This window comes from Pedobacter boryungensis (assembly GCF_013204825.1).
Taxonomy (GTDB): Bacteria; Bacteroidota; Bacteroidia; order Sphingobacteriales; family Sphingobacteriaceae; genus Pedobacter; species Pedobacter boryungensis.
Genome location: NZ_JABMKV010000001.1, coordinates 173,014 through 288,356, shown reverse-complemented (window position 1 = coordinate 288,356; position 115,343 = coordinate 173,014). Strand labels below are relative to the sequence as shown.

117 protein-coding genes (2 of these 117 only partly in view) are annotated in these 115,343 nt (G+C 33.6%); 55 read left to right on the top strand and 62 right to left on the bottom strand.

All coding sequences use genetic code 11. The features are described from left to right. The 3 genes from HQN85_RS01315 to HQN85_RS01305 all read left to right on the top strand — a co-directional run. Window positions 1–89 carry the final stretch of a hypothetical protein gene (locus HQN85_RS01315; protein WP_173268545.1) on the top strand. 325 nt of this gene lie to the left of the window's left edge, so only the last 89 of its 414 coding nucleotides appear in the window; the start codon falls outside the window, past its left edge; the stop codon is at window positions 87–89. A gap of 165 nt (window positions 90–254) precedes the next feature. Beyond that, a complete protein-coding gene (locus HQN85_RS01310; protein ID WP_173268544.1) occupies window positions 255–725 on the top strand; it encodes a hypothetical protein in 471 nt (156 codons plus the stop codon). Continuing rightward, window positions 718–1,506, top strand: coding sequence for a sensor histidine kinase (locus HQN85_RS01305; RefSeq protein WP_173268543.1), 789 nt, complete (start codon window positions 718–720; stop codon window positions 1,504–1,506). Before HQN85_RS01310 ends, HQN85_RS01305 begins: the two co-directional genes overlap by 8 nt. Here the strand turns inward: HQN85_RS01305 and HQN85_RS01300 are convergent. From HQN85_RS01300 to HQN85_RS01240, 13 genes are all read right to left on the bottom strand, one after another. Next, window positions 1,503–1,787 carry a DUF3817 domain-containing protein gene (locus HQN85_RS01300; RefSeq protein WP_173268542.1) on the bottom strand — a complete coding sequence of 95 codons (285 nt, stop codon included), beginning with the start codon at window positions 1,785–1,787 and terminating at the stop codon, window positions 1,503–1,505. The two genes, HQN85_RS01305 and HQN85_RS01300, sit on opposite strands and share 4 nt — an antisense overlap. Before the next feature lie 86 nt (window positions 1,788–1,873). Beyond that, complete coding sequence (gene hscB / locus HQN85_RS01295) at window positions 1,874–2,398, bottom strand: Fe-S protein assembly co-chaperone HscB (protein WP_173268541.1); 525 nt, start codon at window positions 2,396–2,398, stop codon at window positions 1,874–1,876. A gap of 96 nt (window positions 2,399–2,494) precedes the next feature. Next, entirely contained in the window at window positions 2,495–3,886 is a 1,392-nt protein-coding gene (gene rseP, locus HQN85_RS01290; protein ID WP_173268540.1) for an RIP metalloprotease RseP, read from the bottom strand. 7 nt (window positions 3,887–3,893) lie between these two features. Beyond that, the gene (locus HQN85_RS01285) at window positions 3,894–5,072 is read right to left on the bottom strand and encodes a 1-deoxy-D-xylulose-5-phosphate reductoisomerase (protein WP_173268539.1); all 1,179 of its coding nucleotides are present in this window, start codon (window positions 5,070–5,072) and stop codon (window positions 3,894–3,896) included. Next, complete coding sequence (locus HQN85_RS01280; RefSeq protein ID WP_173268538.1) at window positions 5,069–6,577, bottom strand: GH3 auxin-responsive promoter family protein; 1,509 nt, start codon at window positions 6,575–6,577, stop codon at window positions 5,069–5,071. Before HQN85_RS01280 ends, HQN85_RS01285 begins: the two co-directional genes overlap by 4 nt. 42 nt (window positions 6,578–6,619) lie before the next feature. After that, on the bottom strand, window positions 6,620–7,498 hold the full coding sequence (locus tag HQN85_RS01275; RefSeq protein ID WP_173268537.1) for a hypothetical protein: 879 nt from the start codon (window positions 7,496–7,498) through the stop codon (window positions 6,620–6,622). After that, window positions 7,495–8,463, bottom strand: a complete 969-nt coding sequence (locus tag HQN85_RS01270) for a glycosyltransferase (protein ID WP_173268536.1) — start codon at window positions 8,461–8,463, stop codon at window positions 7,495–7,497. The genes HQN85_RS01275 and HQN85_RS01270 overlap by 4 nt, the downstream gene beginning before the upstream one ends. A 64-nt stretch (window positions 8,464–8,527) precedes the next feature. Further along, the gene (locus tag HQN85_RS01265) at window positions 8,528–9,478 is read right to left on the bottom strand and encodes a glycosyltransferase family 2 protein (protein ID WP_173268535.1); all 951 of its coding nucleotides are present in this window, start codon (window positions 9,476–9,478) and stop codon (window positions 8,528–8,530) included. Between the two features lie 173 nt (window positions 9,479–9,651). After that, a complete protein-coding gene (locus tag HQN85_RS01260) occupies window positions 9,652–10,224 on the bottom strand; it encodes a DUF4199 domain-containing protein (protein WP_173268534.1) in 573 nt (190 codons plus the stop codon). A gap of 21 nt (window positions 10,225–10,245) precedes the next feature. Then, window positions 10,246–10,920 (bottom strand): hypothetical protein, encoded by a 675-nt coding sequence (locus HQN85_RS01255; protein ID WP_173268533.1) that lies wholly within the window; start codon window positions 10,918–10,920, stop codon window positions 10,246–10,248. Continuing rightward, window positions 10,910–12,175 carry a dihydroorotase gene (locus HQN85_RS01250; protein WP_173268532.1) on the bottom strand — a complete coding sequence of 422 codons (1,266 nt, stop codon included), beginning with the start codon at window positions 12,173–12,175 and terminating at the stop codon, window positions 10,910–10,912. Before HQN85_RS01250 ends, HQN85_RS01255 begins: the two co-directional genes overlap by 11 nt. Window positions 12,176–12,229: 54 nt before the next feature. After that, window positions 12,230–14,266: a BatA domain-containing protein gene (locus HQN85_RS01245; RefSeq protein WP_173268531.1), complete on the bottom strand. Its 2,037-nt coding sequence runs from the start codon at window positions 14,264–14,266 to the stop codon at window positions 12,230–12,232. Between the two features lie 53 nt (window positions 14,267–14,319). Further along, a complete protein-coding gene (locus HQN85_RS01240) occupies window positions 14,320–15,153 on the bottom strand; it encodes a TlpA family protein disulfide reductase (protein ID WP_173268530.1) in 834 nt (277 codons plus the stop codon). A gap of 292 nt (window positions 15,154–15,445) precedes the next feature. On the opposite strand from HQN85_RS01240, the gene HQN85_RS01235 reads away from it, so the two are divergent. Continuing rightward, window positions 15,446–16,237, top strand: a complete 792-nt coding sequence (locus tag HQN85_RS01235; protein WP_173268529.1) for a murein L,D-transpeptidase catalytic domain family protein — start codon at window positions 15,446–15,448, stop codon at window positions 16,235–16,237. A 48-nt stretch (window positions 16,238–16,285) separates the two neighbouring features. Here the strand turns inward: HQN85_RS01235 and HQN85_RS01230 are convergent, their stop codons facing one another. Together HQN85_RS01230 and HQN85_RS01225 are read right to left on the bottom strand one after the other, a co-directional pair. Further along, window positions 16,286–17,821, bottom strand: a complete 1,536-nt coding sequence (locus tag HQN85_RS01230; protein ID WP_173268528.1) for a L,D-transpeptidase scaffold domain-containing protein — start codon at window positions 17,819–17,821, stop codon at window positions 16,286–16,288. 39 nt (window positions 17,822–17,860) lie between these two features. Next, complete coding sequence (locus HQN85_RS01225) at window positions 17,861–19,438, bottom strand: L,D-transpeptidase scaffold domain-containing protein (RefSeq protein WP_173268527.1); 1,578 nt, start codon at window positions 19,436–19,438, stop codon at window positions 17,861–17,863. A gap of 270 nt (window positions 19,439–19,708) precedes the next feature. Here HQN85_RS01225 and hisG point away from each other — a divergent pair, with 270 nt between their 5' ends. The 10 genes from hisG to HQN85_RS01175 all read left to right on the top strand — a co-directional run bounded on the left by hisG (window position 19,709) and on the right by HQN85_RS01175 (window position 28,410). Beyond that, window positions 19,709–20,560, top strand: coding sequence for an ATP phosphoribosyltransferase (gene hisG, locus HQN85_RS01220; RefSeq protein ID WP_173268526.1), 852 nt, complete (start codon window positions 19,709–19,711; stop codon window positions 20,558–20,560). Between the two features lie 67 nt (window positions 20,561–20,627). Then, a complete protein-coding gene (gene hisD, locus HQN85_RS01215; protein ID WP_173268525.1) occupies window positions 20,628–21,917 on the top strand; it encodes a histidinol dehydrogenase in 1,290 nt (429 codons plus the stop codon). After that, window positions 21,907–22,947: a histidinol-phosphate transaminase gene (gene hisC / locus HQN85_RS01210; RefSeq protein WP_173268524.1), complete on the top strand. Its 1,041-nt coding sequence runs from the start codon at window positions 21,907–21,909 to the stop codon at window positions 22,945–22,947. Before hisD ends, hisC begins: the two co-directional genes overlap by 11 nt. Continuing rightward, entirely contained in the window at window positions 22,947–24,080 is a 1,134-nt protein-coding gene (hisB, locus tag HQN85_RS01205; RefSeq protein WP_173268523.1) for a bifunctional histidinol-phosphatase/imidazoleglycerol-phosphate dehydratase HisB, read from the top strand. Before hisC ends, hisB begins: the two co-directional genes overlap by 1 nt. Window positions 24,081–24,087: 7 nt before the next feature. Further along, complete coding sequence (gene hisH / locus HQN85_RS01200; RefSeq protein WP_173268522.1) at window positions 24,088–24,681, top strand: imidazole glycerol phosphate synthase subunit HisH; 594 nt, start codon at window positions 24,088–24,090, stop codon at window positions 24,679–24,681. Between the two features lies 1 nt (window position 24,682). Then, complete coding sequence (locus HQN85_RS01195) at window positions 24,683–25,432, top strand: 1-(5-phosphoribosyl)-5-[(5-phosphoribosylamino)methylideneamino]imidazole-4-carboxamide isomerase (RefSeq protein ID WP_173268521.1); 750 nt, start codon at window positions 24,683–24,685, stop codon at window positions 25,430–25,432. Window position 25,433: 1 nt separating this feature from the next. Then, entirely contained in the window at window positions 25,434–26,189 is a 756-nt protein-coding gene (gene hisF, locus HQN85_RS01190; RefSeq protein ID WP_173268520.1) for an imidazole glycerol phosphate synthase subunit HisF, read from the top strand. Beyond that, window positions 26,186–26,773, top strand: a complete 588-nt coding sequence (gene hisIE / locus HQN85_RS01185; RefSeq protein ID WP_173268519.1) for a bifunctional phosphoribosyl-AMP cyclohydrolase/phosphoribosyl-ATP diphosphatase HisIE — start codon at window positions 26,186–26,188, stop codon at window positions 26,771–26,773. The genes hisF and hisIE overlap by 4 nt, the downstream gene beginning before the upstream one ends. Before the next feature lie 27 nt (window positions 26,774–26,800). Then, complete coding sequence (locus tag HQN85_RS01180) at window positions 26,801–27,700, top strand: WD40 repeat domain-containing protein (protein ID WP_173268518.1); 900 nt, start codon at window positions 26,801–26,803, stop codon at window positions 27,698–27,700. Window positions 27,701–27,759: 59 nt separating this feature from the next. Next, window positions 27,760–28,410, top strand: coding sequence for a YceH family protein (locus tag HQN85_RS01175; RefSeq protein ID WP_173268517.1), 651 nt, complete (start codon window positions 27,760–27,762; stop codon window positions 28,408–28,410). 58 nt (window positions 28,411–28,468) lie between these two features. On the opposite strand, the gene HQN85_RS01170 is transcribed toward HQN85_RS01175, so the two are convergent. Beyond that, window positions 28,469–29,248, bottom strand: coding sequence for a C40 family peptidase (locus HQN85_RS01170; protein WP_173270176.1), 780 nt, complete (start codon window positions 29,246–29,248; stop codon window positions 28,469–28,471). A gap of 92 nt (window positions 29,249–29,340) precedes the next feature. Here HQN85_RS01170 and HQN85_RS01165 point away from each other — a divergent pair, with 92 nt between their 5' ends. Further along, window positions 29,341–29,784 (top strand): universal stress protein, encoded by a 444-nt coding sequence (locus HQN85_RS01165; protein ID WP_173268516.1) that lies wholly within the window; start codon window positions 29,341–29,343, stop codon window positions 29,782–29,784. A 113-nt stretch (window positions 29,785–29,897) separates the two neighbouring features. Here the strand turns inward: HQN85_RS01165 and HQN85_RS01160 are convergent, their stop codons facing one another. Further along, window positions 29,898–30,248, bottom strand: coding sequence for a 4Fe-4S dicluster domain-containing protein (locus tag HQN85_RS01160; RefSeq protein ID WP_173270173.1), 351 nt, complete (start codon window positions 30,246–30,248; stop codon window positions 29,898–29,900). A gap of 77 nt (window positions 30,249–30,325) precedes the next feature. Here HQN85_RS01160 and HQN85_RS01155 point away from each other — a divergent pair, with 77 nt between their 5' ends. The 9 genes from HQN85_RS01155 to HQN85_RS01115 all read left to right on the top strand — a co-directional run bounded on the left by HQN85_RS01155 (window position 30,326) and on the right by HQN85_RS01115 (window position 39,603). Beyond that, a complete protein-coding gene (locus tag HQN85_RS01155) occupies window positions 30,326–31,345 on the top strand; it encodes an acyl-CoA reductase (RefSeq protein ID WP_173268515.1) in 1,020 nt (339 codons plus the stop codon). 89 nt (window positions 31,346–31,434) lie between these two features. Next, window positions 31,435–33,342: a T9SS type B sorting domain-containing protein gene (locus tag HQN85_RS01150; protein ID WP_173268514.1), complete on the top strand. Its 1,908-nt coding sequence runs from the start codon at window positions 31,435–31,437 to the stop codon at window positions 33,340–33,342. Window positions 33,343–33,391: 49 nt separating this feature from the next. Next, entirely contained in the window at window positions 33,392–33,595 is a 204-nt protein-coding gene (locus HQN85_RS01145; protein ID WP_173268513.1) for a fructose-6-phosphate aldolase, read from the top strand. Window positions 33,596–33,597: 2 nt separating this feature from the next. After that, window positions 33,598–34,281, top strand: a complete 684-nt coding sequence (locus HQN85_RS01140; RefSeq protein WP_173268512.1) for a cell division ATP-binding protein FtsE — start codon at window positions 33,598–33,600, stop codon at window positions 34,279–34,281. A 168-nt stretch (window positions 34,282–34,449) separates the two neighbouring features. After that, window positions 34,450–35,031: a nucleotide exchange factor GrpE gene (locus HQN85_RS01135; RefSeq protein WP_173268511.1), complete on the top strand. Its 582-nt coding sequence runs from the start codon at window positions 34,450–34,452 to the stop codon at window positions 35,029–35,031. A gap of 1 nt (window position 35,032) precedes the next feature. Next, on the top strand, window positions 35,033–36,202 hold the full coding sequence (dnaJ, locus tag HQN85_RS01130; RefSeq protein ID WP_173268510.1) for a molecular chaperone DnaJ: 1,170 nt from the start codon (window positions 35,033–35,035) through the stop codon (window positions 36,200–36,202). Between the two features lie 181 nt (window positions 36,203–36,383). Next, a complete protein-coding gene (locus HQN85_RS01125) occupies window positions 36,384–37,295 on the top strand; it encodes an ABC transporter ATP-binding protein (protein WP_173268509.1) in 912 nt (303 codons plus the stop codon). Continuing rightward, on the top strand, window positions 37,288–38,619 hold the full coding sequence (locus tag HQN85_RS01120) for an ABC transporter permease (protein WP_173268508.1): 1,332 nt from the start codon (window positions 37,288–37,290) through the stop codon (window positions 38,617–38,619). Before HQN85_RS01125 ends, HQN85_RS01120 begins: the two co-directional genes overlap by 8 nt. A gap of 78 nt (window positions 38,620–38,697) precedes the next feature. Beyond that, window positions 38,698–39,603 carry a Ppx/GppA phosphatase family protein gene (locus HQN85_RS01115; RefSeq protein ID WP_173268507.1) on the top strand — a complete coding sequence of 302 codons (906 nt, stop codon included), beginning with the start codon at window positions 38,698–38,700 and terminating at the stop codon, window positions 39,601–39,603. Here the strand turns inward: HQN85_RS01115 and HQN85_RS01110 are convergent, their stop codons facing one another. The 16 genes from HQN85_RS01110 to HQN85_RS01035 form a co-directional block, all read right to left on the bottom strand. Continuing rightward, window positions 39,604–40,173 carry a Maf family protein gene (locus HQN85_RS01110; protein ID WP_173268506.1) on the bottom strand — a complete coding sequence of 190 codons (570 nt, stop codon included), beginning with the start codon at window positions 40,171–40,173 and terminating at the stop codon, window positions 39,604–39,606. It lies immediately after the preceding gene. A gap of 74 nt (window positions 40,174–40,247) precedes the next feature. Then, complete coding sequence (locus HQN85_RS01105) at window positions 40,248–40,643, bottom strand: hypothetical protein (RefSeq protein ID WP_173268505.1); 396 nt, start codon at window positions 40,641–40,643, stop codon at window positions 40,248–40,250. A gap of 169 nt (window positions 40,644–40,812) precedes the next feature. Then, complete coding sequence (locus HQN85_RS01100; RefSeq protein WP_173268504.1) at window positions 40,813–41,340, bottom strand: KdsC family phosphatase; 528 nt, start codon at window positions 41,338–41,340, stop codon at window positions 40,813–40,815. Between the two features lie 62 nt (window positions 41,341–41,402). Next, window positions 41,403–41,648: a Fe-S cluster assembly protein IscX gene (gene iscX, locus HQN85_RS01095; RefSeq protein ID WP_173268503.1), complete on the bottom strand. Its 246-nt coding sequence runs from the start codon at window positions 41,646–41,648 to the stop codon at window positions 41,403–41,405. Window positions 41,649–41,706: 58 nt separating this feature from the next. Continuing rightward, window positions 41,707–42,039 (bottom strand): 2Fe-2S iron-sulfur cluster-binding protein, encoded by a 333-nt coding sequence (locus HQN85_RS01090; RefSeq protein ID WP_173268502.1) that lies wholly within the window; start codon window positions 42,037–42,039, stop codon window positions 41,707–41,709. Window positions 42,040–42,081: 42 nt separating this feature from the next. Continuing rightward, window positions 42,082–42,840 (bottom strand): Rossmann-like and DUF2520 domain-containing protein, encoded by a 759-nt coding sequence (locus HQN85_RS01085; RefSeq protein WP_173268501.1) that lies wholly within the window; start codon window positions 42,838–42,840, stop codon window positions 42,082–42,084. A gap of 1 nt (window position 42,841) precedes the next feature. Continuing rightward, complete coding sequence (locus HQN85_RS01080; RefSeq protein ID WP_173268500.1) at window positions 42,842–45,313, bottom strand: heme lyase CcmF/NrfE family subunit; 2,472 nt, start codon at window positions 45,311–45,313, stop codon at window positions 42,842–42,844. Then, window positions 45,313–45,729: a cytochrome c maturation protein CcmE domain-containing protein gene (locus tag HQN85_RS01075; RefSeq protein WP_173268499.1), complete on the bottom strand. Its 417-nt coding sequence runs from the start codon at window positions 45,727–45,729 to the stop codon at window positions 45,313–45,315. The genes HQN85_RS01080 and HQN85_RS01075 overlap by 1 nt, the downstream gene beginning before the upstream one ends. A gap of 181 nt (window positions 45,730–45,910) precedes the next feature. Next, entirely contained in the window at window positions 45,911–46,549 is a 639-nt protein-coding gene (msrA, locus tag HQN85_RS01070) for a peptide-methionine (S)-S-oxide reductase MsrA (protein ID WP_173268498.1), read from the bottom strand. Between the two features lie 374 nt (window positions 46,550–46,923). Further along, window positions 46,924–47,460: a hypothetical protein gene (locus HQN85_RS01065; protein WP_216847201.1), complete on the bottom strand. Its 537-nt coding sequence runs from the start codon at window positions 47,458–47,460 to the stop codon at window positions 46,924–46,926. A gap of 477 nt (window positions 47,461–47,937) precedes the next feature. After that, the gene (locus HQN85_RS01060) at window positions 47,938–49,461 is read right to left on the bottom strand and encodes a hypothetical protein (RefSeq protein ID WP_173268496.1); all 1,524 of its coding nucleotides are present in this window, start codon (window positions 49,459–49,461) and stop codon (window positions 47,938–47,940) included. 71 nt (window positions 49,462–49,532) lie between these two features. After that, window positions 49,533–50,126 (bottom strand): Crp/Fnr family transcriptional regulator, encoded by a 594-nt coding sequence (locus tag HQN85_RS01055; RefSeq protein ID WP_173268495.1) that lies wholly within the window; start codon window positions 50,124–50,126, stop codon window positions 49,533–49,535. Window positions 50,127–50,490: 364 nt separating this feature from the next. Then, window positions 50,491–51,912: a Glu/Leu/Phe/Val family dehydrogenase gene (locus HQN85_RS01050; protein WP_173268494.1), complete on the bottom strand. Its 1,422-nt coding sequence runs from the start codon at window positions 51,910–51,912 to the stop codon at window positions 50,491–50,493. Window positions 51,913–52,056: 144 nt separating this feature from the next. Beyond that, window positions 52,057–52,275 carry a CcmD family protein gene (locus HQN85_RS01045; protein WP_173268493.1) on the bottom strand — a complete coding sequence of 73 codons (219 nt, stop codon included), beginning with the start codon at window positions 52,273–52,275 and terminating at the stop codon, window positions 52,057–52,059. A 4-nt stretch (window positions 52,276–52,279) separates the two neighbouring features. Next, entirely contained in the window at window positions 52,280–52,936 is a 657-nt protein-coding gene (gene ccsA / locus HQN85_RS01040; RefSeq protein ID WP_173268492.1) for a cytochrome c biogenesis protein CcsA, read from the bottom strand. A gap of 22 nt (window positions 52,937–52,958) precedes the next feature. After that, entirely contained in the window at window positions 52,959–53,624 is a 666-nt protein-coding gene (locus HQN85_RS01035) for a heme exporter protein CcmB (protein ID WP_173268491.1), read from the bottom strand. A 70-nt stretch (window positions 53,625–53,694) separates the two neighbouring features. Here HQN85_RS01035 and HQN85_RS15845 point away from each other — a divergent pair, with 70 nt between their 5' ends. Beyond that, entirely contained in the window at window positions 53,695–54,180 is a 486-nt protein-coding gene (locus HQN85_RS15845; protein ID WP_173268490.1) for a methylated-DNA--[protein]-cysteine S-methyltransferase, read from the top strand. 91 nt (window positions 54,181–54,271) lie between these two features. Continuing rightward, window positions 54,272–54,787, top strand: a complete 516-nt coding sequence (locus tag HQN85_RS01025) for a DUF421 domain-containing protein (RefSeq protein ID WP_173268489.1) — start codon at window positions 54,272–54,274, stop codon at window positions 54,785–54,787. Here the strand turns inward: HQN85_RS01025 and HQN85_RS01020 are convergent. From HQN85_RS01020 to HQN85_RS01010, 4 genes are all read right to left on the bottom strand, one after another. Then, on the bottom strand, window positions 54,770–55,174 hold the full coding sequence (locus HQN85_RS01020) for a hypothetical protein (RefSeq protein ID WP_173268488.1): 405 nt from the start codon (window positions 55,172–55,174) through the stop codon (window positions 54,770–54,772). The genes HQN85_RS01025 and HQN85_RS01020 overlap by 18 nt on opposite strands. Window positions 55,175–55,217: 43 nt before the next feature. Next, window positions 55,218–55,553: a gliding motility protein GldC gene (gene gldC, locus HQN85_RS01015; RefSeq protein ID WP_173268487.1), complete on the bottom strand. Its 336-nt coding sequence runs from the start codon at window positions 55,551–55,553 to the stop codon at window positions 55,218–55,220. Window positions 55,554–55,614: 61 nt separating this feature from the next. Further along, window positions 55,615–55,878 carry a hypothetical protein gene (locus tag HQN85_RS15670; RefSeq protein ID WP_216847200.1) on the bottom strand — a complete coding sequence of 88 codons (264 nt, stop codon included), beginning with the start codon at window positions 55,876–55,878 and terminating at the stop codon, window positions 55,615–55,617. Further along, entirely contained in the window at window positions 55,879–57,225 is a 1,347-nt protein-coding gene (locus HQN85_RS01010) for a DEAD/DEAH box helicase (RefSeq protein WP_173268486.1), read from the bottom strand. It abuts the gene before it with no gap. Between the two features lie 208 nt (window positions 57,226–57,433). On the opposite strand from HQN85_RS01010, the gene HQN85_RS01005 reads away from it, so the two are divergent. Beyond that, complete coding sequence (locus HQN85_RS01005; protein WP_173268485.1) at window positions 57,434–58,768, top strand: dihydroorotase; 1,335 nt, start codon at window positions 57,434–57,436, stop codon at window positions 58,766–58,768. 3 nt (window positions 58,769–58,771) lie between these two features. After that, window positions 58,772–59,854: a DUF3810 domain-containing protein gene (locus HQN85_RS01000; protein ID WP_173268484.1), complete on the top strand. Its 1,083-nt coding sequence runs from the start codon at window positions 58,772–58,774 to the stop codon at window positions 59,852–59,854. Window positions 59,855–59,908: 54 nt separating this feature from the next. On the opposite strand, the gene miaE is transcribed toward HQN85_RS01000, so the two are convergent. Further along, window positions 59,909–60,490 (bottom strand): tRNA-(ms[2]io[6]A)-hydroxylase, encoded by a 582-nt coding sequence (gene miaE / locus HQN85_RS00995; RefSeq protein WP_173268483.1) that lies wholly within the window; start codon window positions 60,488–60,490, stop codon window positions 59,909–59,911. A 304-nt stretch (window positions 60,491–60,794) separates the two neighbouring features. On the opposite strand from miaE, the gene hscA reads away from it, so the two are divergent. From hscA to HQN85_RS00980, 3 genes are read left to right on the top strand one after another with little or no spacing between them, the layout of a single operon-like run. Next, window positions 60,795–62,657 carry a Fe-S protein assembly chaperone HscA gene (gene hscA, locus HQN85_RS00990; RefSeq protein WP_173268482.1) on the top strand — a complete coding sequence of 621 codons (1,863 nt, stop codon included), beginning with the start codon at window positions 60,795–60,797 and terminating at the stop codon, window positions 62,655–62,657. A gap of 15 nt (window positions 62,658–62,672) precedes the next feature. Next, window positions 62,673–63,128, top strand: coding sequence for a GNAT family N-acetyltransferase (locus tag HQN85_RS00985; protein ID WP_173268481.1), 456 nt, complete (start codon window positions 62,673–62,675; stop codon window positions 63,126–63,128). 18 nt (window positions 63,129–63,146) lie between these two features. Continuing rightward, a complete protein-coding gene (locus HQN85_RS00980; protein WP_173268480.1) occupies window positions 63,147–64,103 on the top strand; it encodes a zinc dependent phospholipase C family protein in 957 nt (318 codons plus the stop codon). Here HQN85_RS00980 and HQN85_RS00975 read toward each other — a convergent pair. From HQN85_RS00975 to HQN85_RS00940, 8 genes are all read right to left on the bottom strand, one after another. Next, window positions 64,100–64,774, bottom strand: coding sequence for a VTT domain-containing protein (locus tag HQN85_RS00975; RefSeq protein ID WP_173268479.1), 675 nt, complete (start codon window positions 64,772–64,774; stop codon window positions 64,100–64,102). The two genes, HQN85_RS00980 and HQN85_RS00975, sit on opposite strands and share 4 nt — an antisense overlap. A gap of 66 nt (window positions 64,775–64,840) precedes the next feature. After that, the gene (locus HQN85_RS00970) at window positions 64,841–65,533 is read right to left on the bottom strand and encodes a DUF4397 domain-containing protein (RefSeq protein ID WP_173268478.1); all 693 of its coding nucleotides are present in this window, start codon (window positions 65,531–65,533) and stop codon (window positions 64,841–64,843) included. A gap of 111 nt (window positions 65,534–65,644) precedes the next feature. Next, entirely contained in the window at window positions 65,645–66,769 is a 1,125-nt protein-coding gene (gene dnaN / locus HQN85_RS00965; RefSeq protein WP_173268477.1) for a DNA polymerase III subunit beta, read from the bottom strand. Window positions 66,770–66,802: 33 nt separating this feature from the next. Next, on the bottom strand, window positions 66,803–68,491 hold the full coding sequence (gene gldG, locus HQN85_RS00960) for a gliding motility-associated ABC transporter substrate-binding protein GldG (RefSeq protein ID WP_173268476.1): 1,689 nt from the start codon (window positions 68,489–68,491) through the stop codon (window positions 66,803–66,805). Next, a complete protein-coding gene (gene gldF, locus HQN85_RS00955; RefSeq protein WP_173268475.1) occupies window positions 68,485–69,213 on the bottom strand; it encodes a gliding motility-associated ABC transporter permease subunit GldF in 729 nt (242 codons plus the stop codon). Before gldF ends, gldG begins: the two co-directional genes overlap by 7 nt. 94 nt (window positions 69,214–69,307) lie before the next feature. Continuing rightward, the gene (locus tag HQN85_RS00950) at window positions 69,308–69,952 is read right to left on the bottom strand and encodes a porin family protein (RefSeq protein WP_173268474.1); all 645 of its coding nucleotides are present in this window, start codon (window positions 69,950–69,952) and stop codon (window positions 69,308–69,310) included. A gap of 102 nt (window positions 69,953–70,054) precedes the next feature. After that, a complete protein-coding gene (locus HQN85_RS00945; RefSeq protein ID WP_173268473.1) occupies window positions 70,055–70,588 on the bottom strand; it encodes a hypothetical protein in 534 nt (177 codons plus the stop codon). A 124-nt stretch (window positions 70,589–70,712) separates the two neighbouring features. Beyond that, complete coding sequence (locus tag HQN85_RS00940; protein WP_173268472.1) at window positions 70,713–71,420, bottom strand: ATP-binding cassette domain-containing protein; 708 nt, start codon at window positions 71,418–71,420, stop codon at window positions 70,713–70,715. 506 nt (window positions 71,421–71,926) lie between these two features. Between HQN85_RS00940 and HQN85_RS00935 the strand changes: the two genes are divergently transcribed. Continuing rightward, window positions 71,927–73,408, top strand: coding sequence for a glycine--tRNA ligase (locus HQN85_RS00935; protein WP_173268471.1), 1,482 nt, complete (start codon window positions 71,927–71,929; stop codon window positions 73,406–73,408). A gap of 47 nt (window positions 73,409–73,455) precedes the next feature. On the opposite strand, the gene arsC is transcribed toward HQN85_RS00935, so the two are convergent. Together arsC and HQN85_RS00925 are read right to left on the bottom strand one after the other, a co-directional pair. Further along, window positions 73,456–73,797 carry an arsenate reductase (glutaredoxin) gene (gene arsC / locus HQN85_RS00930; RefSeq protein ID WP_173268470.1) on the bottom strand — a complete coding sequence of 114 codons (342 nt, stop codon included), beginning with the start codon at window positions 73,795–73,797 and terminating at the stop codon, window positions 73,456–73,458. A 3-nt stretch (window positions 73,798–73,800) separates the two neighbouring features. Then, entirely contained in the window at window positions 73,801–75,000 is a 1,200-nt protein-coding gene (locus tag HQN85_RS00925) for a C40 family peptidase (protein WP_173268469.1), read from the bottom strand. Between the two features lie 145 nt (window positions 75,001–75,145). On the opposite strand from HQN85_RS00925, the gene HQN85_RS00920 reads away from it, so the two are divergent. The 7 genes from HQN85_RS00920 to HQN85_RS00890 all read left to right on the top strand — a co-directional run bounded on the left by HQN85_RS00920 (window position 75,146) and on the right by HQN85_RS00890 (window position 81,745). Continuing rightward, complete coding sequence (locus tag HQN85_RS00920) at window positions 75,146–77,074, top strand: LTA synthase family protein (protein WP_173268468.1); 1,929 nt, start codon at window positions 75,146–75,148, stop codon at window positions 77,072–77,074. A gap of 1 nt (window position 77,075) precedes the next feature. Then, window positions 77,076–77,552 (top strand): GtrA family protein, encoded by a 477-nt coding sequence (locus tag HQN85_RS00915; protein ID WP_173268467.1) that lies wholly within the window; start codon window positions 77,076–77,078, stop codon window positions 77,550–77,552. A 158-nt stretch (window positions 77,553–77,710) separates the two neighbouring features. Beyond that, window positions 77,711–79,486 (top strand): aromatic amino acid hydroxylase, encoded by a 1,776-nt coding sequence (locus HQN85_RS00910; protein WP_173268466.1) that lies wholly within the window; start codon window positions 77,711–77,713, stop codon window positions 79,484–79,486. Further along, complete coding sequence (locus tag HQN85_RS00905) at window positions 79,487–80,188, top strand: SDR family oxidoreductase (protein WP_173268465.1); 702 nt, start codon at window positions 79,487–79,489, stop codon at window positions 80,186–80,188. Between the two features lie 52 nt (window positions 80,189–80,240). Next, complete coding sequence (locus HQN85_RS00900; RefSeq protein ID WP_173268464.1) at window positions 80,241–80,615, top strand: hypothetical protein; 375 nt, start codon at window positions 80,241–80,243, stop codon at window positions 80,613–80,615. Between the two features lie 135 nt (window positions 80,616–80,750). Continuing rightward, window positions 80,751–81,287 (top strand): C40 family peptidase, encoded by a 537-nt coding sequence (locus HQN85_RS00895; protein WP_173268463.1) that lies wholly within the window; start codon window positions 80,751–80,753, stop codon window positions 81,285–81,287. A gap of 47 nt (window positions 81,288–81,334) precedes the next feature. After that, a complete protein-coding gene (locus tag HQN85_RS00890) occupies window positions 81,335–81,745 on the top strand; it encodes a DUF1801 domain-containing protein (RefSeq protein ID WP_173268462.1) in 411 nt (136 codons plus the stop codon). A 99-nt stretch (window positions 81,746–81,844) separates the two neighbouring features. Here the strand turns inward: HQN85_RS00890 and HQN85_RS00885 are convergent, their stop codons facing one another. The 3 genes from HQN85_RS00885 to rpiA all read right to left on the bottom strand — a co-directional run bounded on the left by HQN85_RS00885 (window position 81,845) and on the right by rpiA (window position 84,559). Then, the gene (locus tag HQN85_RS00885; RefSeq protein ID WP_173268461.1) at window positions 81,845–82,732 is read right to left on the bottom strand and encodes a flavin reductase family protein; all 888 of its coding nucleotides are present in this window, start codon (window positions 82,730–82,732) and stop codon (window positions 81,845–81,847) included. Between the two features lie 68 nt (window positions 82,733–82,800). Continuing rightward, window positions 82,801–83,796, bottom strand: a complete 996-nt coding sequence (locus tag HQN85_RS00880) for a fumarylacetoacetate hydrolase family protein (RefSeq protein ID WP_173268460.1) — start codon at window positions 83,794–83,796, stop codon at window positions 82,801–82,803. A 76-nt stretch (window positions 83,797–83,872) separates the two neighbouring features. Continuing rightward, window positions 83,873–84,559 (bottom strand): ribose-5-phosphate isomerase RpiA, encoded by a 687-nt coding sequence (rpiA, locus tag HQN85_RS00875; protein WP_173268459.1) that lies wholly within the window; start codon window positions 84,557–84,559, stop codon window positions 83,873–83,875. Window positions 84,560–84,808: 249 nt separating this feature from the next. Between rpiA and HQN85_RS00870 the strand changes: the two genes are divergently transcribed. From HQN85_RS00870 to HQN85_RS00860, 3 genes are all read left to right on the top strand, one after another. After that, window positions 84,809–85,975: a homogentisate 1,2-dioxygenase gene (locus HQN85_RS00870; protein ID WP_173268458.1), complete on the top strand. Its 1,167-nt coding sequence runs from the start codon at window positions 84,809–84,811 to the stop codon at window positions 85,973–85,975. A 117-nt stretch (window positions 85,976–86,092) separates the two neighbouring features. Then, window positions 86,093–87,223, top strand: coding sequence for a 4-hydroxyphenylpyruvate dioxygenase (hppD, locus tag HQN85_RS00865; RefSeq protein WP_173268457.1), 1,131 nt, complete (start codon window positions 86,093–86,095; stop codon window positions 87,221–87,223). Window positions 87,224–87,244: 21 nt separating this feature from the next. Then, on the top strand, window positions 87,245–87,601 hold the full coding sequence (locus HQN85_RS00860) for a DUF6970 domain-containing protein (RefSeq protein ID WP_216847199.1): 357 nt from the start codon (window positions 87,245–87,247) through the stop codon (window positions 87,599–87,601). A gap of 202 nt (window positions 87,602–87,803) precedes the next feature. Here HQN85_RS00860 and HQN85_RS00855 read toward each other — a convergent pair whose 3' ends face one another. Further along, window positions 87,804–90,800: a glycoside hydrolase domain-containing protein gene (locus HQN85_RS00855; RefSeq protein WP_173268456.1), complete on the bottom strand. Its 2,997-nt coding sequence runs from the start codon at window positions 90,798–90,800 to the stop codon at window positions 87,804–87,806. 168 nt (window positions 90,801–90,968) lie between these two features. Between HQN85_RS00855 and HQN85_RS00850 the strand changes: the two genes are divergently transcribed. Further along, a complete protein-coding gene (locus HQN85_RS00850; protein ID WP_173268455.1) occupies window positions 90,969–91,892 on the top strand; it encodes a YihY/virulence factor BrkB family protein in 924 nt (307 codons plus the stop codon). Here HQN85_RS00850 and HQN85_RS00845 read toward each other — a convergent pair. Next, complete coding sequence (locus HQN85_RS00845; RefSeq protein WP_173268454.1) at window positions 91,889–92,167, bottom strand: hypothetical protein; 279 nt, start codon at window positions 92,165–92,167, stop codon at window positions 91,889–91,891. The genes HQN85_RS00850 and HQN85_RS00845 overlap by 4 nt on opposite strands. 112 nt (window positions 92,168–92,279) lie before the next feature. After that, window positions 92,280–92,867, bottom strand: a complete 588-nt coding sequence (locus tag HQN85_RS00840; RefSeq protein WP_173268453.1) for a porin family protein — start codon at window positions 92,865–92,867, stop codon at window positions 92,280–92,282. Between the two features lie 125 nt (window positions 92,868–92,992). Between HQN85_RS00840 and HQN85_RS00835 the strand changes: the two genes are divergently transcribed. Continuing rightward, entirely contained in the window at window positions 92,993–94,753 is a 1,761-nt protein-coding gene (locus HQN85_RS00835) for a sensor histidine kinase (RefSeq protein WP_173268452.1), read from the top strand. 43 nt (window positions 94,754–94,796) lie between these two features. Here HQN85_RS00835 and HQN85_RS00830 read toward each other — a convergent pair whose 3' ends face one another. After that, window positions 94,797–95,096 (bottom strand): hypothetical protein, encoded by a 300-nt coding sequence (locus HQN85_RS00830; RefSeq protein WP_173268451.1) that lies wholly within the window; start codon window positions 95,094–95,096, stop codon window positions 94,797–94,799. A gap of 141 nt (window positions 95,097–95,237) precedes the next feature. On the opposite strand from HQN85_RS00830, the gene HQN85_RS00825 reads away from it, so the two are divergent. Further along, the gene (locus HQN85_RS00825) at window positions 95,238–96,380 is read left to right on the top strand and encodes a tetratricopeptide repeat protein (RefSeq protein ID WP_173268450.1); all 1,143 of its coding nucleotides are present in this window, start codon (window positions 95,238–95,240) and stop codon (window positions 96,378–96,380) included. On the opposite strand, the gene HQN85_RS00820 is transcribed toward HQN85_RS00825, so the two are convergent. From HQN85_RS00820 to HQN85_RS00800, 5 genes are all read right to left on the bottom strand, one after another. Beyond that, the gene (locus tag HQN85_RS00820) at window positions 96,370–96,831 is read right to left on the bottom strand and encodes a DUF4268 domain-containing protein (protein ID WP_173268449.1); all 462 of its coding nucleotides are present in this window, start codon (window positions 96,829–96,831) and stop codon (window positions 96,370–96,372) included. The two genes, HQN85_RS00825 and HQN85_RS00820, sit on opposite strands and share 11 nt — an antisense overlap. A 250-nt stretch (window positions 96,832–97,081) precedes the next feature. Beyond that, the gene (locus tag HQN85_RS00815; RefSeq protein WP_173268448.1) at window positions 97,082–97,669 is read right to left on the bottom strand and encodes a riboflavin synthase; all 588 of its coding nucleotides are present in this window, start codon (window positions 97,667–97,669) and stop codon (window positions 97,082–97,084) included. Next, complete coding sequence (gene accC / locus HQN85_RS00810; protein WP_173268447.1) at window positions 97,670–99,163, bottom strand: acetyl-CoA carboxylase biotin carboxylase subunit; 1,494 nt, start codon at window positions 99,161–99,163, stop codon at window positions 97,670–97,672. Window positions 99,164–99,167: 4 nt separating this feature from the next. After that, on the bottom strand, window positions 99,168–100,193 hold the full coding sequence (locus HQN85_RS00805) for a threonine aldolase family protein (protein ID WP_173268446.1): 1,026 nt from the start codon (window positions 100,191–100,193) through the stop codon (window positions 99,168–99,170). A gap of 57 nt (window positions 100,194–100,250) precedes the next feature. Continuing rightward, window positions 100,251–101,387, bottom strand: coding sequence for an alpha/beta hydrolase (locus HQN85_RS00800; protein WP_173268445.1), 1,137 nt, complete (start codon window positions 101,385–101,387; stop codon window positions 100,251–100,253). 140 nt (window positions 101,388–101,527) lie between these two features. Between HQN85_RS00800 and HQN85_RS00795 the strand changes: the two genes are divergently transcribed. The 7 genes from HQN85_RS00795 to HQN85_RS00765 all read left to right on the top strand — a co-directional run bounded on the left by HQN85_RS00795 (window position 101,528) and on the right by HQN85_RS00765 (window position 111,699). Continuing rightward, a complete protein-coding gene (locus HQN85_RS00795) occupies window positions 101,528–102,541 on the top strand; it encodes a LacI family DNA-binding transcriptional regulator (protein ID WP_173268444.1) in 1,014 nt (337 codons plus the stop codon). Between the two features lie 445 nt (window positions 102,542–102,986). Further along, window positions 102,987–106,055, top strand: a complete 3,069-nt coding sequence (locus HQN85_RS00790; RefSeq protein ID WP_173268443.1) for a SusC/RagA family TonB-linked outer membrane protein — start codon at window positions 102,987–102,989, stop codon at window positions 106,053–106,055. 24 nt (window positions 106,056–106,079) lie between these two features. After that, entirely contained in the window at window positions 106,080–107,453 is a 1,374-nt protein-coding gene (locus tag HQN85_RS00785) for a RagB/SusD family nutrient uptake outer membrane protein (RefSeq protein ID WP_173268442.1), read from the top strand. 13 nt (window positions 107,454–107,466) lie between these two features. After that, window positions 107,467–107,964: a DUF5004 domain-containing protein gene (locus tag HQN85_RS00780; RefSeq protein WP_173268441.1), complete on the top strand. Its 498-nt coding sequence runs from the start codon at window positions 107,467–107,469 to the stop codon at window positions 107,962–107,964. 19 nt (window positions 107,965–107,983) lie between these two features. After that, window positions 107,984–108,754, top strand: coding sequence for a hypothetical protein (locus tag HQN85_RS00775; protein WP_173268440.1), 771 nt, complete (start codon window positions 107,984–107,986; stop codon window positions 108,752–108,754). An 8-nt stretch (window positions 108,755–108,762) separates the two neighbouring features. Continuing rightward, a complete protein-coding gene (locus tag HQN85_RS00770; RefSeq protein ID WP_173268439.1) occupies window positions 108,763–110,574 on the top strand; it encodes a SusF/SusE family outer membrane protein in 1,812 nt (603 codons plus the stop codon). A gap of 273 nt (window positions 110,575–110,847) precedes the next feature. Continuing rightward, window positions 110,848–111,699 (top strand): N-acetylglucosamine kinase, encoded by an 852-nt coding sequence (locus HQN85_RS00765; protein WP_173268438.1) that lies wholly within the window; start codon window positions 110,848–110,850, stop codon window positions 111,697–111,699. Window positions 111,700–111,775: 76 nt separating this feature from the next. Here the strand turns inward: HQN85_RS00765 and HQN85_RS00760 are convergent, their stop codons facing one another. Next, the gene (locus HQN85_RS00760; protein ID WP_173268437.1) at window positions 111,776–112,237 is read right to left on the bottom strand and encodes a T9SS type A sorting domain-containing protein; all 462 of its coding nucleotides are present in this window, start codon (window positions 112,235–112,237) and stop codon (window positions 111,776–111,778) included. A 138-nt stretch (window positions 112,238–112,375) separates the two neighbouring features. After that, window positions 112,376–113,065: an NUDIX hydrolase gene (locus HQN85_RS00755; protein WP_173268436.1), complete on the bottom strand. Its 690-nt coding sequence runs from the start codon at window positions 113,063–113,065 to the stop codon at window positions 112,376–112,378. A 124-nt stretch (window positions 113,066–113,189) separates the two neighbouring features. On the opposite strand from HQN85_RS00755, the gene pfkA reads away from it, so the two are divergent. The 3 genes in view from pfkA to gap are tightly spaced (at most 9 nt apart) and all read left to right on the top strand, a layout consistent with a single transcriptional unit that may run on beyond the window. Further along, the gene (gene pfkA / locus HQN85_RS00750) at window positions 113,190–114,176 is read left to right on the top strand and encodes a 6-phosphofructokinase (protein ID WP_173268435.1); all 987 of its coding nucleotides are present in this window, start codon (window positions 113,190–113,192) and stop codon (window positions 114,174–114,176) included. 9 nt (window positions 114,177–114,185) lie between these two features. After that, window positions 114,186–115,028 carry a hypothetical protein gene (locus HQN85_RS00745; RefSeq protein ID WP_173268434.1) on the top strand — a complete coding sequence of 281 codons (843 nt, stop codon included), beginning with the start codon at window positions 114,186–114,188 and terminating at the stop codon, window positions 115,026–115,028. A 5-nt stretch (window positions 115,029–115,033) separates the two neighbouring features. After that, on the top strand, window positions 115,034–115,343 hold the 5' portion of the coding sequence (gap, locus tag HQN85_RS00740) for a type I glyceraldehyde-3-phosphate dehydrogenase (RefSeq protein WP_173268433.1). 692 nt of this gene lie beyond the right edge of the window; 310 of the gene's 1,002 nt are visible here — the first part of the coding sequence; the start codon lies at window positions 115,034–115,036; its stop codon lies off the right edge, out of view.

Sequence of the window (115,343 nt, the reverse complement as noted above, 5' to 3'; positions counted from 1 at the left end):
GTAATCCTGGTGATGATTCAGAAATTTATGATTTCACAAAACCTTGTCCAGATGTTTGTGATCCAGAAAGTCCACTATTTGTTCCTTAATAAACTATGTTTCTAACTTATATTGTCCCACTTAGTATATTGATACCTATACTATTTGGGATACTTAATTTTAAGGTTGCAAAAGCTGGGCCTAAACTTCTCTTTTATTTTTTAATAGCATCTGGCTTAATCAATTTAGCGGCAATGATTTTGATTGCCTATAGAATGAAGAATTTGCCTTTGTTGCATCTATATACAATTGTAGAAGCAGTTTTTATTTTAAGCTATTTCCGAACATTGTTTGTAGATCTTTTATTAAAAAAAGTACTTCTATATATCATTATACTTTTTCCTGTATTGTGCATTATAAATTTCAGTTTTATACAAAGCATTTTTACCTATAATACATATACCAGACCTCTAGAAGCTATTTTAATAACTTTTTTCTGCTTACTTTATCTGTATAAAAGTGGTTTTACAGATAACTGGATTGAAAAACCAAGTAGCTGGTTTAATATGGGTATTCTGGTTTATTTTCCTGTAGTTTGTATCATTTTTATCTTATCCAACTACTTTACTTTTGTTATTAAAAACAAAGAGATGAACCATTTAATTTGGAATATTCATGGTGCGATGTCTATGATAATGTATTTAGCTTGGGGAAAAGCTTTCAGCTTAATAAAAAAGGATGGATAACATCTATTTACTTATTTTTTATAGTGTTTTAGCCATTTTTATATTGGTTACTTTTTTCTTGCTGCTCTATATTAAAAACCAAAACATGGTATGGCAGCAACGAAAATTGTTTCAGGAAACAGAAATTGCTCAACAAAAGCAATTGCTAAGTGCAGTAATTGATTCTCAAGAAATAGAACGCAAACGAATTGGTGAGGATTTGCATGATGAAGTTGGAGGCACATTATCTGCCATTAAATTAATGTTAAATGCCGCAATGAGGCAATATAATTCAGCTGACCAAGAAGTTATTTTACCTGCTAAACAATTAATAGACAAAATGATTGTGGATGTAAGAAATATTGCCCATGATCTTTCGCCTCCTGGTTTAGCTATGTTTGGACTTTACACTTCGATTGAAGGTTTTGTCTCTCTGATTAATAAGACAGGTGAAATTGAAGTTATACTTTCTAACGAATTAAAATTGGAAGAAAAACTACTTTCAGAGAAGGCAGAATTGGCATTATTTAGAGTAATAACCCAGCTTATTGCTAACACATTAAAACATGCCGATGCTACTAAAATTGAGATTTACTTTAAACAGCAAGAAAACAATTTTGAAATTATCTATCAGGATAATGGAAAAGGCTTTGATGTTGAGATTTTAAACGAAAAGAAAGGTATTGGCATGCAAAACATTATTAGTCGAATACAAATGATTAACGGCATTTACATGCTTGAAACCAATATAAATGGTGGTTTTAAAATGGAGATTAGCTGCCCTCTCGACACTATTATCTAAGAATGTTTTCCTAGCTTTTTGTCTACAATAAATGGTGCAAATGGTAACAGTGAAGCTAAAAAAATTAAAACTGCTTTACCAAATTTCCATTTTGTTTCTTGCCAAGCTAAAACCAAGTATGCAGCATACAACACAAAAAGCAAACCATGCGCCCAGCCTGTATATTTAACTGCCAATGGCATATCAGCCCAGTATTTTAAGGGCATTGCAATAAACAACAATAGAAGATAAGAAATACCTTCTGCTACGGCTACTTTTCTGAATATATTTAATGAAGTCATGATTTTGGCTTTGAAACAAATGTACTTAATGACATTTATATAAAAATTGTTGATTTGCTTTTTTACACTTTGCAAACCTTATCAATTTAAGAGCCCATACGATTTAAACTCTCTTTAATGCGATGTAAATACTTATTGCGATAATAAATATCTTTAATCGCTTTTAATTTACTTTCTTGATTTTCTGTGTCAGCATCATAAGCTAACGTCAAAGCTTGCAATTCGGCTGCTAGCTCATTCTCTATTTGCTCAGTTTGACCTTTCAACTCTGCCAGTTTAACTGCATTAGAATCGAATTCTAACTCCATTAAAGCTTCATTCACTTCCATCATTTCTACTAAAAAGCTTTGCGGCAATGTATAGTTTTCTCCCTCAACTAATTCTCCTTTTAGCTCAAGAATATAATGTAAGCGCCTTTGAGGATCTTTTAATACTTGAAAAGCTTTGTTATTTAATGTAGAAAGTTCCAAGACTTCGTCTTGTTTTTCTTGACTTTGATTGATGTAAAAATCGGGGTGATATTTCTTACTCAATTCGTAAAACTTCTGCTTTACAATCTGCTGATCAGGGTTGAAACTAACTGGTAAATCGTAAAGTTCGAAATAATTCATTTTATTTTTAAGATTTTGTCATCCAGAACTTAGTGAAGAACCTCTTTAGTTTTCCTTTAGAGATTCTTCGAAGGCTCAGAATGACAAATGATAAAATTATTTGCCAAATATTTTAAGGATATCGTTACCAAAGGCGAACACCATTAAACTTAATAAAATTACGAAACCTACTACTTGAGCACGTTCCATAAATTTATCACCCAAGGGCTTTCCTTTAATCATTTCTACAATTAAGAATACAACGTGACCGCCATCTAAAGCAGGAATTGGCAATAAATTCATAAAGGCTAATGCCATAGAAATTAATCCTGTTAAACGCCAGAAGTTTGCCCAATCGAACTCACTGCCATAAACTTTAGCGATACCAATAGGACTGCTAATGTTACGAGCGCTAACTTTCCCTGTTATCATTTTCCAAATTCCCTTACCGTTATCAGCAAAAGTTGTCCATGCTTTAGATGTACCAACTGTTAAAGATTCAAAGAAATTATAATCGACATGGCTAATTGGCAATTTAGCTTTTGCTATAGCAATACCTATAGTACCATCTGTTGTTACTTTTGGAGTGAGATCTACTAAATTACCATTACGTAATACTTTAATGTCAATTGTTTTTCCTGCAGATTTTTGAACTTCTGTTGTAAAATCATTTAAATAATGAACAGGTTTTCCATTAACTGAAATTACGCTATCACCAACTTTCATTCCGGCATCATACGCTGGAGTATATACTTTTGTCGCTTCTTTTTTAGAAAACAAACGGCTAAGAAATCCTTTAGATTCTACTGTAGTTGTAGGTTTATCTACTTGGGATATTTTTTGAGCAACAATTCTTGGCTCTACAAATTCTTCAATTCCGTGTTTGCTAATGCTGTTTAAAACCGTTTCAGGAACTTTTAAATCAATAGCTTTACCATTACGAGAAATAGTTAATTTCGGGCCACTCAATAGAACTTTTGAACTAATCAATTCTTCAAAGCGAATTACTTTTTGACCGTTAATCGCTAAAATTTTATCTCCGTCTTTTAGACCAATTTCCTCTCCTATTATACCGGGGTGTATACCATTTGCTAATTTATCATTTGGAATATAGGTTTCACCATATTTAAATGTAAGCATCCAGAAAATGAAAATACCTACAATTATATTTACAATGATACCTCCCAACATCACAATCAAGCGTTGCCAAGCCGGTTTAGAACGAAATTCCCAAGGTTCTGGAGGTAATGCCATTTGCTCTACATCCATTGATTCGTCAATCATTCCCGAAATTTTCACATAGCCTCCTAAAGGCAACCACCCAATTCCATATTCAGTATCACCAACTTTAAAACTTATCAGTTTAAATCCCCAAGCATCAAAGAAAAGATAAAATTTTTCAACTTTTATTCCGAAGGCACGTGCCGCTAAAAAATGTCCTAATTCGTGTAAAATTACTAGTATCGATAATCCCAGCAAAAGCTGGCCCGCCATAATCAGTCCGTTCATATAGTATTTAGTATGTTTTTGATTTTAGATTTGTTAAACTTTGTTTTGTTACGAGTTGACTTGCAAATATACGTGTCTGCTTATCGGTTTCTAAATAATTATTAAGTGTTGGTTGTGCAATAAAATCTATTTTTTGCATGCATTCTTCTATCACAACGCTCATTTCAAGGAAGCCAATATGATCTTTCAAAAAAGCTTCTACTACAACTTCGTTTGCTGCATTAATTATGCAAGGCATATTACCACCTTTTTTCATAGCTACGAAGGCAAGGTCAAGGTTACGAAAACTTTTTGTATCTGCCTCAGAAAATGTAAGTTCTGGATAATTTAAAAAACTAAACCGTTCAAAATTGCTTTTTGCTCTTTGTGGATAAGCCAATGCATAATGAATGGGCAATTTCATATCGGGCAAACCCAATTGTGCTTTAATTGATCCATCTGTAAATTGAACCATCGAATGAACAATAGATTGCGGATGTACTACAACTTCAATTTGCTCTGAGGTTAAATCAAATAACCATTTTGCTTCTATTGCCTCTAATCCTTTATTCATTAATGATGCAGAATCAATAGTGATTTTTGCGCCCATCACCCAATTTGGATGTTTTAAAGCTTCTTTCTTAGTAACATTAGCTAAAAAATCTAAATCTTTACCTCTAAATGGTCCGCCAGATGCAGTTAAAAAGATTTTTTCTATAGGATTATTTTCTTCGCCAACCAAACATTGAAATATAGCAGAATGCTCTGAATCCACTGGAATAATCTTCACCTCATTTTTCTTAGCCAATTGCATTACTAATTCGCCAGCAACCACCAATGTTTCTTTATTGGCAAGGCCGATATCTTTTTTCGCTTCAATAGCAGCAATGGTTGGTTTTAAGCCTACTGCTCCCATAATTGCAGTAAGTACAAATTGAGTTTGTGGCAATTGAACCGCAGCAATTAATGCATCTTCACCACACAATACATTAACACTTGATAGTGCTTCCTTTACTTTTAAGTAATGATCTTCACATGTAATCACCACTAATTCTGGCTTAAATTCTAAGGCTTGCTGAATTAAAAGTTCTGCATTATTCTGAGCCGTTAACACATCAACTTTGTATAAATCAGGGTTTGCCCTAACTACTTCCAATGCTTGTGTTCCAATAGAACCTGTGCTACCTAATATGGATATATTTTTCAACCTTCTTTTCTAATATACTTTTCTAAAACCTCTGCCAATTTCCTATCGTTACTTAATCTTGGAACTTTGTTTTGTCCACCTAATTTCCCTTGTGCTCGCATATAATTCACAAAGGCATCTTTTTGTAGTGGCCGAATAATCAGTTTCTGCAAAATTTTCCCTTCAATCAGGTCAAAATAGTAAATATTTTTTTGTTGCAAAGCAAGATCGACTTTCTCACTAAATGCTTTAATATCTTTTGGAGCATTTGCAAATTCTACAAACCATTCATGGTAAGGCAATTCGCCCTCCGAAGGATTTACTTGAGGTGCGACTGTAAACTCTGTAATTTCTATTCCTTCTTCATTTGCTACTGTTAAAATCGCATGCTCTACTTCTTCGCCAATTACATGTTCTCCAAACGCAGATATAAAATGCTTAATACGACCAGTAACTAAAATTTTATACGGATTTTTAGAAACAAATTTGACAGTATCACCAATGCTATAACCCCATAAACCAGCATTTGTATTTAAAATTAGTGCGTAATTTTTATCTAATTCTATTTCAGCCAAGCTTAAACGAGTCGGGTTTTCGTTGTAATATTCGTCAGCTGGAATAAATTCATAAAAAATTCCTGCCTTAACCAAAAGCAACAAACTTTTATCATCTTGTTTATCTTGGTAAGCAATAAAACCTTCAGATGCGGGATAGGTTTCAATCGCATCGACTTTTCGATCAATACTTGCTTCAATTTTAGCTCGATAAGGCTCATAATTAACGCCACCGTACACAAATAGACTAAAATTCTTAAAAATATTCTTGATTTTTTTCCCCCCAGTTTTCTCACTCAATTTATCAAAGTACATTTGTACCCAAGGCGGAATACCAGAAATGAGCGTCATATCTTTGTGCAACGTTTCATGAACAATTGCATCCACTTTTTCTTCCCAATCTTCAATACAATTAGTAGCGTAAGATGGCAATCTATTCTTTTGTAAATATGCAGGAACTAAATGAGCCACAATACCTGATAAACGACCTACATTAATTCCATTCTTCTTAATCAAAATGGGGCTTCCTTGTAGGAAAATCATTTTACCGTTTACAAAATCGGCTTTGCCAGTTTCATGGATATAAGTTAATAATGCATTACGAGCAGCTTTAATATGCTCTGGCATCGATTCTTTAGAAATAGGAATATATTTTACACCAGAAGTAGTACCGGAGGTTTTTGCAAAATATTTTGGTTTACCCCTCCAAAGGATATCTTTTTCGCCCGCAACTACTCTATCTATATAAGTTCTTAAGCCTTCATAGTCTCGTACTGGAACATTTAACTTAAAATCTTCGTAATTTTTAATGGAATTGAAATGGTGATCCTTGCCAAAAACAGTAGGCATTGCCGATTTAATAAGCGAATGAAATACATCATTTTGTGCCTTCAAAGCGTTGCTTTTCCATTTGTTGATGCCTTTTACAACCCATGCAGCAAATGGCTTACTTAGTGCTGCTTTTAATCCCATATTTTTAAGTATAAATGAGAGAGTAAGTGAATGTAACGACCATTAAACAATATTGTGTATAATATCAGGGTGCTCATCGCCCCTGTATTCGTTCATTATTTTACGATAAGCTACAGTAAAAAAGGCCGTACTAAAGGGCACAATAACAAATGAACTAAATACAACAACAATTAAAGAGATATATTGATTGATATCGTAATCAAAAAAGTAATTAATTAAGCGAAAACCCATCACAATTACGATATAGAAAAAGCCAAAAACAATTGCTTGAACTAGTACTAGACCTAATAAAATAAATAAAAGCTTGATAAAATTACCTTTTGTGGTAGCTAAACTTAATTTAATAGATTCGAACGGAGGACAGTGTTTGTCGATAATAAAAAACGGAAAGAAAATGATTCGAATAAATGTGAAGAAAATGCTTAGCATAGCAATTGCAACTGCAACATTCACAATCACTTTTCCAGCATAGGTAAAATTATTAATCAGCCCTTGATTTACTGCAAATTTTAAAATCAAATCTAAAATATAAAGTACTGGCATCAATAAGATACCTACTAAAAAAATACTTAGTCCAAAATATACGGTTCCAATTAGAAATCTTATAATTTCTGTTCTTGTAGGCAGTGTATCAATAATTTTTATATCTGTTTCTTCTTGGTGATCAAGCAATCTGAAAATATATTTAATTAAACATAACTCTACTACGCAATAACTCATGATAAAGATAAGTAACATCAAAACTCTTATACCAATATTCAGTTCGCCCATAAAAAAGGCCATAAAAGTTGAGGTAAATGCGGTGATGAATATCAAAAAACAGAGTGTAGCAATGGAGAAATAGTTATCACGGGTAACTTTCCACGCTTGCATAATTACATCTTTTACTGCGAAAGTACTTTCCTTCAAATAATCTATCATGATTGTTTAACTATTATTCTTTTAAAAAAATCTTGTATAAAACCTAAGCCATACGCCGTTAGTTGTATAAACGATGCAACAACACTCAAAAGTGCAATTTTTATTGATTTGTTAACCTGCCATGCATGAAAAAATATCAACAGAAAATAAAGCACAAAAAAGAAGTTACAAATATAGGCCAATGGCGAATAAAACACATTGCATAACAGCATAAAAGCCGTACCTAAAGTAAATAAAGCAGGAAAAAAATGAACTGCTTTTAATTCTGATGGAAAATGTTTGTAAATATTAATACGAGCTCTGCCAAAGAAGTGCAATTGTTTATAAAATTGACTAAAACTTGTTCTTCTTTTATGAAAAACTTTCGCCGCAGGTATTAATCCAATTTTAAATCCATTTTCATGAATACGAATGCTATATTCAATATCTTCGCCTAGACGAGTTAAAATAAAACCACCAACTTTTTCATAAACTTCTCTAGAAACACCCATGTTAAAACTGCGTGGGTGAAATTGTCCAATATGTTTTTTATTACCGCGAATTCCACCTGTGGTAAATGGAGAGGTCATTGCGTAGCTAATTGCTTTTTGAACTGGTGTAAAAGTTTCATGAGCAGCATCTGGACCTCCATACGCATCTAACTGATGTTCGAATAGATAATTCTTTACAATTTCTAAATAATCTTCTGGAATTAAACAGTCTGAATCGAAAATGATAAAATAATCGCCTTTAGCTCGCTCAAATCCAAAATTACGAGCAAAACCTTGTCCGCCATTTGGTTTTACAAAATATTTAACATCCAGTTTATCTGTATAAGAAGCCACAATAGCTGCAGCATCATTTACAGAACCATCTTCAATAACCAACACTTCAAACTGTGTATAGGTTTGTGCAGTTAAAGTAGTTAAAAGCTCATCAATTTCTTGTGGGCGATTATAAAGTGGAATGATAATGGAGAAAAACATTTTGAATTTTATAAGTTGAAGGTTAAAGTTAGGGGTTTTGGACATACGCCTTAAACCTTACGCCTTAAATCTCTTTCTCAATTAAATATTGATTTCTTTCTGGCGCATTGCGTGATAAAAGCTCAGCAACAAATCCTGCTAAAAACATTTGAGAACCAACAATAATGGCTACTAAAGAAATATAAAATAAAGGTTGGTCAGTGATTTCTCTTTTATAAGGAATATGAGCTGCTATATGATATAATTTAACGCCAATCATCCACAAAGTCATAATTATTCCTAAAAAGAAACTTAATACACCTAACGAGCCAAAAAAGTGCATAGGACGTTTTCCAAATTTCCCTACAAAGAAGATAGAAAGTAAATCTAGAAATCCATTAATGAACCTACTCATACCAAACTTGGTAGTACCATATTTTCTGGCTCTATGCTCTACAACCTGCTCTCCTATTTTAGTAAAACCTGCCCATTTTGCAATTACTGGAATGTAACGGTGCATTTCGCCATATACTTCTATGGTTTTAACCACATCTTTTCGGTAAGCTTTTAAGCCACAATTGAAGTCATTAAGTTGAATACCGCTCATTTTACGTGTTGCGGCATTAAATAATTTTGTAGGGATAGTTTTAGTAATGGGATCGTAGCGTTTTCTTTTCCAACCTGAAACGATATCGTAATTCTCTTCTTTAATTCGACGATACAATTCTGGAATTTCATCTGGACTATCTTGTAAATCAGCATCCATTGTAATAATTACATCACCTTGTGAGGCTTCAAAAGCTACATTTAAGGCTGCAGATTTACCGTAATTTCTTCTGAATTTAATTGCTTTAATGGTGTTGTATGTATTTTTCAATTCTTCAATTACAGCCCATGAGGTATCTGTACTGCCATCGTCTACAAAAACTGCTTCATATGAAAAATTATTTTCGACCATCACTTTATCTATCCAAGCGATTAACTCTGGTAAAGATTCTTCCTCGTTATATAAAGGTACTACAACTGATATATCCATTTTTTAGCGTTATCGTCTTTGCGAAGGAATAATGAAACAATGTTATTTAAACAGATTGTCACATGCTTGGTTATTACCAACCTTCGTTCCAATGACGTATAATTAGAAACGTGCAAATTTCATCAAATTATATGACAAAACCTGCACGTTGATAAATTTAATATAAGGATTAATTATTCTTCTGTACTGCCTAAAAATACTGGACGATTTCTTTTAAAAATAGCAGCAAAAATTAATGCACCAATAAAGTAAACTACCGCAGCAATACCAAAACCAACTATAGCTTGGCTAAATGTTGGTGTAAACTGTTTATCTAAATTCTCTGAAGTTTTTTCTAATGCCTGAGACATATCTGCTTCAGCCATACCTATAGATTTAAGCGTTCCTTCTGTTTTAGCCATAACCAATTCTTTCATAGTAGTTGGGTAGGTTGGATCGATGTATTTTCCAAAAATGATGTTAAAAACATACATAATTGCCATTGATAATAAGAACATTGCGAAAATATTCCATAACGCTTCGCCAAATGACCAAAATCCACCTGCTTTTTTCCTCATATCAATACAAAAGAATACCGCCAAAGCAATACCCACTAACATTAATATACCAGAATAAGCATATGAGCTCATTAAACTTGGCATCATGTACCAGGTTACTAAAAAGATTACAATACTAATTGCGCCCCAAATAGCACCATTTTTTAGGGCTTCAGTTTTTAGGTTTACTCCAGTTTCTGTTGTTTCCATTTTATTTAGTTTAGTTTAGGTTTATCTATTTTTATTAAAATTAGTAATTAAAGTATATACTGCAATATCAAAACTCTTATTGTTACTAAATTTAAGTATTTCTTTTTGTGTGGCTTCGCTTGCATTTGGCTGCAAGAAGAAAGTCATGAAAGGCACAAAAAGCTCTTCCATTTCTTCACTTAATTCTAATAAATCAGCATTGCTACAAATATCTTCTACACTACTTTCAGCCAATTGCTGATTACTAATCAAATCCTCATAAATATGAAACTCATCTTGAAACTCATCTTCTTCAACTAATAAAAACTCTTTCAAAAAGTCTTCTAAACCTGGCTTAATTTCCTCATCATGACATTCATTAATATATAATAACAAATTCAACAATTCAGTTCCACGCTCAATGGTCTCTTCTTCAATGTTTTCCCATTCTTTAGATTCAAGATAATCTTCTTCCAATTTATTTACATCGCTAGTGAAGAAATTAATCATCAATAAATCGAAATAAACTTCCCTTAGTTCATCAAATTGTGAATACTCGTCAAAAACTTCATCAAACTCTGCAACTTTTTCTAGAAAATTCATGTCCTTACCAAAAACCTCAACTAAACGTTGCTCAATGGCAATTGAATCTATATTATTAGCTGCGGCAAATTGATCTAAAGATGCAATTAACGCTTGTTCTACACTACTGTTCATATGTTTGATATTGTTTGTTATTATAAATTAATTGCACTTTTCCTGTTAAGGTTTTACCTAATAAAGGAGAATTGCTTGATTTTGATGCATTATTAGCAGAATTGTATTCCCATTTTTGGGTTGGGTTATAAATTGTAAAGTTTGCCTCTGATCCAACTTTAATTGTTGGAACAGGTAAATTTAAGAGTTGACGTGGATTGATTGAGAGTTTCTCTACAATTGTTGTTTCATCTAAACCTGCCTGCAATAATAAAGGTAAAACTGTTTGCAAAGCGATTATACCGTAAGCTGCAATTTCAAATTCTACATCTTTAAACTCTATTTCATGCGGTCTATGCTGCGAAGAAATTGCATCAATTGTCCCATCTTTTAAACCAACTAATAATGCTTTTTGATCTGCTTTGATACGTAATGGTGGTTTTACTTTGTAATTGCTATCGAAATCGTTTAATAAATCTTCTGTGAAAACTAATTGATGTGCTGCTACATCGCAAGTAATTTTTACTCCATCTTTTTTGGCTTTTTTGATAATTGCAACCGAACCAGCTGTAGAAATATTGCTAATGTGAATTGGTGCATCGTGATAAGTAGCTAAAAATATATCTCTAGAAATCTGCATTTCTTCGGCCAATGCCGGAATACCTTTCATGCCTAACAACACATTATTTTTACTTTCGTTTATTTGCGCTTTGCCTGCAATAGATTTATTTTCAGGATACAGCATTAATAGACCATTAAAACCTAAACAATATTGCAATGCTCTACTCACAAAACCATCATCGCTTATTGCTTTGCTTCCCTCTGAAAAAGCAACTGCACCTGCATTTTTCATATCAAAAAGCTCAGCTAATTCTTTGCCTTCCAAATCGCGACTAATTGCTCCAATTGGATAAACATCTACCAAATTACCTTTTGCTTTATTTAAGATATATTCTACCTCTCCTTTTGATTGAACGACAGGTTTGGTACTAGGCAAAACTGCTAATCCAGTAAACCCTCCAGCTTTTCCAGCTGCAGTTCCAGTTTCAATATCTTCCTTGGTTTCTAAACCTGGATCGCCTATGGTACAGTTTAAATCGAAAAATCCAGGAGAAAGTATTGCTCCCTTTCCTTCAAACACAGTTTCTTCTTTAGTTTGTGTTAGATTTTTTGAAATGGCTGTGATTTTTCCTTGTTCAACGCGTACATCGCAGGTTTTTTGATTAAACTCGCTGTTAGGATCGGCAATGGTTATTCCCTTAACTAAGAGGTTCATGAATTTTTATATTTATTGATTAGCATATATTATTTTTTGGCATTTATGAGCTCACTAGCTCGGTTTTCGAATATGATAAAATCGAACCAATATTATTTCAATCGCTAAAAAAACTAATGTCAAAATTAGACAAAGTTTCCATAACTCCGTTCCATTATTTTTTGCACCAACAGCTGATGCAATACTATCAGATTTTGGATCTAAAAATGTGATTTGTTGTTTACCAAACAATTTTTGCAAATCCGCTTGTGAGGTATAGTGCATATTAGATTCTGCTCTGTTATCATTGAAAGCAACAATAGCTAAAGTCGAATCACCTTTTTTAACATCGTAAAAACCAGCTTTTTTAACTTGATCAGCAACATACAGTAAGGTTTTTCCATTTGTTTGTCGCAATTCTGGAATTACTTCAAAATTATCAGCTACTAATTTTAAAGATTGATTTGCGCCTAACTCTATTTTTTGAGTTTCCAATACATTATCTTTCATTGCAGTATAATAAATCGGTTGTTCTTTAGCGCTGGCAAAGGCGATTTTATACATTAGTGGTACAAATACAGGATGTTTTGCAAAGTTGCTGTCTTCATTTGCCAAATCGGTAGCCGATAAATAAATTTGACCATTGCCACTTGGATACCGAGCAAAAAACAACTTTCCAGCGGGCAATTGCAATAAATTTTCTATGTTACGAGTATTACTTTCTGAAAAGCTAAAATATCTATTTACTTGTGGTAAATCTATGTTTTGCGGCAAGGTTTCAAATACATCTTTAAATAACGGGTGCTTTAATTCTATACTACTTACTTTGCTTAGTGTAGTATTTAATTCGGCAACTGCCGGAAGATTTAAGGCCGTTAAAAAAGCGGTATAAACATTTTTCTCTGCATTCAAATTCGGAAAAATAACGACAGAACCGCCATTTGAAACATAAGATTTTAGTTCCTGCGCTAATCCGCTAGATGGAGAATTTAGTCCATTTAACACCACTAAGTTATAACCTTGTAAAGAAGAATAATTAATATTCGCCTCTGGCATTTCTGTTAGTTTGAAATACGAATCGGCTTCAAATAGTGTTTTAATATATTTTTCATCCGTTTTTCCGTATATACTTACTATTTTTTGTTCAGCATTTACTTTAAAGCTAAAATTAAGGTCATCGTCAAAAGTTAGAGGAAAATCCTTTAAACTAACTGTTCCCTTTTGCCATCCTAAGCTCAAACCACTAAAAGAAAGTGTATCTCTTTTTGTTTTGCCAGCCTCAACTGTTAAACTGCTGATTGCTTTTTGCTGTTTATTTATAGTTAGTTTTATTGGGATATTTTTAGCTTCTTCATCACCATAATTACGCAATTGAACTACTAGTTTTTCTGTAGCATTAACTTGGTGCATGGGCGATAACAACCAAACACTATCCACCGCAACATTTGGCAAGTTATTAGCATTTAGTTTACCTAAAGATATATGGATGTTTTCGTCCGTTTTTATCATTTCATCTCCCGAGAATCCTTTTTGGAAATCTGAAATCACATATAAAAATCGATTACTTATACCCGTAAAAACACTTTGTTGTCGGTTAAGTACTTGTGGTAATTTTCTACTAGCGGATGAAATTTTTACTTCGTCAATAGCTTGCAAAGCCTCATCTCCATTTAACAAACGTTGGTGTTTTCCTTCAAAATCATTCGTTAATAACTGAAATCTATCATTTATCTGAAAAGCTTTCACTACTTCCCTTGCTTTGCGTTTGGCTTCATCAAGCAAACTCCCCTCTTTATTCACAGCGTCCATACTGTAAGAATTATCAAGGTAAATACTTACACTATTCCCTTTACTCTGATCAATTTTAGTGGCAGACGGTAAAAATGGACGAGCAAAAGCAAGGACCAAAAACGCAATAGCTAATATGCGACAGCACAATATGAGTAGGTTCTTTAATTTTTCTCTTGAAGAATTTTGCTCCTTAATTTCTTTCAAAAAAGCAACATTACTGAAATAAACTTTTTTAAATTTCCGAAAATTGAATAAATGGATGATGACCGGAATAGCGACCGCAAAAAGTGCAAAAAGAAAGCCCGAATACAGGAAATTCATTAAAAATCAAAGATAAAAAAAATATGGAGTTTAGCGAATTGATAAATGAAAACTTACTTGGCTAATTCTTTTTCAATAGCTTCTTCCACACTTAAAACATCTGGAAGCATTCTTACCAATTCTCCTTTTTTATTAATGATGAAATGTGTTGGATATCCTACCACATGCAATTGATTTGCCATGTATTTAGCTTGATTTGAAACGGTTGCATACTCAAATTTGGTTGTTGAAAGGAATTGCTGCAGTTCTTTTTTATTATCTGTAGCTAAACTAATAAACAATATATCTTTTCTATCTCGATATTTCTTTACAATTTCATTCAAAGCAGGCATTTCCTGTCTACATGGCAAACAGCTAATAAACCAGCATTTAAAGAGAACTATTTTTCCTTTTATATTTTCTGAAGTATAATGAATTCCATTAACATCTTTGAAATCAAACGCTGGAACTGGTTTTCCTTCTAATTTACAAAATGCTAATTGCTCCTTTGAAAATTGTTGCATATACGCTGAAATATTTTTATCTGCCTTTTTCGGTAGCACAGCCAATTGATAACTCAACGTATCACCATTAGCATAAAGTGCCAATGGAAAATAAAGTCCAGTTGTTAGCTTTTCGAGTAAAACTGTTCTAGTAATTGGTTTTCCGTTAATATCAACTGCCTTAAAATCTTTATAAAGCTGTATATTTTCACTGTAATACTTCCAGAACTTACTGAAAGGTTCTATAATAGAATCTGCTAAAAAGATTGGTTTTCCAATTAAATTTGTACTTTTTTGTGTAGCAACAGAATCCGTATTAAATATTTTTTCTTCTTGTTTGATTGGTTGTTTACAAGATGCGAAAAGTAATATGCCATAAATAAAAACTACACCTATATTTTTCATCTTTTTTAATTTTATACAATATAAATATTATTAACTATATTCTTAGTGGAAAAGAAATTTTCCTGACTAATGACTCAACAATCAGCTACTCCTTCTGGGAATAAATTGCTTTTAATATATTAAATAATTGATTAACAGTAAGTTGAATTAGTCATGAAAAAGCAATCTATTCATGTTTTAACAACCATTTAATAGATATTTAGTATATTTGTATAGTAAAATTTAACTAAAAAGAAACGCCTATAAAGCAGACTCATACCTAAAGATTAAGTGAACGAGATACCGAAAAATTATGAGAAAATACATTTTTAGAGCCGCAGGATTTTTATCAATTGCCATTTGTCTTACCATCACTGGATGGAAAGCAGTTAAGAAAAAGGAACCCGTTATAAAAAGTAAGGTTGTCAAAAGCAAAACAATTACTGGGTTGGATAGCACTTATGTGAAGCATGTTAATGGCTTATACAATGCTATACATTTAAAAGAAGCTGGTTTAAGTTTTCCTATTTTCGAGAAAGCATTAACAGGCTTTTATAATTTGAAGAAATCTGGGCAACTTTCAGATAAATCAATTTTAACCATTGCAGATTTTGACCAGTCTAGTGTTAGCAAAAGACTTTATATTATCGATTTAGATAAAAAAGAAATTCTATTAAACACTTGGGTTGCTCATGGACAACGTAGTGGCGACAATGAGGCTACGCACTTCTCCAACACTAAAGATTCATTTAGTAGTAGTCTTGGGTTCTATGTAACCGGAGAGGTTTATAGAGGAATTCATGGTAGATCGCTAAAACTTGATGGAATGGATCAAGGTTTTAATGACCATGCTAGAAGCCGTTCTATAGTGGTTCATGGTGCTGCTTATGTAAGCGAAGGAACAATTAATGCTCTTGGAAGATTAGGTCGTAGCCAAGGCTGCCCAGCAGTTGCGCCAGAAGTAGCCGATGAGGTAATTAATACGATTGGAGATAAAACAGTTTTGTTTATCAACAAAAGCATTCCTACCTATTCTTCTAAATACCTAGATGAAACACTGGCTGCAAATTTTGCCGTAGATTCAACTACACATTTAATGGATTAATTATTTTGCATACAAATAAAAAAGGAGGAATTAAATTCCTCCTTTTTTTTATGCTAATCGTTGTAAATAAGTGAATAATACAATATCCAATCCATATACATCTTTTCTGAATTGAAGTTTCCCGGCGTCATCTGCCCAGCATGTAAAATAAGTTAAATATACAGGTACCTGTTTCGGCAAAGCAATATCAGTGGCAACGGGATTTGCACTTTCCATTCCTGTTTTTATTTTATCATATTTATCACCATGCCCAAATAGAGCTTCAGCCAGCTCAAGTGGTTTTTCTAAACGAACACAACCATGGCTTACAGCCCTCATATCCCAACCAAAAGGAGCTTTTGAAGGAGTATCATGTAGATATACGCTACTTTCATTGTTAAATAAAAATTTAATTTTACCTAAAGAATTATCATCTCCAGGCCTTTGCTTAAATGAATACTTTTTTCCAACATTTCCATCCGACCAATCAATAGTTTCCGGGTCTTCTACAAGTTTTCCGTCTTCAAAAACATCAATATTATTATTCGATAAATAATATGGGTCTTTAGCAGCCAGTTTTGATATCTCATTTGTAGCGATACTTTCAGGAATGTTCCAAACTGGATTAACTTGTACACTATGGATCATACTTTTTAATTGAGGAGTTTCTCTACTAAAAGGTCTGTCTTTTTTCAAATCATTTTCATCGTACTCTACTAAATTATCTGTGTTATTTTTATTTCTGCCTTCACCTACACATACTTTCATATTTAACACAGATTTTCCGCCTTCCATTACATCTAATCTAAAATCCGGAATATTAACCCAAACATATTTATCTTCGGTTGGCAGATTTTTCCATCTTAATCGCTCTAGATTAACTTGTAAAACTCTTTGTGCCTCTTCCTGACTTATTCCTGGCAAAACGACTTTGTCTTTTAGGGCTTTTTGTAATGCTAAATATTGTTTGTCTTTGGGCTGAATGCTATCTAAAAAGTTTTTAATATCCGAAGTTTGAAATATCTGCAAGAAACTTACACTATCAGGTCGCTTTGTTGCAGTATAATATTGAGCATAAATCTTTCTAGGGCTAATTATTCCAAACTGTAAAGCATTGCTATAATTTGATAGTGAATTTGCTGCAGAAAGCTCTAAATCGATTAATACTTGATATGCTTCATCAAGTGTTTTAATTTCCTTTTTATTATACGTTTTTTCAATAAGATCGTTCAACTCACGAGCTTTAAATATCTCAGGATCTAAACCATGATCGTTAGAATTATTAAGAACTGCGACTGCTTCCTTTAATTTATCTTTTGATAAGTTCTTCATTAACAGCACTGGCTCAAAGTCATTCGACTCATATAATGCCCTTAAAAACTTAGGATTTCGGTATTGCTTTTCTTGTTTTTCAAAAGTCGATTTGAATTTCTCAACGAAGGTTTCAGTTTCTATGTCTTTAAAGATTTTATTTCTAGTTTCCTTAAAAACTACTGCGCCAATATCTGAATGGCTTTTCTTACAGGATTGTAAAATGAATAAACATAATATACCCACTAAAAATAATTTTTGGGTGGTAGATTTAGAGTAAATTTTAGCTATCATGTAGACCTAATAAAATTAAGCCTGCTTTTGTTTGAAATTTTACATATATTTTTTGATGGCGTCCCAAAGTATTCCATCATATGCATACACATCAGGTCTAAATTGAACTTTGCCATTTTCAGCCCAAGCTGTATAATAGCCAATTACAACAGCTACATTTTTTCTTGTAGAGAACCAAGACGGTTTAAGCTGGAATACATTTGCAGTATCTGATTTTTTGGCTAATATTTTGCGATATCGTTTATTTCTATTGGTGTCAATAGGCGGTAAATTAACTTCCATTCTTAATTCATCGTATTGATATTTATCCTTAACCATTAACTGTGCAAATTTTAATGGATCTTCAATACGTACACAACCATGACTAATTGCTCTATTCGCCAATTTGAAGCCATATTTGTTGTTGGTATCATGTAGGTAGATACTAGAACTATTATCAAAAATAAACTTGAATTTACCTAAAGCATTTCCTTCACCAGAGCCTTGTTTAAAGGTGAATGGCAATTTTTCTCTAGCATATTTATTCCACTGAATCGTATCAGGATCAAGAACTTGCTTTCCTTTATAATAAACTTTTATGTTACTATTTGATAAATAATAGGGATCTTTTCTTGCCATCCAATAAATTTCACTTTGCGCAATACTTACCGGAATATTCCAAACTGGATTTACTTGTATGGAGTTAAAAACACTTACTAATTGTGGCGTCTCATGATTTTTTGGTTTATCATCTAAGTTTCCAGACTTTAAAAAGAGTTTCATTTTTTCTGCATAAGTAGCTTCTCTTTTGCCACCTACACAAACTTTCATGTGCGCTAAAGTATCTTGTTTATTAAACCAAGTCAAAGAAAAATCTGGAATGTTAACGGCAACCACCTCATCTGTTTTAATCGGCAACTGCCAACGCAGGCGTTCCATGTTTAATTTTATGGTTTTAATTGATGGATCATTTTCATTTCCAATGCTATCACGATAAAAAGCTAACATCTTTTTTAAATCTAAATAGCTTTTTGAAGATGGTTGAGCATTCTTTAAGGTCTTGACTAAATCAGTGGTGTTTAGTAAAGAATCCATTCTCAAACTATCGGGACGATGTACATTAATGTAATACCGATTATATATTTTCCGTGGATTAATAATTCCATATTTGATAAAACTGGTGTATCTTAAAAAAGCATCAGCCGTTTTAATTTCCAACTCAGCAAGAAGTGGATAAACTTCATCAATACTCTTAAATTTGTTAGCATCTAATCTTTCTAAAAGTGATGTTAATTCTTTTATTTTAAATATTTCAGGGTTAAAACCATCAGCTTTGCTTTTTGCAATATAATTTTTCAAACTATCTAATCCACCATTGGTGTAAAATCGAGTAATTAATAAGGGATTATTTTCGTGAGCTATGTAAAAAGTTTTTGTAGTTTTTGGATTGGATAAAGAATTACTCAATTCGTCCAATTTTTTACTGAAGATGGGATTATAAAATGCTGTATCGAATTTATAATAAAGTTTATTTTTAAAATGTTTAGCCAATAATGTGGCTATTTCTGGTTTTTCTTTAAACCATCCACAAGAACTTAGAAATAGACATGAAAGGATAAATAGTAGCGTTTTCTTCAATTTAGTATAAGTATTTAGCTGATAGTTTTTAAGGTAAGGTTACTATAATCACTTCAAATAAAATGCCATATATTTTTGATTTTACATTAACAAAGCTATATTTGCATCATCTTCTGCCCAAAATTACGGAAAGAAAGCAATATATGATCCAAGTTTTAAACCATCACGTACATTTACATCATCGCCATTGTGGCGATAGATAGATATATGTTTTGTACGCAAAACGGTTTTTAAACAGATTCAATATTCTTATTCCTAATTTTATACAAAGTGAAAACACTTAAAATTGCTATCCAAAAATCGGGTAGATTAAACGAAAAATCAGTAGAAATTCTTAAAAATTGTGGTCTTTCTTTCGAAAACTACAAAAGTTCATTAATAGCAACCGTTGCTAATTTCCCTTTGGAAATTCTTTTTTTAAGAGATGATGATATTCCGGAATACGTTCAAGATGGCATTGCCGATTTGGGCATTGTTGGCGAAAATGTAATTATAGAAGCAGGTGCAAATGTGTCGTATTTGCAGAAGCTAGGCTTTGGAAAATGCACCTTAAAAATTGCGGTTCAAAGCACCAGTAACATCACCGAATTAGCGCAATTAAATGGCAAAGCAATTGCCACTTCTTACCCTGTAATTCTTCAAAAATATTTATCAGAAAATAACATCGATGCGCAGATTAGAAACATCTCTGGCTCGGTAGAAATTGGTCCAGGTTTGGGTTTAAGTGATGCAATTTTTGACATCGTTTCTACTGGCGGAACATTGAAAAGTAACGGCTTAAAACCATTTAAAAATGTGATGGATTCAGAAGCTGTTTTGATTGCTAGCAAAGGGATGGAATTAAATCCTGAAGTGCTAGAATTATTACAACGCATACAATCTGTTCTTAAAGCAAAAGCCACAAAATATGTAGTCTTAAATGTAGCTAAAGAAAATTTACAAGCTGTTGTGGATTTGTTGCCAGGAGTAAAAAGTCCTACAATAGTTCCGCTGTTTGAAGAAGGATGGGTTGCTGTGCATTCTGTAATTGCCGAGCAAGATTTTTGGGAAAAAATTAATAGCTTAAAATTAGCAGGTGCAGAAGGAATTGTAGTAATGCCGATTGAAAAAATCATCATATAATTAGCAAAATAGCGCTAAAAAACAGTAATTACATATTAACTATTAGTTAAATACAAAATATAAAGCATTGAAAATCTACAGTTATAAAGATTTAACTCAACAAGAAATAGAGAAACTTTGTTCACGCAAGGCAGAAGATGATAATTTAATTCAATCTAGGGTTCAAAGTATTATTTCAACGGTGAAATCTGATGGAGATTCTGCTCTTCTCTCCTATGCCGAAAAATTTGACAATGTTAAATTGTCTAGCTTATTCATGGACAAAGAAGAATTTAACGAACTGGCAAAACAAATCCCAAAAGAAGTAAAAAATGCCATTAATATCGCTTACCAAAACATCTATAAATTTCATGAAGCGCAATTAAAAACTGAAGCTAAAATTGAAACAATGCCAGGTGTAAACTGCTGGAGAGAAGTGAGAGCAATTGAAAAAGTTGGACTATATATTCCAGGTGGAACAGCAGTTTTACCGAGCACTTTTTTGATGCTAGGCATCCCCGCAAAAATTGCAGGTTGCAAAGAAATTGTGGTATGTTCTCCTCCCCAAAGTGACGGCAAAATTAACACCTATATTGCTTACGTTTCTACCTTATTAAACATTGAAAAAGTTTACTTAGTTGGTGGTGCTCAAGCAGTCGGAGCAATGGCTTTTGGAACGGAAACAGTTCCTAAAGTTGACAAGATTTTTGGACCTGGAAATCGTTACGTAACTGAGGCAAAAAAGCTAGTTCAAAACACAGTTGCTATTGACATGCCAGCTGGCCCATCGGAGGTTTTAGTAATAGCTGATGAAACTGCAAACCCATCATTTGTTGCAGCCGATTTACTAGCCCAAGCCGAACATGGAATTGATAGTCAAACAGTGTTGGTTGCCACTTCGAAAAAAATTATTGATACCGTAATTTCAGAAATTAAAAAACAAGTAATTGATTTACCAAGAAAGGACATCGCTTCAAAAGCAATTGAAAACTCTTATGTAGTTTATGCTGAAAATTTAGCTGAAGCCATGGAATTTAGCAATTTGTATGCTCCAGAGCATTTAATTTTAGCAACTGAAAATTTTGAACCCCTAATTCCACTAATCAGTAATGCTGGCTCAGTGTTTTTAGGAAATTTAACACCGGAAAGTGCTGGGGACTATGCTTCAGGTACAAACCATACTTTACCAACAAGTGGATTTGCTAGCGCTTTTTCAGGAGTTTCAGTTGATACTTTCTTGAAAAAAATCACATTCCAACATTTATCAGCACAAGGTTTACAAAATATAGGTAACACAGTAGAAGTTTTGGCAGAAGCTGAAGGATTACAAGCACACAAAAATGCAATCACCATTAGGTTAAAAGAAAATGGATATTAAAGATTTACAAAGAGAAAATATAAAAACCTTAAAACCTTATTCTACTGCAAGAGATGAGTTTAAAGGACAAGCAAGTGTCTTTTTAGATGCGAATGAGAATAGTTTTGGCTCGCCGCTACCTGCAAATTACAATCGTTATCCAGACCCTTTACAATTAGATTTAAAGGATGCGATTAGTAAAATTAAAGGCGTACCTATAGAAAATACTTTTTTAGGCAACGGCAGCGATGAAGCAATCGACTTATTATACAGAGCTTTTTGCAATCCTGGAAAAGACAACGTCATTATCCTTCCTCCTACTTATGGAATGTATGAAGTTTCGGCAAATATCAATGATGTAGAAGTTAGAAAGGTTGATTTATTGCCAAATTTTCAATTGGATTTAGACAAAATTGCAGAATCGATTGACGGAAATACAAAAATGATTTTTATCTGCTCACCAAATAATCCTACTGGAAATTCTATCAATAGAACAGATATTGAGACCATTTTAGCCAACTTTAAAGGATTGGTAGTAATTGATGAGGCATATATCAACTTTGCAAAACAGAAGACTTTTATTCAAGAATTGACTGAATATTCAAACTTGGTCATTCTTCAAACATTTTCTAAAGCTTGGGGATTGGCCGCTCTGCGCTTAGGAATGGCTTTTTCTTCACGACCAGTAATTGATATTCTGAACAAAGTTAAACCACCGTACAATATCAATCAGGCAACTCAAGATTTAGCTTTAGCGGCGTTAAATAATATCCAACAAGTAAATGAATGGATTAGAATTACAGTTGCAGAGCGAGAAAGATTAAGCACTGAATTACTTAAACTAACGCTCGTTAAAAAAGTTTATCCATCTGATGCTAATTTTATATTGGTAGAGGTAACAGATGCGTTGAATACTTACAATTTATTGGTAGATAAAGGTATAATTGTTCGTGATCGTTCAAAAGTATCGCTTTGCGAAGGATGTTTAAGAATTACTATTGGTACAATTGATGAGAATAATCAATTATTAAATATTTTAGAAAAATTATAATGAAAAAAGTACTGTTTATAGACCGTGACGGCACATTAAACATCGAACCAGCAGATGAGCAAGTAGACAGTTTTGCAAAGCTGAAGTTTTACCCAAGATCATTAAATTACCTTTCTAAAATTGCAACTGAGTTAGATTTTGATTTGGTAATGGTAACTAATCAGGATGGTTTGGGAACTCCTTCAAATCCTGAAGAGAATTTTTGGCCAGTGCACAATTTCATGATAGATACGTTTGCAAATGAAGGTGTTGTTTTTAGCGAAATTGTAATAGACAGAACATTTGCGAAAGACAATGCCCCTACTCGTAAACCTCAAACTGGTTTATTAACCAAATATTTGGGTGAAGGCTATGATTTAAAAAATTCATTCGTAATTGGGGATAGATTAAATGATGTGATTTTAGCTAAGAACTTAGGCGCAAAAGCTATTTTCTTACGTCAAAACGATGAATTAGGAAGTACTGAAGGAATGGCAAAAGTTGATGAATTAACCGATGTAATTGCTTTAGAAACTCAAAAATGGGAAGATATTTATACATTTTTAAGAGCTGGCGCAAGAAAAGTACGTCACATTCGTAAAACCAACGAAACAGACATTACTATTGGTTTAGATTTAGATGGAATTGGAAAAGCAAGCATCAAAACCGGCTTAAATTTCTTCGACCATATGTTAGATCAGATTGCTAGACATGGTAGTATGAATTTAGATGTGATTGCCAATGGTGATTTACAAATTGATGAACATCATACAATTGAAGATACTGGAATTGCACTTGGCGAGGCTTTTGCACAAGCATTAGGTAATAAATTAGGTATTGAGCGTTATGGTTTCTGTTTACCAATGGATGATTGTTTAGCACAAGTTGCTATAGATTTTGGAGGCAGAAACTGGATTGTTTGGGATGCGGATTTTAAACGTGAAAAGGTTGGAGATATGCCCACAGAAATGTTTTTCCACTTTTTTAAATCATTTAGCGATGCAGCAAAATGTAATTTGAACATAAAAGCAGAAGGCGAAAACGAACACCATAAAATAGAAGCTATTTTTAAAGCTTTCGCAAAAGCAATTAAAATGGCTGTTAAACGTGATGCTGAAAAATTGGTTTTACCAAGCACAAAAGGGTTATTATAACTATAAAATGATAGGAATTGTTAATTACGGAGCGGGAAATATTTTTTCTTTAACTGCGGCTTTAGAAAGGCAAAACATTGCCTATGGCATGGTAAACACAGAGGCGGACTTGGAAAAATACAGCCACATTATTATTCCTGGAGTTGGACATGCTGGAGCTGCAATGAAAAAACTAGAACAAACTGGATTAGTAAACGCAATTAAAGCATTAAAAAAACCTGTTTTAGGTATTTGTGTAGGAATGCAGTTAATTACTCAGCATTCTGAAGAAGGAAACGCTAATTTATTGAACATCATTCCATTAAATACTAAACTTTTTGATAAAGAATTAGGTATTAAAATTCCACATATGGGATGGAATACGGTAGAATTTAAAAACAATTTACTATTTAAGGATGTTCCTGTGGATACACAGTTTTATTTTGTGCATTCTTATTTTATTGAATATAACCCTACTTTTGATATTGCAGCTGTTAATTATGGAAACAAATTTTCGGCAGCAATACAAAAAGATAATTTTTATGGCGTACAGTTTCACCCAGAAAAATCTGGAGAGGCTGGAGAACGCTTATTGAAAAACTTCTCAAACCTAAGTTCATAAAATGTACATTATCCCTGCAATAGATATTTTAGATGGAAAAGTTGTCCGCTTACGCGAAGGCGATTATAACCAAAAAACTGAATATGATGTTTCCATAGAGGAAATGATCCAACGTTATCGTTCTAATGGAACAGACTTTATTCATATTATTGATTTAAATGGGGCTAAGGGCGATTTTAGCAATCAAAAAACACTGTTTGATATTATCAAAAAGACCGACATGCGAGTTCAATATGGCGGTGGAATTAGAACAATTGAACAAGTAAATAATTTATTAGATGCCGGAATTCATCGCGTTATCGTAGGCACGCAAGCTATTAGTAATCCTGATTTTTTACCAGATTTGAGCAAGGCTTTTGCTAAAAAAAATGATTACGCAAATAGAATTGTAATTGCTATCGATGTTCTAGATGAGGTAATTAAATATTCTGGTTGGATGGAAAGTTCGCCAATTAAGCTAATGGATTACGTTGATAAATGCTTGGCTTTAGGATTTTTCAGATTTCTGTGTACTGATATTAGCAAAGATGGAAAATTGGGTGGTGCAGCTATTGATTTATATAAAAAGCTGCTAGATCACTCACCAATGATTAAACTAATCGCATCTGGAGGTGTTAGCTCGATGGAAGATATTTATGAACTAGCAAAATATCCAATTAGAAGTGTGGTAGTTGGCAAAGCTATTTACGAAGATAGAATTTCCATTGAAGAGATTAAAGATTGGAATTTGAAGATGTTGAGTTCCATCTAATATGTTATCAAAAAGAATAATTCCTTGTCTTGATGTAAAAGATGGACGTACAGTAAAAGGTATCAACTTTGTTGATTTACGCGATGCTGGCGACCCCGTTGAATTAGCTGCTCAATATGCAAAACAAGGTGCAGATGAATTAGTATTTCTGGATATAACAGCCACTCACGAACGTCGTAAAACGATGATTGAGATGGTTAAATCAGTTGCAAAACAATTAAATATTCCCTTTACTATTGGTGGAGGAATAACCGAAATTGCAGATGCAGAAGCACTTTTAAATGCAGGTGCAGATAAAATTAGCATTAATTCTGCAGCAGTTAAAAATCCACAATTAATAGAAGATTTAGCCAAAACATTTGGTGTTCAGTTTGTAGTTTTAGCAGTAGATACTAAACATATTAACGGCAAAAACATTGTTCATTTAAATGGAGGTAGATTAATTACTGAATTAGAAACAGAAAACTGGATTAAAAGAGCAGAAGATTTAGGAGCGGGCGAAATTTTATTAACTTCTATGGATCACGATGGAACTAAACAAGGTTTTGATTGTGATTTACTTGGGAAAATCAATAAAATGATAAATATTCCCATCATTGCATCTGGCGGAGCAGGAAAAACTGAACACTTTACAGAAGTTTTTCAAAAAGCTGGAGTTGATGCGGCATTAGCTGCTTCGGTATTTCACTATGGAGAAATATTAATTCCAGATTTAAAACAAGAATTAAAAAGAAATAACATCCCAATAAGGATATGAAAATAGATTTTGATAAAGGAGACGGTTTAGTTCCGGTTGTAATACAAGATGACCAAACATTAGAGGTTTTGATGTTGGGTTATATGAATGCAGAAGCATTTGAAAAAACTCAAACTGAGAACAAAGTAACTTTCTATTCTCGCTCTAAAAACCGATTATGGACTAAAGGTGAGGAAAGTGGAAATTTTCTTTTTGTAAAATCTATTCATATCGATTGTGATGATGATACCCTACTAATCAAAGTAAATCCCGTTGGACCAACTTGTCATACAGGAAGCAGAAGCTGTTTTAAAACAGATTACAATCAGAACTTTATTTTCGAACTTGAAAACATTATTAATGACAGATATGAAAATCCTGTTGAAGGTTCATACATTAATAAAATGCGTAAAAAAGGATTAAATAAAATTGCGCAAAAAGTTGGAGAAGAAGGAGTTGAAACTGTTATCGCAGCTTTGGCAGAAACCGAAGAAGATTTAATTGGTGAATCATCAGATCTTGTTTTTCACTTGTTATTTTTATTAAAAGAAAAAGGATTATCTATTCAAGATATTGCTAAGAATTTAGAAAAAAGACATAAATAAAGCTGTTTAGTAATTTTAACACAAAAAATGCTCAAACACCTCCATACTTTTCCCGGTCATCAAAACCCAGTGTATGCTTTAGCAAATTCTGATAAAGCTGGTATATTTTTTAGTGCTGGAAATGACAAGGGAGTTGTGGAATGGTCACTTAAAAAAATGGCATTTGTAATGGTTAAAGTACCTGTTCAGAGCTCTGTTTACGTGCTACACAATTACAATAATCAATTATTTATTGGCGAAAGAAGTGGCGCATTTAATGTGTACGATTTTATAGAACAAAAAGTTATAGCTCGTGTAAATGCTCATGCAAAACCTATTTTTGATCTAAAAACTATCCAAACTAAAAATGAACTATTAAGCGCAAGTGAAGATGGTACTGTAGCAGTTTGGTCATTAAAAGATTTTGCGGAAATTTACCGTTTTCAAGTAGCTTATGATACTGTTAGGTGCATTGCTATTTCTCCGGACGAAAGTGAAATCGCCTTTGGTTGTAAAGATCATTTAATTCGCATTTATAACTTAGAAGATTATAGTTTAAAGCAAACTTTAGAAGCTCATAAACTTGCTATCACTTCTTTAGCTTATCATCCTACTGGGAAATATTTAATTTCTGGAAGCCGAGATGCACAATTGAATATATGGAATTTACCCAATTACGAGTTAACACAAACTATTCCAGCACATTTGTTTAGCATTTACAACATTGCTTTTCATCCAACGCTACCCTATTTTGCAACAAGTAGTCAAGATAAAAGCATTAAAATTTGGGATGCTGAAAACTTTAAATTGTATAAAATTTTGAGTTTAGAAAAAGTTGGTGTTGGACATACACATTCTATCAATAAGATTATCTGGAGTAATGATGGAAAATACTTGATTTCTACAGGAGATGATCGAAAAGTAATGGTTTGGGAAATGGAAGATTAGGGAATTGAAAAATTGCTAATCGTTTTAAATTTTGTCAAATTACTATATCTTTAACCCCTATGGACACGAAAAATTTACCGGTTTTAGATGCTGCGCAAATAAGAGTTTTGGGCGCTTTGATGGAAAAATGCAAAACTACTCCAGATTATTATCCAATGACTTTGAATGGGTTAGCAGCGGCATGTAATCAAAAAACATCTCGTAAACCTGTTGTTCAATACGATGAATCTACTATAACTACTGCTCTTAATTCATTAAAAATTGCGGGATTAATTTCTACAGCAACTGGTGGTTCTATCAGAAATATCAAATACAAACATAATTTCGCCATTGTGTTTCCTCTTTTACCTTCGGAAGTTGCAGTGATGTGCTTATTATTTTTACGAGGACCTCAAACTCCTGGCGAAATCAATACCAATTCTGGAAGGTTATATGAATTTGAAACTTTAGAAGAAGTTCAACAAGTTCTAGAAAAATTAGCTACAGAACAACCTGCATATATTAAACAATTGCCTCGTAAACCAGGGCAAAAAGAGCAACGTTATATGCATTTGTTTGCTGGTGATATCGAAACTTTCGAAGAAGAATATATTGCAGATGAGAGTCCTAAAACTACCAATAATTTAGAAGAGCGGTTAATTAAAGTTGAAGAAGAATTAGCCGAACTTAAAACTAATTTCGATAAATTGATGAAAGAGTTAATGGGATAGAAAGTTTAAAATAGTAACATTCCTTTCTGGCTTTCCGACCAAAAAACTTCCACCTTCTCTAAATGAACCTCTTTATAATCCTCAATTTGTGTGTATATCTGCCTAATTCTGCATTATAAATCCCCTGATCATCAATTGGATCTATCCTTACTTTTCCCGCAGCGTGAATAATTTTATCGTTACCCAACATTAATCCTACGTGTGTAATTTTTCCATCCTCATTATCAAAAAAAGCTAAGTCTCCTAATTGAGCTGAAGATAGAAAATCTACCAATTCGCCTTCTTCAGCCTGTTGAGAAGCATCTCTTCTGAGTTGAAGTCCATTTAATTTATAAACCGTTTGTACAAAACCAGAGCAATCAATACCAAATAATGTCCTACCACCCCATAAATAAGGTGAATTTTCAAAAAACTTAGCTGTTTTTTCAACATTTACTTTAAAATTTGTCTTATTAGGAAGTAATGGAGTGAATTTTAATTCAAATTTTTCATCTCCTAAATAACAAAAACCATTTTCGTAAAAAGGTAAAGTACTACCTGGACTTAAATAATAAGCACTTCTATCACTAGCAATTAAAGTATTATTTAACTGTACTGGAGTAACGTAAACATGGTCATTATCAGCAGTGAACTGCAAATTAGAAATCTTTTGTAATTGCTTATAGTCCATCCAACCTTCATAATTATCATGATTGGTTTTAATTAAGCACCATTTTTCAGTTTTTTCTAAAACTTTAACTCTATCACCAAATAATAATTGAGATACAATTTCACTTCTATCAGATGGCTCTTTTCTTAATGGTGCAACAGCAATTCGGCAAACGTGGTAATTATCCATATATAAATCTATATCCAAAAATAGTGATTAACATCACAACATGAACATTTACATTTTTTATTTGTTATTTTTATGTACTTAAACACTGAGCCATGAATTTCAAAAAAATATTAATTGCTGTAGATAACAGTACATGCTCTGAAAAAGCAGCAAAAGCTGGATACGAAATGGCAACAAAATTTGGTGCAGAAGTAGCGCTCTTAAATATTATTGAGCCAGCTCCCGCAACCGTAAATTCAGATTTCACACTAGCTCCTGTATTTATGGAGATGTATGATAATAGTGAGGAAAATAGTCACACCTTACTTAAGGAAATATCAAATAAACATGGTAATTCAATTCCAACAACTTATCTAACAAGTTTAGATACAGCAACACATGGCATTATTCAACAAGCCGAAGAATGGGGTGCTGAGTTAATTGTTATTGGCACACATGGAAGAAGTGGCTTATACCATTTTTTAATGGGAAGTGTAGCAGAACACGTGGCCAGAAAAGCTGCATGTCCGGTCTTAATTGTACCTAATAAAGATTAACTCAAACCTAAATGATAGGTTAATTTAGCTTATAAAAAAAGAGATGCAATAAATTGCATCTCTTTTTTTATAATAATATTTTTTGAATTTGCCTGATGCTAGAAAAATATAATCTAACCTTCTTGGTGTAACCAAGCCTTTTTAGCTAACAATTCCTCTTCAGTTTCACGAACGTCTTCATCATCAACACAACAATCTACAGGACAAACTGCCGCACACTGTGGTTCATCATGGAAACCTTTACATTCTGTACATTTATCAGATACTATATAATAAACTTCATCAGAAACAGCTTCTTGCGAAGCAGTAGCATCTATTTGTTGTCCGCCAAAATCAATAATACCATCTAAATTAGTACCATCAGAAAATCTCCAGGCTGTACCTGCGTCGTAAATTGCATTATTTGGGCATTCTGGCTCACATGCTCCACAATTAATACATTCATCTGTTATTTTAATCGCCATGTCTTCGTATAAATCTATTGCTAAGTTTAACTTTGCACTGCAAATATAACACATATTCATTTATAATAGTTCTAAATATGTCATCACTTACCAAAGGAAAATTTAGTATTGCGTTAAAAAAGCTAAGCGAATTTATGGATAACCCAAGTTCAGAATTCAATGCGATCGTACAATCAGCTAGCCATAGCAATGCTTGGTTTACTCCAGAGGAAGTAGGTAAATCGCTTCAATCTTTGAGCAATATGCTTAATAACAATGATTTAGAGCAATGGTTTGAAAGTATCCAATTTAGTGAGTATCCTAAAAAAGTAGGGTTAATTTTAGCTGGCAATATTCCTTTAGTTGGTTTTCATGATGTACTTTGTGTTTTAGCAACAGGAAATATCGCCATGATTAAAATGTCGTCTTCTGACGATAAATTATTACCTGCATTATTAAAACAATTAATTTCCTTTGAATCATCACTCGCAAATCATATAACATATGCAGAGCGATTAAAAGATTTTGATGCAATTATTGCCACTGGAAGTAATAATACTTCTAGATACTTCGATTATTATTTTGGTAAAGTACCCAATATCATTCGTAAAAATAGAAATAGCGTGGCCGTTTTAAATGGAGAAGAAAGTACAGCAGAATTAGAAAGTCTAGGTCACGATATTTTTGATTATTTTGGGTTAGGTTGTAGAAATGTCTCTAAAATTTATGTTCCAGAAAATTATGATTTGAAGAATTTCTTTGAACCGATTGAAAAATATCAACCTATTATTAATCATTTTAAATACAACAATAATTACGATTATAATAAATCAATTTACTTAGTAAATGGTGTAAAACATTATGATAACGGTTTTATTTTAGTGAAGGAAGATGAAACTTTTGTATCGCCTTTGGCTGTTCTGTTTTATGAAGAATATAATTCTATTAAAGATGTAGAAGCAAAATTAAACGCCCAAGATGAACAAATTCAATGTGTAGTTTCTAATCTCCCATTGGAAATTAATAAAGAAAAAATTGGATTTGGACAAAGTCAAAATCCTAAATTATGGGATTACGCAGATAATGTAAATACAATTGAGTTTTTGCAAAAACTATAATTACCACGACATTAACACAACAACGTTAATCTATATCTAATAGACTATAAAAAATCGCTACTTTGTTTAAAATTTTATCAAATCGCAATTTGAAACAAACATTTGGCAAGTATTTTATTGCAATTATTTTATTCTTTTCAATCTCAAAAATCAACGCTCAAGTTTGCAATGGCACTTTAGGTGATCCTGTAATTAATATTGATTTTGGAAGAGGTGCCAGTGCATTTGGTCCTGCCCTACCTAGTGGCACAAATAATTATAATTTTGTAACTGGAACACCAAATGATGGCGATTATGCTATTTCTCAAAATACTTTTGGAATGCACAGTAGCGGAAATGGTTGGTTCCAAATCACAAATCATACCCCAAATGATGCAAACGGTTACATGATGGTTGTTAATGCATCAAACAATCCAGGTATTTTTTATCAAACTACGATTACTGGTTTATGCCCAGGTACAACTTACGAATTTGCGGCATGGATTATTAATATTTTAAACTATTCAGGTATTAAACCTAATGTTACTTTTCAAATAGAAACCACAAACGGAACTGTTTTAAAAAAATATGATACTGGAGATATTTTAGAAAGCACAACTGCTACATGGAAACAATATGCTACTACATTTACAACAGCTAGTAACGCTGATATTGTATTAAAAATGATTAATAACGGCCCAGGTGGAAATGGAAATGACTTAGCTTTAGACGATATCACTTTTAGGGCTTGTGGACCAACTATAACCCCTACAATTAATAATGCTGGCATTAGCGCAGAATTATGTGTTGGGCAAAGTGGAAGTTACAATCTTGCTGCAAATGTTTCTGCTGGGTATAATGACCCAGTATATCAATGGCAGGTATTAAATGGCACAACTTGGACAGACATTCCTGGAGAAAACGGAACTCAAACTACTATAAATATTACAAATGCTATTGTTGGAGGCTATAAATATCGCTTATCTGCAGCCGAGCGACCAAATATCAATTCAGTAAATTGTAGAACTTCTTCAGCTATCTTAACAATCAATGTCAATGATAAACCTTCTCCAACCGCTAGTAATAGTGGTGCGGCTTGTGTAGGTTCAGCTGTTCAGCTAAATGTAGATCAAGGGGTTTCATTTAATTGGACTGGCCCAAATGGTTTTAATTCTACAATTCAAAACCCAGTTATCCCAAATGTAAACCTAAATTCAGCTGGAGTATACACAGTTACTGTTTTCAATGCATCAGGTTGTTCAAATACAAGCCAGACACAAGTGCAGGTTTTACCTGTAGTGAATGCAAGTACTAACATTGCAAGCGCTACAATTTGCGAAAATGAAAGTGTAGAACTAGAAGCAAGCGGAGGCACAATATACACGTGGCTACCCGCTAACGGCTTATCAAATCCTAATATTGCAAACCCAACAGCTACTCCAAAACAAACCACAACATATACGGTAACAGTTTCAAATGGAACTTGCTCTACAACTAAAGAAGTAGCTATTACTGTCCTAAAAAATGCATCAGCCAATGCTGGAGAAGATAGAAAATTATTATTTGGCCAATCACTTACTTTAAAAGGAAATGCCACAGGCGATAACATTATATATGAATGGTCACCAGCTGACTATTTAGATGATCCAACCAAACTTAATCCAATTGCAACACCTCCCAATGATATCACTTATACACTAACAGTAAAATCAAATTGTAATATAAGTACAGACGAAGTTTTCATAAAAGTTTATCCCAAAATAGAAATACCAAATACGTTTACACCAAATGGCGATGGAATTAATGACACTTGGAATATTCCGGCGATTGCTGCATTTACAAATCCAAAATTAAAAGTAGTAAACAGAAATGGGCAACAGGTTTACGAAAGTACAAATGCACAGCCTTGGGATGGAAAATCTAACGGCAAAACCCTACCTACCGGTGTGTATTATTATACTCTTTATTTGAATGATGATTTCAAAATATATTCTGGTTGGGTTTTATTAACCAGATAAATCGATTATTTCAATTCGATTATCGGCTAGAAATGTTATTTTTGGACAAATGTATATCATAAAAGTAAAAGGCATTGCCAAAATACCCGATTACGTACAGCTAAGAGATGAGAAGTTTACGTTATTAGCTTACTTTAGAGTAGATCGCCCTGATAAATCTTTAGAGAAATTAGGGTTTGGGGATAAACTACCTTACATTATGAACATTATTAATGATTTACCTTTCGGACAGGTTACGAAATTAGATATTTAAACATGGCAGAAAACATAGTTATCAACTTACAAAATGTTGATGTTTTTCAACAAAAACACTTGGTCTTATCAAATGTAAATTTGGACATAGCCAAAGGCGAATTTGTTTTTTTAATTGGACAAACAGGTTCTGGAAAAAGTAGTTTGTTAAAAATAATTTATGGCGATTTACACATTGGCAATGGTAGCGGTACAATTGCAGGCTTCGATTTAAAAAATCTAGCTGATAAAGATGTGCCATACTTACGCAGAAAACTTGGTATCGTATTTCAAGATTTTCAATTGTTAAGTGATAGAACTGTAGAGCAAAATTTAGAGTTTGTTTTAAAGGCAACTGGTTGGGACGATAAAAATTTAATTAACGAACGCATTAAAGATGTGTTAGAGAAAGTTGGCTTACGTTCTAAAATTAAAAAAATGCCTCATGAAATGTCTGGTGGTGAGCAACAACGTGTTGTAATTGCTAGAGCATTGTTAAATAATCCTGAAATTATATTGGCCGATGAACCAACTGGAAACTTAGATCCAGATACATCTGAAGAAATTGTATTGTTGTTAAAGCAAATTAGCCAAAGTGGTACCGCTGTTTTAATGGCAACTCACGATTATCATATCATTCGCACTTTCCCTTCTCGTATTATTAAATGTGAGGGCGGTGTTGTGCATGAAGATGCGCAAATAGTGTAATGAATTAAATTTAAATTGACATCATAAATTTCATTGTCAGTCAGTCAGCCATTCTGTTCAGTAATACCTAATTAAAACTGACAGCATGGCTGATTTTTTGTATTGGCAAAACTTTTGAGTTTGAACATTTCAAAGGAATCCCTTTGGGAAAAAACACGAGTATACAACATGTTTAATAAGAAGAAAAAGGAAGAAGAACCAGTTATTAATAATAACGAGGTAGAGCAAGAAGCAGAAAACGCACAGAGCGAAGAAACTCAAGTTACAGATAGCGCATCTACAGAACCTGTAGCAGAACTTTCTGCAGAAGAAAAATTGCAGCAAGAAAATGCAGCTTTGAACGATAAATACTTACGCTTGTTTGCTGAATTTGACAATTATAAACGTCGTACGCAAAAAGAACGTGTAGAGTTATTGCAAACAGCTGGTAAAGATGTAGTGGTTTCGCTGTTACCTGTTTTAGATGATTTTGAACGTGCACTTAAAGCAACTGAAAATGCTACAGAAGTGGGTGCCATTCGTGATGGTATTATGTTAGTTCAAACTAAACTGAAAAGCATTTTAAGCCAAAAAGGATTAAAAGAAGTAGAAAGCATTCATACTGATTTTGATACTGATATACACGAAGCAATTACTAAAATACCTGCACCATCTGATGATTTAAAAGGTAAAGTAGTTGATGAATTAGAAAAAGGATATACGCTAAACGACAAAGTAATTCGCTTTGCAAAAGTGGTAGTAGGTAGTTAAGATGAGCAAAAGAGATTTTTACGATATACTTGGCGTAGCCAAAAATGCATCGGCAGAGGAAATTAAGAAGGCTTACCGCAAGTTAGCTATTAAATACCACCCTGATAAAAACCCTGATGACAAAGTTGCTGAAGACAAATTTAAGGAAGCAGCTGAGGCATACGAGATTTTAAGTAGTCCGGAGAAAAAACAACGTTATGATCAATATGGTCATGCAGGTGTTGGTGGCGCAGGCGGCGGTGGTTACGGTGGTGGTGGCATGAACATGGAAGATATCTTTAGTCAATTTGGCGATATTTTCGGTGGTGGTGGCGGCAGCCCGTTTGATAGTTTCTTTGGCGGTGGTCAACAATCTCGTGGTGGTGGCGGTCGTAGAGTAGCTAAAGGCAGTAATTTACGTATTAAGGTTAAATTAACGCTTGAAGAGATTGCAAATGGTGCGGAGAAAAAGATAAAAGTTAATAAACAAATTACCTGTAAAACTTGCGATGGTAGTGGTGCGAAAGATAAATCGTCTGTAAGTACTTGTAAAACTTGCGGTGGTAGTGGTGCAGTTCGTAGAGTAACTAATACTATTTTAGGACAGATGCAAACTACTGCAACCTGCCCTACTTGTCATGGTAGCGGACAACAGATTACTGCTAAGTGTAATGTTTGTCATGGTGAAGGAACTACACGTGGTGAAGAAACAATTACTATAAATATTCCTGCTGGAGTAAGTGAAGGTATGCAATTGAGCATGGCTGGTAAAGGTAACGCTGCGCCAAATGGCGGTGTACCTGGCGATTTAATTATCTTAATTGAAGAATTGCCTCATGATACATTAAAGCGTGAAGGCAACAATATTGTGTACGATTTACATGTAAGCATTATTGATGCTGCTTTGGGATATAGTGCTGAAGTTCCAACTATTGATGGAAAGGCAAAAATTAAAATTGAGCCTGGTACACAAAGTGGAAAGTTATTACGCTTAAAAGGTAAGGGTATTCCTGAAATCAACTCATATCATCGTGGAGATGAGATTATTCATGTGAATATTTGGACTCCGAAGGCGTTAAGCAGTGAAGAAAGAGCCATTTTAGAGCGTTTAAGAGAATCTCCTAACTTTAAGCCCCAACCTGGTAAAAACGACAAAAGTTTCTTTGATAAAATGAAAGAATATTTTGAATAAAAAAAGCCTCCTGATATAACGGGAGGCTTTTTTTATTCACGTTTAGTTAGCCGTTATAACATTAGTATTACCTAGCCATAACTTGCCGCAATAGTTAATACTGAAAGTTGTTTTCTAAAGATTAATAGTAACATTTTTTAATCGTACGCATCTTATATTTACTAACTAAACAACATCGTAAATGCTAAGCGTAAAAAATATTGTAAAACAATATGCATCGCACCGTGCCTTAGACCAAGTTAGCTTGGAGATAGAAAGAGGTAAGATTTTTGGACTTTTAGGTCCTAATGGTGCTGGCAAAACTTCTTTAATTAGAATTATTACTCAAATTACTGCACCTGACAGCGGAGAAGTTCTTTTTAATGGTGAGCGGTTGAATGCTAATCATATTTCGCAAATTGGTTACTTACCCGAGGAACGGGGTTTATACAAGAAAATGGAAATTGGCGAACAAGTTTTATACTTATCTAAATTAAAAGGTTTAAGCACTGCTGAGGCTACTAAACGGATTAAATTTTGGTTCGAAAAGCTTGAAATGGCAGGCTGGTGGAACAAAAAGGTTGAGGATTTAAGCAAGGGTATGCAACAAAAGGTACAGTTTGTGGCTACTATTTTGCACCAACCTGAATTAATTATTTTGGATGAGCCTTTTTCTGGTTTTGACCCTGTTAATGCTGATATTATCAAAAATGAGATTTTAGAATTGAATAAGCAGGGTGCTACTTTCATTTTTTCTACGCATAGAATGGAAAGTGTGGAGGAACTTTGCGATCATATTGCTTTAATTGATAGGTCTAAGAAGATTTTGGATGGTGGTGTGGACGAAATTAAAGCCACTTATCGTAATAATACGTACTGGGTTGAATATGAGGGTGAGTATAATGCGGCTAGTGCCAAAGGGATTTTTGAGGTTTTACAAACTGAGAATGTAAAAGGAAAAACTTTAATTAAAGTGCAATTGCAGCAAGATAAAACTGCTAATGAGGTTTTAAGTTTATTATTGCCTCATGTTGCTATTCATAGACTTGATGAGGTGATACCAACCATGAACGATATTTTTATTGACAAAGTTAAAAGACAAAATTATGAATAAGATTTTACTCATTATACGCAGAGAATATTTATCGAGAGTGAAGAAAAAATCGTTCATTATTATGACTTTTTTAACTCCGCTTTTAATTGCAGGAATTTATGGTTTGATTGGTTATTTCACTTATAAAGGCATTAGTGATACGCATGATAAAATTGCGGTAGTTAGTGTGAATAAGACTTTGAAAGATCAGCTATCATCAGACAAAAACATTGAGTATGATTATGTAAACAAGGGTTTGGATGAGATGAAGAAATCTTTGAAAAAATCTGACTATGATTATGTTTTGTATTTACCGGAATTTGATTTGAAAGCGCCAAAGGGAGTTGAATTGTTTGGTTCAAAACAGGCAGGATTATCATTAAATAGTAGAATTTCGAAAGATATTGAGGAGTTAATTCGTAACCAAAAGCTAAAAGAATCTGGCATTGCACAAAGTGATTTAGATCAGTTGAAAACATCGGTTGATATTGAAACGAAAAAGATTGCTGATACAGGAAAAGAAGAATCAAGCAGTGCTGGAGCAAGTACAATTATTGCATTTATTGCCGGGATATTAATGTTTATGTTCATTATGCTATATGGCATACAGGTAATGCGTGGCGTTATTGAAGAGAAAACGAGCAGAATTATTGAGGTGATGATTTCTTCGGTAAAGCCATTTCAATTAATGATGGGCAAAATTATTGGTATTGCTTTAGTGGGGTTAACGCAATTTATTTTGTGGATTGTTTTAACACTTACGATTAGTACTGTTGCTGTAACTGTTTTAGTTGATAAGGCTGATGTTAAAAAAATAGCGGCATCTGCACAGAACGGAAGTCAGATTACGACTGGCACACCTGCAGTTTCGGCGGCGCATGGGCCTATGATGGATATTCAGAAAAGTTTAGCAGGGCTTGATTTTGGTAAAATTGTTTCGGTATTTATCTTTTTCTTTATTGGTGGATATTTGTTTTATAGTGCTTTGTATGCAGCCATTGGTTCTGCGGTTGATAGTGAAACCGAAACCCAGCAGTTTATGATGCCTGTAATGATGCCATTGTTATTGGGCTACGCTTTATCATTAAGTGTGGTTACAAATGACCCTTATGGAAATATTGCTTTTTGGCTTTCGATGATTCCATTTACCTCTCCTATTGCCATGGTTGTACGTTTACCTTATGGTGTGCCTAATTGGGAGCTTGCTTTAAGTATGGTAATTTTAGTTGCTGGTTTTATTGGAACGGTTTGGATTGCAAGCAGAATTTATAGGGTTGGTATTTTAATGTACGGTAAGAAAACCACATTTAAGGAGATGTTTAAGTGGTTTACATATAAAAACTAACAGTTTTTGTAGGCATGGGAATAGGTCAAAAAAATGAATTAGATGGTACTACGTTATAGCATTAGCCGTTAAATTAATATGAAGTTAGCTGTAATAGATTTAGGGACTAATACTTTTCATTTGATAATTGCTGAGCAGAGTGCAAGTGAAATTCATGTACTTTATAAAACCAATCAGCCTGTAAAATTAGGGGAAAACATTACTGCAAACAACTCGATCATTCCCGCGGCATTTAAACGAGGCATAACTTGCTTAAAAGAATTTAGAGCGGAGTTGGATAAACATGATGTTGATGTTATTAAGGCAACGGCAACTTCTGGTGTTCGCAGTGCGAAAAACGGTTTAGATTTTGTAAAGGCTGCAAAGGAACAGGCTAATATTGAAATTGATATTATTGATGGTGATGAGGAAGCACAATATATTTACGAAGGTGTAAAATGGAGTGGGGCTATTAAAGGGAAATCTTTAATTATGGATATTGGGGGCGGTAGTACGGAGTTCATATTATGTGATGAAAATACGCTGGTATGGAAAAAGAGTTATAATATTGGCGCAGCTAGGTTGATGCAACGATTTTTTAAGTCTGATCCAATTAATGTGACTGATCAAAAAGCCATAATATCTCATTTAGATGAAGAGTTAAAGGCACTTAAAGTAATTTGCCATGAGTATAAACCTAAAACATTAATTGGCTCTGCTGGTGCATTTGAAACTTTTGCAGGAATGATTTCGCCAAAGATTGATATTAGTAAAATTAGTACAACTACCATTTCTTTCCCTGCTTACACTGAATTGGCTAATAATTTAATTAAGGCTACTCATGCTGAACGTGCAAACATGAAAGGTTTAATTCCACTTCGTGTAGATATGATTGTTATGGCAAGTTTGTTAACTAATTATATTTTGAACGAACTCGATATTAAAAAGATAAAACTTTCTACTTATGATTTGAAAATGGGTGTTTTGCAGAGTTTGAAAGCCTAATTATTTTAAATTTTCTAGTGCTTGATATAATTTCTCTGTTGGCAAACCCATTACATTAGTGTATGAGCCTTCAATGCGTTTAACAACTACTAATCCCCACCAATCTTGTACGCCATAAGCACCAGCTTTATCATATGGTTGGTAATTATCAATATAGAAGTCTATTTCTTCGTCGCTCACTTCTTTACAATGCACTTGAGTTAAATCATAAAATGATACTAGTTTATGATCCTTAATTAAAGTTACACCTGTATACACTTCGTGTGTGCGACCAGATAGTTTACGCAACATTTCCTGTGCATGTGCTTTATCGGTTGGCTTGCCTAGAATTTCACCGTCTAAGGCAACAATAGTGTCAGCAGTAATTACAATTTTATGTTCTGCATTTCCGAATGCTTTTGCCTTTTGCTCTGAAATATGCACTGCAACTTGTGCAGGCGTTAATCCTTCGGGATAGCTTTCATCTACTTCTTTCAATTCAATAGTAAATTCTAAGCCAATCAATCTCATTAATTCTTGACGGCGTGGAGATTTTGAGGCTAATATAATAGAGTGTTGCTGCTGGTACATTGTTTTAAATTTGCGCTAAAATAACAAAAGCGACCCTAAGTCGCTTTTGTTATTTATAAAATGTGATGGTTTAATTATTGACCGCCACCGCCTTGTCTTTCTTTCATTGCTTTTTCTCTAGCAGCTTTCATTTCATCTTGCCATGCTTTGTAAGCTTTTTTCTGATCTTCTGTTAAAACTGCGTTGATTTTAGTATCGTTGTCAGCTTGCATTTTTTGCATTTTAGCCATCATCGCGTCTCTATCGCCGCCGCCTGCCATCATTTCTTCACGCATTTTTTTCTGAGCTTCAGCTGCTTCTGTATAAACTACAGTTACTTTTGCTTTTTGATCATCAGTTAATTTTACTTTTTCATCTAATTGTTTAACTCTGTCTTCTGGAGTCATCATACGACGTTGACCACCTTGTTGTGCATTTACTGCGAATGCTAATCCTGCTACAAGCACTAATGATAATACTAATTTTTTCATGTTGTTTTTGTTTTTTACGTTGTTTTGAGATTTCTTGTAAGGACATAAAAATCCCTAGTTCTTTTAATTTTTGTATTTCTTAGAACGTAAAAATATTAGAAAGTTTAATTGATAATCTGCAAATAATTGTAACAATCTTAATCACTTAAAGAATAAGGTAATAAAATTTTTATTTGCTCGAATCGGCAGCAGAAGGATTAAGGTCAAACCAGTTTTGTTGTACCTTTAGTACCTTTTCTATTACATCTCTAACTGCAGCTTCGCCTCCTTTTTTTGGAGAGATATAATGTGAAATTTGTTTAATTTCATCTATCGCATCAAGTGGACAAGTGGCAATACCTACCAGCTGCATTACATAATAGTCTGGCATATCATCGCCCATATATAAAACTTGTGCAGGGGATATATTTTTTTCTTTTAGATAGACCTCAAAAACCTCAACCTTATCAACTACTTTTAAGAAAACATCGGGCAATCCTAAATTTTCAAAGCGTTTTGTTGTCGCTGCGCCCCCACTCCCTGATATGATGCAAATATTATATCCCTTTTTTAAAGCTAATTGCAGTGCATACCCATCTTTGATGTTAAAGGTGCGTAAAAGATCGCCAGATTCTGATGCAATCACAGTTCCATCGGTTAAAACTCCGTCTACATCAAAAATAAATGTGGTGATATTTTTTAGGTTTTCGAGAAACATATAGAAGTTAAAGGTTTAAAGTTGAAAGTTAAGTTTTTTACTTTATACTTTTCGCTATTAACTTAATCTTGATTATCTCTCCATTCGTAAACCCAAGCAGATTGAATTTGCTCTAAATGTCCTTCATTACTTTCTTCACGAGTACCTTTAAAACTAGGCAACGCAAGTACCCACTCTAATAATTCCGTAAACCTGATACGATATATTTTAGCTTCATTAAATTCATCACCAAATTTCTCGTATAATTCTTGAGCTATATCCTCGTGATCGTTCCAGTATATTGGTAATTCAAATTTATCGTTGTTCATTATAGGTTATTTATTATAATTGTTATTGCTAACTATAAACTGTTAATTGGTAACTGTCTTAATGCCCCAAAAATTCTGATTGATCTGGTATAGTTACTTCAATATCCCCATCTAAAACTATACACTGGCAAGCTAAACGCGATGTAATTCTCGGTCTTACGGCCCTATCAATAAAATCTTCTTCCTTATCTGATATTTCTTGAATGTTATCCATGCCTTTATTCACATAAATATGACAAGTACTGCATCCACAAACGCCGCCACAATTATGCTGAAGTTCTATCCCATTATCTAGGCAAATGTCTAAAACATCTTCGCCAGCTGCAATTGGCAGTTCTATTGGCGCTTTGCCTTGTTCTTCAAAATTTATCTTTAATTTAAAAATGCTCATAATTAGTTGCAAAAGTAAGGAGCGAAAACCGCAATTGTGCAATTATCTGGTTTTTTTAATGCTCTCACTTACTATTTTATATATTTCTAATAATTGTGGCTGTTGCAACAACAATTCTTCGTGTTTTTTTAATGTTTGTTCGTCATTTCTAACTGCCGGGCCAGTTTGCACTGTTAATGGCAATGCCTGTTGAACTTTCGCAGCTGTTTCTGTAATTAAAGGTCTTAAAATATCAAACTCAAGTTGATGGGCTTCTAAAACTTCTTCCGCCAATGCGTAAAAATGATTGGTAAAATTACATGCAAAAACTGCTGCTAAATGCAAAATTTTACGTTTGTTACTATCTATTTCTACTACCCGACTACTCAATTGACTTGCCAGTTTTTTTAGGAACTGTAAAGTGGCATTATCGTTTGCTTCTAAACAAAGGGGAATAGTTGTAAAACTTAATTCTTTATCCTTTGAGAAAGTTTGCAATGGGTAAAACACTCCATATTTTTTGCTGTTAGCTAAAATATTAAGGTGTACACTGCCGGATGTATGTGCAATTACTCCTTTAAAATGTGTTAACTGTTGTGCTATTTCTTCAATCGCATCATCTTTAACTGAAATTAAACATAGATCAGCATGCTCATCAATCGACGTTAAACTTTCAATTGCAGTAGCTTCAACTTGATCTGCCAGCAATTTTGCGTTTGTGTAATGATATGACCAGACTTGTACTATTTGCACATTTGCCAAATGCAGAGCTTTAGCTAAATGTGTAGCAACATTTCCAGCTCCTATAATTACAACCTTCATTTTAATTTGCTTTCAGTTCTTTCTTTCTTCTAAATATAGAGATTAAGAAACCGATTACCATTACAATTGTACCTACCCAATATAAGTTGATGTAAGGGAATTCGATAGATTTAAATACTAACCAGTCTTTAGCTTGCTGCGGTTTTTCATAAATCAACACTTCAAACTTCCCTTGTTCTGGTATTATTTTAGTAAATCTAATTCTCAATCCTAATTCTTCAATTTTTCTTGCGAAATCGAATGTGTTATTTCCTTTCACTAAAAATAAAGGTTCAGTTTTATAGATTTTACCGCTAACATTAATTTCTAGTGGCAAACCAACTGCTAAATCGCCAGCATCAATTTTTAAATCTCTTACTACTGGTTTATTATTGATAGGTTTTACAGTCAAAACTCCGCTGCTTACATGAATGGTATCGCCAACGCTTAGGTTTACAATTCTTGGTGCTTTATAGTTTTCTTCTTCAGAATGACCTTCGTGATCGCTATGTTCCTCTTCTTTTACAGCCGCACTTGTAATGTGTGTGTAAATATCAGATGTTAAATAATGTTTTGTATCTGGAGAAGCAATTAAACCCATTTTCCCGTTTTCTTGGATACTCGGATTTACTTCAAAATCTTCTTTTATTTTTCCACTTTTCGCATCAATTACTTTAAAATTAAGCTTGTAATACGTGTTCGGCGCAATAGTAGTATCACTGATATAAGTAACTGTATACTTGCCCATTTTCTTAGGCTCATTTTTATACAGCATGATATTTTCTCCAGGTTTAGCTGCTTTTTCGAAATCCTTAACAGGGATAAAGTTAGTTTCGTTTATAGAGATTGGATTACTTGTTGCAGCTGCTACTAAAGCACCTAATAATAAGATGGCAAAGCCGATGTGAGCTACAGCAGAACCAACTAATTTACTTCCTTTTCCAACAAATGCTGTAGATAATAATCTCGCATTAGAAAGAACTGCGAAAATACAGCTGAATGTTAGGAAGATATACATCAAATTCGTGTAAACGCCTGTTAGCCATGCAAAGCCGCCAGTTAAAACCAACGCAAAAACAATGGATGAGATTAAACTACTATAAAATTTTCGAGGATCTGTTCTCTTATATTTCAAAAATTGAGAGAAACCTGAAATTAAGGCAATTAATATCGCAAAAGGGGCTTGCCATTGATTGTAAAATCTAATTGCATCTTTAATTGGCGCATAGTTGGTACCAAAAGCTTTGTTGAAAACTGGTACTGAAGTGGCGAAGATAATATGAATACAAGATACTGTAAGTACTAAAGCACCGATAAACATCCAAAATTCGCGAGAATATGTTTCTTCATCTTTATGGGTAATTGGCAATTCATTCCACCTTCTGGCCACAAAATAAATAGCAATAATTAAGAAGATGACATTATAGGCTATTAAATGTCCGAACATACCTAAGTCTGTAAATGCATGTACAGAAGTATCTCCTAAAATACCGCTTCTTGTTAGGAAGGATGCATATAAAACTAAAAGGAAACTGATTAATACCAAAGCCATGGCGGTAAAGTAGGCATGACCTGTATTTTTATAGGCTATAATTACGTGTAATCCGCCGATTAAAGTTAACCAAGGAATAATTGATGCATTTTCTACTGGATCCCAAGCCCAAAAACCACCAAAGTTTAGTGCTTCATATGCCCAGAATGAGCCCATGATAATACCAGTACCCAAAATCATTACTGCAAATAAAACCCAAGGCAATACAGGTTTAACAAATTCTTTGTACCGTCTTGTCCATAAGGCAGCTATTCCGTAAGCAAAAGGAACCACCATACTTGCAAAACCCAAGAACAATGTTGGTGGGTGTATTACCATCCAATAATTCTGTAATAATGGATTTAAACCTTTACCATCGGTGATAAATTTCAAATAATTTCTAAAATTCTCTGGATCTGCAAAAATCACAGGGGCAAATGATTTTAAATCATCTGCTTCTCTTAGCAAAATGAAAGGAGAACTACCAATGCGTTGACCAAATATTTCAACTCCTAATAGCATAGAAGTTAAAAATACCTGAGAGAATGCAATTACAGTCATTACACCGTTTTCCCAAGTTTTTGCTCTCCAAATTAGAATTGTACCTAAAACAGATTGCCAAAATGCCCAAAGCCAAAAACTACCTTCTTGTCCTTCCCAAAAAGCAGAAACAATATAATATACTGGAAGTGTTTTTGATGAGTGATGGTAAACGTAATAATATTCGAAATAGTGGTTTAAAATTAGGAAAAACAAGGTTACTCCAATACCAATTACACTTGCGAAATTAACTATAAAACCTATTCTACCTAGTTTAACCCAAGATGTATCTTCTAAATTTTTGTTTTTTACCGCAAAGAAATAAGCGATAGTTGATAGTAGCGATGCAGCAAACGCTAGAACAATAAAAAACTGTCCAATTTTACCTGGAAGGAGGTTTTCTCCTATAAATTGTATATCCATTAAGGTTTCTTGTATTGTTTTACTTGACCGTCTTGATTTATTTCAACCAAATTATCATTGTATTTAGAAGGACATTTCATTAAAATTTTAGTGGCATAAAAGGTATCGTTTTCCATTTTACCTATTAACACTAATTTCTCTGAACGTTCGAAATCTTGAGGTTTAGTGCCATTTAGCACTACTTTTTTCACTTTACCTTTTTCATCTTTCATGTAAAAAGCAAAATGATTTGGATCTTTAAGCGCATCATATTGTGTGCCCTTACTTTTTTCCCAATGTCCCATTACATGTTCTTCTTTATTAGAAGAAGCTGCTTCCGTAAAATTAGAATAGGTATCAGTATCTGCATTTAGACTTACGAGAAAGCCAATACAGATGGCAATTGTAATTAAACCGATAATAGCACTTTTTCTCATGTGGGGTTTAAATTAAAAATCCAAGACCACAAAGATAAAAAAACTACCGTAGCAGGCTATCTGTAATGCACAACGTGACAATTAATTGATAGTTCTAATTTAAACTGTCCATTAGTCATAATTTCATAAGTATTTAACGTATGAACAATGAACTAGTGAATAATTAAAGCAATGAACAAACTTATTTAAACTCGTCTTTTAACAAGTTTGGAAAGGCTTTTCTTAGTTTTTGAATTTTAGGTCCACACACATTTACTACATAACCCTGATTTGGATTAAGTTTTACGAAATTTTGATGGTATTTTTCTGCAGGATAAAAAGTCGCCATTGGCTTAACTTCAGTTACAATTTGACCTGGATGCAATTGTGAACGGTTACTTTTTACTATAGCTGCTTCAATTTGTCTTTTCTCTTCTGGATTGCTATAAAAAGCTATGGAGCGATAACTAGTACCTATATCTGGACCTTGCCTGTTTAATTGCGTACCATCATGCACTACAAAAAAAACATCTAACAATTGGGCGAAACTAATTACCGAAGGATCATAAACAATTTGAACGGCTTCTGCATGACCAGTTGTTTCTGTATTCACATCTTCATATGATGGATTTTTAGTGGTACCACCAGCATACCCGCTTGTTGTTTTGATTACTCCTTTTAATTCTGAAAAACCTTCTTGTAAACCCCAAAAACATCCACCAGCAAAAACTGCCACTCTTTGAGTTTTTGAAACTTTAGGAACTTCGGCTTTTACTTTCTCTTCTGCATTGCTACAAGAGAAAAATACGATTACGAATAAGAATGCGATTAGATTTTTCATGCTACTTTTTTATACAATATACGCTTAGAAATGCTAAAAAGTGTCATGGATTTTACAGTTTTTGAAGCGCACTAATTTCAGGTAGTCCTAAACAACAGCTGGCAGGTGTGTTTTTTGATTTTACAATCTTTAATGGAATAATATAATAATCATCCATAAAATGTACCGTATTAAATATAATTAACTCCTGCTTCATTCACCTTAACAGAATATATAACACTAGTTATATTAGCATCTTTTCCTTTGTTCTTATACATGCAAGAAGCCAATAAAGCTATGACAGTAATAATATAGTTAAATTAAGGCACCTCATTTTCTGAAATTTTAAGACCTAGTTAATGTAGATTTTTCTATTAAAAACCCTGTTATGTATATTATAATAAATTAAATGTCAAAAAATAATAATAGCCACCTTGGTTCAATAATATCCATGTTAAAAGCTTATGTGTTTTAGGTTCAAAAAGTAATACTCCGATTGGTTCCCTTGGTCTCCTTTTGTCATAATAAGTTAGTGTAAATGGTAGAAATTTATTTAAATCACTTTCAGCTTCAAAGGACTTAAAGAAAGTTGGATTATCTTTAAACAATCTTGTTGGCGCAGCATCTAAATTTTCCATGCCCACAGAATCAACATAGTGGATCATCTGAGAAAACAACTCATCAAAAAATTTTGTCCTTTTTAAAATTTGCGTTTTTGAGGTGTCTGCTAATACATTATCAAAATAAACAAAATGTTTAAACACAAAATCTCTTTGGGCAGAATCGTAACCCTTATCTTTAAAGTGTTCAAATAAAGATTTTATTGTATTATAGTTCTTCTCTTCTTCTTCTGTAAAATCTTTTGTTTGTGCCAAACAAGGTGATGTTAAAACTAATAACAAAAGAAAGTTGAATACCTTTTTTAAATTCATAACTATCTACTTTATGGGAAAAACCAACCTAATTGACTAATTAGATTGTTATATTAATTTTTGGATTTTTTAAAAAACATTAATACTATTAAGAAAACATTAACTAGTGAAACTATAAAGAAAATTGATATTGTAAATGAAAGACATTTGGATACAAATTGAAATGCCTGAATTTGTAATATCAACACACAACCTAAGCTAACTAAGTTACTTTTTTTAGAATTTAGTTTATAATAATATGTTCTAAATAGTGAAAAAATTGAAAAATACAATGCAATGAAATAAATCATATCAATTAGTATTATGAACGTTTTATCGATATTTAGTGAAAATATATTACTTGATCCACTTATTACAGAAAAAGGTAACCATAGTAAATACATTAATACTATTCCTGATATTTTATCACCAGTTATAATAATTAATAAAAAAGAAATAATAAGTAGCAATTGGATTGCAAATCTAAATTTTAGCATATTAATTACAAACACCTGATTTTGCAGTTGCATTACCTTTAACTAATGAGATACTATTGTTACCGTAGCTTTTCATTAAAGCCAATCTATTATATAGTCCATTAGGGGTTTTTCCATAATTATACCCTAATGTGCCTACCCAATTTGGCACTTCAATCTTATTACTAACATCCCTTACAGCATTAAAAACATCCAATGCATAATCAGTACAATTATATTTATCAATATCATAACTCATATTTCGTTTCTCTAAAGCCTTACTAATTGCTAGTTGAAATTCGCCCGCTGTCAGAGACATGCTGATATTCGCATCATAATCATGAGCTCCATTGTCATTCATTTTGCTGCCTACAGGCCCTGTTGTTAAGCTCAAAATATCTGGGTCAGGGTAAAATCCAAAAGATTTCGTAACCATATTGGTACCATTTGTTTTTGTTAATGTAATAAATGCGTGCCCAGGGCTAGGTGGAAAACTAGAATAATTCACTAATTTATTTGGGTCTGAATTTACAGGTAAATCAGTTGATAATGTGATTGAATAAGTTGCCATAGTACTCGAGATATTATTAAAGCAGTTAAAAAGATCGCTTAAATAAATTGCTGGGTCTGATGAAAATTGAAATTCTTGTGGGTTATATTCATTGCTACTATTACTACCACCTGAACCGCCCCCTGGAGCCCCACCACCACCAGGATTCGTTGGTGGCACACCACCACCATCGCCACAAATAGTATGACCAACATATACACTATATACTGATTCACAAAATATATAATACTCATTAATATCAACGCAGCCAACCCCAAAAACCTCATAGATAGGAGTCTCAACACAGGTGGGCGGAAGCGCTTGACTTACTCGACCAGTACCAAATGAGGATTTTAGAGATTCTTGTTTATTTAAGCGGGTAGATTTACCAATTGATACCACATTTGTCATATTTCCTTGGAGATCATGGTACACAATTGTTCCAGTAAAATTTTGCTCTTTTTGAAGAAACGTATTTTTACTAGGGTTTGAAGATGTTTCTGCAAGATATTCATCACTATTAATAATAGTCATAAAATAGCCCTCGGTTTTTAATGCTGTTTTTATAAATAAAAGCTTGGTAATGCTCTTATTCGTTCTCATTTTTTTTCCATTAATAGGAACTTCGGTATTAAAGTTAAAAATTCCAGAACTCCTTACTGGCACCTCAACAATTGTGCTATCTGATGTTTGGTATGTTTTTGCATCTTTCCAATCTATACTAAGAGGATGATCTGCATTACTTGGGATCGTTTTGGTTCCTGAAGGGTCTAAAGAAGAAGTCTTATTTAGTATATGCTGTCTAAATAATGATGTGGTTAATGATTTATTATTAGTTTGGAGCGCAAACCATTCCTTAGTTTCAGATACAATATCCTTAGACTGGATCTCATTGCTATCTTTTTTACAGGAATTGAAAGATATCGTTAAAAATACGAACAGAACTGATGTTAGTTTTGATAGGGAATGTGTTTTGAATTTAGATGTTTGTTTCATAGAATTTTGTGATTAGCAATAACCAAAGGTACTTGCTTAATTCTACTCCGTTTTTGACAAAAGTCAAAAAATCAAATTTGTTTTCTAATTCTACTTAATGTTTCTTGAGATATACCTAAATAGGAAGCAACATGACCCAAAGAAACCCTATTTAATAACTTTGGGTTAGTTGTTAATAATTGCTGATAGCGTTGTTTTGCTGTTAGCATTCTTAATTCATTTGCTTGAATTTCATTGCGGATATAATAATACTCGGTCAGTTTTCTTCCTATAAAATTAAACTCTAAATATTTCTCATATAATTGATTTAGTTTTTCACGCCTTAAGGTGATAAAAGTGCAATCTTCTAAGGTTTCTATATATTCAAATCCTGGTAGGCCAGTAAAAAAACTATAAACAGAAATGAGCAGTTCATTCTCAACTAAAAACCAAGAGGTAATTTCTGTTCCTTCTTTATCTAAATAATATACTCTCGCTGCACCAACATTAATAAAATAAATAGTATTGCTTGTTTCACCAGCATTTAATAATCGTGTTTTCTTTTCAACGTGCATAATATCACTCTCATTAGCTATGGCTTTTTGTAGCTCGTCACTTAATGGGTAAATGGAATTAAAAACATTAAATAAGTTTTGATGTTGGGGGTATAATTTTTCATTAGGCATAACCTAAGATGAACAAAAATTTAGCTTAAAACAATAGTAAGACTAATTATATAGCCTTTTTTATTACAAAAAAATGATGATATATAATTTTAAATCCACTTACTATAATTGAATTTACTATGCTGTTCCTTTAGATTTGTTTTTATTATTAGAATGAGAAGAATGATAACTTGCTTTAATAGGTGTTGCCGAGTTTTGGCTCATATATCGAACAGGTCAAGACTAATTTAATAGAACGAAGACAATGTACTTAGACTTGAGATTACTCAAAACTAAAATTACTTAACCCCAATTGACATTAAAAATAATTTTAACAAGAAAAGCCCCAATAATTGGAGCTTTTCTTCTTATGAAATATACTGAACTATGGCCAAATACCTAAGTTCATGTAAGAAATTGCAATTTTATCAATAGAATTTACAAAAGCTGCTGTTCTTAATGTTTTCACCTCTGGTTTATTAATTAAAGTTTCTCTAATTTCTCTGTAAGAATGAATCATGGTATCTTCTAATCCAGAGTTTACCAATTCCATTTCAGAAGCACCTTTAACAATCATCAAACGGTTTTCATCAGGAATTTTCTTACCTGTTAAGCTTTCTAACGTATTAATTAAATTCGCATTAGAGTTTTCTGCATAACGGCTTTCCATACGGCCAAAAGCAACATGCGAAAGATTTTTTAACCACTCGAAATATGAAACTGTTACCCCACCTGCATTACAATACATATCTGGAATAATGATACCACCCATTTCAGTGAAAATTTCTTCTGCTTCTGGCGTACATGGTCCATTTGCACCTTCTGCAATAATCTTTGCTTTGATATTACGGATGTTAGCACCAGTAATTTGGTTTTCTAATGCTGCAGGAACCAAGATATCACATGGTTGCTCTAAACCTTCCATAGAATTTTTAAAGTCTGTTGCACCAGAAAATCCTAAAATTGAGCCTGTGTTTTTGCGATGTGCAAAAACTTCATCGATGTTTAAACCATTCGCATTATAGATTGCGCCTTCGAATTCGCAAACCCCTACTATTGTTGCACCAAACTCAGCTAAAAATTTAGCAGAGTGATAACCCACATTACCTAAACCTTGTACAATTACTTTTTTATCACCCAAACCAGCTTTTAAACCAATTTTAGCCATATCTTCTGCAAAAGAAACGCATTCACGTACAGCATATGCCACACCACGGCCAGTAGCTTCTTTTCTACCACGAATACCGTGTAAAGCAATTGGTTTACCAGTTACACAACCCAAAGCATCTAAAGAGCCAGGATTCATTGTCATATAAGTATCGGCAATCCAGCTCATTTCACGCTCACCAGATCCATAATCAGGAGCAGGAACATCAATACCAGGACCAATAAAATTCTTTTTGATCAACTCTGTTGTATAACGACGAGTAATTGTCTCTAATTCTGCAACAGAATAATTTTTCGGATTGATACAAATTCCGCCTTTAGCGCCACCAAAAGGAACGTTAACGATTGCGCATTTGTAAGTCATTAAGGCAGCAAGTGCCATTACCTCATCTTCATTCACCATATCACTATAGCGAATACCGCCTTTAGTCGGACTCATGTGATGAGAATGTTCTACACGCCAAGCATCAATTACCTCAAAGCCATTACCTCTGCGAATTGGGAATTGAAAACGATATACACTGTTACATGCTTTTATCTGAGCCAATAAACCTTCTGGATGTGAGGTAAATTGTGCGGCACTATCAAAGTTCTTACATACATCTGTAAAAAAACTTGTTTCGTTTGCTGTATTAGCCATTTTTTGTGTTTTATAAATTTGATTTTCTTCTTGTACGGTGCAAAATTGCATTAAAATAAACCACTAATGCAAGTGCAAATTTGCTTAGTGTAAGATAAACACCATTACAAAAAAGGTAAAAGGTTAGGAATAGGACGTTTAAAATTAGTTTTTGCTAGAAGATTTTTTTTCTAACATTTTTAATCTTTTGTCTAAAGAGAAGAGATAAATGATCAAACCAAGCAAAATTATTACCATTACAGCAACAACAACGTATATTTTTCCATCAGCACGTAAGGCATCAGCCATTTCTACATTATTGTTCTGAGCGAACAAATTCAGGGTAGTTACTAACATTAATAAAGTGAAAATAATTTTCTTCATGGCATTAATTTGTTTGATGTTCTATAGAGCGAATTCTAAAACGAATGGTATAAATCCAGTAACCTATCAGTATCCATCCTAAGCATGCTGGATAGAAAACCATACGCATACGGCTATCTAAATCGTAACTGTTAAAACCTGGATTACCTCCATTTCCTGGATGCAAAGAAGATTGTAAACGTGGTAATACGAATAATAAAACCACCATCATTGGAAAAGCAAAAATGTTATAAATAGCAGATATTTTAGCCCTTTTCTGTTCCTCATCTATAGCATTTCTCAGTACTAAATATGCAAAGTAGAGTAAAATAGATATCGCTGCAAAGTTTTGTTTAGGATCGAAACTCCAAAATTGTCCCCAAGTATATTTTGCCCAAACAGCACCGGTTATTAATCCTAAAACACCGAAAATAATACCTGCATTGATAGCTTCAACTGCTTTTAAATCGTACACCTCATTTGTATACATTAATGATTTAATACTGTAAAAAACTGAGATTGAAAATAATACTATCATTGCAAACCACATCGGTACGTGGAAATACAAATTTCTGATGGTTTCATTTAAAATATCTAAATGCGGAACACCTAATAATAACCCAGCAATTGTTGAATAAATTACTAAAACAGCTCCTAAAATTTTCCACCAAGATTTTTGCATTTTTTATATTTTGATTTCGTTTTTAATCTCGCCAAAGGTAAGGAAATAACAATAAAGACGCAGCCATTACCAATACATTTATCACGGCCAATAAGCCTATATCATCTAAACTTACACTTCTATCCAAGCCATCAATAGCGTTTTTCGCTAGTTTAATTAATACAATTAAAACCGGAATAATAATAGGAAAACTCAAAATTGCCATCAACATTCCACCATTCCCAGCTTTAGAAGCGATTGCTGAAACCATCGTAAATATGGTTGCAAAACTTAAACTTCCTAAAACTGTTGCCACTAAATACATTCCCATGTCAGCACCTGCTGGAAAAGAAAAAACTAACGTGTAAAATAGTAGTGCGATTAGAGTTAAACCTATCATTAACAAACTATTATACAAAGTTTTAGCTATAATTAAGGCTACAGGACTAACTAATGTATAAATATATAAATGCCTGCCTTTGCTTTCTTGCAAAAAGCTTTTGGCTACTGCATTTATAGATGCAAAAAGCATAATAATCCAAAATAAGGCATTCCATGTCAATTTTTCTGGAACACTTACAAAAGATAGAAAACAAACAAATACAGTTGAAACTACATACAGCAAAATGCCATTGAGCGCATATTTAGAACGCCACTCTAATAACATTTCTTTACGGATGAGTTGTTTAACTTGATTCGCAATTTGCATATCCGACAAAGATAGTTTTATTGCTAAATTGTTGTATTGTTAAATTGTTGTATTGTTGTAATATTGTGTTGTGGATCAAAAATATTGTAGCGTTGTAAAAAGTCCCGTTGGAGAGATAACTATTCTAGCGGATGATGTTGCTGTAAATGTGATTACATTTGCTGAAAGAGAAACCGCTGGATTAACAGAAAACGAAATCACCAAAACCGCTGCGCAGCAATTAAAATCGTATTTTGAAGGAGATTTAAAAGAATTCACATTTCCAATTCATCAATCTGGTACTGATTTTCAACAGCAGGTATGGCATAATTTATCTAAAATACCTTATGCTGAAACTGTTTCATATGCTAAATTTTCTGCTCATCAACCTTTGGCTATTCGAGCGATCGCAGCGGCAAATGGAAAAAATAATATCGCAATAGTTGTTCCTTGTCACAGAGTGATTGGAAGTGATGGTAAATTAGTAGGTTATGCTGGTGGTTTATGGCGAAAGCAATGGCTATTGCAACATGAACGAGAAGTTGCTCAGAAAGGGCAAACAGAGTTGAAGTTTTAAGAAGTCGGAAGTTATCAGTCAGGAAGACCGAAAGATTTGGTTTTCGATCTATACATTAATCGTAAATCGTAATTTTAAATCAAAAATTAAAATGAATCCTTATTTAGATATCGCACTGCGAAGTTTAGCTGTCTATGTTTTTATGTTGACTGCTATTCGATTAACAGGCAAAAAAGAGTTTTCGCAATTAAATACTATTGATGTGGTGTTGATTTTATTGATTAGCAATGCAGTACAAAATGCAATGGTGGGTAACAATACAAGTTTACTAGGCGGATTGGCTGCAGCTGCTGTGCTCTTTATTTTAAATTATGCTCTGAAGAAATTAATGTTCAACAATAAAGGCATCCGTGAATTCATTTCTCAACGTCCCGAAATTTTAATTCACGACGGTAAATTAGATTTTAAAAAACTAAGCCATTTAGGCATTAGCGATGATGAATTAAAAGAAGCCATGCGAGAACATGGTGTTGAACATTACAAAGATGTGAAACTTGCCATTTTTGAAGTAGATGGTAATATTAGCATAATTACAGGAAATAAAACCTTAAAACAAACACATTATAAACGTAAAAAAGCACACAAAACCTTAACTGCTGGTGGTTAAAACTTCTTTTTTTACGCTAGTGATTAACAATAAAACCGCAACTAACAAAACAATCCATCCCCATTGGTAATGAATAGTTTTTGCTAAAACTTTATCAAAAAACTTAGAGCCAAAATAATTGTTCGATTTAAAATAAACCGCAGCAGCCATTAATAAACTCCAAACAAATAACACGAAAGTGAGTACTCTAAATGCTTTCAGTTGTCTTAAAAATAAACATAAAGAGGTTAAAGCAAGAATTGCAAAAGTAATTAGAAATAGACGTTGATCTGTTTGATATAAATTCCAATTTCCCTTTAAAGGCACTTTAATAATTGGAGAAACTCCTGCGGCAATTACCGCTAGAATTAAGCCTAAATAAGCATTTGTTTTTTTTACAATTAACATTTTTATTATAATTAATCCTTCGACAAGCTCAGGATGACAAAAATTACTTTCTTGTATCTATACCCATTTTATCTGCAAAATGCGCACAATAATCACGTAAATCTTCCACTATGTTTTCTTCGCCAGTTGCTTTCAAAAAGCTATCACCCATAGTTTGCAAAGTTTCATAAAAAAAACGTTTCATTTCATCAACAGGCATATCCTTTGTCCATAAATCAATACGCATGGAATTTTTATAATTATGATCCCAAAAAGATAACATCATAGATTTTACTGGCACCTGATCTTTGTTTTCGCCATCTGTACTTTGATATAAAATTTGATCTGGTAAATTGTTATCGTCTAATTCTACTGTTACTATTATCTCTGCTTTCTTCATGTTATTTTTTTATGGGTGCAAATATGCTGATTTTACAAAGCAATTTTAAACACCTATCGTTTTACTTTTGTAATATTAAAATAAGGATGGCAGTTAGTGCAATGAACACTAATTCAACTATCCAAATTCTTTTTAAATCCTTAAAGGTAAATCTGAAAATTAAATCACTTACAAAACTTACCACCACTAAACAACCCAACAGAAATTTGTAAAAAGCTGTCATATCAAAATGTTGACCGGCTGTTTTCGTTTGAAAAAAACTAACGACTAAAAGCGCAAAACTTAGTGCAGTTATTATGTTTAATGGCGTTAATCGTAATTTCATTTATGATTTCTTCTTATCAAAGCGTTTTTTATTCTTAAATACTTTTGTTTTGTGCGCTTTATTTCTAGCCTTTTCTCTCTCACGCTCTTCAATCTGTTTAGCATTTTTCTTTTCGTGGAAAGCACCTTTAAAATCAGGGTCTTCCTTGCGTTTTTGCAAATCTATCTCTTTCGCAATCTGTTGTTTTTCCTCATAAGGTGTTTCTTCTACAAAAACTCCTTCAGGAATGGGTTCAACTGGAATAAACTGACGCGTTAACTTTTCAATTTTACGGATGTAATATTTTTCAGCCTCTGTGCAAAAAGTAATTGCATCTCCTGTGGCAAAAGCCCTACCCGTACGACCAATTCTATGCACATAATCTTCAATAATAATAGGAACATCAAAATTGATAACATGACTTACATCCGTCACATCAATTCCTCTCGATGCGACATCTGTAGCTACCAAAACCCTAATATTTCCTTCTTTAAAACTATTGATAGAATTAATACGCGTATTTTGCCCTTTATTTGCATGAATAACTCTAACCGAATCTTCGCCAAATTTACGCACAACATAACTGAAAATATTATCAGCTACTGCTTTCGTTTTACAAAAAATGATCAATCTATTAAAAACTTCAACGTCTTTCAGCAGATGCTGTAATAGATTAATTTTTGTTTTAAAATTTGGTACTTCATACAGAACTTGCGTAACCGTACTTGCTGGCGTTGCTTGTTCGCTTGCTTCAATTATAGTTGGATGTTTCAAAAAATCTCCAGCAATCTTTTGCACTAAATCGCTCATTGTAGCCGAAAAAAGCAAGTTTTGACGCTTTCGAGGAACCACTTCTAAAATTCTGTGAATAGAACCAATAAAGCCCATATCCATCATTTTATCAGCTTCATCCAACACTAAAAATTGTAAGTATTTGGTGTTAATATCTCCAGAAAGATAAATATCTAAAAAGCGTCCAGGTGTTGCTATAATAATATCAACTCCTGCTTTTATTTGTTCTTTTTGTGCCTTAGGACCAATTCCGCCAAAAATTACCACCGAACGTAAATCTGTATAGGTGCTAAAACGCTTCACTTCTTCCGCAATTTGCATGGCCAATTCGCGAGTTGGCGCTAAAATTAAAGCTCTTGCTGCATCGCCCTGCGCATACTTTAATTTCATCAACATCGGTAAAACATAGGCTGCTGTTTTTCCCGTTCCTGTTTCTGCAATACCACAAATATCCTGACCAGACAAAACCGGTGCAATTGCTTTTTCCTGTATTGGAGTAGCAACCGTGTAACCTGCATCGGCAACTGCGTTTAATATTTGCCTATTTAAATTAAATTCTTCGAACAATTTTGCCATAGCGTACAAAGATACAGAATAAGTCTGTAGTCCGAAGTTTATCGTCCATTCAATAAGAAAAGCTTTGAAAACGATCGGAAACTTCTCTTCGCAAATCCAGTCCCGCTATCTGCTTTACTTCGTTGCACTTCGTGTTAGCTCCTATCGAGTTTAGAAAACAAAGGTTTATGTTCTAAACTTTCCGACTCTATTACCTACCTTTACAACTATGAATACGTATCTGATAAAAGGCGCAACTTTAGTTAACGAAGGACAGCAATTTATAGCTGATGTTTTAATAAAAAACGGATTAATTGAGAAAATTGGTCAACAATTATCAGCTCCAGAAGCACAAGAAATTAACGCCGATGGACTTTACCTTTTACCAGGAATGATAGACGATCAAGTTCATTTTCGTGAGCCAGGTTTAACGCACAAAGCAGATATTTTTACCGAAAGTATGGCAGCAGTTGCAGGTGGTATTACTTCTTTTATGGAAATGCCCAACACCGTTCCAAATACATTAACACAAGAATTACTAGCAGATAAATATGATATCGCTGCACAAACATCATTAGCCAATTACTCATTTTACATGGGTGCCAGCAATGATAATATAGAAGAAGTTTTAAAAACGGATGCTAAAAACGTATGTGGAATTAAAGTTTTCATGGGTTCATCAACTGGAAATATGTTGGTAGATAATGAGCAAACTTTAGAGAATATCTTCAGCAAAGCACCAATTTTAGTCGCTACACATTGTGAAGACGAAGCAACAATTCGTGAAAACTTAGCCACTTTTAAGGCAAAATATGGCGATGATTTAACCATAGAAATGCATCCTTTAATACGTAGTGCAGAAGCTTGTTATAAATCCTCTTCATTAGCAGTTGAATTAGCTAAACGTTACCAAACACGGTTGCATATTCTGCATATTTCTACTGCACAAGAAATTGCTTTATTTGATAATTCAATTCCATTAAAAGATAAAAAAATTACTGCCGAAGCCTGTGTACATCACCTTTGGTTTAATGATCAAGATTATGCTACAAAAGGAAATTTCATCAAATGGAACCCTGCTGTAAAAACTGCAGCCGATCAAGTTGGCATTTTACAAGGTGTATTAAATGACAACATTGATGTAATTGCAACTGATCATGCACCACATACTTTGGCAGAAAAACAACAACCTTATTCACAAGCACCTTCTGGTGGACCATTAGTGCAACACGCTTTACCCGCTTTGTTAGAAATGCATTTGCAAGGAAAGATCTCTTTAGAAAAAATTGCAGAAAAAACTGCTCATAACTTGGCTATTTGTTTTGATATCGAAAAACGTGGCTTTATCCGTGAGGGGTATTGGGCAGACTTAGTATTGGTAAATTTAAATGATCCCTTTAAAGTAACACCACTAAACATTTTTTATAAATGTGGTTGGTCGCCATTTGATGGAGAAACTTTTCAAGCAAGCATTACACATACTTTTGTATCAGGTAATTTAGCCTATCAAAATGGTAAGTTTATGACAAGTGAGATTGGAAAGAGATTGAGTTTTACTCGCTAGCTTATGCAAACTATAATTCCTCGTAGCCTTTTAGTAAAATCCACCATAATCTTCGGCCTTGCATTACTTATATATATTTTGGGATTATTCCCTCAATTAGTCCTAAATATTTATTCAAACGGTTTATACCCTATTTTTTCTTCTGTTTTAAGATGGATTTCTTCCATTTTTCCTTTTGCTTTAGGAGATATTTTATACGGACTACTAATTGTTTTCGCCTTGATACAGGTCTTTTTATTCTTTAAAAGAAGAAAATCACTTAGTAAAAGTCATCGATTAATTATTCCCTTAAAATTGTTTAACCTATTTTTAATTTTATACATCAGTTTTAAACTGCTTTGGGGTTTAAATTACGCTAGGCCAAGCATTACTCAAAAATTAACTATTAGCGACGAAAAATACAACGTTAAAGAATTAGTGATTTTAGGCAATTATTTTATCGATAAATTAAACACATTACAACCTCAACTATCTCCTAAACTCAGTTACGATATTAATGAACTTCGTAAAAAAGCAGTTATTGAGTATCAGCATATGGAAATACAAAATTCATTTTTTCATTACAATGCACCATCAATAAAACCTGTGTTAAACGATTGGATGGTTAGTAAAATAGGAATTGAAGGTTATTACAATCCATTAAGTGGTGAAGCAAACATAAATATGAAATTACCTGCTTGGGTTTTACCTTTTGTTGCTTGCCACGAAATTTCACATCAAATGGGTGTTGCCCGAGAAGATGAAGCCAATTTAGTAGCTTATTTAGTTGGTGTAAATAGTAATGATGTTAACTTCCAATATTCGGTTAATTATAATATGTTGCGCTATATTTTATTCGAGATCAGAATGAAATCTCCCGAAGATTACCTTAAAATGCGAGATAAAATTTCACCTGAAGTATTAGCTAATTTCAAAGCAGAAAATGAATTTTGGGCTAAATACAACGGACAAATGTCTAGTTATATGGGTGTAGCTTTTGATAAATTTTTAAAACTTAACAATCAAAAAAGAGGAATTAAAAGCTATCAAAATATTGTAATTTGGTTATGGAATATACATAAAAAAGAGTTATCAGCTAGCAATTAACAGTTGTAGGTTTCAGATGCTATTATTCAACTCAAACTGTAAACTGAGAACTGATTAACCATGTATCGCTTCCTTATTACCAAAACTCATAATTAACTCGCCCTCAAAAACCAACCATTCTTTCCAACGTTTATCTATATCAACATCAATGGTATATTTACGGGCAAAGTTTAAAAAAGTAGTATAATGTCCAGCTTCTGAAACCATTAAATCATGGTAAAATTTAGCTAATTCTTTATCCTGAATATTTTGAGACAACACTCGGAAACGCTCACAACTTCTCGCTTCTATCATTGCAGCAAATAATAATCGTTCTATAAAACTATTGTTTCTTGAGCCATCTTTTTTGCAAAATTTCATCAACTGGCCAACATAATCATCTTTTCTCCCACGACCTAAAGTATATCCTCTTTTTTTAATGATATCTACCACTTGCTGAAAATGTTGCATTTCTTCTAAAGCAATAACCGTTAATTCTGACACCAAATCTATATGTTCACAATTATCAGCAATTAAATTGATGGCATTTGTAGCTGCTTTTTGTTCACACCAAGCATGGTCTGTTAAAATTTCTTCTAAGTTAGATTCCGCAATATTCGCCCACCGTGGATCAGTCAATAATTTAAGTCCTAGCATATTCAAAATTAGTAAAATAGTCGGGAAGTCCGAAAGACCGAAAGTTGGGAAGTTGTGCTTATAGTTGCACCAAGAACCACCTCCTATTTTAAAACAAACCTGATAGTAGCGAAAATACTTTTTGTCACGCTGAGCGAAGTCGAAGCGCAAAAAAGATTGTAGCGAATAGCAGGATTGCAATTACCGAAAAGCACTAACAATCGTTTCATAAAATCCATCAGCTACTTAAAAAATCATCTACAAGGAAGAACTAACTTTACAACTTTTAAACAAATTTCAATCTCAAACTGTGTAACTTTGTGGCATGGCAAAAATATCCATCAATCTGGCGACAGGTTCATTACAACAAGAAGAAATTATAGTTGGAATTGATTTAGGCACTACCAATAGTTTGGTTGCTTTTATCAATCCAGATAAAAACCCACAAGTAATTAACGATACTGGAAAAGGGCTTTTAGTACCTTCTATTGTTCATTTTAATGAACATGGCGATGCCGAAGTAGGTAATGAAGCAAAAGCGTTTTTAACTTCGGACCCTGCAAACACGATTTTTTCTGTGAAACGATTATTAGGTCGTTCGTACAAAGATGTGGCCAGCCATCAGGATATTTTTAGCTACAAAATTATAGATGACGATACCGATGCTTTAGTGAAAATTAAAGCTGGAAATAAATTTTATACTCCCATAGAGCTTTCAGCAGAGATTTTAAAAGAGCTAAAAGCAAGAGCCGAACACGCTTTAAAAACTCCTGTTAATAGAGCGGTAATTACGGTTCCAGCTTATTTTAATGATAGTCAAAGACAAGCTACCCGTGATGCTGGCAAATTAGCTGGTTTAGATGTTTTGCGTATTGTAAACGAACCAACTGCAGCAAGTTTAGCCTATGGTTTGGGTTTAAATCCTACCCAACAAAAAACTATTGCTGTGTACGATTTAGGCGGCGGAACTTTTGATGTATCTATTCTCCAAATCCAAAATGGAATATTTGAAGTTTTAGCTACTAATGGCAATACTTTTTTAGGTGGTGATGATTTTGACAGAGCTATTTTAAATTATTGGATAGAAAAAAATAAATTAGATTTCGCCCAAGTTGCCCAAGATAATATTTTGATGCAAACCTTGCGTTTGCAAGCAGAAGCTGCGAAAAAAGCATTATCAACACAAAATTTATACAACGAAAAAGTTGGAGATATTTGGTGTACACTTGATAAACAAACTTTCGAAAAACTAATTGAAGCCAAAGTTGACGAAACTTTAACCTGTTGTAAACAAGCATTAGTGGATGCAAATTTAACTATCAGTGAAATTGATGAAGTGGTTTTAGTAGGTGGTTCAACTCGCACACCTTATGTAAAACAAGCAGTAAGCAATTTCTTTAACCGTCAACCACACGACCAAATTAATCCTGATGAGGTTGTGGCTTTAGGTGCTGCCATTCAAGCAGATATTTTAGCAGGAAATCGTTCAGATATATTATTATTAGATGTTACCCCACTTTCATTAGGAATTGAGACTATGGGTGGATTGATGGACGTAATCATTGCTCGTAACAGTAAAGTTCCTACAAAAGCTGGTCGTCAATACACTACTTCTATTGATGGACAAGTAAATATGAAAATTTCTGTTTACCAAGGTGAGCGAGATTTAGTAAAAGAAAACCGCAAATTGGCAGAGTTCGATCTAAAAGGGATTCCAGCTATGCCTGCAGGCTTACCAAAGGTCGATATTAACTTTTTATTGAATGCTGATGGGATATTGACCGTGCAAGCTATTGAATTGCGTTCTGGTGTTAAACAAGAAATTGATATTATTCCGAGTTACGGCTTAAGCGATGATACAGTAGAAAAAATGCTAATTGATAGCATTGAAAACGCCAAAAGTGATGTAGAACAACGTATGCTTATTGAAGCTAAAAGCGAAGGGGAACAATTGGTATATACTGCAGAGCGATTTATCAAAAAAAACGGGAATATTTTAAACGAGCAAGAACTTACATTAACTATTGTGATTATTGCTGAGCTTAAAGATGCATTAGATAGCGGCGATAAAGATCGAATTTTAAAGAAAGCTGATGAACTAAATGAATTTACTCGCCCATTTGCAGAGCGATTAATGGATATGGCAGTTGGCCAAGCAATGAAGGGCAAAAGAGTTGATGAACAGTAATTAACTTATTTTCCCATGATTGATTGCATAAGAACTAACTCTGAAAATAAAGATTTCCAAAAATTGGTAGCTGAACTTGATGCTGATTTAAAAATTAGAGATGGTGAAGATCATTCATTTTATGCTCAATTTAATAAAATTGATGCTATAAAATATGCAATTGTAGCATTTGAAAAAGAAATTGCGGTAGGTTGTGGAGCAATTAAAATGTATACATCCGATACAATGGAAGTAAAACGAATGTTTGTCACTCCTACTAAGCGTGGACTTGGAATAGCTTCAACAATTTTGAATGAATTAGAAATTTGGGCAAAAGAACTCCAAATTAAAAAATGCGTGCTCGAAACAGGTAATAAACAACCAGAAGCGATTGCGCTATATCTAAAAAGTGGATATCAAATTATACCGAACTACGGTCAATATGAAGGTGTAGAAAATAGTGTGTGTTTTGAAAAAGTAATATCAAAATAATTTTACTATCTTCATTTTATGAAAAGATTAACGATTTTACTATTGTTAATCATCCCTTTTCTATTTTGCACTTCCTGGGGCTTTTTTGCCCACCGACGAATTAATCAATTGGCGATATTTACGTTGCGAACAGAAATGATTGGTTTTTATAAATCTGGATATAAATATATTACCGAACATGCTATAGATCCAGATAAACGGAGATATATTGATACTCTTGAAGCTCCTCGACATTACTTAGATGTAGAGAACTATGAGGAAGATATAGATAGCATTCCTGAGAAATTTACTGATGCTTTAACTAAATATGGGCAAAAGAAGCTAAATGAAAATGGGATTGTCCCTTGGCAAATTCAAAGAACTTATTACAGCTTAATTAAAGCCTTTAAAGCGCATGATTCATTAAAAATATTAAAGTATTCTGCCGAATTAGGTCATTATATTGGCGATGCTCATGTACCGTTGCACACCACCAACAATCATAATGGCCAATTAACTAACCAACATGGCATACACGCTTTTTGGGAGAGTAGAATACCAGAATTATTCTCTGGCGGATATAATTTTGTGGTAGGTAAGGCCTATTATATTGATGATCCTTTAAAAGCAGCATGGGGAATTGTTAAGCACTCGCACAGTTTATTAGATAGCGTTTTACTTCTTGAAGCAGAGCTGAATAAATCCTTTCCATCAGATCAGAAATATAGTTTTTCTGAGCGAAGCAATGCGGTTACTAAGCAATATTCCATTGCGTATTCAAAAGCTTATCAGGATAAAATGAATGGCATGGTAGAAAAACAAATGCGTTCTGCAATTTTAATGATCGGTTCCTTTTGGTTTTCAGCTTGGGTAGATGCAGGTCAACCAGAACTAAAAAATCTTATTAAAATAGAAATAAGTCCAGAAGAGAGAAAGGCTATCGAATTAGAAGAAAAGAAATATAAAGAAGGTAAAATTATTGGCAGAGAAAATTAATCCTCTTTTGGAGTAATAACTTCTACTTCTTTAGACTTAAACCTACTCATTACTGCTGCATAAATTGCTGGCACAAAAGTTACCACTGCAATTAGTACAATCACGATATCAAAGTTATCTTTAAACCATTGAATTTGACCAAGTAAATATCCTGCAAATAAAAGACTAAAAATCCATGAGATACCACCAATAATGTTAAACGTAGTATATCTTCCAAAAGGCATTTTAGCAATACCAGCAACAAATGGAGCTATTGTTCTAAAAATTGGCAAAAAACGACTAAAAATAATTGCTTTTCCACCGTGTTTCTCGAAAAACTCATGTGATTGATGGTAATATTTCAGCTTGAGAATTTTATTCTTTTCCTTAAAAACTCCTGCACCCAAAACACTCCCCAATTTATAATTTAAGGTATTTCCTAAAATTGCAGCAGCGGTGAGAATGACAAACATTAACCAAATATTTAAATCAGTTTTATCTCCTGCAATTAATGCACCTGTTGCAAAAAGCAATGAATCACCAGGCAAAAACGGAGTAACTACAAATCCGGTTTCTGCAAAAATAATTAAGAATAAAATAAGGTAAGTTAAGGTGTGGTATTCATTTACGATATCAGCAAGGTGCTTATCAATATGAAGAATAAAATCTATGAGTTGTTGTAGTAATTCCAATTTTTATGTTTTTTTCAAAAATAAGCATATGCTTTTGATTACTATGCTATATTTCCAAATTTGATGTTAATTGTAGGTAATTTTATTTATAGTAAGATTAGAATTTGAGGTTCCACTAAACCAAATGGTATATATTTTTCCAGCTTCAAACTCTGCTCCAGAAAGCACTTTAAATCCACCAACACCTAAAATAGATATCCTCAAATCAATAGTAGGATCTATGGAGAAGTAATCTGATGCTTCTTTAAAAGGTAATGAATTGATTAATAAAACATTTCCTGTTAAGTTAACGTTTACAGCATTGCTAAAATATGGACTCAAGTTTATGAAACGAACATTAGCTTTCCCAATTGCTGTAGTTCCTAAATTATCTTCAAAAGTTAAAACTTCGCCTTTATTGGATTTATCTTCAACATAAAACGAAGTATAAGAAAAGGTAGGAACGAAAATAACTTTTGCAGAGGCATTTTCATCTGTATTTGCAAAAGAGGCATTTTTAGTGCCTGAAGAAACTTTAAAATAATTACTACCCTCTCCATATGCTAAAGATTGAGTGTTGACTTTAACGTTATCCAAGTAAAAGTCAACTGCTGAGGTGGTGTGAGAAGCATTCACTAATTTAACTTTCGCTTCCCCTGTCACAACTTTATTAGAAATTGCGATGTCCTTTTTACATGAAAATAGACAACAAAGTGTAGCAAAAAAAGTTAAACCTAAATACAAATAAACTCTATGAACAGCGAGTAACGTTATTTTCATAAGCTTTTAGTTAAAAAGGCATTAAACAACAATGGCTTGGTCAAAAACCAAGCCATTGTTATGAAATTGTAAGTTTAAGTTTATTTTAAAGACTAAAAAACTACTTACTGCTTAATAACTATTATTAAGCATTACAGGCATTACCAACATTAAAACATCTTCGTTTTCGTCGTTAGTTTGTGGGATTAACAAACCTGCTCTATTTGGTGTAGATAGTTCCAACGTAACTTCTTCCCCATTTAGATTACTTAACATCTCGATTAAAAAACGAGCGTTAAAACCAATTTCTAAATCCTCTCCTTCATATTGACAGCTTAAACGTTCATGAGCTTCATTTGCAAAATCTAAATCTTCTGAAGAGATATTTAATTCACTTCCGTTGATTTTTAATCGCACTTGATGTGTAGTTTTATTGGCAAAAATTACAACTCTACGTAATGTATTTAAGAATAGTGCTCTATCAATTACTAATTTATTTGGATTATTAGCTGGAATTACGGCCTCATAATCTGGATAACGCTCATCAATTAAACGACAAACTAGATTGATGTTTTCAAATTTAAAGAAAGCACTTGTTGCGTTGTAATCTACAGAAACATTTACATCAGTACTTGGTAAAGCTGCTTTTAATAAAGTTAATGCTTTTTTAGGCAAGATAAATGATGAAGCTTTATCTGCTTTACTGTCCGTTCTGCGGTAACGCACTAATTTATGTGCATCTGTAGCCACAAATGTAATGTGTTGAGGAGAAAGCTGGCAATACACACCTGTCATTGCTGGGCGTAATTCATCATTACTTACTGCAAAAATGGTTTTGGTAATTGCTTCAATCAAAACCGAAGCAGGTAAGTTTACCGATGAAGCGTTTTCTACTACTGGAATTTTAGGAAAATCATCTCCATTTTCACCACTTAATTTATATTTTCCATCACCTGCACTGATCTCAATAGAGAATGAATTATCATCAATATTGAAAGAAATTGGCTGATCTGGTAATGTTTTTAATGTATCTAATAATATCCTTGATGGAACGGCAACTTTACCTTCTTCTTTTGACTCTACAGCCAACGATGTGGTCATGCTCGTTTGTAAATCTGTAGCAGAAATAGTTAGATTTCCATCCTTAATTTCGAATAAGAAATTTTCTAATATTGGCAAAACAGTACTGCTGCTAGATGCACCGTTAACTGTTTGTAAATGTTTTAATAGTGTTGATGTTGATACTATAAATCTCATAGTTGATTTTGTCTGTTCTCAAAAATATAAAAATTACTTTGCATACTTATGTTTACGGTAATAATGTTGAAAAATTGCGAAACATATTAACAATAGCAATGGAGCAACCGCATTAATTAATTGCCATTTTGTTTTTTCAGTACGTAAACGGGATTTGTCTAACAATCTTACTTTAATTTCTTTATTACGCAGAGCGATTAAATTATCGTCATCAGTAAAGTAATCAGCAATATTTAATAGCAAGGCTTTATTTCCGTAATTCTGCTGCGAATAACGATCAAATCCTAATGGGAAAGGTGTGTTTTCTGATTTACTTACCTGATTACTAAAAATATCCCCATCTCCTATCACAATCATTTTTGTAGGTATACTATTTACAGGCACATCATATTTTTCCGTAATTCCTTCTGGCACTGGCCGATTTAAAAACACAGATTTAAAACTACCTTCTAATAAAACCCCAGCTACTTTTGGTGTGCTAGTATATTCTTCCTGCGTTGGTTGTTGTGCTAATAATTGTAAAGAAAGCATTTTAGGTGCTTCGTAAATTTTATTATTAGGAGATGTTTGTAGAATAATCTTCTTATTCACATTTGGAACACCAATGGTATCAACGGTACTTGCAAATTCAGTCCGAATACCATCAATATTTTTAACCACATTACTAGTTGTATCGGGCATTAAAATTGGAAAATACAACCATGGAGCCGTATCTATTTGAGTTTGTTGTCCCGCGGCACCTGTTGCATAAGGAATTAGCGCACAATTAATATCCGTAATTAAATCATAATTAATTCTAGCGCCGTATTCGAAAAGCATATCATCTAAATTCAATTGCTTATTCACCGCCATTATTTGTGGCCGTTTTTGCAAACTATCCAACTCCGCACCCACTTGATCAATTGCCCAAACAACTCGCCCGCCTTTCATCACAAAATAGTTAATTTTATATTTCTCAACTTCTGTTAATGCTTGTTGTGGTTTAGCTACAATTAATACTCTCAAATTATCCAAACCTTCTCTAGTAATCAGCTTTAAATCTACTCTACCTACATAATATTGTTGAGATAAGGATGTAATTGCATCGTATAAATATAGATTTGAAGGTTCACCATGTCCTTCTGTAAAACCAATTCGTGGATTGCTTTTAGTGATTAATCTTTTAATAGCTGATGTAAAAGTGTATTCAAGATTTTGAATAGAACTCATAATATTTTCTTCGTAATCTGTGGCTGCCCCACCAGTTTTTTGTAGCAAATTAACAGGCATTTGTTCCCCATCGCTTTCAATAAGCGCCATTGGGAAAATTATTTTCTGCGTAATACCTGCATCACTTTTAATGTTTACTGCTAAAGGTTTAATACCTATTTGCAGGTATCTATTTATGATGGTGTCTTGCTCATTTGCGGGCACATTTGCTAACGGATCTTCAAAAATTATTTTCACATTAGCATTCGAATAAGCTTTATAATCGTTTAATAAATCTTTCGTTGCATTGCGTAATCTTTTAAAAGCCGCAGGGATTTCTCCATCTAAAAAAACTGTAATAGTAATATCTTTAGTCGTTTTCAGTAAGTTTTCCTTCGTTTTTTGTGTTAAGGTATATCGTTTTTCTTTGGTGAAATCAAAACGTGTATAAAAGGATTGAGCGAATACATTTAAAAGTACTAAGACCACCACAAAAAGGGAAACCTTGATATATTTGTTTTGGGTTTTTACCATTTTCTACCTCCAATCACAAGCTTAGTTAAACCTAAAAACAGAAGTACAAAACTGACGAAATAGATTAAATCCCGCGTATCTAAAACCCCTCTACTAATCGATTGGTAATGTTCATTAATTCCTAAATTGATGAGTACTGTTTCTAAATAATTTAGTTCGAATAACTTACTCAGCGAATCAAATCCACTGAAAGCGAAAAAACATAAAAAAACAGCAATAGCAAATGCAATAACCTGATTTTTCGTAATGGATGAAGTGAAAATACCTATCGCCGTAAAAGCATTACCCAACAAAAACAAACCTAAATAAGAACCTATTACTGCACCAGAATCAACATTCCCTTTGGGTAAACCTAATTGGTAAATGCTATAATAATAAACTAGTGTTGGCAGTAAGGCAAAGAGTAATAAAACAATACAGGCTAAATATTTTGCCAGTATAATTTGTAAATCACTTAATGGTCTAGTTGCTAAAAGTACATATGTTCCTTCTTTACGTTCTTCGGCAAAAGAACGCATTGTAATGGCAGGAATTAAAAACATAAATAAAAACGGAACTAAACTAAAAAAGCCATTTAATTCAGCGTAACCATAATCTAAAAGTGAAGTATCTGGAAAATACCATAGCAATAAGGCGCATGCCAACAAAAAAATACCAATGGTAATATAGGCCATTAGTGAATTTAAAAAACTAAATAATTCTCGTTTAAAAACTGCGTACATGCAAAGCGATAAATGAAGCCGAAGTTATACAATATCTCTAAAACTAAAAAGTCCCGACAATATTGCCGAGACTTTCTTCAAAGTTTTTGTAATATTAAAATGTAAAGCCTAAGCCAACAGAGAAAACTTTGTTTTTAAACTTCATATCAAGACCTTCTTGATCAGGAATTACACTGCTTAAGCCTAATCCATAACCAGCATGAATATTAACACGGTTAAGTTGGTAACCGGCTAAAAAGTTTAATCCAAATTCGCTACGCTTAAAATTATCTTCATCAGAACCGATTTCAATATCCTGCTTTATGCCACCAGATTTTGCATACGCATCAACAGCAAATGCATAGTAAGGGCCAGCACCAAAGAAAACTTTGCCACTACCGGCCGCAAAATTTGCTAATAAATTTACAGGAACTTCAATGTACATAGCGTTAATGGTTCCACTAGCATCTGAATTTACTGTACTGCCATCAAAGTTAAAATCCCCTCCATTTACTTTAGTGCCTTTATTAACTAAAGTTAAACCTGGTTGAACAGAAAATATGTTTGAAACCGGAATATCCGCTGTTCCACCCACATAAAATGATGTTTTCGAATCGAAACTTGCTGACACACCCATCGTAGACAAAGTCATATTGGAAAAAGTTACACCAGCTTTTAAACCGAATTTAACTGGAGTTTGAGCTAAAACTGCTGTACTTAAGCCCGCAATTAAGGTTAAGGATAATACTAATTTTTTCATGTTTTCTTGTTTGTTTATCTGATTGTAAAACTATAAAATTAGTAGCAATAAAAAAGCCCCAGTAAAAAATATTTACTGGGGCTTTAGTTAATAATTGATTACTTATAGTCCAAATGCAAATGCAGCACGTAAACCCATAAAGCCAAATGAATTGCCATCTTTTGACCAGTTTTCATAACGTAAACCGAAGTCTAAGCTAGATTTATCTGACACTGAGAAGGAAGCTCCTAAAGTTGGGGCTAAAGCTAAAGCAGTACCTCCGCCGTTTTCTGTACTAATTGCAGCACCTACTTCACCAGCAGCGTAAAAGTTACCACCAAAATAATATTTAACGCCTGCTTTTAAAGGAACAATTCCTTCGCTAGTTGGAAAACCTGCAGCTTTAGCTATGTCCTTTGAGTCGCCTGTTAAAAAATGTGATAAATAACCACCAGACACAGTTAAGTTTAAAGATTTAGCAATTGGTTGCTCAAATTGTAATGATCCACCTGCAAGCATGTTGTCTTTTGAATTGTCTCCAACAGGCAAACCCGCTTCTGCTCCAATATTTAATTTTCTAACAGCACCTTCTGTTTGTGCTGATGCTGCAAAGCCTAAACCTGCAACAAGGGCTAATGATAATACTAATTTTTTCATCGTGTTTTTTTGTGATTTATTTGTTAATTAATTACTTCATAAGACACAAGAACTAAGCCATTCGTTACAAGAAATTGTCATAGGTTTGACAACTTCTGAGAGTATCTCAGTATTAATATGATATTCAATTAGTTAATTTTCTAAAAATATCTTCCAAAGAATCTGTTCTGTTTTGCGCTTTCAGATCCTCTATTGTGGCATTTGCGACAATTTTTCCTTTATTTATGATAATTACCTCATCACAAATGGCTTCAACTTCTTGCATAATGTGTGTAGAAAGGATAACTGTTTTATCCTTACCCAAATTTTTAATCAATGTTCTAATGTCTGCCAGTTGATTAGGGTCTAAACCAGAAGTTGGTTCATCTAATATTAAAACTTGGGGGTTATGAATAATTGCTTGTGCCAAACCTACTCGTTGCTTATAGCCTTTAGAAAGCATATTAATCTTTTTATGCTGCTCTGGCCCTAATCCAACTTGTTTAATTACATCTTCTACCTTATGTTCTAAATTTTCTAATTGATAAGTTTGACCCACAAAACTTAAAAATTCACGAATGTACATATCATTATATAAAGGTGTATTTTCTGGTAAATAGCCCATTTGTTTCTTTATAGCAAGGCCATCTGTCAAAATATCCATATTGCAAATTTCAATACTGCCAGATGTAGCTGCCAAATAGCCAGTCAGCATTTTCATAGTAGTAGATTTACCAGCTCCATTAGGACCCAAGAAACCTAAAATTTTACCAGGCTTCGCTTCAAAACTGATGTCATCAACTGCTTTTTGAAAACCGAAGTGCTTAGATAGGCCTTTTACTTTAATACTCATTTTAATCCACAATTAGGTCTGCAAACTTAAGCTTTTTATCGTTTTATAGTTATTGCCTAAAATATCAAAAGCAATCAACTGATTTTTATGCTGATTAAATTATATGTACAAACTATTTTAGGTTTAAAATTACATTATCAAAATTTCTATATCACCTATTTATTACAAAATTAATTAGTTCCTTACACTTGTTTCATTTTTCAAATTGGCATTAATAACTTCATAAAAGCATTAAAAAATGTTAAGTATTAAAACGCAGTTTGGACGGGGTTCGGTCGGAGTTGGGTCGGGGTTTGGTCGGGGTTGTGACAATTCTACCCGACCAAAGTACGACTGAAGCCCGAATGAAATATAACTCAATAAATACGCTAATACTTTACAGTAAAATCTAAACTTTCTATTTAAAAAACTAGTTACTAAGGCCATTATCTATTCGCTTTTCTATTTGCAAAAACCTCCATTTTCATACCTCAACCTTTTAGCTTATTTATTATATTTGCCTCACTATGGCTAAAAGTAACGACGAACAATTTAAAAATGTAATATCACACGCTAAGGAATATGGTTTTGTATTTCAAAGCAGCGAAATATATGATGGCTTAAGTGCCGTTTATGATTATGGGCAGTTAGGTGCCGAATTGAAAAACAACATTAAAACCTATTGGTGGAAAGCCATGGTGCAAATGCATGAAAACATTGTAGGGATTGATTCTGCAATTTTTATGCATCCTAAAGTATGGAAAGCAAGTGGTCACGTGGATGGTTTTAACGATCCGATGATTGACAATAAAGATTCGAAAAAACGTTACCGTGCTGATCAATTATTGGAAGATAAAATTGCTCGTTACGAAAAAGATGGTAAAACGGAAAAAGCTGCAAAATTGCAAGCTGATATGGATGCCGCTTTAACAGCAGAAGATTTACCTCGCTTAAAGGTATTAATTGAAGAACACGAAATTGCTTGCCCAGTTAGTGGAACAAAAAACTGGACTGATGTTCGTCAGTTTAACTTAATGTTTAGCACTCAGTTTGGCGCAATGGCAGAAGGAAGTGATGAAGTTTATCTCCGTCCTGAAACTGCGCAAGGTATTTTTGTAAACTTTTTAAATGTACAAAAATCTGGAAGAATGAAAATTCCTTTCGGGATTGCTCAAATTGGTAAAGCCTTTAGAAACGAAGTAATTGCTCGTCAGTTCATAATGCGTATGCGTGAATTTGAGCAAATGGAAATGCAATTCTTTGTTCGTCCGGGCGAAGACAAAAAATGGTTTGCCTATTGGAAAGAAGCTCGTTTAAAATGGCATAAAGCATTGGGAACATCCCCAGATAAATATCGTTTCCACGATCATGTTAAATTAGCACACTATGCTAATGCAGCTACAGATATCGAATTCGAATTCCCTTTCGGCTTTAAAGAAGTAGAAGGAATTCACAGTAGAACTGATTTCGATTTAACACAACATCAGGAATATTCTGGCAAGAAAATGCAATATTTTGATAATGATTTGGATGAAAATGGAAAACCTTATGGCAATTACGTTCCTTACGTTATCGAAACTTCTATTGGTTTAGATCGTATGTTTTTGTTAACAATGATCAATGCTTTTGAGGAAGAAGATTTAAGTACACCAGAAAAACAAGATAGCAGAACTTTACTTCGTTTACATCCAGCTTTAGCACCAATTAAAGTAGCTATTTTCCCACTAACCAAAAAAGATGGTTTACCAGAAAAAGCCCGTGAAATTATGGATCATTTGAAATTTGATTTCAACTGTGTATATGAAGAAAAAGATGCAATCGGAAAACGTTACCGTCGTATGGATGCAATTGGAACTCCTTTTTGCGTAACTGTAGATCATCAAACATTAGAAGATAATACAGTAACCATTCGTCATCGCGATACAATGGAACAACAAAGAATTGAGATTAAAGAATTGCATACTATTATTGAAGGCAAAGTAAGCTGGAGAAATTTGCTAGCTCAGTAATTATAGATTAGACATTGAAAAGCCGCTAGCAAAACTAGCGGCTTTTTTTATAGTATCTCATCAAGTGCATCATCAGTTCTTGCAATAACTGCCCTATCTCCATTCACAACAATAGGTCGTTGTATTAAGATTGGATTTTCATGCATCGCGATGATCCACTCTTCATCTGTCAACTCTTTTCCTTTATATTTTTCTAGATAAACTTTTTCGTTTGTTCGAATTAAATCGTGCGGTTTACAACCTAACTTTTGTAGTATATTTTTCAATTCAACTACGCTTGGTATATCTTCCAAATAGTTAACGATTTGAAATTCTTCATCGCTTTTTGTTAGTGCTTTTAATGCCTCACGACTTTTGCTGCAACTATTATTATGATAAATTATCAGCATATATTAGTTTTTCCCATACCATTCATGGTGATCTACTCTTGTAATTTCAGGTTTACCAATAGCAGTTAAGATTCTTCTCGCACCTACCAATGTAGTCGATTGACCTTCATCATAATTAGCTGCAGTTGGCACCAAACTATTAATTTTAACCATGCCTGCACTCTGAATAAACTCGCCATTACCCATATAAATTGCTGTATGGGTAACTCTGCCGCCGTTTATGCCTCTGCGTTTAGCTGCAGAAAAAAACAAAAGATCACCTGGCTGTAAATTCGCCAAGCACTTCGCAACACTGATCGTCTCATTTTCTAAAACATCAATGCCATCACCAACTAAAGCCTGTTGAGAAGCATCACGGGGAATAATAATTCCATTTAAAAAATAAGCCGTTTTAGTAAAACCACTACAATCTACCCCTTTAATAGAAGTACCACCCCATAAATAAGGCACACCTAGCAAAGTTTGTGCAGTAGCTAAAATGGCAGTAGCCTTGGGGTTCGGTCTTTTTAACCATTGTTTATACATTCCAGCTTGGGCTTTTGGTATAAATGCAGTTCGTTTATCAGGATACCCTACTTTATAAAATCCATTTTCTTCTCCTAATAATTGCAGTATATTTCCGTTAACTAAATCAGAAACTCGAGTCGAATTTATATCAGCTTTGCTAAATGCATGACCATAATCTGCGGTAAAAACAACTTTATCAGCTTTTTGCCAATCTTTAAAAGTTTGTTCATTCATTACAGCAAGTGCACCACCATCGGTCCATGCTAAATAACCATCTGGTGTTTTAACCAAATAAAATCCACCTTGCTTTTTAAATATCTCAACAGGTGTACCCAACAACATTTGTGTCATTAGTTCTGCCCCATGTTGTGGATTGCTTCTATTATTACCAACAGAAATATTTGCCACCCCATATATTAACCCATTTGATGATTTTGCAGGCAATAAAACAGAAGTAAACTTTACGTTTTGTATAGTAGGTTTCATCTTTTCAAACTCAAGCAAAGCCGCTTCCGATGTACTTTCTAACCGAATAGAATCACCTCGCATTTGTAAGTTAAAATAAACAGAACGTTTATCTGGAGCATATTTTTTTTGCACTTCAGCAGCAAGAGTACGGTACGCAGTAGTATCAGATTGTGCCTTAGCTCCAATTACACAGAAACTTAAAAACAAGCCTAAAAATAAACCTTTCATTTGTATATCATTTATTTAACGAAGTTACACTATCTACAAAATTATAGTGTTTCATTTAAGTAATTTATCTTTTACAACCTTATTTTATCTACTTCACAGGTTTCTATTCTCTATTTTAATTAAATTGCCAACTTTTTAGCAAAAAATGAAATCCATAAATCAAAGAGAACAATCCATTTATGTAGCATTAGTATATCGGCTTATAGTGCTATTACTATTGTATACACTCTGCAGAATTGGCTTTTATATTACAAATCGTTCACTTTTTAATCATATTCCATTTACTGATTTATTGTACATTTTTGCTGGTGGCATCAAATTCGATATCGTTGCAATACTCTACATCAACTCACTTTACATAGTTTTACAAGCAATACCATTTCCTTTCAGATACAGAAACGGTTATCAATTTTTTTGTAAATGGTTATTTATTATCACCAATAGCATAGGTTTCTTAGCCAATTTTATAGACTTTGCTTACTATAAATTTACCCTAAAACACACTACTGCAAGTGTATTTTCGCAATTTAGTAACGAACAGAATAAACTAAAACTATTGATAGATTTCTTGGGAGATTATTGGTATCTACTCATCCTATTTATCATCTTCATCTACTTATTCATCAAGTTATACCAAATTATTCGAATACAAAAAGCACCTAAATTTACTTGGTACGTTTACTTAGCCCATACATTGACTTTAGTACTCATTGCGGGTTTATGCGTAATTGGTATGCGTGGTGGTTGGCGTCATAGTACACGACCAATTACCATGAGCAACGCTGGTGATTTTGTAAAATCACCCGGTGATATGAGTTTGGTTTTAAATACGCCTTTTACCATCATGAAAACCCTAAAGGCAAACGATTTAAAACCCATTAACTATTATAACCAACAAACACTTGATAGCCTTTACAATCCAATTCATCAACCAGAAAACAAAGGGCCATTTAAAAAACTTAACGTTGTATTTTTAATTATAGAAAGCTTAGGAAAAGAACACATAGGCGCCCTAAACAAAGATTTATTAAGCGGAACTTACAAAGGCTACACACCTTTTATAGATAGTTTGGTGGCTCAAAGTTTTACTTCATCACACACGTATGCTAACGGCAGAAAATCTATAGACGCATTACCCTCTATTATTTCTGGTATTCCATCCATTCGTGAACCCTTTGTACTTTCATCTTATTCTAGCAATAAAACCACAAGCATTGCAAAATTATTGGGTGAGGTAGGCTACCAAACTGCGTTCTTTCATGGGGCACCAAACGGCTCGATGGGCTTTTCGGCATATACAAACCTTGCCGGAATTAAAAAATACTACGGCAAAACCGAATATAATAACGATGCAGATTTTGATGGCATTTGGGGCATTTGGGATGAACCTTTTATGCAATACATGGCAAAAACCCTCAATACATTTAAACAACCTTTTTTCTCCGCATTCTTCTCCGTTTCCTCTCATCACCCCTTTAAAGTGCCCGAAAAATATAGCGGAAAATTCCCAAAAGGTCCACTTCCAGTACAAGAACCAATAGGTTATACTGATATGGCCATCCAAAAGTTTTTTGCTACGGCTTCAAAAATGCCTTGGTATAAAAATACCCTATTTGTATTGGTTGCAGATCATGCTACTGTATCTTACTTGCCCGAATACCAAACAACACCAGGTTATTTCTCTATTCCAATTTTATTTTACTATCCTGGTGGAGATTTAAAAGGGAAAACAGATAAATTGATACAACAAGCAGACATTATGCCTACCGTTTTAAATTATTTAAACTATAACAAACCCTATTTCGCCTTTGGGTTCGATGCATTTAGCCCAAAAAACAACAACTTTGTAATAAATAATAACGATGGCAGTTTTAGCTTTTACCAAGGGGATTATCTTTTAATTAACGACGGACAAAAATCTACTGCCTTATTTAATTTAAAAACAGATCGACTTACAAAAAACAACCTCATAAATAAGAGGCCAGAAGTTCAAAATTCGATGGAAAAATATCTAAAAGCATTCATACAACAATACAACAACAGAATGATTAAAGACCAATTAACTGCAAAATAATATGAGAAAAAGAGCACTAATGGTCATCGATTTTTTTTACCCACCATTCAAAAAATGGTTTAGCCTACACACATTTAGGTATATGGCAGCAGGCGGTATCACCGCAGCAACAGGGATAATTGGCTATTTTCTAATCTATAATTATGTTTTACACCAGCAAGATGTAACCATTGGTTCTTATTTAATAACCGCACACATAGCAGCCTTAGCAATCGAGTCTGTATCTACTTTTATCGTAGGTTTTACTCTAAATAAATATCTCGTTTTTACGCAATCAAACCTAAAAGGACGTATTCAACTCTTTAGATACGCAACAGTAGTAGCAACAAATATTCTACTCAATTACGCCCTCATGAAAATCCTAGTCGATGGATTTCAATTCTACCCTACCATTGCAAAAACATTAATCACAATTATTCTAGCTGTATTCAGTTATTTCTCACAAAAATATTTCTCATTCAGAGTAAAAAAAGAATAAACACAAATAGAAATGCATACAACAAAAGCTAAGTAAAGGTAGACCACAATGGCAGCAGACTAAAAAATGATAGTCATCATTTTAGCGTAAAAGGACATTCTTTTCTTGCATTCCTAATGCAAACAAGCTAATTTAGCCATAATCAATACCATACCACAATGAGCGATTTTAATAATCAGCAAGTAGCCCAACTCCCTAAACACCTAAGGCAGTTTATAGTAGAGCAACATTACGAAAAATACACACCAATAGACCAAGCGGTGTGGAGATACGTGATGCGTCAAAATTATAGCTATTTAAAAAATGTGGCATACTATCCATACATTAAAGGTTTACAGCGAGCCGGTTTAAGTATAGAATATATCCCCGATTTACAGACTATGAACGATAACCTAGGCAAAATTGGCTGGGGCGCCGTTACTGTAGATGGATTTATTCCGCCAGCTGCCTTTATGGAATACCAAGCGTACAGGGTTTTGGTAATTGCAGCAGATATTCGTCAAATTAATCATATAGAATACACTCCAGCACCAGATATTATACATGAAAGCGCTGGCCATGCACCAATCATCGCCGATACAGATTATAATAACTACTTAAGCTATTTTGGATCTATTGGTGCAAAAGCAATGTTTTCGAGCAAAGATTTCGAATTGTACGAAGCCATACGCAAACTTTCTATTTTGAAAGAAGCAGTTAATGCAGATGAAGAAGAAATCGCCCTTGCTGAAAAAAATCTGCGTTACATTGCAGATAATATGGGCGAACCGTCAGAAATGGCTTTACTTGGTCGCTTACATTGGTGGACAGTTGAATACGGTCTAATCGGAACATTGGAAAATCCGAAAATTTATGGTGCAGGCTTACTTTCATCTATTGGCGAAAGTGCAACCTGCATGAATCCAGATGTTAAAAAGATTTGGTATAATTTAGATACTATTAATTACCAATACGATATTACGCAACAACAACCACAGCTTTTTGTTACACCAACTTTTCAAAACTTAATAGATGTTTTAGAAGCCTTTGCAGATACCATGGCTTTTAGGCGTGGTGGTGCTGAGAGTATTTTAAAAGCAATTGAATGTAAAAACCCTGCAACGGCAGTTTATAGCTCAGGTTTACAACTTACTGGCGTATTTACAGATATCGGCTTAAGCAAAGCTGATGAATTAACTTTTATTAAAACTACGGGTCCGTCTGCATTGGCGTTTAATGGCAAACAACTCTCAGGACATGGAAAAGATTACCATAAAGATGGATTTTCTTCGCCAGTTGGCAAACTGAAAGGCGTATCAAAACCATTAGAAGAACACAATTTAATAGAGCTAGAATTAATTGGCATTTTTGAAGGAAAACAAGTTGAACTCACTTTCGAAAGTGGTATAACTATAAATGGCTCAGTTAAAGAAATTGTAATTAAGGAAAGTAAGGTTATTTTAATCGTTTTCGAAAACTGTACAGTTAAAGAAGAGAATGGGAATATTTTATTTAAACCAGAATGGGGAACTTATGACATGGCAGTTGGGGAAAAAATAATTTCTGTATTTAATGGTGCAGCTGATAAGGATGCCTTTGAAGAGATCATTTTCGTAAGTAAAGAACAAACGCACAAAGTAACGTATGATGAAGAAACGAAACAGTTACATACGCTATATCAAAAAGTTCGTTCAATAAGAGAAAACCAAGCTGGGTACGAAGAATTGGCTGAGATCTTTAATACATTAAAAACTTCCCATCGTATAGATTGGCTTTGCGCACTAGAAATTTTAGAAATTGCATATCATAAGCAATTAGACCCTTCATTTGAAAAAGAATTACGCATCTATTTAGAAATGAAAGCCGCAACTGAACCAGATCATGCAAAATTAATTAATGACGGCTTACATGTAATTGCAAACCCAGTAACACAATTAATAACAGAGGAAGATTAAATGAACGTAATCATAACAGGTGCAAGTAGTGGTATAGGTTTCGAAACCGCATTAGAATTTACTTTAGATAGTAAGAACAAAGTAGTTTGTATAGCTCGTTCTGCAGATAAACTGAGAAAACTACATGAAATTGCAAAAGGCATTAACCTAGATTGCACCTTATTACCAGTTGCATTTGATTTAGTAAACGACGATTATGCAGCCTTAATTCCTTTTATTAAAGAGCGATTAGGCACAGTTGATATCTTAATAAATAATGCAGGTAGTTTAATTAATAAATCGTTTGCCGAAACTACGGAAGCAGATTTAGCAGAAATGCTAGAGCATAATGTAATGAGCCATTTTAAAATGATACGCCATACATTACCATTTATGCAGAGCGGAAGTCATATTGTAAATATTGGTAGTATGGGTGGTTTTCAAGGAAGTGTGAAATTTCCAGGTTTAGCTGCTTATTCTGCTAGTAAAGCAGCTTTACATGCATTAAGCGAATGTTTAGCATTCGAATTAGCAGATCAAGGAATAAAAGTAAATTGTTTAGCGTTAGGGTCGGCGCAAACTGAAATGTTAGAGGCAGCATTTCCGGGTTATGAAAGCCCTGTAATGGCTTTTGAAATGGGAAAATATGTGGCTGATTTTGCTCGCACTGGGCATAAGTTTTTCAATGGAAAAGTGTTACCTGTCGCAGTAACTACGCCGTAGCACTTTTTTTGTTTGGCAATAGGTTTGAATAACACTAGAAAAATTCAAACTTATGGAAAACAACATTACTACGACAACAACAGACAGCGGTAAAACTGCTGCAATTATTAGCTATTTCTCGATTATAGGATGGCTGATTGCTTATTTCGCTTTTCACAAAGACAAAAAAACTGAACTGGGAAGTTTTCAACTAAGACAAACTTTACTTTATGCAATTTTATCAACAATACTTTATATGTTGTTATCTTTCGTTTTAACAATTATAATAATTGCAACAGGAATTCTCTCATTAATATATTTAGCATACGTTCTATATGTAGTTTTAATTGTGGTTTGGTTAATTGGTTTAATTGGCGCTATTAAAGGTGTGAAAACACCAATGCCAATTATCGGACAAAAAGCTCAAACCATGTTCTCATCTATTTAATTTTAAATATTTTTATCAAAAAGCCTACTTTCATATTGATTAGTAGGCTTTTTTACTGAAGTCAATTTTACACAAACTTCAAATTATCAACATCTTAGGTCATTTATATTTTTTTCTTATCTTTGGAAACCTAATATGAAGAAAATAGTATTTATCCTTTCTTTTATTTTGTTCTTCGCCTTAACTGGTAAAGCTCAAGACAATAAATCATTACCAAAACAGTATCAAGAAGCTGTTACAGATATATTGAGTAAAATTCCTGATGCTGCTACTAATAAAGCTACACAAATAATGGATTTTGCGAAATCGCTTCTCGGCGTTCGCTATAAATATGCCTCTAGTAGTCCTGAAAAAGGATTTGATTGCTCTGGATTTGTGAGTTATGTTTTCAAAAATTTTGGTTTTACAGGCGCACGTTCTTCAAGAGATTTTGCCAAACAAGGTAAGCAAGTAGCATTAAATGAAGCTAAAGTTGGCGATGTTTTGGTTTTTACAGGAACAAATGTAAAACAAAGAACACCTGGCCATGTAGGTATTATTTATTCAATAGATGAGGATGGCAAAATCAAATTCATTCATTCATCATCTGGTAAGGCACATGGTGTTACAGTTACCGACTTAGAAGGTTATTACAAAACTCGATTATTAAAAGCCGTTACAGTAGTAGAATAATCTTTTTCATTTCTTTTTTTGTATGTTCATGTCAAAAATTCACTTTTATGGCAGAGTTAAAAACAAAAGTTACCGAACAACCTGTACAAGATTATTTGATGCAAATTTCTGATGAAGTAATTCGGAAGGATTGTCAGACTATTTGCCAAATAATGGAAGATATAACTAAAGCGAAAGCAAAAATGTGGGGAACAGCGATTATTGGAGTTGGAGACTATACCTACAGCTATTCAACAGGAAGAACTGGTGATTGGTTTATGATGGGCTTTGCACCAAGAAAAACAAACATTAGCTTGTATATATTAGGTTGTGGAGCTGAGGAGAGAACAGATATCCTTTCCCGCTTAGGCAAACATAAAACTGGTAAAGGCTGTATTTACATTAAAAAATTAAAAGATATTAATGTTGATGTTCTAACAGAGATGTGTGAGATTTCATATCGCAATTTGAAGAAGTAGTTATTGTCATTCAGAGAGAAGCGATTAACCCTAAGAGCAATAGATATGTCGAAACCTAACATTGTAAGATTGCTTCGTTCCTCGAAATGACGTAGTCTATTATAACAATACTACTTTCAAAGCGTCAATCACATTCCCCATTGCTAAAAACTGATGAGCTAGCTCATGCAATTCTCGTTCTCTATTCGTTTCATCGCCAATAGTGGCATCTAAAATATCTTTAACAGCAGTGCTCCATCGCATAGCATCAATTTCTTCATTTGTAGGCAAATATTCCATATTACCTAACATGCCTAAATCATTACCCGTTAAAACTGATGAATTCCTAACGGAAATAGGCAGAGTATCAACTCCTATACCCAAAGTCGTTAGAGGTTTTGCCACTTTAAACAAACTTTCTGGTGTAACCCTGCAATACCAATCACCACCCAATCGAGCCACTAAATCTATTTTAGCTTGATCAATTCTCCCTTCTTCATCTAAAATTGCCTCCTTAATATGAATCAATTTTATTTCTGCTAGCACTAAATTTCCAGCACCATGCTGATCTCCTAGCGGAATAATTTCTTTTACAATACATTCCATTTGTACAGGTGCTTCTGCAACTCGTGGGGGTTTTACCAATTCAGATTCGAGCATGGTAAAACCAGCTTTTTCAAATTCATTTACACCCTTCGCATATTCTGTACTAGCTAAACTTGTTTGCTGCACCATGGCGTAATCAACAATGTTGATAACACATTCTTTAACTTCCAGTACGTTTTGCAAACTATGTTTAGTGGTATTATCTCTAACTCTGCGTGCAGGAGAAAAAATGCACATCGGTGGGTTTGTGCTAAACATATTAAAAAAGCTGAAAGGGCTTAAATTAATATTCCCTTCAGAATCTATTGTCGACGCAAAGCAAATTGGTCGCGGTGCAATAGCGTACTGTAAGTAGTTTTGCAGTTGAATTGGCGATAGATCGGAAGTTTTTAAGGTTAGCATTTTAAAGAATTATATTAATTGCTTCGTCCATTGCGAGGAACGAAGCAATCTTTAAAAATTAATAGCTCTTATTTTTTAAGTGCCAAGATAGAAAAATCTGTGTCCGTCTTAGTAATGATATTGGTTAGGCTTCCTAAACCAGTAATCTCCATTTCAACATCATCACCAGCTTGTAGCCACTGAGTTTTATAATTTGGATCGTTTAATAAACCTGTGCCGTTTAACTCTAAGAAACAGCCTGTTCCAACAGTTCCCGAACCAATCACATCACCTGGTAAAATATCTACACCATATGCACAACGTTCAATAATCTCTGCAAATGTCCAATCCATGTCTGCCATATTTCCAGCAGATACTTCTATCCCATTCACTCTGCAAATCATTTTTAAATTGTAAGCATTCCCAACGTGATTTGGTTTCGCAGCAACTTTATATTGTTCCAACTCATCTGGCGTTACTAACCATGGACCAATAACGGTAGAAAAATCTTTCCCTTTAGCTGGGCCTAAGTTTAACAACATCTCTTCCATTTGTAAAGTTCGGGCACTCATGTCGTTCATAATCATATACCCAGCAATGTATTCATCAGCCTCTGCGGCTTTTACATTACGACCTTTTTTTCCTATTACAACAGCTACTTCTAATTCAAAATCTAATTTCTGGAAATGATCTGGCATACATTCTATTTCTCCAGGACCTTGAATTGCATTATGATTGGTGAAGTAAAAAATTGGATATTGATCAAATTCTGGAATCATATCTACCTTACGGTTACGTCTGGCTGCTGCTACGTGTTGACGAAAAGCGTAACCATCTCTACAAGAAGTTGGATGAGGAACTGGAGCAAGTATTTGATAGAATACTTCTTCCTTTGGATTTAAATCGCCATTAATAATATCCTGATTAATTTGTTTAGCTCTTTCCATCAAAGCGTCTCCACCTTGTAAAAAAGCATTCATATCATCAGGAATTAACTTATTACAAGAATTTAAGTTGTAAATATGTCCATTCACGTAAACACCCAAGTGCTCTCTATCTTCGGTTTTGTAGGATACTAACTTCATATGATATCTGGTTAAATATGGTGGTAAAGCTAAGGATTAGTGCTAGGTTTCAAAATTTTTATTAGATATTTCTATCCTATACTTTATGGTAACTTGTAATTTGATTGCCTTTGGCCATAAGTATAATATCGGTTAGGTTTACAAAAATACCATGTGCTAAAATCCCATCAATTTGATTTAGCTCATTGGCTAATTTTTCAGGATCGTTAATTAAGCCAAAATCAGTATCAAAGATGTAATTCTGGTTATCAGTTATAAATACTTCATCATTTTTAACTCTTTTTACAGGTTTACCTTTTAATTCTTCAATTTTAAGAATTACATAATTTTCAGCATTTGGATTAACTTCTATTGGCACTTTAAATGCGCCCAGTTTTTCCACTAATTTACTGCCGTCAGTAACAACAATTCTCTTTTTACTTAGTGAGGCAACTATTTTCTCTCTAAATAATGCACCACCACCACCTTTAATGAGATTAAATTGTTCGGTAAATTCATCTGCACCGTCAATACTAATGTCAATTGCATTTACTTTACCTAATTCTAATAACGGAATGCCCAATGAAATTGCTAATTCTTTTGTAGCTTCAGAACTAGGAACTCCTGTGATTTTTAAGCTATTTTCCATCAGCTTTGCTAATTCTTTAATGGCTAATGTTGCAGTTGATCCTGTACCTAAACCCACCACATCATTATGTTTAACAAAAGCAATGGCAGCTTTCGCAGCAGTTAATTTCTCTAAATTCTGATTATCATTTGCCATAATTAAAAGTATGAATTAATTTGAAATTGCGGTTAAAAATCATAATTTTACTCACGAAATGATGAACAAATCAACATATCAAAACTGTAATGCAAATGAAGTTCTTGCTGCTTTTAGATATGCAATGCTTTCAAAAATCATTTTTGCGCAATATTCTTTTTAAGCCGTTTTTCTAAGCGTCAATTTTAAAACGTTTCTTACGTTTTATTCGTTATATATTTAACATTTCTAACCAAATTACCTAACGCTATGCCAATTTACCATACATTAGGAACTATTCCGCCGAAGCGACATACTGTTTTCCGCAAACCAAATGGCAATTTATACGCTGAGGAATTAGTTTCAACTGAAGGTTTTTCAAGTTTATATTCACTGGTTTATCATTGTCACCCGCCAACGATTGTAAAGTCTTTAGGTGAGCCTTATTCTGTTGAACCGAAAATTGCTCGCGAAAAGCATTTAAGACATACGAGTTTAATTGGCTTCAATATAAAACCAGAAGATGATTATTTAAAAAGTCGTAAACCGGTTTTAGTAAACAGCGATTTACATATATCATTGGCAGCGCCAAGAAAATCAATGACGGATTATTTTTACAAAAATAGTCAGGCAGATGAAGTAATTTTTATTCATGAAGGTTCAGGAACACTAAAAACTGGCTTTGGTAAAATCAAGTTTGCTTACGGCGATTACTTGGTTATTCCTCGTGGCACCATTTATCAATTAGAGTTTAATGAGGAGAAAAATAGACTTTTCATCGTAGAAAGTTTCAGTCCTATTCGTACGCCAAAACGTTATCGTAATTCATTTGGACAATTAGAAGAACACTCTCCTTATTGTGAAAGAGATATTAAACGTCCGCAAGATTTAGAAACCATTGATGAAGTTGGAGACTTTAAAGTTTTAATCAAAAAACAAGGGATTATGTATCCTTATATTTATGGTACACATCCTTTTGATTTTGTAGGATGGGATGGTTTCCATTACCCATGGGCATTTTCTATTCATGACTTTGAACCGATCACAGGTCGTTTGCATCAGCCACCACCAGTTCATCAAACTTTTGAAGGACATAATTTTGTGATTTGTTCTTTTGTTCCGCGTAAATACGATTATCATCCTTTGTCAATTCCTGCACCGTATAACCATAGCAACGTAGATAGTGATGAGGTTTTATATTATGTAGATGGAGATTTTATGAGTCGTAAAAGCGTGGTAAAAGGTCAAATTACTTTGCATCCAGGGGGAATTCCTCACGGACCACATCCTGGAACAGTAGAAAAATCAATTGGGAAAGAAAGTACAGAAGAATTAGCTGTAATGATAGATCCTTTTAGACCTTTAATGTTAACCCAAGATGCGGTTGATATTGAAGATGAAAGCTATCATACTAGCTGGCAAATTAATGTAGAATAAATGAGTCGGAAAAGTTATTAGTCAGAAAGTTCGAACGATATAATTCCAAATTTAACATTAAAGAATAAACCTCCGATTTCCTGTCTTGCGGACTTTCGGACCCTAAAACACCATACAATGTCAACACAAACATTTGCAGAAAAAATAGCAAAAGCACAAGATTTCCTTCCCATTAACGGAACGGATTATATAGAATTTTACGTGGGCAATGCCAAACAAGCGGCTCACTATTATAAAACAGCATTCGGATTTCAATCTTTAGCGTACGCTGGACCAGAAACTGGTGTTAGAGACAGAGCTTCTTATGTTTTACAACAAGGCAAAATCAGGTTGATTTTAACTACTGCTTTAAAATCTGACAGTCCAATTGCTGAACATGTAAAAACACATGGTGATGGAGTAAAAATATTAGCACTTTGGGTTGATGATGCGTACAGTGCATTTGAAGAAACCACCAAACGTGGCGCAAAACCATATTTACAACCACAAACGTTAACCGATGAATATGGAGAAGTAAAAATGAGTGGAATTTACACTTATGGTGAAACTGTTCACATGTTTATTGAGCGGAAAAACTATCAGGGTATTTTTATGCCTGGCTATCGCGAGTGGAAAAGCGAGTACAATCCAGCAGATGCCGGGCTTCTATACATTGACCATTGTGTAGGAAATGTTGGATGGAACAGAATGAATGAAACCGTAAAATGGTACGAAGAAGTAATGGGGTTTGTAAATATCCTTTCTTTTGACGATAAACAAATTAACACTGAATATTCTGCCTTAATGAGTAAGGTAATGAGCAACGGAAATGGTTTTTCTAAATTTCCAATTAACGAACCAGCAGAGGGGAAGAAAAAATCTCAAATTGAAGAATATTTAGAGTTTTATGAAGGTGAAGGTGTGCAACATATTGCAGTTGCAACCAAAGATATTGTTAAAACAGTTACAGATTTAAAATCTCGTGGTGTAGAATTTTTAAGTGCTCCGCCAGAAGCCTATTACGAAATGATGCCTACTCGTGTGGGTGAAATTGATGAAGAAATTGCGTTGTTAAAAAGCTTAGGTATTTTAGTTGATTGTGATGAAGAAGGCTATTTGTTACAGATTTTCACAAAACCTGTAGAAGATCGTCCAACACTATTTTTTGAAATTATTCAGCGTAAAGGAGCACAATCTTTTGGAGCTGGAAACTTTAAGGCTTTATTCGAATCATTAGAACGTGAGCAAGAATTAAGAGGAAATTTATAAACCATTTTATTGTTATAACGCATGATTGCTTCAAGAATTAAACTACTGCTAATTGGGGTTGTACTCTTGCAAACTCAAACTTGCAAAAAAGAAGATTTTAAAGATGTTCCCGTTTGCATTCTAGAAAAAATAAAGCAATTAAAAGCTGAAGATGTATCAAATCCACCAGCGAGTGTTTGGCAATATGAATACAATGGACAAACGGTCTATTTTATTCCACAAAAATGTTGTGATTTACCGAGCTTGCTTTACGATAAAGATTGCAATTTAATTTGCAGTCCAGATGGTGGTTTCACAGGCAAAGGCAATGGAAAATGTAAAGACTTTTTTGAAAAGCGCACTAAAGAAAAGCTAATCTGGAAAGACGATAGAAAATAATAAAAAGCTGTTTAGGAAACTAAGCAGCTTTTTTAACAATGTCCTAAGGCGTAATAAATAATCACAAATATCACGATGGTAGATAAACAACCTCCACCAAGTTTTTTTGCGCCATACCCGGCAATTATCGTTCTGAAGAAATTATTCATATTAAATGGTTTTAAGATATAACCATTTTGCACTGAAAAAAGTTTTTTTCAGTTTATTTTTCCTTTATCACAATGAGTAACCCTTTTCCTTTTGGCACTAAAATTTCACTTTGGGCAGTTAAAGAGCTTGAAGTTTGAAAATCTTTCACATTTGGAACAGTAATCACAGCCTTTGCTGGATCAATTCCTAATTTCTTCCAATCGATATTTAACGTAATTTTCGCATCGTTATCTGCCCAACTAGCAATCGAAACTAAAGCAGCTCCTGGCTTTTTATAAACTGTTGTTAGAATTTCAACATTACTCGTTTTAACTGGACAGTTTTCAGACCAATAGCCAATCATTTTTGTGCCTTTCATCCCGAAATCATCCCATACTTTCCAAATTGGACGAGGATCATTATTGCCAGACCAAGGTAGACGATTTGTCATTCCGTAAATCATTCCACGCCATGGGTTTCCACCGTCTTGTAGCATCTCTCCCATTAACCCAAAAGGAATTCCGCTTACTTCTGTTAAAAAGAAATCTGGTTTATTTTTTTCATAATCGAAATATTCACCAAACCAAAGGCGATTTAAATATGGAAAATGTTCCATGTATAAATTTCCGCTATTATTAAATCCGTCGCTTTTATTGTACTGATTTGCTGAGTGTAAATCGATAATTCCTGGATGACCATCTTGAGTTAAAACACGTTTAATTCGTTTCATGGTTATTCGATCGAATGCAACATCATCCAAATAAATGCCATCAATTCCTACATTTTTGGTTAACCAATTCATGCCTTCTACATAGTAATTATGCCAACGGCTCATTCCACTATTTACTATTGCTGCATCTTTAATTTCTGGCACAAACCAAGCTGCTATATAATCATCTTTAACATGCTCTTGCAACCAAGAAAATCCACCTCCTTTACCAGGCGAATAAATTTCATGACCTAAACTTCGCATTGGAAAGGTTTCATAAGCTCGGTTAGATAACTCGCGAACTGTATTGTAAATTTTCACTTTCAAGCCTTTGCTATGTGCTTCATCTATATAGCTTTTCATCTTTGCATGTTCAATAAATGGATAATTTATCCATGGATTGATTGGTGTAGCATGATGAATATTGATAACTGTTGCCCCTGTTTCTTTAATGCTATCTATGCTATTATATTTATGATAAAAACGATTTTCCCATTGAAAATCGGTGTTTATAGTGTGAAATGGTGTAATTAATAACGTGAAATTATAATATAACACATCACCTTTTTTTAGCTGACGTTCTCCTGTATAATTATTAGCCAACATTGAGCTTCCTTTTATACCAATAGTTACTCCGCCTTTATTTTCATTGCCCCATGAAGTTGGCAACAACAATGGTTTTTGTAAGTAAAAGTTGGTATTCAATGGTCTTACATATTTTTCATCACGTAATGCATATTGCAAACCAGCATTCACATTACCAAGCCAAGCACCATCTTGATTTTTATTAGCTACATCCCATTTCCAGTCAAATTTTTCAGGGCGAAAACCTCCTTTTTGACCAAATCCCATCATATAAGTTGCTGCAGTTTTATTGAAAGGAATATGCATTGTTACATCTTTTAAATCAACATCTTTTAATGCGGTAACTTTTACGGTATACGCTAAAAAGCCATCAAATTCCAAGCTACCGGCAACATCCATTTGTAAACTGTCATTTACATTTTTGCTTTTCCATTGTACAGTTCCAGCTTCCTTTTTGGTAAATTCTATCCCACCATCTTTAAGCACAGAATTTTTTCCATCAGCTTTGCGTACAAAGTGGAAATGAATGTTTTCTGCCAATAAATTATTTGGAGTTGTTGTATAATCTGTCATTTCTGGACTAAAAAAAGTTTGAATTTGTTTTGGAAAACCATTTTTATCCAATTCTACTTTTCTACCTAAAAGACTAATTGTATTTCCTTGAATTTGTAATGGAGTGTAAGGGGCAATTACCGTATTTTTTTGTGCTAATGTAGAATTTAACCAGGTTAAGCGAGTTTGTTTCCATGGTTCGTCAATTCCCCCATTTGTTTTAACAGCACCAGGAGCAACTATTAAATTTACTTTCACCACTTGTGATGGGGCATTAGCTGAAGTAACAGTTACCGTTCCGATATAGGTAGAGCTATATGCATTTTTTGGAATGGTAAGCAAACACCATAAAGCTTGTACTTGATTAGCAGGCACATCAACTTCTTTTTTAAATGGGACATCATCATAGGCAATTCCATCTGTATTTAAACAAGAAAGCAAAGCTGATGAAATTTTATGTCCGCTTTTATCCTTTAAATCGCTGAACTTCAATTTTACATTTTGTAAATCTTTTAAAGCAAAAATCCCAAGTTGGAAAGAAAAATTTTCTCCTCTAAAAGCTCTATCTGTAACTATTTTTTGTACACCTTTAGTAATCCACCGTTGTGGAATATCATTTTTCATTACTATTGGATAATTCCTGCTTTCAGGAAAAACGAGATAAGCGGGTTCAGCATTTTTAACACTCAGCGCTTTCACTTCTTCCGCCGTTGCGATTACTTCCATTGGATAAACACTATTAAAAGCATTAATAGATTCTATCTGTACCACTTTAGTATTTATAGCAGTGGCGTTTGCTTCCTTTATAGAAATTTTGTCATCCGATTTTTCTTGTTTGGGGTAAATTCCTTTTGGATAATTTGATCTACCTTCATTTTTATAGGGCTGATAATAAATATAATATGTACCAATTCCACTTTCTGGTTCGAAGCAAATCAATCCATTTTCTTTATCTATTGAAATAGGTAAAATGCTGTTAATTTTCTTCCCTGTTTTTGCATCCTGAACAATAATTGCTTTCTGTTCTGGATTTGGATCACTCCTGCGCCAATTAATCAAAACCTTGGCTATTTTTCCTACCCCATTAAAGCTAACTTTTGCTCGTTGATTTCCTAAAGAATCCGCATTCCAATTGTTATTGCCTGATGTATATTTTATTTCCTGAGCGTTAGCATGAAATGATATTAAGCATACTAGCAATAAAGTGGAAAATAGATTTTTCATGAATTAGGGAGTTATAAGATTACAATGCAGTAAATTTAATTTTTTTCTTCTTTGTTTAATAAAAACTAGCAAATAAAGCCTTTTTAATAACTCTCAACTTCCTTTTACTGCGAAAACCACATTATTTAGCATAATTTTATTAATTTTGAGTTCAGGGTAACGCTAACGATGCAAGCAATTACAGTAAAGAGATCTAGATTATTTTTTAAGCATTTAAGAATAGCATTTAAGTTATTTAGAAAGAATGATCCTTTACGTTTAGCTGGAGCGACCGCTTTTTTTGCCAATTTTGCGCTGCCACCTATCCTGCTCATCTTAATTCGATTATTTGGATTTTTTATTGATAGAAAAATATTAGTAACAAGGCTATTTGAGCGTTTGGCAAGTATTTTAGATGATAGTAGCACAGCTCAAATCCGTCAGACTTTAAGAAATATACGTGGAGTTGATTATAATTGGTGGGCAACAATTCTCAGTTTCGTATTTTTTATTTTTGTAGCCACAACGCTGTTTAGTGTGATAAAGAGTTCTATGGACCAGATTTGGAGCATAGGATTAAATGAAAAACTGGGTATACTATTTAATTTGAAGCTGAGAGCACGCTCCATGATTATCATTCTATTGGCAGGAATTTTATTTTTTGTAGGCTTATTAACGGATAGCATACAAGCAATAATTGGAAGTTACATTAATACTGCCGCCCCAACTTTTGGCAAAATATTTCTCTCCATATTAAATCAATTGCTATTTATAGTTATTGTTACGGTTTGGTTTAGCGTTTTATTTAGGTTTTTAACCAATGGCAGGCCAAGTTGGAAAACAGCAATAAGAGGCGGCTTGTTAACAGGTGTTTTGTTCACGTTAGGAAAATACATTTTGCGAATTATGCTTCCCTTAAGTAATATCGGCAATATTTATGGCGCATCCGGTTCTATTGTGTTGATTATGCTTTTTGTATTTTATTCTTCCTTTATATTTTATTTTGGCGCCTGTTTTGTAAAAGTACTTAGCGATGCCAGTACAAAACCCATTCACCCTATTAAAGGAGCTTTCCTTTATGAGCTAAAAGAAATTATTAAAGAAAAACATTAATTAGTTCGCATTCCAACCTGCTCAAAACCTTGCATTTCAAATACAGCTAGTTTATTCAAAACATTACAGTGTAAGGTTCCAAAAAAATTAAAAATACCATCTTTATTTTTTCCTTCAATACAAATTGTCTCTTTAACTATTTCACGTTGTGCTAAATTCTGGTCGCCAAGAATTAAGTTTTCGTCCTGAATAATGATGTCTTTTGCTTCAATTGCAAACTCTTTTAATAATGCCAAAAAGCTCTGTCCGTTTAGTAATAGTTCTTTGATATTCATGGTGTTAAAGATTAGGGTTTTGATTAGAAAACATATATCAATTTTAACGCCAAAAAAATGGATAAACTTAAAAAGTCTATCCATTTTTTATCAACTGGAAAAGATGATTTAACTAAAACAATTTGTACGCTAAACCTAGGGTAAATAAATTCAATTTTGTAGAAGAATAACCCTCTGAATTAAGTTTAGAAAGCCCTAGTTCATATCTTAAATCCACACCTAATTTACCAAGATCTAAACCTGCACCAAATTGCCATGCAAAAGCTTGATCTTTAAAATTACCATTAAAAGCTGCTCCAGCTGCTTGAGAAAGACTTTGATCTTCATTTAACACAAACGATACAACTGGACCAGTATTTAAACGCAAACCTACACCAGCAGCTCCAAGTTTAGTACCCACTAAAACCGGCACATCTAAACTGGTAAATTTTACCTTATTTTCAACACCGGCAGAATTTTCTAAAGTTGCATTTTTACCAGACAAATAAAGTTCTGGCTGTAAATGTATACCCGCAGCTCCTATACGAGCCCAAACTCCAGCATAATAACCTGCTTGGTTATCACTACTAAAAGTATTTGATGTATTAAATTTCGATAAATTCATTCCTCCTTTTAAACCAAACTGAAAAGAAGGGAGCACTTGACTAAATGCAAAAAAACTACTGCAAATAAGCAATAAAGATAAACTGATCTTTTTCATATGAAATAATAATTATTTGTATAAATGTACTATATTTTAATTAGAACTAATTCTTGATCTAAAAGCAGCTATACTTAAATTCAATATAAATGGTATCTTTATTGGATATTTTTTGACTGCTTTCAATGGAATTCAACTACAATGCCTATGCCATCTTTTTATTAATATGCGGCGCTGTACTACTTATTCTTGCCAGTTATATTTTTAAAAGAGGTGGCAATGCCGTAAAATGGTTCAGCTACATGATGATTTCTAATGCAATATGGTCTATTACATATGGATTCGAATTAGCAAGTAGTTCTTTATGGCAAATCAAATTTCTAATTAATATAGAATATATTGGAATTGCTAGTTTACCATTAAATTGGTTCCTCTTTTGTCTTCATTTTTGTGGTAAAGAATGTTGGTATAAAAAACCTTTCAATCTAATCCTCCTACTCATCATGCCTATCGCTGCAATTGTATTGGTATGGACAAATGATATGCACCACTTGTATTATGAGAATATTCAACTGGCAACAGATGGCCCATTCCCGATGGCAGATATCACATTTGGATTGTTTTATAAAATTTTTACCATCTATTTCTATTTGCTATTAGCTTGTGGATGCTACCTAATTTTCGTGAAATTCAGGATATCAGATCCTATATATAAAAAACAAAACTACAGCATCATTATTGCTGCACTTTTACCTTGGTTAGCAAATATTGCGCATGTTTTAGGTATAAGACCTCTTGGATATTTAGATATCACTCCTTTTGCTTTTATTCTTACTTCATTCTTAATTTTAATAGGTATTTATCGCTTTAAACTATTCGATATTATTCCTATTGCAAGAGAAAAAGTACTGGAATTAATGCGGGATGGGTTTTTATTATTAGATCAACAAAATAGAGTGATAGATTATAATGAATCTATAAAGAAATATATCAATGCAAATGGGGAAAAATTAATTGGCCTTCCTATAGAAGAAGCATTTCCAAATCAGCCTGAGTTTTTCAAAAAAATAAAAGAGCATGAGCAAGGTAAAATAGAATTAAATCTGATTATTAATGATGAAAAACTCTATTTAGAAACTGAAATACTCTTTTTAAACGACAATAAGCTCAATAATGATTTTGCTATAATCAAACTTCAAGATTTAACAAGCATTAAAAATGATACTATACGTACCAAGGAGCAAGCCAAAGAACTTGAAAAACTAAATCAGCTAAAGGACAGAATATTTTCAATTATTGCACATGATTTAAGAGGACCTTTAGTCAATCTTTCTGAAGTTTTAAAGATGACTGCTAATAATGAGATTACAAGCGATGAATTCAAAAGCCTCTCTCCTACACTTAGTAAAGATATTATTTACACTACAGATCTTTTAGAAAACTTACTCCATTGGTCGAGAAGCCAACTAAAAGGCTTTGGTATTAAACAAGAATTCTTTAACCTCCGCAACTTAATTATTAACGAAATAAACTATCATTTACCAGGCGCTACATTAAAAAAGATAAAAATTATTCACGATGTTTTCCCGGGAGAAATGGTTTATGCAGATATTCTAATGGTGCAAATCGTAATGAGGAACATTATTAATAATGCCATTAAATTTTGTTATCAAGATTGCGAAATACACATAACTGCGGCCTATCAGAAAAGTGGAATGATGTTGGTTTGTGTTAAAGATAATGGCATTGGGATAGCTAAAAATATTCTAGATAAACTTTTTAAAGCTGAAAACATTACCACTCGTGGAACTTCTAACGAAAAAGGAACTGGGTTAGGATTGATGGTGTGTAAGGATTTTATGAATCGAAATGGTGGTGATATTACTGTAACCACAGAAGAGGGAAAAGGTTCTAAATTCTGTATTACTATTCCTACCATGAAATAAAAAAGGTCCGGAAATTTCCGGACCTTTTTTAATTACTGTCCTTTTACTGACCAGTAGCTTCATTAATGGTTTGCTGCTCTTTTAAAGCATCCACATTATTCTTATTTCCAAAGTTTTGGGTTTTTTCCGCAAAGTAAGCTAATATATCCATTATTGAATCGAGATTATCTGCTACACGTTGGTGCATATCGGGTAAGTCTTTATCCAACTTTTTATCACTTAGCTCAATATTATCAACTTCAATTTTTCCAATTTTCTGAATAATTGCTTGTTGTGAGTGTTGTAAGTCTTCTAATTCTCTTACAATCTTTTCCATTAATTCAAATTTCTTTAAGGTATCCATATTATTTTTTATTAATGATAAACAATCTATTTCCTGTATAGAACCATCGAGAACACTAAAAGTTTGAAGTTGACACTAATTATTAAATGCAATTTGGATTTACAATAAATAACTAATACTTTAGTTTTTAATATTTACCCTATGAAGAAGATCCTATTTTTTATATTTCTACTGTTATCTTGTCGATTTTTAAAAGCTCAAAGCAACGTTGATCAAGAGAAATTATTAGATTTTTACCAAACACAACGATATGCAGAAGCTGCCCAGTATTTACAAAGTATTTATCCTGCAAACACGAAAGATATAAAAGCGTTAAATCAAATTGCTTATTGCTATATGATGTCTGGGAAACTTCCAGAAGCGGAAAAATTTTATGTTCAAATAAATGATCTGCAACCGAATACCTTATCTGTATTATTCAGCTTAGCAAATATTAATACCAAACGAGGAAATACCATCGCGGCACAACTTTATTTGTTAAATATCGAAAAATTAGATAGTACAAATTTCAAGGTTTACAAACTTTTAGCAGGTCTTACAGACAGCATTAAACTTAAAGTATCTTATCTAAAAAAAGCAAATAAACTAAATCCGATAGAACCTGATGTTGCTTATGATTTGGCTTTTGAGCTGAAAAATTTGAAACTTTTTGAACCTGCTTATCAGGTTTTGAAAGTAGCAATTGAGGCAGATACAAGTAATTTTATTTTGCAAAGAGCCCAATTACCCATAGCAAATGAATTAAAAAAGTACAAAGAAGTAATTGCTGTTGGCGAGAGATTGTTGCAAAATGGAGGTGATGCAAATGTAATTAAGGATGTTGGCAAGGCTTATTTTTATCTTAAAAATTATCAAAAATGCATTTCCTTATATACCTTATTGGAAGAAATGAGTTTGCAAAATGAAACTATTTTGTATTATATGTCATTAAGTTATAGAGAGTTGAAAAACTATGAAATGGCATCTAAATATGCAAAAAAGACAATAGATGAAGGGATTTCTGTAAATACTTCAACTTACTATCTTTTACTAGGTGGTATTTATGAAATTAATAATCAATTAACTAGTGCAGTAGCTGCTTATAAGAAGGGATTGACATTTAAGGAAAATCCTTCTATCTATTACAGGTTGGGTTTGATATATGATTTAAAACTAAATCAAAAGCAAAACGCACTTAAGAATTATAACTTCTACCTAAAGAATAAACCAGATGCCGAGAAAGAAAAAGAACAAATGGATTATACAAAAAGTAGATTAGCAGATTTAAAACTTGCTAAGAAATAGCTTCAAAAATAGGTTTTACATCTGTCCAGAATTGGTCTAAAGCTATAATTCTAGGTTTTAAAAACGAAATTAGCGCTGGCCAATTTTGTTGGTTAAAAATACTAACGCCATTAAGTGTTTTAGTAATTTGACTTAATGAAACACTAAGTTCATTAATTGCATTTTCTTCCCAATTCCATTCTTCATTTAAAGTATCTGTAAATAATAACTTTAAGGCTTTAAATTGTTCAAAATACAGATTTCTAATTTCTTGATTAGGGTGTGTAATTTCGATTGAAATGATTGCTTTATGTTGTTCAGCATTCATTCTAAAATAGATATGCTTTATGCCTGTTTTGTAATTAATCCACTTTATGGGTAAGCCTTCGGCTGATAAAATAGGTTTCATGTACTTTCCAAAAGTTATCCAAAATTGCTGACGGATTTTTGATGCTTCTTCTTTACTGTACATTTATCTATTTTGTTAGTTGAACTTTGACAAAATTATAGACCATCTAAAAGAATTTTGCCAAAGCTTATGATTTTTGAATGATGCAAGGTTTTGTAACCAAACAGATGTTAATTAAACCTGATAATAGCGAACACGGAATGAAATGGAGTAAAGCGGTATTAGGGCTGACTTTGATTTGAAATACTGAATTTGCTTTTCGAAAAAATTTTAACTTTAAGAAAGAACAATTAATATTAGTTTCTTTTACGTTCTATTTATTTCCCATTAAGCGAGCGACGTATTTACCAATAATATCAAATTCCAAATTAACTGAATCGCCAACTTTTACTTCGTGCAAATTGGTGTGCTCAAAAGTATATGGAATAATAAATACCGAAAATTCGTCGGCTTGAGAATTTACGACCGTTAAACTAATCCCATTTACACAAATTGAACCTTTTTCTACGGTAACATTACCCAAAGCTGCATTATACTTAAATCGATATTCCCAGCTACCATCTAATTCATTGACTAAAATACATTTTGCCGTTTGATCTACATGGCCTTGCACAATATGACCATCTAAACGAGCATTCATTTGCATACAGCGTTCTAAATTAACTTTGTTGCCGATTTTTAAATTGCCTAAACTCGTTTTATTTAAGGTTTCTTCTATGGCAGTTACTGTGTGAGAATTTTCACTTAGCGCAACAACAGTTAAGCAAACGCCATTATGAGCTACGCTTTGATCTATTTTTAACTCAGCGCAAATGGATGACTTTACGGTAAAATGAACATTTGTGCCTTCCTTTACAATATTTTCAACTTCGCCTAGCGTTTCTATAATTCCTGTAAACATTTAACTGTATTTCTTTCTATTTTTTCTCCAATTATTGGCAATTTCATTGTTTTGGGCAGTACTAATTTTGTCTTCTTTTTTAAAAGCTAAAACGGCTGTGAGCGCAGCCAACATTGCTTCTTCTTCGTTTTCGTTTTTTAAACTGTCTGCATTAAAATATTTACCTACAAAATGTGTATCAAAGTTGCCCGAAGTAAATGCTTCGTGTTGCATTACAAATTTACCAAAGCTTAAGGTAGTTTGTATGCCTGTAATGTCATATTCATCAATCGCCCTAATCATGCGCTCAATTGCTTCTTCCCTATTTGCACCATAGGTGATGAGTTTTGCAATCATCGGATCATAATAAATTGGGATTTCCATTCCTTCTTCAAAACCATCATCAACCCTAACTCCATTACCTTTTGGGGTAATGTAGGTTTGCAAAGTACCAATATCTGGTAAAAAATTATTTAAAGGATCTTCTGCATATACCCTTAATTCCATTGCATGCCCACTGATTTTTAAATCTTCTTGTTTAAAACTCAATATTTCACCTCTGGCTATTTTTATTTGTTCTTTCACTAAATCTAACCCTGTAATCATTTCTGTAACAGGATGTTCAACCTGCAAACGAGTATTCATTTCAAGAAAGAAAAAGTCAAGATTTTCATCTAAAATAAACTCTACCGTACCTGCACCTACATAATTAACCGAACGAGCCACATCAACTGCACATTTACCCATCGCTTGCCTAATTTCTTCAGTTAAAACAGACGAAGGCGCTTCTTCAATTACTTTTTGATGGCGCCGTTGCACTGAGCATTCTCGTTCAAACAAGTGCACAATATTTCCATGTGTATCTCCTAAAACCTGGATTTCAATATGTCGGGGTGAAGTCACATAACGCTCTATAAATACTGAGCCATCACCAAAAGCAGACGTGGCTTCGCTAACAGCTAAATGCATTTGTTCTTCAAAATCGGCAACATTTTCTACAATACGCATTCCTTTACCACCACCGCCTGCCGCCGCCTTAATTAAAATTGGGAAACCTACCTCAACTGCTCTCTCTTTTGCTTCGTTGATATCAGTAATGGCTTCTTCAGTTCCTGGAACCATAGGAATATTATAGGTTAAAGCCGCAGCTTTAGCAGATAGTTTATTTCCCATAATTTCCATAGCTTCTGGAGTTGGACCAATTAAAATCAGTCCTGCTGCTGCAACTTCTTTAGCAAAAGCAGCATTTTCTGACAAAAAGCCATAACCTGGGTGAATAGCTTGTGCACCTGTTAATTTACAAGCTTCAATAATTTTATCGCTTTTTAAATAGGATTGATTTGATGGCGCTGGACCGATACAAATTGCTTCATCTGCATACCGTACATGCAAAGCACTCCTATCTGCTTCTGAAAAAACAGCTACAGTTTTAATGTTCATTTCTCTTGCTGAGCGCATAATGCGCAAAGCAATTTCGCCACGGTTAGCAATTAAAATTTTTGAAATTTGAGCCATAATATTACAGGTGTAGGTGTGTTAAAGTTTCTATGGCTTTATCAACCATCGTTGAAGAAATATCTAAATGTGTAACCAATCTAATTGTTTGATTAGAGGTACTATTGCATAAAATGCCTTTCGCTTCCAATGCCTTTACAACATTATCCGCTTTTAATCCTGGAGAAACATCAAAAAGAACAATATTTGTTTCGACAGGCATTACCGAACTTACATATTTTGTTTTGCTCAATGCATTGCCCAAAGCTTTCGCATGATTATGATCTTCCACCAAGCGATTTACATGGTTATCTAATGCATAAATTCCTGCAGCTGCTAAAAACCCTGCTTGTCGCATGCCACCACCTAAAACTTTTCTAATTTTTGTGGCTTTTTTAATTGTAGCTTTTGAGGATAACAAAACAGAACCAACCGGTGCGCCTAATCCTTTAGAAAGACAAACAGAAATTCCATCGAAATATTTGCCATAATCCTTTGCTTTATCGCCTGTGGCAACTAATGCATTAAATATTCTTGCACCATCAAGGTGAAGTTTAATTCCTTTTATAGCGCATAAATTATGAATAGGTTCTATTTGAGAAAGTGTATAACATTTGCCCCCGCCTTTATTTACTGTATTTTCTAAAACGACTAAACTTGAGTTGGGATAATGGATATTTTCGGCATTAATTTCTGGTTCAATCATTTCTGGAGTTAAAATTCCTCTTTCGCCATTTAATAAGCGAACAGATGCTAAAGAGTTATAGGCAATTCCTCCTCCTTCATAACGATATACATGTGCAGTTTGATCGCAAATTACTTCATCCATTGGTTGGGTAAAACATTTTATAGCAATTTGATTGCTCATTGTACCAGATGGACAGAATAACGCGGCTTCCATATTAAATAAGTTAGCCAGTTTCTCTTCTAAAGCATTTACAGTTTCGTCTTCTCCAAAAACATCATCGCCCACTTTTGCACTCATCATCGCTTCTAGCATTCCAGCTGTTGGCTTAGTTACTGTATCGCTTCTAAAATCTATTTTATTCATACACAAATATTGCTCTTTGAAAGCTTTGTAATCCTCAATATTAAAAAAATTACAAATTTAATTACTAATGAACTTATAAAAATCTACAAATTCTCGATGCCAAAACCATTCGCTATGTTTACCATCAGCTTTTTCGACCACCCTTATATTTTTATTCTTTCCTGTTGGATTTAATAGTTGAAAGACATTTTTCATATCGCTAATCATGGTTTTGCTTTCTAAATCTCCCGCAACTAAATAAATTTTACTTCCATTTAAATTTTTAAATGCATTTTGAACATCAGTTTCTATGGTTTTACCAATCCAAAATGCTGGAGAAAAAATTCCAGCTTTACCAAAAACTTTAGGATATGTTGCAATGGCATACATAGAAATTAAACCACCCATAGAACTTCCGGCGATTGCTGTATTTTTAGCATCTTTTTCTGTTCTATAGTGTTGATCTATAAAAGGTTTCAAATTATGAACTAAAAAATCGACATAATCTTTGCCTTTTCCCTTACCGTATTCACTATCGTAAGGATTATATTCTTTTAACCTTTCACTTCCACCATGATCTATACCAACAACAATAAATTCTTCTTGACCTTTTGCACTTAAACTATCCAATAATTCATCAACACCCCATTCTCCATAACCACTTGTTAACTGATCAAAAAGGTTTTGACCGTCATGCATATATAATACTGGATATTTTTTAGTTGATGAAGCATAAGATGGTGGTAAATAAATCCAAACTCTCCTTTTTGTAGCTAATTGAGGAATTAAAAAAGCGGTATCAATGATATGAACATTAACTGATGAAGTATGTTTAGGTAATTCTTTTTTAAATTGATCTGCAAAATTTGATACACTAATTTTCACTATTGTATCCTTTTTCAAATTTAAACTACGGTTTCCAATGGCATTTCCTTTGCTGTTGGTTTCTACTTTTTCCCAACTACCACGTGTAATTTTGTATTCATATACATTGATTGATAATTGTTTTTCGAGCACATAGGTTAAACTGTTTCGTTTTGAAAATTGGTACTCAGGGTCATTAGGTTTCCAATTATTAAAATTCCCAGCAACAAAATATTCAGCTATCGTGTCTTTGCTTTGGGGAATATTTTGCAATTCGAACCTAACTTTAACTTGTGCATTAACGACAAGAAAACTACTTATAAAAATGACGAAAAAATAAATCCATTTCATATTCCGCTGTATTTATATCACTATTTTTAAAAATTAGTCCTATTTTAAATGATTTAACAAATAAATAGAAATAATTACTTTTTTTATCATTTATATTTACAACCAAATAAATTAACCATCAAATTATTGCTATCAGTAGAATGGATAACGTCAATATTAAAAAATTAGCCAAAGCCCTTCATCTTTCTACTTCTACAGTTTCTAGAGCATTTAGAGATAATAGCGATATCAATGCTGCTACAAAGGAACGTATTTTGGCAATGGCAAAACAATTAAATTATCAGCCAAACCATTATGCTAGTAATTTAAGAGAGCAAAAAAGCAAAACCATTGCTGTTATTGTTCCCGAATTAGCGAATAATTATTTCTCATTAGCCATTCAAGGCATAGAAAGAGTGGCGAGTGCCAAAGGCTATCATATTTTAGTATATGCAACCAACGACCAGTTTGAGAAAGAAGTTTCTTTTATTAAACATTTACATAATGGCAGGGCCGATGGCATTATCATGTCTGTTTCTGGTGAAGCAAATGACCATAATTATTTAAACGAACTTTCTAAAAAACGACTTCCTTTAGTATTTTTCGATCGTGTATATGAAGATATTGTTACTCCACGTGTAATTACAAACGATTATGAAAGTAGTTTTTCTGCTACTAAACATCTAATCCAACAAGGTTGTAAGCGAATTGCTTATTTGGCGGTAAATAAAACCTTATCCATTGGAAAAACTCGTATGCAGGGATATATAGATGCCTTAAAGAAATTTAAAATCCCATTTAAAGATGAATTAATCATCGATTGTACGAATAATTACAAAGAAAACATAGATCATTTAAAACAAGCATTTACTGAATTAAAACCCGACGGTGTTTTTACCTCAGTGGAGCGTTTGGCCTTCGCCACTTATTACGCTTGTTATGATATTAACCTTTCTATTCCAAAAGATTTAAAAGTAATTGGTTTCTCAAGTTTAGAAATTGCGCCGCTACTAAATCCGGCATTAAGTACGGTAACTCAACCAGCTTCAGACTTAGGTAAAACAGCTGCCGAATTACTCTTTAAAATGTTAGAAAATCCGAACGATATTAACCCTGATAGCGAGGTAATTTTAAAGTCTAAACTAATACAAAGAAAGTCTACTTCCAACGACTAAAAACCACTCCTATTTTAGCTTATTTTTAAGCCTAAAAAATCACACATTTTTTATCAAAAAAAAACATGGTTTTGCCAAAACACGCAGAATTTTACCTTTGGTCTCGATGCGATTTTTCATTTTGTGTTGATTTTTTCGGGAACGTTCCCGAAAACGTTCCCGAAAAACATAAAAAAAACAACATAGTGTATAGATTACACCTTATTTTCCAAAATAATAATATAATTTATTGAATATTAGATACTTAAAATATAAAAATACATTATTTAAAAAATAAAAACCTGTAAATTATTCGTTTTTTTAAGCGTTTTACTTCCTTAAAATATGGTGTTTAAAAAAAATATGATATAAAATTTTGATTTTTCATATCCAACCTTAAATTTACGTTAACGTGTTACAACACATTTTATAACCAAATATTTAACCTTAAAAACGGGCTTTTTCTATGAAATTATTTTACCCCATTAAGCTTAGTATCTTGATGTTTTTTGCGCTCTGCTCACTAACGGTATTTGCGCAAACCGGAAGCATTTCTGGTAAGATTATCGATGATACTAAACTTCCAATTCCTGGAGCATCAGTACAAGTTGATGGCACCCAAAAATTAACTGTTACAGATAGTGAAGGAAACTTTAGAATTACTGGTTTAACTAGTGGAACTTATACATTAACTGCTAAGTATATTGGTTTTGCTGCTTTAAAATTAACCACTACTGTTGGGAGTGGTAATACGGTTTTAAATTTTAACCTTAAATCCGAATCTCAAAATCTTAACGAAGTAATAGTTGTAGGTTATGGTACACAGACTAAACGTGAAGTAACCGGAGCAATTTCTAAAGTTAGTGGAGAGAGACTTACTTCTCTACCAACACCAAGTTTCGAAGCAAGCTTGCAAGGTCAGGCGCCAGGAGTGCAAGTTACGCAAGGTAGTGGTTTAGCAGGTAGCGGATCAGTAATTAGAATTAGAGGTATTGGTTCAATTAGTGCTGGTGGCGATCCATTATACGTTGTTGATGGTATTCCAGTAACTTCCGATCCTTTTATTACAGGTAATCGTGGAGCAATGAATCAAAATCCATTGGCTACAATTAACCCTAATGATATTGAGTCAGTTGAAATTTTAAAAGATGCTGGCGCTGCAGGTATTTATGGTTCTCGTGGTGCTAATGGTGTAATTTTAATTACGACTAAAAGAGGTAAGACAGGAAAACCTAGAATTTCTTTCTCATCTAAATATGGTTTAAGCACTTATGCTAACAAACCAGATTTTGTAACCGGGGCAGAATGGTTACAATTACGCCAAGAAGCTTGGACAAATGATGGCAATACTGGCTTAGCCTCTTTACCTGGCGGATTAACTTGGGCTCAAGCACAACAAAACAATACAGACTGGTGGGGTATTTTAACTCAAACAGGTAAATCTAATGATCAAGCTATTTCATTTAGTCAAGGTACTGAAAAAATTAAAAGTTACATTTCTGCTAATTATAGTAACAACGAAAGTTTTTTAAAAGGTAACTCTTACGAACGCTATGGTTTTAGAACAAACTTCGATATAAAACCTACTTCTTATTTTTCAACCAGTATTAATGTGGGTTACGACAAAGGTATCAACCAACGTGTTAATGCAGCTTGGGGTGGTGGTTTAGGTGATGCTATGTCTGTAGCCTTACCAATATATCCAGTTAGAAATGCAGATGGCACTTTCTTTAGTGGTGGCGCAAATCCTGCTAGAAATTTAGGTTTATTAGATTGGAAAACCAGAAACGAACGTTTACTAGCGGGTGTTACAATGGAATTGATCCCTGTTAAAAACTTAAGCATTAAAGGTAGCTTTAACATGGATAATTTAAATGTTGAAGATAACATTTATACTCCTGCAGCTTTAGCGGGTACAACTAACGGAAGCGCAACATTATATCCTACAAAAATATTTAACCGTAATTTTTCTGGTACAGCCACATACAATTGGCAGTTAGATACCAAGAACAAATTGAAGTTTTTAGTTGGTGCTGAGTCTCAGTTTAATTACAAAAACACTTATCCTAATGGTATTTCTGCAACTGGAGCAAATATTACAGAACCATTTTCTGAAAACAAGACGAATCTTTACTTAGCTATGCAAGGTTTAGCAGCGCAAAATAATTTATTATACTACAGTGGTTACCAAAGAGATACTTTCGCATCTTTATTCGCACGTATCAACTACTCGTATGACGAAAAATATAATTTAGAAGTATTAGCTCGTAGAGATGGGTCTTCTAAATTCGGTCCAGAAAACAAATATGGTTATTTCCCAGCTGCATCTGCTTCATGGTATATTAGCCAAGAAGATTTCTTAAAAGACAGTAAAGTAATCAGCAATTTAAAATTAAGAGCTAGTTATGGTTTAGTTGGTAGCTCTAGCTTCCCATCTGCTCAATATTATCAAAACTTCCAATTTTCAGGAAGTTACAATGGTCAACCTGTATTGTTCCCTACTAACGTAGCTAATCCAGCTTTAAAATGGGAAGAAGGAAGAAATCTTGATTTAGGTTTAGATTTCGGTCTATTTAAAGGCCGTATTAATGCAGAGTTTTCATACTACAAGAAAACAACAAACGGCGCATTAATTAATGGAGGTATTTCTCCTTCAACAGGTTTCGGTTCTGGATATTTAAATGTAGGTAAGATTTTAAACGAAGGTTATGAGTTGAGTTTAAATACCATCAATATTCAAACAGATAACTTTAAATGGGTTACCAGATTAAACGCTTCTAAAAATTATAATGAGGTATTAAGTTTAGGAGGTTTAACTCCAGACGCTGTTGGTGGCGGTACTAATGATACTCGTATTGCTGTTGGTTATCCTATCGGCACTAATTTCTTGGTAAGATATAAAGGTGTGGATCCTGCAGATGGTTTACCAATTTGGCTGGATAAAGATGGATTTGAAACTAAAACATTTTCATTAGATAATCGTGTTCCAGTTGGAAAAATCTTACCTGATTACGTGGGCGGTTTAACTAATACTTTCTCTTTCAAAGGCTTTGAATTAAATACACTATTCACGTTCGCTATTGGTGGAAATTTATATGATGCATCTGCAAAACGTCAATTAGGTGTAGTTACCGATTGGAATATTAGAACAGATATTGCTAATCGTTGGAGAAAACCGGGAGACAATGCCGAATTCCCACGTTTAACTTTAAACCCTAGTACTTATGCAGGTTTATCAAGTGAGTGGCAATATAATTCGACTATGTTTTTGTATGATGCAACGTTTGTGCGTTTAAGAGAGGTAACACTTTCTTACAATGTACCAGCTAGTTTCACAAAAAGATTAAGATTACAAAGTCTAAAATTATTTGCAACAGGTATGAATTTACTAACTTTTAGTAAATATCCAGGTGGCGATCCAGAAATTGCAAGAGATTTCGAAAATCCTCAAGATAGGAACATGAGTCCTAACGTAACCTATTTGACTACACCTCAACAAAAATCGTTGACTTTTGGATTATCAACTTCATTTTAGATAAGATATTTAATAGATAAAAAAATGAAAATCAATTATAAAAATATATTAAAATCATTCTTAATACTTACAGTAATAACAGCTGTGGGGACAGGATGTAAAAAGTTCTTGGAAACGCCACCGATTGAGTCACTTCCTAAAGATGTTGCCATAGCGGATGAAACAGGATTGAAATCCGTAATGAATTCGGCTTATCAAATTGTAGGAGGAGGAAATATGTTTGGTGGTAAAATACAAGCCATTAATGAAATGCTTGCTGATCAACTGAATGGCTCTTTACTGAATGGTGATTTTGGAGAAATCTATGGCCGTAAAACTTCGGTATTTGGGGAATATAAGAATGCAATGTATACAGATATGTATCAAGCTATCTTCCGAGCAAATACCGTATTAGAGAATTTAGACAAAGCTTCTTCAATGAAAGATAATCTAGAAGGTCAGGCTAAATTTGTTAGAGCTTTAACACATTTCCAACTTGTTCAATTGTTTGCACAACCTTATGGTTTTTCAACCGACAATACACATTTGGGTGTACCGATAAGAACTAGCACAACCATTAATCCGGGTGTTCGTGCCACTGTTAAACAAGTTTATGATCAGATTATTGCAGATTTAAAAGTTGCAGAAGTAAAACTACCTGATGATAATGGAGGATATGCAACGAAATGGGCAGCTAAAGCCTTACTAGCAAAAGTTTATTTTCAAATGAACGATTTTACTAATGCTTATGTATATTCCAATCAAGTAATTGCTAGCAATAAATTTTCTTTAGATACCTATGCATCAAGATTTGCTATCACTGGAACAAAAGAAAGCATTTTCAGAATCATTTATACAAATGGCGGTTATGAACCAGGTGGAGAATTAAAAGGGCAATTTAGGTCTGATTTCAATGCACCTACCTTAAGGTTTACTACAGATTTCTATGCAAGTGTAAATACACCAAATGATGTGCGTAAGTCATTGTATGAAACCACAAAATATCCTGGTGTTATCGCAACTAAAAAATATAACTCTGATCATATAGAAGTACCTGTTCTTTACTTAACGGATATGAAATTAATCAGAGCAGAATCTGCTGCCGAAACTGGAACAAACTTACCAACTGGAGCTCAAGATATTAACGATATTTTAAATAGAGCTTATGCAGGTACTAAAAGTATTCCTTTAGCCTCTTCTGCAAGCTTAATTAAAACTAATGCCCGTTTTGAACGCAGCATTGAGTTTGCAGGCGAAGGAAATCGAATTTCTGAGATTAAAAGAATTGGCGCAAAAGGCGAAAACATTGATAAACGTGGTGCAGTATGGAATTGTCCAGGTTTAGTTTTACAATTTCCACAAGGAGAAATGGCAAGTAATACCAGTTTCCAAAGGAATGTTGAAGGTGGTTGTAACTAATTAACATATAGAAATGAAAAACATTAAATATATCATGATGGCTGTATGCATCCTATCTGTATGGGGATGTAAACCAGAAGAATTTGGGCCAATTGGTGCCGAAGAAAACATTTTAAAAGAGCTACAAGGTACTTGGGGCTTAACAAAAGTTACTCAAAAAGATGAAGATGCAGCAACTAAAGGCTTTCCTTATAAAGAGCTAGACATTACAAATGTATATGCGTATAAAGATTTAGTGATCGCTTTTCAAGGAGATGCTGCTGGTAGCCCAACAGCATTTACCATTACACCTGGTAATTCTCCTAAAATAGCTGAATTTAACTCTGGCACTTGGATAGTAGACAATGCTAAAGCACCTACAACAATTACCTTAAAAAACGGTACAGCAACTTCAGATTTAACATTAGGTTCTTATGCCGAATTGAAAACAGGGAAGTTTTATCTTAAAAAGGTGAAGAAATTTAACGGTAAGCCTATTGTAAGTTATACCTATCAATTCACTAAAAAGTAATCGATAAATTAAAGAAATTATGAAAAAATTAATATTATCAATCATATTTACCTTAAGTGCAGCATTTGCATTTGCTCAGGTTACTTTTAGCCCAGCAACTTTTACTTCTGAGGATGAAGTGATCATCACACTTGATGTAACTGGTACTCCTTTGGCGGGACAAAATGATGTTTATATCTGGGCGTTCTCTAATGACGGTGTTGGAGGTGGTAAAGATGCTTTAACAAATGGGCAATGGGGCAGTTCTTCTGAATCGGCTAAAATGACTAAAATTGCCACGAATAAATTTACATTTAAATTTACAGGTACAACATTATTCGGTCAAAGCCCTGCAGAACTTATCAATTTTGGTTTTTTGGGAAAAAGCAAAGATGGTACAAAACAAACACAAGATTTTAAACCTTACAAGTTCGATCCTTTAGTATTTACCCCATCTCAATTCCGCATTTTCCCTGCTAAGCAAGACTTTACAGATATGAGTACAGTCTATTTCCATCAAGATTTGGCAACAGATCAAAACTTACAGCGCATGTTTGATGTAAAAGTAAACCTTACTTTTTATAATGATGCTGGAGCCGTAGTTGCTACCAGAACAGCTTTAGTGGCAGTGAAGGAATCAAGCACAGTATATTCATATTCATTTATTCCGGAGAAATTAATAACGCTAACCGCAGGAACCAAACTAAGCAAATTTAGCTATCAATTTACTGGTAGTATTAAAGATGCTAACGGTGCAAATGTTGGAACTGCCGGACCTGTAAATGAAGTTATTTATACCATCTTTAATTAAGCTAGATTATGAAAAATAAGATATTATATACTTTACTAGCTATTGTAGCAATTGCTTTTGGGTGTAAAAAAACAGAATTTGACGAAATGTCTAAAGGCGAAGCACTTGGAACTTTTACTGTTGCTGCGCCAGTAAACAATACAATGTGGGTCTTAAACTCGGCCACGCCAAATGCTAAAGTAGTTTTTAGTTGGAGTGCTGCAAAACCTGGGGTGAATACCATGCCAACGTACAAATTTGTAGCGGCCTTGAAAACTGGTAGTTTGACTTCGCCTTTATTAGAAATACCATCTGATAATAATGGAACAAGCACAACATTAACCTTTACGCAAAAACAATTAGACGATGCCTTAAAAGCTAAATCTATTGGTGACGGGATTAAAGTTGATTTAATTTGGGTTGTTAAAGCTACCAATGGAGATATGACTGTAAGCACCTCCCCTGCTTTAAATATTGCGATCACTCGTATGGGCGATGGAGTAAGTAACTTCCTTTTATATGGCCCGGTTTCATCTAATACTCCTGTAGTGATTAATCCTAATTCGACTACAGATTTCATGAACTTTAAGTGGCAAAAATCTTTTCCTGGTGTTACTACAAACCCAACTAAATATCAAATTAAGTTTGTAGCTAAAGGGGGTAATTTTGCAACACCATTATTTACCTATACTTCAAACAACAGCGGTTTAGATTCTGCATTAGCGGTGGGTTATAAAGATATTAGCGATAAATTAACTGCTGCTGGTTATGCAGATCAGGCTACACCTGTTGCGTTACAATGGACTGTAGAAGCAACTTCTGGTACGTTTAAAAAGACAGCTGATTATGTAAATGATTTAGTAATTACGAGAGAAGTTAAAATGTTCCTAGTTGGTGGTGATACACCAGCCAGTTGGACAGCGGAGAATGCATTACAAATGATTCCTGATGCATCAAACCCAGGCACTTTTTATATCTATGTAAAATTAAATGCAGGTAATGGTGGTCTGAAATTTTTAAACCAACAACAATGGCCGGGCGGAAGTTTAAATTCTTCAGATTGGGGTATGAAACCTGGAAGCCCAGGTGATGCTGTTGTTGACAATGAAGTAAACATTGAAAACTATGGTGCAAGTGGGGTATATAGAGTTACTTTCGATCAAAAAAACTTGAAATATTATGTTCAAGCAGATCATGGCATGATGGGAGCTGTTGGTGGTGCAACTCCAGCAGGATGGAATCCCCCTACTGTATTCACAGGTTCAACTACAGCCCCTGCTTATCCATCTCAAGGATTAAACTTTATGGGTACAAATAAATTCCTTGGCTTTGTTACTTTAGCATCTGGTCAGGAATGGAAATTTATCGATGGTGATGCATGGCCAAGTGGAGGACCAGTTTCACAAACAAGAGATTATGGAAAAGGATCGGCCGAAGGTGTATTAGCCGAATCTAACGAAGCTAATATTGCAACTACAGGTGCTACCGGTTTACGTCGTATTATTTGGGATGGAACAGATATTAAAAATTTAAAATATTCAGTAACTGATGGAACCGTTTTCTTAGTAGGTAATGCAACTGCAGGCGGCTGGGACAATTCTGCCGGTAATGCCTTGCTACCAGCTATGACTTACAGTGGTAATGGTAAATGGACGGTAACCACTAACTTAACCGTTGGTGAATTTAAATTTATTGTAACCAAAGGAAGTTGGGAATATAATTACGGTGGTTCTGCTGGTGTGATTTCTGAGGGTGGTGCTAACTTAGCAATCACAGTTAATGGAAATTATACCATTAAATTAGATGAGTACAATAGAACATATACTGTTACAAAAAACTAAAAACACATTTCAAATTTGGAAAAAGCCCTTAATTAATTTTAAGGGCTTTTTGTTTGTATAGATACCAGATACCGATAAAATAATTAGTCTAGAATCAGTGTTATTAGTGTATAAAGTACACTTTATAAAAAAACTTTCATTTAAGCCCCATCAATCGTTTGATTATAAATTTATCATTACCTAAACAAAAACTAAATTTTAATTTTTTATTTCAAAAAAAGCCACATATATTGCTGCACTTTTTACGTATTACACAACTTAACCAAACCAAAAATGATAGTTATTGCAGATGGTGGATCAACAAAAACCAATTGGTGTCTGATTAACGAAGCAGGAAGAAAAATCCATTTTAATACAGAAGGATACAACCCCTATTTTGTAGATACCGATTATATTGAGAATTCATTAAAGAATTCTTTACCAGATCATCTTGAGCCAGAAAAATTAACCGAAGTATATTACTATGGAGCTGGCTGCTCTACCGATGCAAAAAGAAAAATTGTTGAAGATGCTATGCAAAGGATCTTTATCAATGCAAAAATCAATATTGGGCATGATTTATTAGCATCTTGTCGTGCTTTACTAGGGGATAATGAGGGCTTTGCTGCAATATTAGGTACAGGTACAAATAGTTGTTTATACGATGGTAAAGACATCTCTTTAAACATCGACTCTTTAGGGTATTTTCTAGGTGATGAAGGTAGCGGTAGCTACATCGGAAAACGTATTTTAGCCGACTACATGAAAGGTTATATGCCAAAAGGATTGAGAGAAAGTTTTTACGATAACTATGCCTTAACTAACGAAGACATTTTTGACCATATTTACAACAAACCTTTACCAAATCGTTTTTGCGCAAGCTTTAGTAAATTTATTTACGACTTTAAGGAAAACTACGAAGATTATACCAATTCGGTTGTAGATTACGCATTTACTGCTTTCTTCGAAAACTTGGTAATTCATTACCCTAACTACAAAAACTACGAACTAAACTGTGTTGGATCAGTGGGTTATAGCTTTAGAGATAGTTTAAGTCTTGTGGCCGATAGATATGAAATGGGTGTGGGTAAAATCATCCGCTCTCCTATAGACGATTTGGTAGATTACCATTTAAGCAAAAAATAGATCACAGATTTATACCAAAAAAGAAAGCCTCGATTAAATAATCGAGGCTTTCTTTTTATCTATCATTTCAAAAAAACTATTGAACAATAATTTTTCTACTAAAAATCTTATTATCAACCTGTAAAACTAAAATATACATACCAGAGGTAATGTTATTTTTAGCAAGCTGCCAATCGTATTCGTGTTTACCCGCAGTTATTTCTTGTTTAACTAAAACAGCTAACTGTTTTCCTGTTAAGTCTACTACCCTTAAAATTACTTTTGCTTTTGTAGCAAGGGTATACGCTATAGTTGTTTGAGTAGTTGCAGGATTTGGATAATTGGTAAAAGAAGGGCTTTGTTTAACGATTAATGCCGATTCTTCATCCCAATCAATATTGGAATTAGATGTAGCTGTTAAATCTATAATTGTGTAATTTGAAGTAGAAATAGAATCTGTTGCTGAATTTGGAGTATAGTTTTCTGATTGCGCATGAACAGTTACGTTCATTGCAATTAGTCCAACAAAAAGTACAAATAATTTGTAGAGTTTCTCCATACAAGCATATTGATAGTGTAAATATAACACATCAAGCCTAAAATATATAACGAAATATGCATTTTTTTTCGTTAGCAATTTTATCGACTTAAATTTTTAGCCTACCCTTCAATGGGTATAGGTTAAACCCTATTCTCCTTAAAAAGAAATCTCCTTACCAAAAAGTTTCGCGTACTTTCTTTTATCAAATTTATATAGTGTTGCAGCTCTAAATGAAACTCCTTTTTGTTTTTCATCTAATTCTTTCAATACCTTAAAGCTCAATATCTTTTTCCTAAAATTACGTTTATCCAATTTCTTACCTAAAATTAGTTCGTAAACGTTTTGTACCTGAGTTAAGGTGAATTTTTCTGGTAATAATTCAAAAGCAATTGGTAAATGTTTTATTCTACGTTTAATTTTTTCTAAACCCTTATCAAATATATGCTGATGGTCGAAACCTAACTTAGGTAATTCCTTAACGTTTATCCATTGTGCCTTTTTAGCATAGCTAGTGAGTGGTTTTAAAGCCTTATCTCCACCTAAACGCAACATTGCATAATAGGCAACCGTAATTACCCTACCTTGAGGATGTCTGTCTACCTCGCCAAAAGTATAATACTGCTCCATGTAAATGTCACTCAAGCCGGTAAGCTCATGTAAAATACGCGAAGCGGATTGATCGACACTTTCGTTCTCCCCTACCAAATTACCGGGCAAAGCCCACCAATCTTTAAAGGGTTCTTCATTTCGCTCTATTAATAAAATTTTGAGCTCTCCGCCATCAAAACCAAATAAAACACAGTCAATAGAGACCGCCGAATTAAATACAGGTAATACTTCTTTCAAGACAAATCCGTTTTTATATTTTATAATATTAGAACAAAATAAATATACTTACTTCGTTTATTCACAATAATAATGAAAAAAAATTACTTAGTGTAATAAATACACAGTATATTCGTATATTAAAATGAAATCCAATCTTAAAAATATAGCCGTATTAACCTCGGGAGGAGACGCCCCAGGAATGAATGCTTGCATAAGAGCCGTTATTCGCACAGGTATCTACCACGGATGTAACATGTTTGGGGTAACACAAGGATATCAAGGCTTAATCGATAACAATATTAACCCAATGGATGCCCGTTCTGTAAGCAACATTTTACATATGGGCGGTACAATATTAAAAACTGCCAGATGTTTAGCCTTTAAGGAAGATGAAGGCATGGAAATCGCTTTTAAAAATTTAAAGGCAAAAGAAATACATGGATTAATTGTAATTGGTGGCGATGGAACATTTACAGGTGCTAAACGTTTTGGTGAAAAATATGGCATTAATGTAATTGCCATTCCAGGCACCATAGATAACGATTTGTATGGTTCTGATTTTACCCTAGGTTACGACACTGCAGTTAATACCATTATTGAAGCGATTGATAAAATAAGAGATACAGCAGATTCTCACGATAGATTGTTCTTTATTGAGGTGATGGGTAGAGATTCTGGATGCATTGCATTAAGAACAGCTATTGCAAGTGGTGCAGAAGCAGTTTTATTACCAGAGAAAGAAACTTCTTTAAAAGAATTAATTAGCAAGCTAAAATCAGGAGCAAATACTAAAAAATCATCTAGTATTGTAATTGTTTCTGAAGGAAATAAATATGGTGGCGCATACGATATCGCTAAAAGTGTGAAAAGAAAGTTCACACATTATGATACCAAAGTAACTATATTAGGTCACTTACAGCGTGGTGGTAGCCCGAGTGGTTTCGATCGTATTTTGGGAAGTAGATTAGGTTATGCTGCGGTGAATGAAATGTTAAAGGGTGAAACCATGCAAATGGTTGGTCTTCGTGGCAACGAGATTAAACTCACCAGTTTAGATGAAGCCCTAAATAAGCACAGCTATAAGTTAGAGGCTGATTTATTAGAAATGACTCATGTTTTATCCATTTAATTATATCAAATGATAGCGGTAGTATATAGCGGATCTAAAAGTGCTTTCTGGAAAATTGCAAATGATGGCAAAACTGTTGCTGAATGCACTATTCCAGGCATTAATCCCTGTTTTAACGACCAAAAGCATATCCTTTATTTATTAAATAAAAACATTACGCTAATTAATCACGCCGAAAAGATTAAAAAGTTATACGTTTTTGCTGCGGGTGCATCATCTATCGCCATGCAAAACTCCCTGGCACAAACATTGGGCATGTTCTTTAGAAATGCCAAAATCAAAGTTAAAGACGATTTGTACGGTGCATCTATTGCTGCATGTTACGACCAAAGTGGTATTGTAAGCATTTTAGGTAGCGGGGCCAATTGTGCTTATTTTGATGGCAAGCAACCTGAACAGAACAACTTCGGTTTAGGATATATTCTTGGCGATGAAGGTTCTGCTAATTATTTAGGCAGAGTGTTATTAAAGCATTTTCTAGAGGATAAACTCCCTGCAGACTTGACTAAATCGTTATTAAACAAATACAATTTGGATAGACCGTTAATTTTAGAGCGGATTTATAAAAAACCTAACGTACAAAATTACCTCAGCTCTTTTCTAGATTTCTATATCGAAAATAGAAACCATAAATATATAGAGCAGCTCATAGATCAAGCTTTTGAGAAGTACATACATATCTATTTGGCTCCAACCTTAGCACAACACCCTAATGAACATGTTCATTTTGTAGGTACTGTTGCAGGAACGTTTCAAGATAGGTTGCGTTTAGTTGCAGCTAATCATGCAATTAAAGTGATTACAATTACTAAAGAACCGATATATAATTTACTCAATTATTACACAAATTAAATACAATGACTAAAGTAGGAATAAATGGATTTGGCCGCATAGGCAGACTAGTTTTTAGAGCTGCATTGAAAAGAGGATTGGATATTGTTGCCATCAACGACTTAATAGAGCCAGATTACATGGCTTATATGTTAAAATATGATACTACACATGGCCGTTTTGACGGAACTGTGGAAGTAAAAGACGGACACTTAGTGGTAAACGGAAAAACAATCCGTATTACTGCAGAAAGAGATCCGGCAAACTTAAAATGGAATGAAGTAGGTGTAGAAATCGTAATCGAATCTACTGGCTTATTCTTAACTCGTGCAGATG

Bases quoted from the DNA above. Each gene is read 5' to 3' on its own strand.
- HQN85_RS01310 (WP_173268544.1), top strand. From the start codon at position 255: ATGAAGAATTTGCCTTTGTTGCATCTATATACAATTGTAGAAGCAGTT.
- HQN85_RS01305 (WP_173268543.1), top strand. From the start codon at position 718: ATGGATAACATCTATTTACTTATTTTTTATAGTGTTTTAGCCATTTTT.
- HQN85_RS01300 (WP_173268542.1), bottom strand. From the start codon at position 1,787: ATGACTTCATTAAATATATTCAGAAAAGTAGCCGTAGCAGAAGGTATT.
- hscB (WP_173268541.1), bottom strand. From the start codon at position 2,398: ATGAATTATTTCGAACTTTACGATTTACCAGTTAGTTTCAACCCTGAT.
- rseP (WP_173268540.1), bottom strand. From the start codon at position 3,886: ATGAACGGACTGATTATGGCGGGCCAGCTTTTGCTGGGATTATCGATA.
- HQN85_RS01280 (WP_173268538.1), bottom strand. From the start codon at position 6,577: ATGGGATTAAAAGCAGCACTAAGTAAGCCATTTGCTGCATGGGTTGTA.
- HQN85_RS01275 (WP_173268537.1), bottom strand. From the start codon at position 7,498: ATGATAGATTATTTGAAGGAAAGTACTTTCGCAGTAAAAGATGTAATT.
- HQN85_RS01270 (WP_173268536.1), bottom strand. From the start codon at position 8,463: ATGTTTTTCTCCATTATCATTCCACTTTATAATCGCCCACAAGAAATT.
- HQN85_RS01265 (WP_173268535.1), bottom strand. From the start codon at position 9,478: ATGGATATATCAGTTGTAGTACCTTTATATAACGAGGAAGAATCTTTA.
- HQN85_RS01260 (WP_173268534.1), bottom strand. From the start codon at position 10,224: ATGGAAACAACAGAAACTGGAGTAAACCTAAAAACTGAAGCCCTAAAA.
- HQN85_RS01255 (WP_173268533.1), bottom strand. From the start codon at position 10,920: ATGAACAGTAGTGTAGAACAAGCGTTAATTGCATCTTTAGATCAATTT.
- HQN85_RS01250 (WP_173268532.1), bottom strand. From the start codon at position 12,175: ATGAACCTCTTAGTTAAGGGAATAACCATTGCCGATCCTAACAGCGAG.
- HQN85_RS01245 (WP_173268531.1), bottom strand. From the start codon at position 14,266: ATGAATTTCCTGTATTCGGGCTTTCTTTTTGCACTTTTTGCGGTCGCT.
- HQN85_RS01240 (WP_173268530.1), bottom strand. From the start codon at position 15,153: ATGAAAAATATAGGTGTAGTTTTTATTTATGGCATATTACTTTTCGCA.
- HQN85_RS01235 (WP_173268529.1), top strand. From the start codon at position 15,446: ATGAGAAAATACATTTTTAGAGCCGCAGGATTTTTATCAATTGCCATT.
- HQN85_RS01230 (WP_173268528.1), bottom strand. From the start codon at position 17,821: ATGATAGCTAAAATTTACTCTAAATCTACCACCCAAAAATTATTTTTA.
- hisC (WP_173268524.1), top strand. From the start codon at position 21,907: ATGGATATTAAAGATTTACAAAGAGAAAATATAAAAACCTTAAAACCT.
- hisB (WP_173268523.1), top strand. From the start codon at position 22,947: ATGAAAAAAGTACTGTTTATAGACCGTGACGGCACATTAAACATCGAA.
- hisH (WP_173268522.1), top strand. From the start codon at position 24,088: ATGATAGGAATTGTTAATTACGGAGCGGGAAATATTTTTTCTTTAACT.
- HQN85_RS01195 (WP_173268521.1), top strand. From the start codon at position 24,683: ATGTACATTATCCCTGCAATAGATATTTTAGATGGAAAAGTTGTCCGC.
- hisF (WP_173268520.1), top strand. From the start codon at position 25,434: ATGTTATCAAAAAGAATAATTCCTTGTCTTGATGTAAAAGATGGACGT.
- hisIE (WP_173268519.1), top strand. From the start codon at position 26,186: ATGAAAATAGATTTTGATAAAGGAGACGGTTTAGTTCCGGTTGTAATA.
- HQN85_RS01180 (WP_173268518.1), top strand. From the start codon at position 26,801: ATGCTCAAACACCTCCATACTTTTCCCGGTCATCAAAACCCAGTGTAT.
- HQN85_RS01175 (WP_173268517.1), top strand. From the start codon at position 27,760: ATGGACACGAAAAATTTACCGGTTTTAGATGCTGCGCAAATAAGAGTT.
- HQN85_RS01170 (WP_173270176.1), bottom strand. From the start codon at position 29,248: ATGGATAATTACCACGTTTGCCGAATTGCTGTTGCACCATTAAGAAAA.
- HQN85_RS01165 (WP_173268516.1), top strand. From the start codon at position 29,341: ATGAATTTCAAAAAAATATTAATTGCTGTAGATAACAGTACATGCTCT.
- HQN85_RS01160 (WP_173270173.1), bottom strand. From the start codon at position 30,248: ATGGCGATTAAAATAACAGATGAATGTATTAATTGTGGAGCATGTGAG.
- HQN85_RS01155 (WP_173268515.1), top strand. From the start codon at position 30,326: ATGTCATCACTTACCAAAGGAAAATTTAGTATTGCGTTAAAAAAGCTA.
- HQN85_RS01145 (WP_173268513.1), top strand. From the start codon at position 33,392: ATGTATATCATAAAAGTAAAAGGCATTGCCAAAATACCCGATTACGTA.
- HQN85_RS01140 (WP_173268512.1), top strand. From the start codon at position 33,598: ATGGCAGAAAACATAGTTATCAACTTACAAAATGTTGATGTTTTTCAA.
- HQN85_RS01135 (WP_173268511.1), top strand. From the start codon at position 34,450: ATGTTTAATAAGAAGAAAAAGGAAGAAGAACCAGTTATTAATAATAAC.
- dnaJ (WP_173268510.1), top strand. From the start codon at position 35,033: ATGAGCAAAAGAGATTTTTACGATATACTTGGCGTAGCCAAAAATGCA.
- HQN85_RS01125 (WP_173268509.1), top strand. From the start codon at position 36,384: ATGCTAAGCGTAAAAAATATTGTAAAACAATATGCATCGCACCGTGCC.
- HQN85_RS01120 (WP_173268508.1), top strand. From the start codon at position 37,288: ATGAATAAGATTTTACTCATTATACGCAGAGAATATTTATCGAGAGTG.
- HQN85_RS01115 (WP_173268507.1), top strand. From the start codon at position 38,698: ATGAAGTTAGCTGTAATAGATTTAGGGACTAATACTTTTCATTTGATA.
- HQN85_RS01110 (WP_173268506.1), bottom strand. From the start codon at position 40,173: ATGTACCAGCAGCAACACTCTATTATATTAGCCTCAAAATCTCCACGC.
- HQN85_RS01105 (WP_173268505.1), bottom strand. From the start codon at position 40,643: ATGAAAAAATTAGTATTATCATTAGTGCTTGTAGCAGGATTAGCATTC.
- HQN85_RS01100 (WP_173268504.1), bottom strand. From the start codon at position 41,340: ATGTTTCTCGAAAACCTAAAAAATATCACCACATTTATTTTTGATGTA.
- iscX (WP_173268503.1), bottom strand. From the start codon at position 41,648: ATGAACAACGATAAATTTGAATTACCAATATACTGGAACGATCACGAG.
- HQN85_RS01090 (WP_173268502.1), bottom strand. From the start codon at position 42,039: ATGAGCATTTTTAAATTAAAGATAAATTTTGAAGAACAAGGCAAAGCG.
- HQN85_RS01085 (WP_173268501.1), bottom strand. From the start codon at position 42,840: ATGAAGGTTGTAATTATAGGAGCTGGAAATGTTGCTACACATTTAGCT.
- HQN85_RS01080 (WP_173268500.1), bottom strand. From the start codon at position 45,313: ATGGATATACAATTTATAGGAGAAAACCTCCTTCCAGGTAAAATTGGA.
- HQN85_RS01075 (WP_173268499.1), bottom strand. From the start codon at position 45,729: ATGAGAAAAAGTGCTATTATCGGTTTAATTACAATTGCCATCTGTATT.
- msrA (WP_173268498.1), bottom strand. From the start codon at position 46,549: ATGAAAAATCTAATCGCATTCTTATTCGTAATCGTATTTTTCTCTTGT.
- HQN85_RS01065 (WP_216847201.1), bottom strand. From the start codon at position 47,460: ATGAATTTAAAAAAGGTATTCAACTTTCTTTTGTTATTAGTTTTAACA.
- HQN85_RS01060 (WP_173268496.1), bottom strand. From the start codon at position 49,461: ATGAAACAAACATCTAAATTCAAAACACATTCCCTATCAAAACTAACA.
- HQN85_RS01055 (WP_173268495.1), bottom strand. From the start codon at position 50,126: ATGCCTAATGAAAAATTATACCCCCAACATCAAAACTTATTTAATGTT.
- HQN85_RS01050 (WP_173268494.1), bottom strand. From the start codon at position 51,912: ATGGCTAATACAGCAAACGAAACAAGTTTTTTTACAGATGTATGTAAG.
- HQN85_RS01045 (WP_173268493.1), bottom strand. From the start codon at position 52,275: ATGAAGAAAATTATTTTCACTTTATTAATGTTAGTAACTACCCTGAAT.
- ccsA (WP_173268492.1), bottom strand. From the start codon at position 52,936: ATGCAAAAATCTTGGTGGAAAATTTTAGGAGCTGTTTTAGTAATTTAT.
- HQN85_RS01035 (WP_173268491.1), bottom strand. From the start codon at position 53,624: ATGCAAATTGCGAATCAAGTTAAACAACTCATCCGTAAAGAAATGTTA.
- HQN85_RS01025 (WP_173268489.1), top strand. From the start codon at position 54,272: ATGAATCCTTATTTAGATATCGCACTGCGAAGTTTAGCTGTCTATGTT.
- HQN85_RS01020 (WP_173268488.1), bottom strand. From the start codon at position 55,174: ATGTTAATTGTAAAAAAAACAAATGCTTATTTAGGCTTAATTCTAGCG.
- gldC (WP_173268487.1), bottom strand. From the start codon at position 55,553: ATGAAGAAAGCAGAGATAATAGTAACAGTAGAATTAGACGATAACAAT.
- HQN85_RS15670 (WP_216847200.1), bottom strand. From the start codon at position 55,878: ATGAAATTACGATTAACGCCATTAAACATAATAACTGCACTAAGTTTT.
- HQN85_RS01010 (WP_173268486.1), bottom strand. From the start codon at position 57,225: ATGGCAAAATTGTTCGAAGAATTTAATTTAAATAGGCAAATATTAAAC.
- HQN85_RS01005 (WP_173268485.1), top strand. From the start codon at position 57,434: ATGAATACGTATCTGATAAAAGGCGCAACTTTAGTTAACGAAGGACAG.
- HQN85_RS01000 (WP_173268484.1), top strand. From the start codon at position 58,772: ATGCAAACTATAATTCCTCGTAGCCTTTTAGTAAAATCCACCATAATC.
- miaE (WP_173268483.1), bottom strand. From the start codon at position 60,490: ATGCTAGGACTTAAATTATTGACTGATCCACGGTGGGCGAATATTGCG.
- hscA (WP_173268482.1), top strand. From the start codon at position 60,795: ATGGCAAAAATATCCATCAATCTGGCGACAGGTTCATTACAACAAGAA.
- HQN85_RS00985 (WP_173268481.1), top strand. From the start codon at position 62,673: ATGATTGATTGCATAAGAACTAACTCTGAAAATAAAGATTTCCAAAAA.
- HQN85_RS00980 (WP_173268480.1), top strand. From the start codon at position 63,147: ATGAAAAGATTAACGATTTTACTATTGTTAATCATCCCTTTTCTATTT.
- HQN85_RS00970 (WP_173268478.1), bottom strand. From the start codon at position 65,533: ATGAAAATAACGTTACTCGCTGTTCATAGAGTTTATTTGTATTTAGGT.
- dnaN (WP_173268477.1), bottom strand. From the start codon at position 66,769: ATGAGATTTATAGTATCAACATCAACACTATTAAAACATTTACAAACA.
- gldG (WP_173268476.1), bottom strand. From the start codon at position 68,491: ATGGTAAAAACCCAAAACAAATATATCAAGGTTTCCCTTTTTGTGGTG.
- gldF (WP_173268475.1), bottom strand. From the start codon at position 69,213: ATGTACGCAGTTTTTAAACGAGAATTATTTAGTTTTTTAAATTCACTA.
- HQN85_RS00950 (WP_173268474.1), bottom strand. From the start codon at position 69,952: ATGAAAAAATTAGTATTATCCTTAACCTTAATTGCGGGCTTAAGTACA.
- HQN85_RS00945 (WP_173268473.1), bottom strand. From the start codon at position 70,588: ATGAAAAAATTAGTATTATCATTAGCCCTTGTTGCAGGTTTAGGCTTT.
- HQN85_RS00940 (WP_173268472.1), bottom strand. From the start codon at position 71,420: ATGAGTATTAAAGTAAAAGGCCTATCTAAGCACTTCGGTTTTCAAAAA.
- HQN85_RS00935 (WP_173268471.1), top strand. From the start codon at position 71,927: ATGGCTAAAAGTAACGACGAACAATTTAAAAATGTAATATCACACGCT.
- arsC (WP_173268470.1), bottom strand. From the start codon at position 73,797: ATGCTGATAATTTATCATAATAATAGTTGCAGCAAAAGTCGTGAGGCA.
- HQN85_RS00925 (WP_173268469.1), bottom strand. From the start codon at position 75,000: ATGAAAGGTTTATTTTTAGGCTTGTTTTTAAGTTTCTGTGTAATTGGA.
- HQN85_RS00920 (WP_173268468.1), top strand. From the start codon at position 75,146: ATGAAATCCATAAATCAAAGAGAACAATCCATTTATGTAGCATTAGTA.
- HQN85_RS00915 (WP_173268467.1), top strand. From the start codon at position 77,076: ATGAGAAAAAGAGCACTAATGGTCATCGATTTTTTTTACCCACCATTC.
- HQN85_RS00910 (WP_173268466.1), top strand. From the start codon at position 77,711: ATGAGCGATTTTAATAATCAGCAAGTAGCCCAACTCCCTAAACACCTA.
- HQN85_RS00905 (WP_173268465.1), top strand. From the start codon at position 79,487: ATGAACGTAATCATAACAGGTGCAAGTAGTGGTATAGGTTTCGAAACC.
- HQN85_RS00900 (WP_173268464.1), top strand. From the start codon at position 80,241: ATGGAAAACAACATTACTACGACAACAACAGACAGCGGTAAAACTGCT.
- HQN85_RS00895 (WP_173268463.1), top strand. From the start codon at position 80,751: ATGAAGAAAATAGTATTTATCCTTTCTTTTATTTTGTTCTTCGCCTTA.
- HQN85_RS00890 (WP_173268462.1), top strand. From the start codon at position 81,335: ATGGCAGAGTTAAAAACAAAAGTTACCGAACAACCTGTACAAGATTAT.
- HQN85_RS00885 (WP_173268461.1), bottom strand. From the start codon at position 82,732: ATGCTAACCTTAAAAACTTCCGATCTATCGCCAATTCAACTGCAAAAC.
- HQN85_RS00880 (WP_173268460.1), bottom strand. From the start codon at position 83,796: ATGAAGTTAGTATCCTACAAAACCGAAGATAGAGAGCACTTGGGTGTT.
- rpiA (WP_173268459.1), bottom strand. From the start codon at position 84,559: ATGGCAAATGATAATCAGAATTTAGAGAAATTAACTGCTGCGAAAGCT.
- HQN85_RS00870 (WP_173268458.1), top strand. From the start codon at position 84,809: ATGCCAATTTACCATACATTAGGAACTATTCCGCCGAAGCGACATACT.
- hppD (WP_173268457.1), top strand. From the start codon at position 86,093: ATGTCAACACAAACATTTGCAGAAAAAATAGCAAAAGCACAAGATTTC.
- HQN85_RS00860 (WP_216847199.1), top strand. From the start codon at position 87,245: ATGATTGCTTCAAGAATTAAACTACTGCTAATTGGGGTTGTACTCTTG.
- HQN85_RS00855 (WP_173268456.1), bottom strand. From the start codon at position 90,800: ATGAAAAATCTATTTTCCACTTTATTGCTAGTATGCTTAATATCATTT.
- HQN85_RS00850 (WP_173268455.1), top strand. From the start codon at position 90,969: ATGCAAGCAATTACAGTAAAGAGATCTAGATTATTTTTTAAGCATTTA.
- HQN85_RS00845 (WP_173268454.1), bottom strand. From the start codon at position 92,167: ATGAATATCAAAGAACTATTACTAAACGGACAGAGCTTTTTGGCATTA.
- HQN85_RS00840 (WP_173268453.1), bottom strand. From the start codon at position 92,867: ATGAAAAAGATCAGTTTATCTTTATTGCTTATTTGCAGTAGTTTTTTT.
- HQN85_RS00835 (WP_173268452.1), top strand. From the start codon at position 92,993: ATGGAATTCAACTACAATGCCTATGCCATCTTTTTATTAATATGCGGC.
- HQN85_RS00830 (WP_173268451.1), bottom strand. From the start codon at position 95,096: ATGGATACCTTAAAGAAATTTGAATTAATGGAAAAGATTGTAAGAGAA.
- HQN85_RS00825 (WP_173268450.1), top strand. From the start codon at position 95,238: ATGAAGAAGATCCTATTTTTTATATTTCTACTGTTATCTTGTCGATTT.
- HQN85_RS00820 (WP_173268449.1), bottom strand. From the start codon at position 96,831: ATGTACAGTAAAGAAGAAGCATCAAAAATCCGTCAGCAATTTTGGATA.
- HQN85_RS00815 (WP_173268448.1), bottom strand. From the start codon at position 97,669: ATGTTTACAGGAATTATAGAAACGCTAGGCGAAGTTGAAAATATTGTA.
- accC (WP_173268447.1), bottom strand. From the start codon at position 99,163: ATGGCTCAAATTTCAAAAATTTTAATTGCTAACCGTGGCGAAATTGCT.
- HQN85_RS00805 (WP_173268446.1), bottom strand. From the start codon at position 100,193: ATGAATAAAATAGATTTTAGAAGCGATACAGTAACTAAGCCAACAGCT.
- HQN85_RS00800 (WP_173268445.1), bottom strand. From the start codon at position 101,387: ATGAAATGGATTTATTTTTTCGTCATTTTTATAAGTAGTTTTCTTGTC.
- HQN85_RS00795 (WP_173268444.1), top strand. From the start codon at position 101,528: ATGGATAACGTCAATATTAAAAAATTAGCCAAAGCCCTTCATCTTTCT.
- HQN85_RS00790 (WP_173268443.1), top strand. From the start codon at position 102,987: ATGAAATTATTTTACCCCATTAAGCTTAGTATCTTGATGTTTTTTGCG.
- HQN85_RS00785 (WP_173268442.1), top strand. From the start codon at position 106,080: ATGAAAATCAATTATAAAAATATATTAAAATCATTCTTAATACTTACA.
- HQN85_RS00780 (WP_173268441.1), top strand. From the start codon at position 107,467: ATGAAAAACATTAAATATATCATGATGGCTGTATGCATCCTATCTGTA.
- HQN85_RS00775 (WP_173268440.1), top strand. From the start codon at position 107,984: ATGAAAAAATTAATATTATCAATCATATTTACCTTAAGTGCAGCATTT.
- HQN85_RS00770 (WP_173268439.1), top strand. From the start codon at position 108,763: ATGAAAAATAAGATATTATATACTTTACTAGCTATTGTAGCAATTGCT.
- HQN85_RS00765 (WP_173268438.1), top strand. From the start codon at position 110,848: ATGATAGTTATTGCAGATGGTGGATCAACAAAAACCAATTGGTGTCTG.
- HQN85_RS00760 (WP_173268437.1), bottom strand. From the start codon at position 112,237: ATGGAGAAACTCTACAAATTATTTGTACTTTTTGTTGGACTAATTGCA.
- pfkA (WP_173268435.1), top strand. From the start codon at position 113,190: ATGAAATCCAATCTTAAAAATATAGCCGTATTAACCTCGGGAGGAGAC.
- HQN85_RS00745 (WP_173268434.1), top strand. From the start codon at position 114,186: ATGATAGCGGTAGTATATAGCGGATCTAAAAGTGCTTTCTGGAAAATT.